Raw genomic sequence first — 115,343 nt, forward strand, 5'->3', positions numbered from 1 at the left:
TAGTAGTCCTCCGCGGCCAGGTCGGACAGCTCGACGCGGAGCGGAAACCGACCCTGCAGCTCGGGCATCAGGTCGCTCGGACGTGCCTGCGTGAACGCCCCCGCCGCGATGAAGAGGATGTGATCGGTCCGCACCATGCCGTAGCGCGTGCTGATGCTGGTCCCCTCGACCAGCGGCAGCAAATCGCGCTGCACGCCGCTGCGTGAAACCTCCGGCCCGGAGCCTTCCGTCAGCCCACTGCCGCAGATCTTGTCCAGCTCATCCAGGAAGACCATGCCCGACTCTTCGCAGTGCCGGATCGCGCCGTGGTGCAGCGCATCCTGGTCGATCAGCCGGTCGATCTCCTGCTGCGTCATCAGCTCGAGCGCCTCGGGCACGGACATCCGCCGGCGGTGGCCGCGCGACGGGATGATCTTCTCCAGGAAGTGATCGAACTCCGGTCCCATCTGGTCGAGCCCCATCGTGGCCATCACGTGCGACGGCACCATGCGCTCGTCCACGTGCACGTCCACGCTGCGCTCCGCCAGCCCGCCCGCCTGAAGCTGCTGCCGCAGCTTCTCGCGTGTCCGCTGCCGACGTTCAGCCTGCTCATCGCCGCCACCCTCGCCGGCATCCATGCCCGGCAGCAACTGGTCGAGAACGCGGTCTTCCGCCGCCTGCACGGCCCGCTCGCGGACGCTGCGGGCGGCGCGCTCGCGTTCCATCGCCACCGCCCGCTCGACCAGGTCGCGGACGATGCTATCCACGTCGCGGCCGACATAGCCCACTTCAGTGAACTTCGTCGCCTCGACCTTGATGAACGGTGCGGCGACGAGCTGCGCCAGCCGCCGCGCAATCTCCGTCTTGCCGACGCCGGTCGGGCCAATCATCAGGATGTTCTTCGGGCAGACGTCGTTGCGCAGGGACTTCGGCAGTTGGAGGCGGCGCCAGCGGTTGCGGATCGCAATCGCCACGGCGCGCTTCGCGTCCTCCTGGCCGATGATGTACCGGTCGAGGGCGGCCACGATCTGGCGGGGTGTCAGCTCAGTCATCCGGGTTGCTTTCTGTCGGCGGTGCACGGCTCGTGCCGGCCCAACGCCCGGAGCTTATCATAGCCCGCCGCGCCATCGGCCGCCAATTCGCGCGCGGCCCCGCGACAGGTTTGCCCGCCGGCCGTACAATACGATGCTCGGCGGCGCGTCGTGCGCCACGGCAGGGACGTTGCAGCATGGCACTCGAAGACATCCGTTCGAAGTTTCCGATCACGCGGCGGTACAACTTCCAGGACCACGCGGGAGTGGCCCCGCTGTCCGGACCGGCCGCGGACGCGCTGGCGGCGTACGCCCGCGAGCTGTCCGAGTCGGCGTACCTCCACGGGACGTACTACCGCGCCCTCGACCACGTGCGCCAGGCGGCGGCCCGGCTGATCAACGCCCACGCCGATGAAATCACTTTCATCAAGAACACGTGCGAGGGCATCAACTACGTCGCCAACGGCATCCCGTGGGTTACCGGCGACAACGTCGTGTCGAACACGATGGAGTTCCCGGCCAACGTCTACCCGTGGATGAACCTCGAGCACCGCGGCGTCGGCATGAAGATCGTCTCGGAGGAGGACGGCCGCGTGCCGTTCGACCGCCTGGCGGCCGCGATCGACAAGCGGACGCGGGTGGTGGCCGTGTCCGCGGTCCAGTGGAGCAACGGCTTCCGGACGGACCTGACGCGGCTGGGCGAACTTTGCAAGAACAAGGGCGTACTGCTGTGTGTGGACGCCATCCAGGCGCTCGGCGTGCACCCGCTCGACGTCCGGGCGATGAACATCGACTTCCTGGCCGCCGACGGGCACAAGTGGCTGTGTGGCCCCGACGGCGCCGGACTCTTCTATTGCCGCCGCGAACTGATCGGCCACCTGCGCCCCAGCGAACCGGGTTACCTCTGCATGAAGCAGGATTTTGACACCCGCGAGCGCAAGATTGATTACCGCGACGACGCCCGGCGATTCGACAGCGGCGCGTACAACGTGGCCGGCATCTGTGCCCTGGGCGCGTCACTGAACCTGCTGCTGGAAACGGGCATCGAAGAGATACAACGCCGGATTAAGCAGCTCACGGACCAGCTCGTCGAGGGTCTGCGGCGCAAGGGGTGGAAGATCGCCAGCCCGCGGACGCCCAGCGAGTGGAGCGGCATTGTCTCCTTTGCGTCGGATAAGCACGATATGGTCATGCTGCAGCGGCACTTGCGCGAGGAGTTCAAGATTGTCGTCGCCCGCCGATTGGGACGGCTGCGCGCGAGCCCGCACTTTTACAACTCGGCCGAGGAGGTCGAGCAACTGGTGGCCGCGCTGCCTGGGCACTAGGCGCGGGGCAAAAACTATCGGCTGTTGCCGCCCCCGCTTGAAAAGTCATGGGGGTCGATAGGTATAATTAATTAGCGGCGACGTTTGTGCTGGGTAAGTCGCCCCGGAATGAAGCGATGAAGAAGACCGCCCTCATGATCCGCTGTGTGCCCCGCTACGGCTACGCGAACACGGAAGTTCGCACGATCGACCTCGACATCCCGCGCGACGCCGAGGAAACGGTCCTGCGTGACGCCCTGACGTTCTACTTCGCCTCCCGCGGGATCAGCGACGCGCTGTACGACATCAGCGTGGATGACGACGGGTTCTTCGCCGTGATCAATGACGAGGCGTACGAGACGCCCTGGGGTCGCCCGCTGCTGTAGGTCCAACTCCCCTCCTCTTCGAGAGGGGAAAGGGGTGTGTCAAACCGCGGTCGCATCCGCCCGGCTTGGCTTGCGCTGACCCGGCCCCGTCGGTCACCTTGCGGCCCCGTCGCCCTTCCGCCGTATTCCCTTTAGAATCTCGTCCGGCTCGCGGCTCCGGCACGGCGGTTGCGCCTGTGCCCCCCGCGCGGCGGAAAGGCGGAGAGACACATGGCGAGCAGCGGCGTCCAGGTCGAGCAGCAGGTCGCGGAGTTCCGGGATGAGTTCAAGAAGCTGCGCGACGAAGTCGGCAAGATGATCGTCGGGCAGCAGGAGATCGTCGAGGGCGTGCTCGCATGCCTCTTCGCTGGCGGACACGCGCTGCTCGAAGGCGTGCCCGGCCTCGGCAAGACCCTGCTCATCCGCACGCTATCCGAAGCGCTGAGTCTCGAATTCGCGCGCATCCAGTTCACGCCGGACCTGATGCCGGCCGACATTATCGGCACGAACATCATCACCGAAGACCCGGCGACCGGGCGGCGCGGTTTCCAGTTTCAGCGCGGGCCGCTGTTCGGGCAGATGATCCTCGCCGACGAGATCAACCGCGCCACGCCGAAGACGCAATCCGCGCTGCTCGAAGCGATGCAGGAACACACGGTCACGTCCGGCGGCACGAAATACACGCTGAAGGAGCCATTCTTCGTGCTCGCCACGCAGAACCCGATCGAGCAGGAAGGCACGTATCCGCTGCCCGAGGCGCAGCTCGACCGCTTCTTCTTCAAGCTGCTCGTCGGTTACTCCGACCGCGACGAGCTGAAGACAATCCTCGACCGCACGACGTCCGGCTACAAGCCGCAGATTCAGCCGGTGCTCACCGGCGAGCGCATCATCGCCGGGCAGGAGCTGGTCAAGCGCGTGGTGGTCGCGCCGCACGTGCAGGATTACGCAATCCGGCTGGTGCTGGCGACGCATCCGAACGGCCAGTTCGCGCCGCCGAGCGTGAACAAGTACGTGCGTTGGGGGAGCAGCCCGCGCGGGGCCCAGGCGGTGACGCTGGCGGCGAAGATCTACGCAATGCTCGATGGCCGGTACAACGTGAGCTTCGACGACGTGAAAAAGGCCGCCCTGCCGGCGATGCGCCATCGCCTGCTGCTGAACTTCGAAGGCGAGGCGGAGGGGCTGAGCACAGACTTCGTCCTGAACGACATCCTCACCGCCCTGCCGACCGCAGCCGACAAGGCGGCGTAGCGCTGGAGAATCCGTCAACGTGCCCTGTGGGGGACCGACCTCTGGTCGGTTCGCGCTAAGGACAGGGGGACCGACCTCTGGTCGGTTAGTGATGAGCCGTGCATCACTTGGTCGGCTTCAGCCGACCGGCGTTTGCCACCAACTTCAGTTCGTGGGGTATAGGCTGAGGTGCTTGATCGTCCTCCTCTCCGCCGGGCTCTTCGAGCCCGGCGGAGAGGAAAGAAAAAGACAGAGGAGTGAGCGGCCTCCTTCCACCGGCTGAAGCCGGTCACGGCTAGCCGAGCAGGTCCTCGTCGCTCAGGGGTGGCGTCGGGGCCGTCGAGAGCAGGGCCCACCACAGTCGTTCGAGCTTCTCCGCCCGCTTCCGCACGGCTCCGAATGGGAGCACATCCCGCTGTTCGCCGCGCAGCAGCGTCACCGTGACGTTCTGCTTCTCGCCCTTGAAGACCACGACAGTGCCAGCCTCCATCGGATAGCTGCGGATCACCGGCTTCCGACCTCGCAGGCCATATTCGATGATCTGCACGATGCCCGGCGCGAGTCGCACATACGTCGGCCGGAAACCACTCTTCCAGACCCACGCGATGCCCGTCCCGATGCCGATGGCGATGACATATGTGAACGAGCCCAGGTTGAACACACGGCCGGGAATGACGTGTACGACCTGCAGCAGCCACACCGTGAGCAGCGCCAGGGCGAACGGCAGCACAAGCAGGCGTCGCCATAGCAGTTCAGTGGCCGTGATAATGTATGGTTCGAATCGGAGGTCACCCACGTCCGGCGGCTCGATCAGCGCGGCGCAGATGATCTGCGCGGAGACCGGCCGGGTGCCGTCAGCACGACCAAGCGCCTCCAGCAGCACGCCCGCCGCGGGCACTTTGCCACGCACGAGATTAACGACGGCGTTGACGCACTGGTCACGATGACAGTCCGGATGCCTGGCGAAAAACTCGGCGCGCACGCGCCGACTTCGAGCTGTCACCCACCAGAACCCAAGCAATAAACCGGCTGCAACGCCAATCATGAGCATAACGACCAGCCAGTTGGCCGGTGCGGGCAAGGTCAGTCCCAGCCCCGCGATCAACGCCGCGAGCACCACAATGACCAGCACCAACCATGGCGAAGTCCGTTTCACCTCCGGCGGCGGTAGCTGAATGACCCGCGGCGCAGCGCGCGTGGTTGTTGGCTCGCTCGCACTCATAGCCGCGCCTCGTAGATCTCGAGCGCCGTGTACTCGCCAAACCACTGAATCCGGTGAATCCGCTCACCGATGACCGGCTCGCCGGGACGCACCAGGAGCAGCACCCGCTGCTCGCGTCCATCGGCGCGCCACGCGTCCAGCAGGGCCGCCCGCTCGGCCGCACCGGCGAAATACAGCTTCCCGTATCGCGACCAATGGTCCCAGACCTCGCCAGCCTCCCATACACGCGGCTCGGCGAACCACTGCTCCGGGCTGTACCCGAGCGCTACGACCGTAATGACGTACGGCTGATTGAAGCCCTCCGTTGTGCAGACCACCGCATCGACGTCCGCGAGTCTCGAACGCAGCCATGCACACGCGGCAACCAAATCCGCGTGATTCGCACGCCGCACCAGCACGTCCCGGCTGCGCTCCACCGCGTAGGCACGCCAGAACTGCCGGCCCTCCATCGTCGCCAGCGCGAGCAGCGCGACGCCGCCCACCAATGCGTACGCCGTCAATCGCTGCCGCCGGAGCCAACCCACAGTCCCGCTGATACCCAGCGCCGCCAGCAGCACGAGCGCCCACAGCCCCGCCGAACTCCGCAGCGCCTGCAGGCTGACGTGCCAGTTGAGGCAGTCGGCCACGGGGTACAGCAGCACCGCCGCGAGCAGCACACTCGCCGCCCGGCCCCGTCCCAGTCGTGCCCCGCACACCGCCGCGCCCGCGATCAGCAGCGGCAGCGTGTACCGCGGCATGAAGCCGGTCCTCGGCGTCCAGACGCGGTCGTACTCATCGCCGCGCCAGAACAGCACATCGGGGCTGAAGTGGCTGATGTAGCGTACCAGCACGGCCGCGACGCGCGTCGCCGGCGGATCATCGTCCAGCCACGCCCAGGTCACATCGCCCCGGCGGGCGATCTTGTGCGGCTCCGCCACGTGCACATACGCCAGTGGCCCGAACGTCACGACGAAGCCGACCACCCAGGCGAGAACCGCCAGCCGGCCACGCCGCTCGCGCAGCAGCGGCCACCATCCTCGCCACGTCACCGCCGCTACGGCGAGCAGAAACACCGGCACGAACAGCCGCACCGCCGGATAGCCGTAGCAGCACACGCCGGTTAGCAACCCCGCGAGCAGCGCCCGTAGGATGCCCCGCGTCGCCGGGGAGGGGGCCGGGGTTGCGGGCCACAGCCCGGCCCAGAGCAGCCCCGCCAGTGGCAGCAATGTCAGCAACGGCGTTAGCGACGCTTCGTGTCCCCACCGCGTCATCTGAATATGGATCGGATTGGCCGCCAGCAGCGCCGCCGCCGCGAGCCCCGTCCCGCGGTCGAACAGCCGCGCACCCACCCAGTACATTAGCAGGATCGTCAGCAGCCCACCCGCCGCCGCCGGGAGACGTGTCGCCCAGATGCTCAAGCCGCACACCGCCTGAAACGGTCGCATCCAGTACAGAAACAACGTGCTGCGATTCTCCCCCAGCGCCCGCGTATAGAAGATCGGCCACGGCACGCCGAACTGGTCGCGGCCGGTCTTCAGCAGGCAGTACGCATTCCACGCGTTACAGGCTTCGTCCTGGTTCAGCCCCGGCGGCACGGTGTCGAGCGCCGGCAAGCGCAGCGCGCCCGCCCCGATGAGAATGAGCACGAGCGCGAACAGTGTCGCCCGCGCCGTGGCGCGCGATTGCCCAGGACCCGCCTCGATCTCGCTCGGCATGCCGGGATGCTACGCGCCCGGCGGTGGCGGGCAAGTCTCATCGGCGGTCCCCCAGTTCTGTCCACGCAGCTCCGGCCGCAGTGGCGCGCGACGCTGCATGCAATCCGGGTGTGTGCACGCCTCGCACGGGTAGCCATGCGGGCTGACCAGGTCCGCCGGGCCGATGCCGATCAGCCCGGAAATCGACTTCACGGGCACCATCAGGCAGCTCGGCGTGAGCTGCACGTTGATGGCCTGCGTCGGCAGGCTCGCGAACAGCGGCACCTGCTGGCACACCGTCATGCCGCAGTAGCCGGGGCTGTACGGCGGCGTGATGTCCATGCCGCGTGACCGGGCCCAGTGCCGCACTTCGTCGTTCAGTCGCTGCGCCGTCGCCTCCACGGCCTCCGACGCAATCGCATCCGCGATGGTCCCCGGCATGACTTTGCCCGCCCGCAGCCAGCCGCGACTGAGCCGCTCGACGCCCGAGCCGATCGTCACGACGAACGTGGCCATCAGGCGCGAGTGTGCCAGGAAGCTGCTGATGGCCCCGTCGAACACCGCCCCCGACGCGAGCGTGATCCGCCGCGTTTGCAGCGACGCGACCTCGTCGATGCGAAACACGCCCCGCGGCCGCATGAGCCGCGGCAGGGTCGCCAGCAATTCATCGATCAAATCGAACCAGCGGCGGTGATTGTCGCGCCCCGGCTGGAGGTGCACCAGCCGCGCGATCTGCTCACGGTCCGGCTCGACACACGCGAAGCGCATGACACGCGGCGCCGCCACCGGCGTGGTGGAGTGCGATGCGGACGAACTTGCGGGGGCATCCATGCAACCTGCTCCGTCGCCGGGGCACGGCCTGGGCCTGCCCGCGGGGTCGGTTGACCGGCTCGCGACCAGGCTGCATCATAACGCATGGCCGGGGGCTACTTCGACCGTTCGATGCACGCCCCGGCGCGTCCGCGTGGCGGGTCGGCGGCGCGCGAGGAACGGACGGACGTGGAGCGTAGTTATTACCTGGAGCTGGCGGCACGGGGGCTCCGCATGCCCATCGGGGCCCACCTCGTCCTGCACGAGCAGCCCGACCCCGACGCGATCATCGTGGACGGCGAACGCCTCGGCGCTGTCGTGGCGGCGACGGCCCGTCGGTACCGCACGCCGCTGGCCGTGCCATTGATGGACCTCACGGTTGAAAAAACCGCGCTGCTGGAGATGCTCGCGATCCCCGCCGACCAGATCGACAACTACCACTTCGCGAGTTGGAGCGGTCCCGAGGTGCTGGAGCGTCTGCAACAGGCGCTGCCGCGCCATCGCAACGCCCGCGTTAACGCGACCTGTGCTGCGATCACCCATGTCGCCCGGCAGACCGACCTGGTGCCCCTGGGGATGGTCATCGGCCCGCTTTCGCTGGTCGTGAAGCTGCTCGCCGATCCGATTACCGCGCTGTTCATGGCCGGTCGTGGGCGGACCGCAGCCGAGAACCCGCAGGTCGCCTTGCTCGAGGGCGTGTTCGAGCTGGCCACGCAGACCGTCCTGTGGTCCATCGAGAAGCAGCTCGACGCGGGCGCCCAAGCGATCCTCATCTGCGAGCCCGCGGCCAGCACGGCGTACATCTCGCCGCGCCAGCTCGCCGCCGGCGCGAACCTGTTGGAGCGTTTCGTCCTTGCGCCGCACCGGCGAATCAAGGCCCGGCTCACGGCGGCCGGCTGCGACCTCATCTTCCACTGCTGCGGCGAGCTGACGGCCGATTTCGTGCGGACCTTTGTGCAGCTCGATCCGGTCATGCTGAGCCTGGGCAGCTCGCGCGTGCTCTGGGAGGATGCCGCGCTGGTGCCGAAGAATATCGTGCTGTACGGCAACCTGCCGACCCGGTCGTTCTATTCCGACGAGGCTTGCCCGCTGGCAGCGGTTGAAGCCCAGGCGGTGCGGCTGCTGCGCGAGATGTCCGCGATCGGGCACCCGTTCATCCTGGGTTCAGAGTGCGACGTGCTGAGCGTGCCGGGGGCACATGAGACGATTGCACGCAAGGTCGACGCGTTCATGAATGTGCCGTACCCATAGACCACGCAGCGCGACCGCCCCCTGTTCCAGGGGAAGGGGCTGTGCTTCGCACGACCCGGCGGTTCTGTTATAGTGGTTGGGCCGTGTAAGTTTGCCCGCGGACACCAACGGCCTGTCCGCCGTGGAGTATGTCATGTCGCTTTTGGAGCAGATCGCACAAGCGGTCATCAACGGGGATGAGGTCCTCACGCCGAAGCTCGTGACGGACGCCGTCGCCGCCGGCACGCCCGCCGCCGACGTGCTCAACGTCGGCCTGCTGAAGGGCATGACCGAGGTCGGCCGGCTGTTCCGCGAGGGCGAGTACTTCGTGCCCGAGGTGCTGATCGCCGCCGAGGCCATGAAGGCCGGCACGTCGCTGTTGAAGCCGCACCTGGCAAAAGCCGGCGTCCGGCCGGAACGCACCGCGATCATCGGGACTGTGCGTGGCGACCTGCACGACATCGGCAAGAACCTGGTGGCGACGATGCTGGAAGGGGCTGGGTTCGAGGTCGTGGACCTGGGCGTGGACGTGCCGCCGGAGAAGTTCATCGCAGCCTGCCGCGAGCGCAAGGCGCACGTCGTCGCGCTCAGCGCCCTGCTGACGACGACGATGCCGATGATGGAAACGTCGATCAAGCAGATGAAGGCCGAGCTCAACCCGATGCCGATCGTCCTGGTCGGCGGCGCCCCGCTGACGCAGGAATACGCCGACAAGATCGGCGCCGACGGTTACGGCCGCGACGCGGCGACCGGGGCGGAGCTGGCCAAGCAGCTCTGCAAGGCGCGCTGAACTGCACCGAGGCTGGGTCGAGTCAGGAGCCCAGCGATGGACGACGGGAGCGCAGGTCTGAGATGACCTCGACGCCTGACGACACGAGTCAGTCTCCACCACTCGCGGCGTTGGACTCTGGCGCTTCTGAGTTGCCGAGAGCGCGCCGGTGGTTTGCGTCGCCTCCGCAGACACTACTCATCGTGTTCACGCTGCTGGTCGGCGCGTTGTACTTGGAGGGGCGCAGCCAACCGTCCGGAATCAGTTTCTCGTCCCTTGTAGCGTGTGTGTTTCTCCCGGCGTCGGTCTGCGTTATGTGGCCATGCGGCGCGGCGCTGCTTGCGATTTACTTGCTCAAGATTCTCGGATGCTTCGCCAGGCGAACTTCCGCCTGGCACGACTGGCGCTGGTATGTGCTGCCTGCCGTTTTCGCCATCGTATTACACGCGGGATACACACGCTGGCCGCTGATTGCGAGGTTCGAGCACAGCCGCACGGACTTCCAGCAGCAAGCCGCAGCTTTGCTGACCAGCCCTCCGGCCACTAATCCGAGCTTGCCGTCTGAGGCACAATCCCAGCCGCGCTTCGCGCTCCACGGATTCAGCCAGCGCGTTGGTCTGTACTACGTGTATAGTGTGGCAGTGTACCCCGATCTTCAGTGCGTCTACTTTGTCGTCAACGATGGCAGCGTATTCGCCGGATTCCTGTATTCGCCCACAGGCGCGGAACCGAGGCCTTCGCACAAGCGCCCGCTCGGCGGTGGCTGGTTTACATTCCAGTATCCGCTCGGCTGGTCCTGAATGCGCAGTGAGGCCGCTGCGACGGCGTGCGTGCCTGTGACGTGTGACTGTGGTTAGATTGAGTTCTGTCGAGTCGAGAATCACCATGCCCAGCTCGCTCAGCAGTAAGGAACGTGTCGCTCGTTGCCTGGCACGGCAGCCGCATGACCGCGTGCCGATGTTTGATTGGTACTGGGCCGAGGTCGAGGCTGCCTACGTTGCCGAGATCAACGATCCCAATCTCGGCTGCGGCATCCACGCCTTCGCCCGCGAGCCGCGCCCGGACCGCCTCTCGCTCTGGGAGTACTTCGATTTCGACCTCATGCAGGTCGCCTGGCCGGACCAGCGGCTGCGCATGGTCGAGCCGGAGGTCGTCGACCAGTCCGACGAATGGGTCCTCCTCCGCGACGGCAACGACGCCGTGCTGCGCTGGTGGAAGCACAAGATGGGCACGCCGGAGCACGTGTCCTTCGGCATCGATACGCCGGAGAAATGGGCGCGCGTCAAGCCGCTGCTCGCCGCGTCGCGCGACCGCATCCGCTGGCACGAGTTCTGGCCGCGGTACAAGCGTGCGAAGGAACGCGACAAGTTCATCTGCTTCGCCGGCGTGGAGATCATCGAATCGGTGAAAGACGTGCTCGGGCACGAGCGGATGCTCAAGGCCATGCTGAAGCAGCCCGACTGGCTCCGCGACGTCTTCGCGACCTACACGCAGTTCGAGATCGACATGCTCGCCCTGTGCGAGGCCGAGGGCATGGTCTGCGACGGGGCGTTCATCTACGGCGACATCGCCTACAAGAACGGGCCGTTCATGTCGCCGCGGCACTACCGCGAGTTCGTCTACCCGTGCCACAGGCGGCTGTTCGACGAGTTCCACCGGCGGAAGATGCCGGTGATTCTGCACTCGGACGGCGACATCCGGCTGCTGCTGCCACATTTCATCGACGCCGGCGTGGACATGATCAACCCCATGGAGAGCCGCGCGGGGATGGATGTGCGCGAGCTGGCGCCACAGTTCGGCGATCGGCTCGGCTTCTGCGGGAACATCGATGTGACGGTGCTGGCGACGAACGACCGCGCGCGGATTCTGGCGGAATTGCACAGCAAGATGGCGGCGGCGATGCAGTGCCGCGGGTACATGTACCACTCGGATCATTCGATTCCGCCGGGGGTGACGCTGGAGACGTACCGCTGGCTGCTGGAAGAGGTCAGGCGGGCGGGGACGTACGAGTGAGAAGGTGAAAACCCGGCAACTGGGCGGCGCGGTGACCGGCCGGAGACACGGGGGGGATGTAACAAGGTAACAAAGTGACAAGGTGACAAAGTGGGCGGTCGGCGCGCTGGACGCCGGCACACGAGGAACGACACGGGCTGGTCGAACGGTGGAGCCCCGGTCGCTACCTGACCGACCGGAGGTCGGCCGCCCCAAACGAGGGCGCCCCGCGGCCGCGCGGGCTTGCGGGCGCCGCCTGAATCACGGAGAATCGCCCAGCCACACAGGCGGCGCGTGGCGCGCACCGCCCGCCAGTCTGGCATCGGCACAGGGATGTAGCCATGAGCAAACGTACGGCCCCGACCCCCCCCGCCGCCAATCCCGCTTCCGACGTGGACACCCTGGTGGACCGCTTCCTGCATCACCTGCGTTTCACGCAGGGCGAGAGCTGGGAAACCGCGCAGCCTTACGATCACTTCGTCAGCCTGGCGCTGGCGGTGCGCGACCAGATCGTCGGCCGGATGATTGCGACGCAGTCTACCTATCACGAGCGCGACGTGAAGCGCGTCTACTACCTCTCGCTCGAATACCTGCTCGGGCGTCAACTGCGCAACAACCTGGTGTGTCTTGGACTCTACGATGCCTGCCGGCACCGGCTCGAGCGGCTGGGCCTGGACCTCGACCACATCTGCGGCCTGGAACCGGACGCGGGCCTGGGCAACGGCGGCCTTGGGCGGCTGGCGGCCTGCTACCTCGACTCGGCCACGACGCTCGCCTTGCCATTCTACGGCTATGGGCTGCGCTACGAATACGGCATCTTTCAGCAGGAGATCGTGCAGGGCTGGCAGGTCGAGCGGCCCGATTACTGGCTGCGATTCGGCTCGCCGTGGGAAATTCCGCGCCCGGAATTCGCGTGCCCGGTGCGTCTGTACGGGCACGTCGAAGGGCAGCAGGATGCGCGCGGCCGCTACCGGCCGACGTGGCGCGGCTATCGCATGGTAATCGGCCTGCCCTACGACATCCCCGCGGTGGCGTACGGCTCGAACACCGTGAACATCCTGCGGCTGTGGTCGGCGCGGGCCTCGGAGAACTTCGATCTGGCGGCGTTCAACCGCGGCGGCTACGTCGAGGCGGTGCGCGAGCAAGCCCTGAGCGAGACCATCACCAAGGTGCTCTATCCAAGCGATGAGACCGATGCGGGCCGCGAACTCCGACTAGCACAGCAGTACTTCTTCGTCGCGTGCACGTTGAGCGACGTCATTCGTCGGTACGAGAAGACGCACGACACCTTCGACGACTTCCCCGACAAGGTGGCGATCCAGCTCAACGACACGCATCCGGCGCTGGCGATCGCCGAACTGATGGCGATCCTGGTGGATGAGCGCGGGCTGCCGTGGGAGCGGGCCTGGGAGCTGACGCGCGCGACGTTCGCATACACCAACCACACGCTGCTGCCGGAGGCGCTGGAGAAATGGCCGGTGCCGTTGATGGCACGCGTGCTGCCGCGTCACCTGCAGATCATCTTCGAGATCAACCAGCGCTTCCTGGACGGCGAGGTCCGGCAGCGCTGGCCGGACGACACGGGCCGGCGGCAAAACCTTTCGCTTGTCCAGGAGGGCGGCGTCCAGGCGATCCAGATGGCGCACCTCGCCATCGTCGGCAGCCACAACGTCAACGGCGTGGCGGCGCTGCACACCGACCTGCTGCGCACGCGCGTCGTACCCGACTTCGCCGCCCTCTGGCCGGAGAAATTCCTCAACGTCACGAACGGCGTGACGCCACGCCGCTGGCTGCTGGCGTGCAACCCCGGGCTGGCGGCGGCCATCACGCAGCGGATCGGCAGCGGCTGGGTCGCGGATCTGGACCAGCTCCGTCGGCTCGAGCGCTACGCCGACGATGCCGATTTCCAGGCCGAGCTGCGGGCGGTGAAACGCGCCAACAAGCAGCGGCTGGCGGGGGCACTGCAGAAGCGCATGGGCGTCGCGCTGTCGCCGGACGCCCTGTTCGACGTGCAGGTCAAGCGCTTGCACGAGTACAAGCGGCAACTGCTAAACCTGCTGCACGTGATCATCCGCTACCACGCGCTGCTGGACGGCGCCGAGCTGACGCCGCGCGTGGTCATCTTCGGGGCCAAGGCGGCCCCGGCGTATTCGCGCGCCAAGCTCATCATCAAGCTCATCAACGACGTGGCCAAGACGGTCAACCACGACAAGCGGATCGGCGACCGCCTGCGGGTCGTGTTCGTGCCCAACTACGGCGTGTCGCTGGCTGAGCAGATCATCCCGGCGGCGGACCTGTCCGAGCAGATCTCGACCGCCGGCACAGAAGCATCCGGCACCGGCAACATGAAGTTCGCCCTGAACGGGGCGCTCACCATCGGGACGCTCGACGGCGCGAACATCGAGATCCGCGACGCCGTCGGGCCCGAGCACTTCTTCCTGTTCGGGCTGACCGCGGACGAAGTCGCGGCGCGGCGGCCATTCCACAACCCGTGGCAGACGTACTATGACCATGCCGGCGTGCACAAGGCGCTGAACGCCCTGGCCGACGGGCAGTTCTCCGGGCAGACCCCGACGCTGTTCCGGCCGGTCCTGGAGTGGCTCACGCACGAGCGCGACTACTACATGCTCATGGCGGACATCGAGTCCTACCTTCAGGCGCAGCAGCAGGTGGATGCGCTGTGGAGCACGCCGGCGGCCTGGGATCGCGCGACCATCCTCAACATCGCGCGCGTCGGGTACTTCTCGAGCGATCGCGCGGTGCGTGACTACGCGGAGAAAATCTGGCACGTGACCCCGACGCCAATCACGCTGCCGCAGAGCACGCTGGGGCGGACCGAGCCGCCGTCACGGCGGCGCCAGCCGGCCGGCGCGAAGAAGACCGGGAGCCGTGCGCCTGCCACCGCAGGGACGCGCACGCGCGCGAAGCGCTGATGCGGCCGGTCACGGGCGCGGCGTTCGGAGGCGGTCGAGCGCCGGCAGGACGTCGGCGGAACGCAAGCCGGGCGGCAGCGCGCCGAGCGTAGTCAGCGCGAACGTCGTTGAATTGCGGGCGTTGAGCGCGCCATGCGTGCTGGCGACGCGACCGCCCACCATGGCGTAGAAGAACCCGGAGCCATGACAGGCCCCATCGCGGAGATTCGCGATCACGTCGGGCGGGTTCTCGACCTGGTCATGGAATGCACGCCAGAGTCGGGCGAGCGGGTCGGGATAGTAGTGCTTCAGCGTGGCCTGAAATAGGGCCTGGTCGTCGATGTCGCCGGCTGGGGTAACGTGTCCGTCGCGCTGCAAACGCGCGATGATGCCGTTGAGGCGCAGCGGATCGCCGACGCCCGGCTCGTACCGCCAGCCGCCGGCACCACGCGCGAGGCGCGCCGTACCGGCCCGATCGACGATCTCGACCACGTCGCCGGCGAGATAGGCAGCGAACTCGACGCTGTCGTCCTGCACGAGGCAGCGGGCCACACCCGGGGCGTCCGTCGTGTGAAACCCGGCGTACATGACCAGGCCATAGGCAATGGGAACGACGTCGCGCGGCCCGTGCAGCGCGCGGGCGACCCGATAGCCGGCCGCGCGCAGCCGCCGCTCGAACGACACCCGCTGATTCGCAACCAGGTTGTGTCCGTGGTCCGCGGTCAGCGTGAGCTTGACACGGCCCCGCCGCTCGAACACCAGTTGCTCACACAGGCGGTCGATCGCGAGCAGGTACTTCTCAATCGCGGGGCGGCCGCCGCGCGTGCCGAGGCCGGCCGTGCCGACGGAATACGCGTACGCCGCGCCCGACTGCACGCCGCGAAACGTGCGCAGCATCCCTTGCACTTCATGAGCGAACACCGGCCGCGGGTTCAGGTACACGAGCACGTCCCACCACAACGAGCAGCGGTAGCTCATCTTGGCGAGCCAGGGCGAACTGCGCCCGCTGAGATACACGGCGCTGCTGTCGCTCAGGCGGTTGGCGGCCCGGTCGAAATACAGCGCTTCGTAGCCGGGACACGGCCCCGCATGGAACAGCTCCGCCAGGGCCAGATCGGTCATGGACGGGTAGCAGCAGACCACGCGTGCCGGCGGCCGGAACAGGCGAAAGTGTCCCTGCTGCCAGAGGTCGGCGACGACGTCAAACGGCACGCCATCCAGCGCGATCAGCAGGTGCGGGCAATCCGTGGCCGGCTGGTCGTCGAGGTTGATGCGCGGGCCCGGCGTGGCCGTGCCGGGCAAAGCGTACGCGAGCGCGGTTTTACGGCCGTCCGCGCCGGCGAATTGCCAATAATCAGGGCGACCGTCTCCATCGGTGTCGAACGCCAGGGTGCGTTCGGCGTCAATCTGTTGCGTCGACAGCGGGGCCGGAAAGCGCACAACGCCAGCACAGCCCGCACAGAGCGCCAGGCATGCGGCCAGCGCCAGCTCGAACCGTCGCCCCGCGATCATGGTCCGCCGCCCGCCTCCGCGGGCGTCGCGGCGGCCATGGCTTCCTCCCGGGCTGCCAAGCCGGCAACTTCAAGCAGATCGCGGGCGACGTCCAGCGCGCCGTTGCGCGGCACAAGCGCCAGCGCGCTGGCGCGCATGGCGCGTGCGGCGTCCTCGTCCAGGGCCGCGTGGAGCGCCGGCTCAAGTTCGTCCATGCTTAGAACGACGCGGGCCGCACCGGCCGCGGCCGCCGTCTGCGCCCGGGCCACCTGGTCATCGGTCACCGTCTCCTGGTTCGGGATCAGCACCGACGGCACGCCGAAGTGCATGAGTTCGTGGTACGTGTTGTAGCCCGCGGCGGTGATGGCCAGGTCGAAGGCGTTGAAAAACAGCGAGTTTGGATATTGGCGCAAGAGGTGCAGCCCGGGGCGTGCCCCGTCCGCGTGTTCGGCGATGGGCGACTCGGCGAGCACGACCTCGACGTCCGGGCGCGCGTGCAGCAGCGTCAGCGCGTGCTCGACCCAGGGGACCGTGTTGTTGATGTTGCCCGCCCCGAGCTGGATGTAGACCGCCTTCTTGTCCGGCGCGATGTTCAAGTTACGGCGGGCTTCGTCGCGCGGCAGCAGCTCGTCCGGGTCGAGGTAAATGATCGGATCGACCACGTGGTGCGGCAGCGGGGCGAACTCGGCGGGCACCTCGACGCCGGCTTCACCCGGGAAGATCAGTTCGTTGAAGAGCGCCAACTGATCGAGCCACTGTCCGAGCCGGTTGTGCTTGTGGCGTAAACGCAGGATCATCGCCGTGTGCGCGAAGGGCAGCTCGGCCAACGCGCGCGTCAGTCCTGCATAAGGGGTCACGCCGTCGTACACCAGGGTCGCCGGCCGATGCAGGTCCACGAGCAGGCGGAACTGCTGCAAGAGCAGATTGTTCCACAGGCTGGCCTCGTAGTTGGCACCATAAACGTTGCGCGGCGGAATGTGGTAGGGCACGAAGCCCTCGCGCGAGATGAGACCCAGTGCCTGGCTCGACGACAGGAAATACAGCGGGGTATCCGGGTCCAGCCGGCGCACGCGCCGCGCGATCGCCAGGGCCCGCGTGACATGGCCCAACCCGGCCCCGTTGACACAGTAGAACAGGAAGCCGCTTGACGGGCGACCGCCGCCACTCCGCTCCCTGGCCGGCCGCCGACGACGCGGCGGTGGACGCGCCGGCATCGGCGGCGGCGCCGTGACGGCCTCGGGCATGGGCTCTGCCAGCGTCGGCACACGCTCGACGCACGGCGCACCGCTGTCGTCAGCGAGCATGGCCAGGTCGAGCCGCAGGCCGCTGCCCACCTCCTCCGGCGCACCCAGCTCATCCGCGGCCTGTGCCGCGCGCGGATCGCGCCCACCGGCGACGAAGTTATAGCGGTCCGCGGCGTAGATGCCGACACCCTGGCGGCGACACGCAGCCACGAAGCGCACGCACGGCTCCTCGGGCCCCGTCTCGAAGCGGATTTTGCGCGCCACGTCTGCATCGGCCATTACCGTGCCGGGGTGGATGCATTCGACGTCGAGCTGCTCGCACCCGCGGCCGTGCAGGACGGTCGCGTTGCGGTCGGCACGATAGCTGTAGACGCAGGCCTTGCCGACCACGCCCGCGCCCGCGAAGCGGAACGGAAGCAGCATGTCGACCAGATAGTGTGCCCCGTAGTGATGCGCGGGATCGAACACCGCGACATAGCGGCCTCGACACTGCTCCACGGCGAAATTCAGGCAGGCACCCGGGCTTTCCTGGGCCGGGCGCGTCCAGATGCGCACGTCCGGCAGCTCGGCGACGCCGCGCTCAACATCGGTGGCACGCAGTTCGTCGCCCTGCAGCACCAGCACCCATTCGCGCGGCGCGTAGACCTGCGCCTGGTAATTCCGGATGGCGGCATCCAGGTCGGCCCGCGCGCGCAGGATCGTGACGACGCTCACGCACGGGTCCGTGCCGAGCCCGACGTCCAGCCCCAGTGCGCGCACGATCGTGGCCAAGCGGTGCCGGTAGGTGTGCTGGGTCATGACGCGCCGGTACCCAAGGTGGGTGAAGCGCTGCCGCCACTCCGCGTCGCCCAACAGCTGGTGAATGTGAAAGAGCGTCTCGTCGGGCAGCGTCGCGATGGGCACCAGGTCGCCGAGCATCTGTCGGATGCCCGCCGACTCGCTCGAGATGACGGCCGTCTGGCACGCCAGGAGCTCGAACACCCGCCGCGAGAACATCGTCGGGCTGGTCGAGACCGAGTTGACGTTCAGGAAGACGCGGTAGGCGCGGTACGCCGACAGCATGCGGTCGTACTCGAGCGATCCGCGAATCGCCGGCTGGTAGATCTCCGGAAAGCGCCGGTGCGTATTGTCGGCGAAATTCGCGCAGCGGTCGAAGATGTGCAGGTTCAGGCGCAGCGCGGGCTCAAGCACGGTGCGCATGTCGCCCTGCCGCTCCGGGTGCTTGTTGTCGTGCCAGGAGCCGGCGAAGCAGATGTCATGGCGCCGCAGCTCGTGCGCGCCAACTGGGTTGTGAATGACGGGCTGCGCCGCGAAGGGGAGCGCGTAGACGCGTTCGTGGCCCAGGTCGCGATGGTACCGAGGGATGCAGTCGGCGTCGGTTGTGAACACGTGGTCAAAATCGCGCGCCACATCGAGGAAGACGGAGTAATTCGGCGGATCCTCCTTGTTCCACAGCACCGTCGGCAGCCCCTGCGCACGGCACCAGTGCAACAGTGCCCGCAGCGGGTTGTCCGGAATGCGGGCGTACTTGCGGAACAACCCGAACCACTCGTCGTTGTTCCCGTGCCACGCCGACTCCGCGAAGAAGAACGCCGGGCGCCCGGCCTCGAGTTCCGCCTGCCAGCCCGCCTTCGTCACCGGCAGCAGGTCCAGTTCGTAGGCAAAGCAGGCGTGGCTGAAGTTGTCGAGGATCGATGCGACGCGCGGCGTCGGGCCGCGGGGGACCGCGCGCGGCTGAAACGGCGGGAACGTGAGCGACGCGGCAGGCTGTGCGGGCGTGCTTGCGCGCGGTGGCGCGACAGGCTCGACGGGCTTTGTGGCCTGGCGCACCGGGCTTTGCGCTGACGCGCCCTCAGCGCCGTCCGTTGGGCGCGGCTCCGGCGGCTCCGCCGCGGGCGCGCTACTGGCGTCAGACAGAGCCTCGGTCGGCGCCGGTCGCGGCAGGACTGGCTGGCGGGCGCGCTCGCGTTGGCGGCGCAGTCCGTCGCGGAAAAGCTCCAGCAGCCGGAACGGCAGCAGCAGGGTCGCTTTCGACGGCCGGGCGGCCTGCACCAACGCATCGCCGAGTCGGTAGCGAACCTCTCCGCGCCGCCGTTCAAGTTCGGCCTCATAGTACCGGATGTGCTCGACGAGCCGCCGGATGCGCGCCTCCGCGCGCCCCCGGGCGGCGCGGTCCCGCTCGCGCCCCCGACGGTCGGCGCGCAGCTTCTGACTGGCGCTGGTCAGCTCGGCGTCCTTGCGCCGCAGCTCGGCGCGTACACGGGCCAGCTCGTCCCGTACCGGCTGCAATGCCCGGGCGGCTTCGCTCGCGGCGGTTTCCCAGCGCGCCTGTTCAGCACGGCTCGCGGCCAGCGCGTTGTCGAGGTCCTGAAGTTTCGCCTGCGCCTCCGCGAGTTGCTGCGCGAACGCGGCCTGTTGCTGGGCCTGGCGCGACACGCGCTTGAGCTCCAAGCGCAGCGCGCTCAGGGCCGCGCGCAATTCCACGACGGTTGCGTGATCTTCACGCCAGCGGGTATGCATGTCCCGCTCCGCCTGCTCCTGCGCATTCTCCACCAGGCGCTGCCAGCGCTGCAGCAGCTCGGGCGCCGGCGCCGCCGGGGCTTCCGCGCACGGCTTGACCGCGACCGCGCAGAGATAGCGGTGCTCGATCACGTCCACCTCGACCGTCGTGAAACGGTGGCCCAGCAGCTCCAGCAGGCCCGCCAGGTAGAACGTGTGCTTGTGATCGTGATGCGGCATGTAACCCAGGGGCGTGCTGACGACCACCCGTCCCCCCGGTGTCAACCACTCGGCCACGCGGTCCAGGAGCACCTCCGGCGACGCGAGATGCTCGATGACTTCGCCCAGGATGATCGAATCGAAGGACGCCGGCGCCAACTCGACACGGAAGGCGTCGGCCACCTCGAAGCGGACGTGCGCCTGCACATGCGGCGGCTCGCCGGCGAGAAACTCGCGCGCCGCGCGAATGCCCCCCTCTTCGATGTCGATGCCGAGGACGGTGCGCCCTTCGCGGGCGAGAATGACGGCACAGATGCCCTGGCTGCAGCCGATGTCGAGGACCCGGGGGCCGCCCGCGTGCGTGCACAGCCAATGCACACGCTCCCGGCAGAGGGTCTGGCTCCGCTGGCTGTCGATCTTGCCCTGGTAGAGCTCCAGCACCCTGTCTTCGTTGGCCATTTGCGCTCCCGTTTAACCGCTTCTCCGCCGCTCCAGGTCCATTTGTGCCACAGCTCGCGCGCAGCGCAGCGCAGCGCGACCGGTCGCGTGCCAGAACACTCCATCAGCAGCTTCAAACGTACAGCCGCGCTGTGCGGGCGCCAAGCGCCGAATGCACGCCCCACGGGCTCCGCCCGAGTCGGCCTGGTGGTTGCTCCGGACGCCAGCATCGCTATGCTACCCGCGATGCAGGGTAGCGAGTGGAACAACAAACCAGCCGGCTTAGTGGGCCGCACCGCGGTCGCGCCCCAGCCGGCCTGCGCCGCACGGGAGCGCGTGCAGGCTTATGAGACCGCCCTGCTGGCCCTGGCCATCCTGGCCGGGCTCAGCGTGCGCCTGGTGTTCTTCACCGGGCTGATTGGGAGCGATGACCTCACGTACGCGGACGCCGCGCGCTACATGTTCAGTTCCGAGCACGAGCGTCCGTTTGAGGACGCAACCGCCGGCGGCGTCGCGATCCGGCGAATCGGGCTGAACCTGCCGCTGTTCCTGGCGATGCAGGCCTTCGGCGTGAGCGAACAATCGCTGGCCCTGGCCCCGCTGCTGTTCAGCCTGGCGGGCATCCCCATTGTGTGGGGCCTGCTGCGACTCTGGGCGGGCCCGGGAGCCGGCCTGACGGCCGCCTGGCTCTGGGCACTGCTGCCGGTCGACGTCTACACGGCGACGCTCTGGCTGCCGGACAACGTCTTCGCGACGGTGTTCGCCACGTTCCTGCTGTTCCTGGCGTTGTCCGAGCGCTCGCAAACGGGGCGGTGGGCAGCGCTGTTCGCCGGGGTCGCACTGGGTTATCTCGAGTACGTCAAAGAGATCGCGTACGTCTTCATCGTCCCGCTCGCCGCCCACGCGGCGTACACCTGGTGGCGGACACGCCGGCTGAATACCCGGGTGATCTACGTCGTTGTCGGCTTCGTCTTCGTCCAGGTGCTGGCGGCGTGGTATTTCTGGAGCCAGGGCGGGCATCCGCTCGTGTTCTGGAGGATGGCGTTTCTGCGCTACACCGACGTGATGCTACACTTCGACCAGCGCAACCCGTTCCCGCAGAACCTCGTGCTCACCTGGCGCTACCTGACGGAGCAGTGGGCGTTTGGCTACGGGGTGGTGGTGTTCGCGCCGCTCATGCTCATCGGCCTCCTGTCCAAGTCAACGCCCATGCGCGGGCGGCTGTTCATGTTCCTGCTGCTCCAGGCGTACATCGTGTACGAGGGCGTCAAGCTCGGGCACTGGACGCAACGCTACCTGCTCCAGGCCTCCCCCACGGTGCTCGCGCTGGTGGTCATGGGGCTCTGGGTGCTGCTGAGCCGCCTGCCCCAGCCGCGGAACCGCCGGGCTCTGGCGCTCGCCGGCACGGCGCTGGTGCTCGCCACCGGCGTCGCGTTGCGCCCGGAGCGACAGCAGCACGGTCGTTTTCGCGCGCAAGTGCTGCGCGACGCGCACGCCTACCTGGCGGCCAACGCGGCGGCGGACGATCCGATCTATCTCGTCGCGAGCAATGAATACTGGAAGGGTGCCGTGCCGTTCTACACGAAGCGGGCCCTGGAACTGCTCTCCGGACACCGTCCGTTCAAAGGCGGCTTCCACGATCTGGCGGAGGCGTACGCCGCGCAATCCGGCTGGGTGGTTCTGTCGCACCTGGAAGGGCAATACCTGAATCTCGGCCTCAACGGTCGGATCTGGGGCATCGCGTCGAACTGGCTGGAAGTCTTTCGCGCCCAGACGCCCCAGAACCGCCGGTACTACGCCAGCGTGTACAAGATTCTGCCCGCCGTCCCGCCCGCATTCGTCTGCATCATCGACAAGCCCATGCTGCCGGCCCCGTTGCCGGATGTCTCCAGGCATCACTTTGAACCGGCGGTGCTCTTCGGCAGCCTGGAGGGCCTGCGCAGTCCGCGCTGGAGCCGTCGCCTCGCGTCGCAGGAAATCCAGGCGACGGAGGAGGGACTGCGCTGCGCGCTCGTCGCCGAGGCGGGCGCAGACCAGTCCTCACGCGGCGGGGTGCGGCTGCGCGTGCCGGGCTTGGCTGCGCTCGTCGCCGACCTGGAAATCGCCCAGCCCGAAAACGTGCGCTCCGTGTGCATTTATGCGAATGGAAACGCGTCGCGGGACACCATCAAGTGGCAATGGCGCCTGTCTGACGCGCAGCGCCGGGGACCCAATTTCCGCACGCGCATCGCGCTCGTGCCGGGCAAGCCGGCCGGCTACTTCCGGGCCAGCGGCGACCTGCCGCCGGAAGAGGTACGCGAGGTGCACGTGTTCGTCGAGCTCAACCCCGGCACCGCGGCGGGTTTCACGCTGCGCGAGCTGCAGGTCGCGGCGCCCACCGCGGCACCTGCCGACGAACCCGCGGCATTCACCACCATCGCGCTCGACGGCCCACCGGACAGCTATCGCCTGCGGAACATCGGGGCCAGCCGCAGCGCGGACGTGCACACGTGGGCGCGCGGCTTGCGCTGCGACATCGTTGGCGACCCGGATAGTCAAGCGCACCAGTACGGCGGGTTCCAACTGCCGGTGGACGGGCTGCATGCCCTGCGCTTCAAGCTCGGGCTCATCGACCCGCAGAACATCGTCGGCGTGTGGGTGGACGGGCTGGACGAGCGACGCGCGCGCGTGCTGCGCTGGGAGTGGTTGCTGTCGGCGGAACGCCCGGCGTTCGATGTAGGACAGACATATACGTTGCAGCCGGAGCAATCGGACGGCTACTTCGAGACAGTCACCGCAGGCGACGGCGCGGCCGTACGCGAGATCAGGGTGTTCGCCCGGATCAAGCCCGGCACGGAAGCTGGCCTGCTGCTTTGGGCGGCTGATGTGGAACCGGTCGAGGAGAAGGCGATTGGTGCCGCGACCGCGCCGGTAACGTCAAGCGACGACGTGAGCAACGCCCCATGAAGCCTGCGGACATCGCGCTGCTCGCCCTGGCCGTCCTGGTCGGGCTGGTAATCCGCCTGTATTTCTTCACCGGCCTGATCGCCAGCGACGATCTGACCTACGCCGAGTCGGCCCATCGGATGTTCCAGGGCGCAGATGAGCGCACGCACGTCAACGAAGGAACGGTGGTGGTGCGTCGCCTCGGCGTGAATTTTCCGCTCTTCCTCGCGACGCGGGCATTCGGCGTGCACGAGCGGTCCCTCGCACTAGTCCCCCTCGTTTTCAGTCTGGGGGGCATCGTTGCCGCCTATGCTACGCTGCGGCTGCTGGCCGGCCCGGGGGCCGGATTACTGGCAGCCTGGCTCTGGGCCTGCCTGCCGGCCGACGTGTACACGGCAACGGTCTGGTTGCCGGACAACATCTTCGCCACCGTATGCATGGTCATGACGTACTTCCTGGCGGCGTCCGAGGCGTGGCCGCGGCGACAATGGCTGGCGGCGCTGCTCGCGGGCATCGCGCTCGGATACCTCGAGTATGTCAAGGAGGCGGCGTACATCCTGCTGCTGCCCTGGTTGGCGTGGGGCGCATACACGCTTTGGCGCACCCGGCGGGTTGACCTGCGTCCGGTGTACGTTCTCTCCGGCTTTCTACTGGTGCAGGTCCTCGCCAGCGTGTACTTCTGGACCCAGGGCGGACATCCGCTGGTGTTCTGGCAGCACACGATTAAACGGTATTCGGAGGTCATGCTGCATACGCCACAGCCGCTGCCTTTTCCGGCCAACATTGCGATGGGTGGCACCTACGTGTTCAAGCAGTGGATCCTGGGTTATGGATTCGTACTCTTTCCGCTGCTGCTAATCGCGGCGTTAATGGATCGACGCCTGCGACTCCGGGGCCGACTGCTGCTGTTACTCGCCCTGCAGATGTACATTGTCGTGGAAGGATGGAAATTGGGCTCGTGGACGCAGCGTTACATCCTGCATGCCACCGCCAGCATCGTCGCGCTGAGCGCGCTGGGTCTGCACGCGCTAACGAGCCGGCTGCCTCCGCGCCGGCAGGGCTGGAGCATGGCTACAACGTCCATCGCACTGATCATGGCGAGCATCGCCGCCCTGCGGCCACAGTGGCAGCAACACGGCCGCTTTCGCGCGGATGTTCTGCGAAGTGCCCATGCCTATCTGCAGAACAACGCCGGCCCGGAGGATGTGATCTATGCCGACCTGACGCGCAAAATGACCTACGCCCCGCGCGCCCTGGCACTGCTAGCGGGATTCCAGCCGTTCAAGGGCGGGTTTCAGAACATTGATCGCGCCTACCGTGCGCAGTCCGGCTGGGTCCTGTTGACACACCTGGATGACACGCACCGAAGTCGACGGCCCGCGCGCAGCTTCCGTGGCATCGCGCCGCACTGGCTGGAAGTCTGCCGCGCGGAGGATCTCGACGGCAACTGCTTCGCGCGCGTGTTCAAGATCTTGCCCGCTGAGCCGCCGCCGTTTGTCGCCGTTCTTGCGCCGGCAACGCTTACCGAAGTCCCCATCGACCTCAGCCAACTGGAGTTCGAATCGTTGACCCTGGCCGGCCCGCCTGAGGCGCTGCGCAGCCGCCGCTGGGTTCCGGATGCCACAACCGTTGAGATCACTTTGGACAAGAACAGCGTGCGCTGCCTGACGCGCCCGGATCCTGGCGGATCCGAGACGCGCCATGCCGGCATACAGTTCAGTGTCGTCGGCCTAGCCGCCCTGCGGGGCGACCTGACCCTGACGAATGCCCACGACGTTCAGGTCGTGTTCGTTTACCTATACGGCGGGGAGCCCGGGAGCGTCGCGCGCTACCAGTGGCGTCTCAGAGCGCGCGACCGCACTGACGACCGGCATGAACCCATGCTGATCGTCCCGGGGCTTGCGACAGGTGGCTTCCGCCTCGCCGGCGGCATCGCCCCGGAGGACGTGCGCGAAGTCCACGTGTTCGTACGTGTGGCACCCGGGGCGGCAGCGGGGTTCACCCTCCGGAACCTGGAGATCGCAACACCCGAGCTTGTCGACAATGCGGAGTCCCGCGACTGACCTCCGGTGCGCCGACGTGCGGCGCAGACCGGGGCTTCTGGAGGTGGTATGGCGCAGATCACGTCCGGCGTGCGACGGCTGCTCGCGGCGGCACACGTCTACGATCTGTTTCAGTGGCTCGTTGGCGCTGACGCGGCGCGGGCCACGCTCGCCCGTGACTTCATCCGCGCCCAGCCCGGCCAGCGCATCCTCGACATCGGCTGCGGCACGGGGGCGATCCTGGCGCACTTGCCGGCTGTTGAGTACTACGGGTTCGACCTGAGCGCGGACTACATCGCCGCCGCGCGCCAGCGCTTCGGCAACCGCGGCACGTTCTGGCCTGAACGCGTGACCTCGGCCAGCCTGGAACGCGTGCCACAATGCGACATCGTGATCACGGTGGCTGTGCTGCACCACCTGGACGATGATGAAGCGCTGCAACTCTTCGGGCTGGCCCATGCGGCGCTGCGCCCCGGCGGCCGGCTTGTGACGTACGACAACTGCTACACCGCCGATCAATCCTGGCTGTCGCGCTGGATCGTATCGCGGGACCGCGGGCAGAACGTCCGCTGGGAGCCGGAATATCGCGCGCTCGCGGAAAAGGTCTTCGCGCGCGTGCGGACGGTTGTGTCGCACAAGATACTGCGCATCCCCTACACGTCCATCTTCATGGAGTGCGAGAAGTAGCTCCCTACCGGCCGGTCTTGGCCGCCACGACGAAGAGCGAGCCGCCCCACGGGAAGCGCACACCGGCCTGAATCAGGGCCCGCTCGCCGGCCAGGGCCATCCCGAGCACCGCGTTCGCCAGTGTCCCCATCCGCAACTCATCGACGGCGTCGTACCCCTCGGTCAGACGCCGGTTCCGCGAACGCGAGAGCAGCATCAGCGGGAGTAGCACGGCGTTGAAAGAGCCAACCCGCAGCGGTGCGAAGCCTGCTCCACGCACCTTGGACAGCAGTTCCTGACGCGCGTAGCGCCGCTTGTGCTGCGCGTACTCGTCGAATGCGCTCCAGAGGAAACGGTGCTGCGGCACGGTCAACAAAATGCCGCCGCCGTCGCGAACCGCGCGATGCATCTGCCGCAGTACGGCCTCGTCATCCTCGATGTGCTCCAGGACATCGAAGGCCCCGACCACGTCGAACTCATCGACATACGGGATATTCCGGGCGTCCATCTGGAACAGATCCGTCCCCGGCAAGCGCGCTTGGGCGAACGCCAGGCCCTCGGTGTAGATTTCGCTGCCCGAGAACCGCAGGGCGGGAAACTCCCGGCGGAGATTGCTGAGCACAAAACCCGTGCCGCAGCCGATTTCCAGCAGCGACTCCGCCCGCGGAAAGTAGCGGCGCAGCGCCCACGCCAGCAGCCGATTCCGGGCTCGGAACCAGAAATTGCCCGCCTCCACTCCCGCCAGACCCGCAAACGCCTCCGGCTTGAACCCGTCGTTCTGCGCCGCCAGCTCCGGCGCGAAGGCCAGGAAACCCTGGCGCGTGGCCGGCATGTGCGCGCACTGCGGACAGCGCCAATCGGCCCGGTCGAACGTCTGCCGGCATGCGAGGCAACGCTTCAATTCGGGCACTCCGCGCGGGTTGCGGCCCGCGCGGCGATTGTAGCAGGCGTGGTGGCGACGGCCAGACCCGACGCCGGTGCGGCTTGTTTCACCCCCACACGCCGGTACAATGGACGCAAGCTACCGAGCGCAGCAATCTGCGGACCGGATCGGGCAGCCTGGCAAGACTGGAACCATGACGCGGCGCGTGGCGATTCTGCAGTCGAACTACATTCCCTGGAAGGGGTACTTTGACATCATCAATCTGGTCGACGAGTTCGTGCTGTACGACGAGGTGCAATACACGCGCCGCGACTGGCGCAACCGCAACCAGATCAAAACGCCCGGCGGGCTATTGTGGCTCACGATTCCCGTGCAGGTGAAGGGCAAGTACACGCAGCGGATCATGGACACGGTGGTTTCGGAACCGGACTGGCCGCAGCGTCACTGGGCCAGCATCACGCACAACTACGCCCGGGCCGGCGGCTTTGCTGAATATCGCGGTGTGCTGAGCGACCTGTACGGCTCGGTGCACGAAACGCTCCTGAGCCAGATCAACCATCGTTTCCTGACTACGCTCTGCCAACTCCTGGGTATTCGCACGCGGCTGTCCTGGTCCACCGACTACCCGCGTCAGACCGAAGACCGCACCCGGCGTCTGGTCGAGATCTGCCGGCAACTGGGCGCGACGGAGTACCTGAGCGGCCCGGCAGCGCGCAGTTATCTGGACGAATCTGCGTTCGCGGCGGCGGGGATCAGGGTGCAGTACATGAACTACGACGGCTACGCGGAATACGAGCAGGTTCATCCGCCATTCTGTCACGCGGTGAGCATCATCGACCTGCTGCTGAATACGGGCGCGGCCGCGCGCCGCTACATGAAGAGTTGAACCCGTGAAACTGTCCATCGTCACTTCGCTGTACCACTCGGCGCGCTACCTGGAGGAGTTCCACCGGCGTACTTCCGCCGCGGCTGCGCAGGTCACCGACGATTTCGAGCTCGTGCTGGTCAACGACGGCTCGCCAGACGACTCCCTCGAGGTTGCGGTCCGGCTGCACCGCGCTGATCCGCGCGTGCGCGTCATCGACCTGGCCCGCAACTTCGGCCACCACAAGGCGCTGATGACCGGCCTGGCCCACGCGCGCGGTGATCTGATCTTCCTCATCGACGCGGACCTGGAGGAGGAGCCGGAACTGCTCCCGCGCTTCCACGCCGAAATGCAGGCGACCAGCGCCGAGGTGATCTACGGCGTGCAGGCCCGGCGCAAAGGCGACTGGTTCGAGCGGCTCAGCGGCTGGTGTTTCTACCGCCTGTTCAACCTGTTATCGAGCCACCCAATCCCGGCCAACCTGATCACCGCCCGGCTGATGACCCGCCGCTACGTCGCCGCCCTGCTCCTGCATCGCGAATCCGAGGTCTTTCTCGGCGGCGTCTGGGCGATCACGGGCTTTCGGCAGCTTCCGCTGCAGGTGGTCAAGCACAGTCACGGCCACACCACCTATAACCTCTGGCGGCGCCTGGCGCTGCTGGTCAACGCCATCACATCGTTCAGCAGCCGCCCGCTGCGGATGGTCTTCTATCTGGGAGCCCTGATTTTTCTGGTCTCGTCCCTGGCGGCCGCGTATCTCGTGTGTCTGCGCCTGTTCGTGCACGGCTTCACGCTCGGCTGGCCCTCGGTGGTGGTTTCGATCTGGATGATCGGCGGGCTGACGATTTTCTGCATCGGCGTCGTCGGTATCTACGTCTCCAAGATCTTCACCGAGAGCAAGCGGCGACCGTATACCATCGTGCGGGACATCTACGAGCGCGCCGAGGAGCCTGAGAGCCATGTCGTTCACCCACATCCGGGATTCAGTGAGCGCCTACTACACTCAGAAGCTCCGCGCGAATGGCCCGAACGCGCGCGGCGTTGACTGGAACTCGACCGAGTCACAGGTCCTGCGCTTCGATCAACTCCTCAAGGTGTGTCCGAGCGCACGCGATTTCAGCTTGCTCGACTACGGCTGCGGTTACGGCGCACTGTACGACTATCTGTGCTCCCGCGGCCTGTCGTGCGATTACTGCGGCTTTGACATCTCCGCCGCCATGATCGCCACGGCGCGCGCCCAGCATCCGGGCGCATCGCGCTGCCTCTTCACGGACGCCGACGCCGCGCTGACGGCCGCGGATTACGCGGTCGCGAGCGGCATCTTCAACGTGCGGCAGAACGTGCCCGACGCCGTGTGGTGGGAATATACCCGCACCACCCTCGGTCGGCTGGCCGAACTGAGCCGGCACGGGTTCGCGTTCAACATGCTCACATCCTACTCCGACCCTGAGCGCATGCGACCGGATCTCTACTATCCCGACCCCTGCAAGATCTTCGACTACTGCAAACGCACGTTCTCGAGGCAGGTAGCCTTGTTGCACGACTACGGCCTGTATGAGTTCACGATCCATGTGCGTCTGTGAGCCAGGTTGCCGCGCACCGCGTGGAGCTCCGCCCATGCTGCGGGTAGCCTTCTGCATTTCCGGCCGCGGACGCCTGGCCCGCAGCGCGCTCGCGTGCCGCACCGCTCTGGGATTCAAGCCCGTACTTATCCTCACCGACGAAAAAGCTGACCCATCCCTGGAGCCGTTCGCCCAGGACGTCGGCACGCCGTTCGTCCGGCTGGATGTCCACGATCGACCGCGCTTTGATCGGGACCTCGAGGCCGCCTGCGTGCACGCCACCCCCGACCTCATCGTACTCACCTTCGACAAGCTCGTGCCTGCAACCCTGGTGGCGCGGTTTCCGCACGCGATCGTGAATGTGCATCTTTCGCTGCTGCCGGCGTTTCGCGGCTTCGGCGCACTGCGCGCCGCACTCGAGGCCGGCGTGAAATTCGCCGGGGCGACGCTGCACCTGGTCGGCACTGACGTCGATGGCGGCCCGATCATCACCCAGGGGGTCGTGCCCGTCCGCGCGGACGACACCCCCGCTGCGCTCGGGACCCGCATTTACGGACGACTGCTGCCGATGTACCTGCAGGTCCTGGCATGGTACGCTGCCGGCCGCGTGTGGCACGATACCGCGGGGCGCGTCTGGATTCGTGACGCCGACTACGGCGATTGCTTGACGTGTCCGGCGATTGAACCTGGCGTCGCTGCGCTGGCGCGCCGACTTTCCGAGACACCTGAAGAAGTGAACCCGCACCCATGACGACTTCGCCAATCCCCTTCAACCGCCCCGTACCTGCCGGCCGCGAGCTGGAGTACATCCAGCAGTGCCTGCACGGCGCGCACCTGTCCGGCGACGGCCCGTTTACGAAGCGTGCGCACGCACTGCTCGAACAGCTCACCGGCGCCCGCAAGGCTTTCCTGACGACTTCCTGCACGCACGCCCTGGAAATGTGCGCGCTGCTGCTGGACCTCAGCTCCGACCACGAGTTCATCGTCCCGTCATTCACGTTCGTCTCGACCGCCAACGCGTTCGCGCTCCGCGGCGCGCGGCCGGTCTTCTGTGACATTCGTCCGGACACACTCAACCTGGACGAGACGAAGCTCGCAGCGCTCATCACGCCGCGCACCCGCGCGATCGTGCCCGTGCATTACGCCGGCGTCGGCTGCGAAATGGACGCCATCCTCGCGATCGCGCGCCGCCACAACATCCCCGTGGTCGAGGACAACGCCCATGGGCTGTTCGGCCGATACAAGGACCGGGCGCTCGGTACGTTCGGCGCGCTGGCGACGCAGAGCTTCCACGAGACGAAGAATATCGTCTGCGGCGAGGGCGGGGCCCTGCTGATCAACGACCCCGCGTACGTTGAGCGGGCCGAGATCATCCGCGAGAAAGGCACGAACCGCAGCCGCTTCTTCCGCGGACAGATCGACAAGTACACGTGGGTCGATCTCGGGTCGAGCTACCTGCCGTCCGAGCTTCTCGCGGCGTTCCTGTGCGCGCAACTGGAGCAGGCGACCGAGATCCAGGCGCGCCGCGGACGCATCTGGAACCACTACAACACCGAGCTGCACGACTGGGCCGCCGCGCACGACGTGCGCCTGCCGATCGTGCCGGCACACTGCCAACAGCCCTTCCACATGTTCTACATGCTGCTGCCGTCGCTCGAAGTGCGGCAGCGTCTGATTGCGCATCTGAAGGAGCACAAGATCCTGGCCGTGTTTCATTACCTGCCGCTACACCTCTCCGACGTCGGCCGGCGGTTCGGCGGCCGCGCGGGGCAATGTCCGGTCACCGAGCGCATCAGCGAACGACTGCTGCGTCTCCCCCTCTACAACGACATGACGCCCGCGGAGCAGGAGCGCGTCATCAACGCCGTGCGCGAGTTCAACTATTGATGCCCCGCGCGCTGGCCCTGGCGCTTCTGATCCTGCCACTGCTGGGCAGCTGTCCGACCATCGGGCTGCGAACCACGAATAGCCTGGAGATGGGATTCAATACCGGCGCCACCATGACGCCCGTGGCGACATCGGACACCCCGCTCTTTCGTGCCACCGCCGTGTTCGACAGCATCGCGGGCAAAGCCGGCAGCCACGCCCCCACGATCACTGCGTTTCCCGACGGCGAGCTGCTGGCAGCCTGGTATTCCTACAACGGGCCGCACGAGCTCGACGGGGCAGCCATTTACACCGCACGCCGACTCCCTGGTTCTGAAACGTGGGAGCCGCCGACACTGCATATCGATCGCCCGGCGGCCGACGGCAATCCGGTGCTCTACAGCGAAGGCGACAGCGTGTGGCTGTTTCAGGCCGTGGTGAGTGGCACCGGCTGGAGCACCGCGCACATCGAGGTGCAGCGCTCCTCAAACCGCGGTGCTACGTGGTTGTCGCCGGAGCTGATCGTTGGCCCGCTAGGCGCCAATGTACGCTTTCCGCCGATACGCACCCGCGACAGCGAATTGCTCCTGCCTGCGTACAACGACTTGGTCTTGCAGGCACTCTTTTTCGTTTCGCCGAACGGGCAAGACTGGACCCTGCGCGCCACGGTCGCGACCGCCCCGCCGCACGAATGCCTGCAACCGTCCGTCGTCAGGTTGGCCGACGGTCGCCTGCTGGCCGTGCTGCGGAACCGCGGGCAGGAGTGGCTCTGGGTTACCTCGTCCGCGGACGATGGCCGGACCTGGGCGACGCCGGCGGACAGCGGATTCCCCAACCCGGGCAGCGCGGCCGCCCTGTTGCGCCTGGCCAATGGACACCTCGTGCTGGTGTACAACGACAGCCCGTCAGCCCGGCGCCCGCTCTCCACCACAGTTTCCGCTGACGACGGAGCCACCTGGTACCCGCCGCGGCTGCTCGTCGACGGTCCCGGTTCCTACGCCTACCCAGCCGCGATCCAGACGCCGGACGGCCTGATTCACATCGTCTATTCCGACGACCGCCAACGCATCGGGCACATCGCGCTGAACGAGGCGTGGATCGTCGCAGAGGCGCCCGGGAGCGGTTCCTGACAGATCCGGACTTGACTTTCCAGTGAACTTGGGCGATACTGTAAGTATCCGCTTACGATACAGCACATGGAGTATGAATGCCTCGAGTCAGTCAGACCAACGCCAAACGCCGCGCGCTGCTGCCGATTGTCGCGCACGCCTTCGCCGAACTGGGCTACCGGCGGACGACCACCGCGGAGCTGGCCCGACGCTGCGGCGTACGTGAGAACATCCTCTACCGCCTCTGGCCGGACAAGAAGGCGATGTTCATCGCGGCGATCGGCTACGTGTACGACCAGTCGGTCGCGATCTGGGGCCGACTGCTGGTCGAGACCGATGGTGAAACCACGCTCGCCGAGCGATTGCTCGCCTATGAGTCCCAGCACCACGGCGAGTTCGGACATTATAGGATTGTGTTCGCGGGGCTGAGCGAGACGGACGACCCGGAAGTGCGGGCGGCCCTCTCGGACATGTATCGCCGGTTCGCACGTTTCGTGGAGCAGCAGATTAAAGTCCACCGCGCGAGCCGTGCCGTCGGGACGACCCCCGGTGCTGGCGACACGGCCTGGGCCGTGGTCGGGCTGGGCACGGTGGCCAACATCGCCCGTGAGCTGGGGCTGGTCAGCGACACGCAGCGCCGGCGGCTGTTCGCCGAAGTCGGGCGGCTGCTGCTCACCGGGTCGCAGAAGTGAGCGTTTTCTTTTTGGCGACAATGTAAGCATATACTTACCGAATACTAACGCACGTACAAGGAGAGGGTTTATGAAACAGTTCGTAGCAGTGTCGGCATTGGGCATGTTGGGTGGGCTGGTGGTGCTCACGCTGGGCAGTTGCGGCGGCGCCGCCGATCCGCAGCTCGAGCAGGAGTTCCGAGAGACCCTGGGAGATACGTCCATCACCGTCTTCCCGGCCGCGATACGCCGGGAGACGGTCACCTATGATCACGCGCCAACGCTGAGAATCGGCGAGTTCCTGGCGGCGCAGAAGCTGGCCCAGCCAACGATTTCTGATGCGGAGGTGCCGCTCAGCGGGCCGTGGCACTCGAATGAGTCTACGATGTGGCAGGAGAGCGCCGCCTCCCTGGGCACGTATGTGAAGGCGCACCCCATCCAGACCCGTTATGCTCTGCTGCCGGAGTACCTGATCCTCGGCGGAAGCGGCGCTGTCGGCGGCGTGCACGTGTACGTCGTGCGCGACGATGGCGCGCTCGTGTTCGGGTTTGGCCTGAATTCCCATCACGAGGCGTTCAAGCGGCTGAGTCCGAAGACGGTGGATGATTGCACGACGCTCGCGATCGATCAACTGCGGGCGCAGCTCGTGACGGACAACGGGACGGCGAAGGTGAAATCCGGCTTGAAGGCGGACACCGCGCTGACCATCGTACCCGTCGTAATGCACGGTGGACCGTCGAAGGACGTGGCCGACGTCGTGGGGCTGATGCTGGAAAAAGAAGGAATGCCGAATATCTGGACGACCGACGCGGCGTTCAATCCGGCCGCGGATGGGTCTCTGGATGAGCTGGCCACGGCGTTCGCCAAGTTCATTAAGGCGCATCCGGTCGAGACCGAGTATGCGCTGTTCGCGCAACTCCTCGGCACGCCGCAGACGGGGCTTACCGAGAGTCGCGCGGTGTTGGTGGACAAGGCCGGCGCTGTTGTCTGGAAGGACCAGCAAGGACCGGATGACGCTGACTTCCAGCGCATCCAGCCGCGCGAGCCGATGCAGTGCTGCCTGCTGCTGTGCGAGCGGCTGAAGCCGGTGTTTCATCTTTCGGCAGTGACGCGCGCGAAGGCGAGCGAGGGCCGGATGGCACGGCTGTGGGCGGAGAAATCCGGCACGCCCACAGACGCGGAGCGCGCGGCGATGCATGACCGCGTGAGCAAGCTCAAGGCCGCCATCGGCAAGGCGACGATCGCCGTCTATCCCGTGCTGCTCGGCGACCAGGTGGATCGACAAGACGGCGAACAACTCGCGGCGCTCGTCGCCGAGGAGTTCGGCGGATCTGTGCAAGCGGCGGCAACCGACTTACCGCTGAAGATCGCCCCGAACTCGAACGAGCAGCGACGGCTATGGGACCTCGCGCGGGCATTCCAGGCCCAGGTACGCGCGAATCCGCCGGCCGCCGATTACGCGCTCTATGCGGAATACACGATCCGGCCAAGTGATCAGCAGGTCTGGACCGTGCATTTCGTGGTTTGTAACCGGGCCGGCGAGTGGGTCATCGTGGATTTCCAGAACAACCATCACGACGATTTCCAGCGGATCAACCCACAGAACAAAGGCGACTGCGCTCGGCTGATCGTGAAACGGCTGCAGGGCTACCTGCGGTAGCCCGCCGCATGCGAGGTGGACTATGACGAACCTGGGTGCCCCGGTTGTCGGCGGCGACGTCGCGCGTTCGCGCCTGCGATTGAAGCGCGTCTTCCTGCGCACGCTCGTAATCTCGCTCGTGTCCTGCGCACTGGTCGCGGTCGCCGCACTGCTCGCGGGCACCTTCAACGACACGACCGCCAAGATATTGATGACGCTCGCGGCGCTGGCCGTGCACAGCGGCGTCGCGATGGTGCTCGCCCACGCGCTCGAGCGACAGGTTCGCACGATCGTGAGCCGCAGCGGTCTCATCCTGTTCGCCGCCAACTTCGTGGTACTGCTCATCTGCATCTGGTGGCCGGGACCGCTGGACGCGCCCGCCGGCCGGGCCAGCGCGACGACGCTGGCCCTGCTGTGCGCGTATGTCGTCGCCGTACCGTGCGCCGACCTCATGGAACGTCGGGCCTACCAGCCGCTGCCGGCAGTCGGCCTGGCGAGCTGCATACTCGCTTTCGTGATGATCCTGGTCTGCATCTGGGCGGAGTCGCGGGAAAACGAAGCGTTCGCAAAGGCCACCGCCATCGCCGGCCTCGTCGCATTCTCGTTTGCCCATACGGCGCTGCTTCTGCGTGTGCCCACGGGCGGACGCACGGACTGGCTGCGCGCCGGCACCCTCTTGTGCGTATGGCTCGTGGCGGCAATGCTGGGCATCACGATCATTTGGGAAGTGGAAGACGAACTGTGGTTCCGCCTGCTCGGCGCCGCCGGTGTACTCGACGCCAGCGGCTCGCTGTCACTGCTGATCGTCGCCAAGTTGCGGCAGGTCGGCAAGACAGAGCAACTGCAGACCGCCGCGCCGCGCGTCGAGCTGAAGTGCCCGCGCTGCGCCACACCACAGTGCGTCGACATCGGCGCCACCCAGTGCAGCGCCTGCGGCTTGAAGTTCCGTATCGAGATCGAGGAACCACGCTGCGTGAAATGCGACTACGTGCTCTGGCAGTTGCCGGAGCGGCGCTGCCCGGAGTGCGGCACGCCGTTCTGACACGGTGTGCCGCACAACCGCGGCGCACTTGGCCGGCCGACGCGCCCTACTTGCGGACCGCCGCCACCTCGTCTTTGATCCGCTTCACATGCCCGCGGCCCAGACCCTTTACCTCGCAACCCAGCTCGAAGTACCGGCGGATCTTCGCGTCGTCCAGGATGCCGAAACAGTCGATGATCCCGACCGGCTGGCCGACCATCTTCACAACTTCGTCCGGCGACAGTGCCAGGTACGGCGCGTGCCGCACCGCGAGCACCACCGCGTCGGCGCCCTGCAACGCCGCCGCCAGGTCCTGCTGGACACGGAGATTTTTCAGACCCTCCTGGTTGCGGAAGAAGCGCGCCCAGCTGTGCCCCGGCGACGGATAGGTGTCCTGCTCCTCGACCTCCCACCAGTGCTGCAGGTACGGGTCATGCACACGCATGTCAGCCCCCATCTCGGTCAGCTTGCGCAGCACGAGCTCGCTGCCGCTGTAACGCGTGTCGCCGACGTCTTCGCGGTACGCCGCCCCGAGCAGCGCCACGCGCGCCGCCGCGACGATCTTACCCATGTTGCGCAGCGCGTCGCGCGTCAGCTCGGCGACGTGCAAGGCGCGGGTGTCGTTGATGTCAATCGCCATCGGCGTGATCTTGAAGATCTCGTCCTCGAAACCCATCAGGTGGCGGTAAGCCCACATGCCCAGGCCGCCGTCCTTCGGCAGGCAGTAGCCGCCGATGCCGGGGCCGGGGAAGATCATGTTGTTGTGCGTCGGCCGCATCTTGATCGCCTTGACGACCTTGATCAGGTCGACGCCGTTGCGCTCGGCGAAGAGGCTCCACTCGTCGAGAAAGGCCAGCATGGTGGCGCGGAAGCTGTTTTCCACGATCTTGCAGGTCTCGCTCTCGAGCGGGCGATCGAGCACGGTGAGGGGGAACTTCTCGGTGTTCAGCACCTCGGTGAGGAACTTTTCCACGCGCTGGCGGGCTTCCGCGTTCACGCCGCTGCAGACACGCCAGAAGTCGCGAATGCTGCGGACGTACTCCTTGCCGGGCATGACGCGCTCGAAGCTGTGCGCCAGCAGCGGCTCGGAGGTGATCCCGCGGGCGGCGAAGGCGCGCTTCAGGATCGGCAGCGCCACGTACTCGGTCGTGCCCGGGGCGACGGTGGTCTCGATCAGCACGAGGCACTTCGGCGGGATGAGCTGCCCGATGACCTCGAAGCTCTTCTCCAGGGCGGCCATGTCGGCGCGGCCGGTACGCAGGTTGCCGAGGTCTTCCTTCAGGTAGTCGCACTGCACGTCAACCACGACGCAATCGGCCAGCTTCAGCACGTCGTTGGTATACGTCGCCATCAACGTGCCCTTCTCCTTCACGCAACGCGGGATAATCTGGTCCACCTCGGGGTCTTCGGCCTTCACAGGCGACACGCCGCGGTTGAGGTACTGAATCTTCCAGTAGCTGCGCGTGCTGGGCCGCTGCATGCCGATCACGAACTTGCTCGGCTTGCCGGTCTTCTTGTCGACCGTGTCGGCCACGACGGCGGCCATGACCGCGCCGACGAACCCGACGCCGACGACCACGACGATCTCGCGGCCCTGCTTGCGCTGCTCGGCGACGATCTTCTCCAGCCGCTGATACTCGGCCGCATACTGCTCCTCGGTCGGCAGCGGAAACTTCTCACCATCGGGGCTGACTGAAAACGCCATGCGACTCTCCTCGATACCTGTGCGCGCCCGCCGCCTGCGAAGACCGGCCGGGGCTAGATGTGCTCCGTCGCGATCCCGTACATCTGGCCATAGGCCTCAAACTGCCGCACGTGATCGCCGTAAATGAACAACTGGTGAAAGCCCTGCGTGTCGCGCGTGTCGGCGGGGCCGTCCAGGGCCAGCTCGACCGACGTGCGGCACCCGCCGGCGGGCGGCGTGTCATGATTGCGCAGCACGCGGCCCTTGCCCAGGATCATCTTGTCCGGGGCCGTGAACTGCATGATCGTCACTTCCTGCTCGGGGCGCCACAGCACCTGGAGCGAGACACCGATGTCGGATTCCGAGTGGCTGCGCAGGATGAACGGCTCCGGGGGCTGGTGGTAGCCATTGAGCCGGGTCGGGCAGACACAGTGCGCGCCGATGAATGTGTTGTGCACTGTCTCCGGCACCGGATCCTGCATGAAGCCTGGCTTGTCCAACAGCTTGCAGCACAGCGTGTGCGACATGACCGCGTTGATGTCTGCTTCGCAGATCGCGGGCACGCCTGCATCGAGGAACCGCGACCAGGCCATGCACGGCGGGCACGGTATCTGCCGGTCGAAGACCGCGCCGAGGCAGTCCATCGTGATCCCGTGACAGCCTTCCTCGCTGAGAATGCGCGCGGCTGCGAAGTAGTTGCGCGCCGCGTTGATCACATCCGCCCGCGAGGGCTCAACGACTTTCTGTGCCGCCTTGCTGTACTCCTCAACCATCGCCAGCACGTCCGGCGTCTCGCCCGTCGCCGCCAGTGCGTCCGCGAACCGTTGCCGCGGCAGACGCCGGAGCTGCAGGCCGAAGGGCTCGAGCACTTCGTCCCGCGTCTCGTTCCCGGCCAGGACCGCCACACGCGTTCGCCGCACGTCATACGCTGTCCGCACCATCTTGAGCCCGAAGCGCAGCGGATTCAGCTCGAAGTCCGGCGACGAGATCAGGTGGACACCTGGCTGACGCGACAGCGCACGAATGTGGCCGGTGAAGCACACCCCCAGGCCGGCGAAGATGATCGTCGGGACGCCTGCGTCGGCGATTTTCTTGACCTGCCCCCACTGATCCATGTGCAACGGCAGCGCGATAACCGCGGCCGGCTTTGCCGCCTGGACCTGCGCGGCAAAACCGGCGACGGCCGCGTCGTCATACAGCGGCTCAGGCTCGAAGCGCATGCGGACTTTCAGCTCGTGACCGAAGCCCTCCAGGCGCTCCCGCGTTTTGTTGACAAACGCGTCGTAGGCATGTTTTTCCCACGCGGTGCCCGGCCAGCCGAGCCAGTACTTGTTTTTCGGCCGCAGGAACACGACCCGGATTTCAGGCCAACTGCCGGGCGTGTCGGCGGCTTCCGTCTGCGCGACCTCGCGCGCCGTAGCTTGTCGCAACCAGAATGCACCCGCAACGCTGGTGCTGGCGGCGGCGACCAGAAACTCGCGCCGCGAGAGCCCACTCGAACTACCACAGCACGCGCTATGATGGCACACGGTTCCGCCTCCAGCCGGTCCGCTGCCATGGCCGACACCGAGTCGTTGCGCGGACGGGCGGCACGATTGGACGGTGTGTGCCAGTATCGCCCAGGCCCGCGACGGCGCCAAGCAGGGCAGCCGCGGCTGAACGCCGGAATGGGCGCCGGGTCCTACCGATCCGCCGATTTCTGGCGGCCGTGCGGCCCGGTCCAGTCGTCGGCCGCGCCGGAAGCAGCACCTCCGGCGCGGCGACGCTGGCCCGTTTGAGCTACTTCACGCGCGTGTACGTGATTTCCATCTGCTTGATCTCCTTACCATCGGGCTGCGTCATGTACATCTCAAAGACGTGCTTGTCCTGGCTCTCGATGCGCGACACCGTGCGCCACTTCTGGTCCAGTTGCTCCGTCATCGGATTGGGGCCCGCGCCGGTGATGGTGATGACCTTGCCCGTCGCGTCGCACTTTCCCGTGCCGTACATCATGCCCGTGCTCATGTTGTCGATCCACACGGACATGTACTCCTTTTTCATGTTGTCATAACCCAGCAGCCCCAGGCCGTTGTACGGAGGACCGTTCGGCTCTTCCGGCGGTGCCGTCACGTCCTGCCGCAGGTACTTGCCGTCGTAGATCCACGTGAACTCCGCCTTGCCCTGCGAGGTCTGCGGCTCGGCGTCCGGCGACATCCACCAGCGCAACTGAAAGTCCCACTTGCCCACGAACGGGTCGAGGTGCTTGTGGTGCTCGCCCGGCGTGGCGTACTCCATGCACCGCTTCATCATCTCGGCCATTTTCTCGGCATCAGCCTGGGCCGCGGCGGGCTTCTTGGCGTCTTCCGCCTTCGACGGTGTTTCCGACGGCTTGCGAGTGTCCGGCGGCTGCTTCTCCTGCGCCAGCGCCGGCAGCGTCCACAGCAGCCCGCAAGCACACGCCAGCCCAAAAGTCCATTTACATCGCATCATGCTTGTGCTCCTTCTCTGGGTATCGGCCCGCAACATCGCCGCCTCACACCGAGGTCGACGTCAACACGCAGACAGCATGTTAGGGTTTTGTTCGCTTTTCGTCAACTGCCATTCGGCCCGCACACTGGGAGATAGTAGCGCCGTTGCTCACATAGCGGCGGCGATGTACGCTGAGTGGGCAACGGGCGAGATGAGCGAATCCATGCTCCCGGCGCGATGCCTTATAATCGTGGACCCGGTTCCGAACAATGAGTTAACCATTTATGACAGCACACTTTGTGAATCTGCTAGACGAGCTGCGCCGCCGCTCCTTGCGGATGGCGAGCCAGGTCGAGGACATGTTGTTCGAGGCCTGCGAGGCCATCTCCGATCCGGGCCAGCAAATGGCCCTGCGCGTGATTGCCCGCGACGCCGAGGTGGACGCGGCCGAGGTCGAGGTCGAGGCCGAGGTCATTCGGCTGCTCGCGCTGTATCAGCCCGTCGGCATCGACCTGCGGATGCTCTGCACGATCCTGAAGGTCAACAACGACCTGGAGCGGGTCGCGGACTGCGCGGTCAACATCGCGGAGCGCGCAGCGCATGGGGAATTGCAGGCGGTCGTGCGCGACAACGAAGAGCTGCGGCAGTTGTACCCGACGGTGCGTAAGGCACTGCGCGGCGCGGTGCAAGCCTACAGTTCCAACGACCCCGAGGCCGCGCGCGCAATCCGGGAGCAGGACCAGGGGATTGACGCGCTGTACCAGCAGATCATTCGAAACGTCCTGAAAGCGGCCGACGTGTCCCGCGATGACCTGGCCGCGTACCTCGATCTGCTGTCGGTGGCGAAAAACCTGGAGCGCATCGCCGACCACGCCACGAACATCGCCGAAGACGTGATCTTCCTCTCCACGGGCCAGATCGTCCGGCACCGCGAATGAGGCCACCGCGCGCCGCCACGCTCAATCCGCCCTGCGTAATACCGCTTTGAAGACCTCGATGGTCCGCTGCCGCGCGGCGGTGTGGTCGCAGAGGGGCGCCGGATAATCCAGCGCGGCCCGCTGCTCGGTCAGCCCGGCCGGATCGTGCAGCGCCCGCATCGCCACGTCGCGCAGCTCCGGCACCCATTCACGGATGAACTCGCCGTCCGGGTCGAACTTGCGCGCCTGCGTGTACGGGTTGAATATGCGGAAATACGGGACGGCGTCCGTACCCGTTGACGCGGCCCATTGCCAGCCGCCGTTGTTACTCGCCAAGTCCCCATCGACCAGGTGACGCATGAAGTGCTGTTCGCCGCGCCGCCAGTCGATCAGCAGGTCCTTCGCCAGGTACGTCGCCACGATCATGCGCAGCCGATTGTGCATCCAGCCGGTGGCCGCGAGTTGCCGCAGGCCGGCGTCGACGATCGGCACGCCAGTGCGTCCGGCACACCATGCCGCGAAGTCCGCGTCGGCCGTCCGCCACGGCAAGCGCTCCGTCGGTGGCTGAAACGCCCGCCCCATGCTGACGCGCGGAAACGCCACCAGCACGTGCTGATAGAACTCGCGCCAGATCAGCTCGTTGATCCACGTCACCGGCCCGGCCCGCCCGGTGTCCAGCCGTCCGTCATTCGCGTCGCGCGCTTCGGCCAGGCAGCGCCGCGGCGACAGAACACCCAGGGTCAGGTACGGCGAGAGGCGGCTGGTGCCCTCGGCGGCCGGCCGATCGCGCAGCTTGCGGTAGGTCGTCACCGGGCCGGAGAGGAAATCGCTCAGTCGCCGCTGCGCGACGCGTTCGCCCGCCGGCCAGAGATCCGGCCGCCCGCGCGACAGGTCAAAGCCGGCGATTTGCTCGGGGATACTGTCCGGCGCGCACACCAGCCGCGCGCGTGGCCGCGGTGCCGGGCGCGGCGCATCCAGACCGTGCGCTTCAATGTGCGCAGTCCAGGCCCGTTTGAACGGCGTGAACACGGTGTAGTCACCCCCCTGCCGCGTGTGCAACGCGCCGGGCGCGACGATCGTGCGATCATCGAACGCCCGCACGTCCAGACCCGCGCCGGTGAGTGCGCTTGTCACCGCTTCATCGCGGCGGCGCTCGTTGACCTCATACTCCCGGTTGAAGTAGAGCGCGTCGCAGTTGAACTGGCGCGCCACGTCGCGCAGCACAGCCGGTACGCGCTCGAAGGTCGGCACACTCCTGATCAGCAGGGGAATTCTGAGGCGCTTCAACCGCTCCGACAAACACGCCAGGTTACGCAGCAGAAACTCGACCTTGATGTCCGCCCAGTCGTGACTGCGCCACTGCCGCGGGCAGATGACGAAGACGCCCACGACGCCACGGTCTGCCGCGCGGCAGGCCTCCGCGAGCGCGGGATGATCGTCGACCCGGAGGTCCGCGCGAAACCACACGAGCGCACGCGTGTGCATTGTCAGCCCACCTCATGGCCCAGCAGATGTCGCAGGGCCGCGTCGAGCTCCGGATGCCGAAAACAGTAGTCCGTGCGGGTCAGAACGGCCGGCGCGACACGTGCGCTCGCCAGTACGACCTCGTCCGCTAGTCGGCCCAGCGCCAGGCGCAACACGCAGCCCGGCACGCGCAACGCGGCCGGCCGTCGCAGGACCCGGCCCAGCGTCCGCGCGAACTCGCGGCTGGTCACCGGGCGCGGTGCCACCACGTTGACCGGGCCATGCACACGGTCATCGAACAGCGCGTGATACACTGCACCGACCGCGTCATCCAGGCTCACCCAGCTCAGGTACTGCGCGCCGCCGCCGACCGGGCCACCCAAGCCCAAGCGAAACGCCGGCAACAACTGCCGCAACATCCCTCCCCCGGGCGTCAGCACGACGCCGAAACGCAGGTGCACACAGCGGACGCCATCGGGCCCCATCGCCCGCGCAGCCGCCTCCCACGCCTGACACACCTCCGGTAGGAACCCCTGCCCCGGCGCGCTGTCCTCGTCCAGCACCTCAGCCCCACGATCGCCATAGAGGCCGACCGCAGAGGCGCACAAGAACACACGCGGCCGCTCCGGCAGAGCGCGCAGGGACGCACACAGCGCCTGCGTGGCGTCGACGCGACTGTGACGGATCGCCTCCATGCGGCGGGCCGTCCACCGACCTGCGATGCTCTCGCCCGCGAGATGAATGACAGCATCGACACCGGCGAGCCGCGCCGGTTCCAGAACTCCGCGCTCCGGGTCCCACTGCACTTCAGCCAGGTCGCCGGCGGGGCGGCGCACGAGCCGCAGGGTGCGGTGCCCGCCGGTCGTGAGCAGTGCATCCAGGGCGGTCCCGATGAGCCCGCGTGCTCCGCTGAGGGCGACCGTCAGGCGCGGCCGGGTGCGGTGTGCCGCGTGGAGCCGCAAATCGTCGGCGGTCGTGCGGTGCCGATAGCGGAACACGCGCTGCAGCGTGCGGCGAATGGCACGCTCACCCAGCGCGGCACCCACGGCCCCCCCCGGCAGGCCATAGTGGATCTCGTCGCGGAGCAGGCAGCGCCCCGCTTCCACCGGCACAAACTCGTGCCGATGCACCCAGTGCGCGAACGGCCCGCGCACCTGCACATCGCAGAACTGCCGCCCAGCCTCGTATTCCCGGTGCTCCAATTGCCACCGTGTCCGCAGCAGCCCGGACCCCACCAGCAGATCCACGCGGTCGCCGTCGCAAATGCCGCCGCTTCGCTTCAGCACGCGCACCCGCTGCCAAGGCGGCACCAGGCGTTCAAATGCCCCCGGCCGCGCGTGCCAGTCGAACACCTCTGACGCCGCGGCGTCGAGCAGCGTCTCGAAAGCGAACGATCCAGGCGTCATGTGCTGCTCCGGCCGCACACATCCGCCCCGCGACGGCGTGCAGCATACGCGGGTGCGTCCCCGTGTGTCTACGCGGTCCACCCGCAGCGTGGATGAACCAGCAAACGCGCGAAACACGGCCGCTCAGTTGCCCGGCACGGCCGCGGCGGGTTCGCGCGCTGCCGGGGCAATGTCTGCCGGCTGTGCGCGTGCGGTCCGCTGCTGAAGCTCGGCCAGCTTGGCCCGGACCCGCTCCGCGTGCCCCTCCGGAATGACCTCGGGCCAGTGCCAGGCGACGCGCCCATCAGGGTCAATCATGACTGTGCTGCGCATCGCCCGCGCGCCCCACGCGGTCTCCGCCCACGCGCCGTACGCCGTCATCACCGCGTGGTCCGGGTCCGACAGCAACGGCACCGTGAGCTTGAACGCGTCGGTGACGGCTTTGTGACTCGCGACCGAATCGGGGCTGATGCCGTAGACCCAGGCGTTCAGCCGCTGAAACTGCCGGTGGCTGCGCGTGAACTCCTGCGCTTGACACGTGCAGCCCGCGGTCCCATCGGCAGGGTAGAAGTAGATCACAACCCAGTGGCCGCGGGCGTCCCGAAGACGTACAGGCCGGTCGTCCTGATCGGGCAGCGTGAAGTCCGGCGCCGGCCGCCCGACCAGCGTGGACCGCTGCGCTGCCGCCAGTTCGATCTCCGCGGCCCGCTGCGCCGACAGACAGCCGCTCGCCAGCAGCGCCACACTTTCCAGCAATACACCCCCGACGATGCGTAGGCGCCCGCGGGGCGTGCCCACAGCGCCGCCTGCCCGATGCTCCATCATGATCATGCTCCACGCGACGGTCGCTGGCAGGCTCCCCCGCTCCGCCATGTCGCCCGGCTAGCGGGCACCACACCGCGACCAGATTCGGCCCGTTCCAGAGATCGTGCCGCGGGCCCCTGAATACCCGCCAGCACCCTACGCCCCCGCGTACTCCGCGCACGTCTTCGCCGTCTCCCAAACGCGTACCCGGTACAGGCGGGCCGGCGCGACCTGGTCCGCCAGCAGGCCCCAGATGACGCGCGCGATGTTCTCGACACTAGGATTGACCGCGCGGAACTCGTCCGTGTCCGCGTTCAGGTGCTTGTGATCGAGACGCTCGATGACGCGCTCCTGCACGATTTGCTCGAACCGCGGCAACGGCAGCACCGCACCGCTCTTCTCGTCCGGCACGCCCGCGACCGTCACCTCCAGCAGGTAATTGTGGCCGTGCCCGGTCGGGTTGTTGCACTTGCCAAACGTCCGGCGGTTTTCTTCGGAGGAGAACTGTGGACAATGCAGCCGGTGCGCCGCCGAAAACTCGAATTGCTGTGTCAGCAGGACCATCTCAGGCTCCTCCCGATGCACGGTGTAGCGCAGGCACGGCGTCACACTCAGTTCCAAGGTGATCAGCGGAGCCCCCGCCGGTGCGCTCGGCGTAATGCGCCGCCAGATGTCCTGCAGAAGCCGCTCGGCCGACATCCGCCAGCCGTGCGCCTGCAGCGCCGCGGCGGCATGCGGAATCGCATGTCGGCGCAGCAGCTCATCCAGGATCGAGATGTTGCACAGGTAGCCGGTCACCGGGTCCGGTTCGCCGACGACGGTGGCGCGCAGGCGCAGGTACGGTACCAGGCCGACGGCACTTGGCCAGCCGCCCCAGGAGTTCGTGACCGGCCGCGAGAACTCGACCCGTCCGGCCCAGTCGCGGTCAACCGAGAAGCGGACCTCGCGCGTCAGGCGTATCATGGTGCCCGATTGTAGGCCGGACTATGATCGGGGACGAGTTTCAGCGTGACCCTTTCTCGCGAGGACAAGCGCGTGACTGAACAGACCTGCGTCATCACCGGAGCCAGCCGGGGGATCGGACTGGCAACCGCATCGGAGTTCGCCCAGCGCGGCTGGCGGATCGTGGCCGCGGCCCGCCGGTCGGAAGATCTAACCGCCGCGGCTGAGCAGATCAAGGTCGCGGGCGGTGTGTGCACCGCGGTGCCGACGGACGTGGGCCAGGCCGCGGAGGCCCAGGCCCTGATTCGTACCGCCCAGGAGCGCTGTGGGCGAATCGACGTGCTGGTCAACAACGCCGGTGTGGCGCCGCTGTGCGCCACGGCGCAACTGGACCCCGCGGAGTTCGACCACGTGTTCGCCGTGAACATGGCGGCGATTTATCACACGACGCGCGCGGTGTGGCCGCTCATGCAGGCCCAGGGCGGCGGAACGATCATCAACATCTCGTCGCTGGCGTCGGTGGACCCGTTCCCCGGCTTCGCGGTTTACGGCGCGAGCAAGGCGTGGGTCAATGTTTTCACGCAGGCCACCGCCGCCGAGGGCAAGCCCCACAATATCCGGGTGTTCAGCGTTGCGCCCGGCGCGGTCGAGACCAGCCTGATGCGCGCCGCGTTTCCCAAGTTCCCGCCGGAGAAGACGCTCGCGCCCGAAGCCGTCGCGCGCGTTATCGTCGCCCTCTGCGATCCGGGCATGACGCCGTGCAGCGGGCAGACCATCTTCGTCCGCAAGTAGCTCGCGGTCGGCGTCGCCGCTGGCAGGATTACTCCCACATGGGTGCGATGGGCATCTTGCCCGTCTTTCCAGCGGGCGGGACGCCCGTTCCACCCCCTATGTGGATTACTTGTGATGCGGCAATACCCTAACCGCCGCTCAGCAGTGCGACAAACGCGTTGATGTCGCCGAACCCGACCACGCCGTCGTTATTGATGTCGCCGTTGATCCGGATGCAGTCCGGGTGCACGGCGCGGTACTCGTCCGGGTTGCCCATTAGCAGCACGAACGGGTTGATGTCGCCGAAGCCCACCCCGCCGTCGCAGTTCAGGTCACCGGCCAGCTTCTCACACACGTCCGGCACGGCGTTCGTGTTGTCATCCGCGCACGTGCCGCCGGCGATGTCGATCCAGTCCGCCACGCCGTTGCCGTTGCAGTCGGTCGTCGGCGGGGCAAACGCCCACACCTCGACGTCGTCAATGTTCCAGCCGGAGTAGGCCCACGCGCCCACGCCGATCTGGTAGCCCCAGCGGATGTAGACGGTCGGCTGCTCGTCGATCACCGCGGGCAGGTCATACGACCGCAGCGTCCAGGCGTTCTCGCGCATCACGGTCGTGCCGGCGGTCCAGACGTTGACCCAGTTGCTGCCGTCCGCCGACGCGTCGATCGTGTTGCGCACATACGGGAAGTAGTCGCTGTTCAACCAGCGCTGGAACTTGAGCGTGCCGCCCGCGCCGCCGCTGAAGTCCAGCGGTCCGAGGGTGAGGTAGTACGGGCCGCCGTAAGTCGGCGTGTAGTCGCCCTGCAGGTTCACGCCGAAGACGTTGCTGCCGGTCGCGCCGGCGGTCGGGTCGGGATAGCCGTGGGACCCGCCCTGCCCGGCGGGCGTGCCATACTCCCACTGCCCCTGCAGGCTCCAGCCCGGGTTCGTGTCCATCGGGAAGCTGTAGACCCGCACGGGGCTGCCGACCTCGAGCTTCACCAGGCGGATCGTGTCGCCGCGGTGGTTGGTCGTGTTGATGAACTCCAGCGTGTCCGTATAGCGCCCCACGTCGAGTGCGTTCGCCGTCGCGTTCACCGTGACGGTCACGTTGGCCGTGGCCAGGCCCGCCAGGTAGCCGCTCGCGTTCGTCACCGTCAGCCACGGCGCCGTGTGCGTCACCTCGTAGTTGACAGCGAGGCCACTCTGGTTCTTGACCACGTACGTGATCGTGTTGGGCGTGAACGGCCCCCCGGGTTCACCCGTGGCGGTCAGCCCGCCGGCCGGCGTTACCTCCAAACCCTTGGCCCCCAGGTACTCGACGTAGCAGGCCGCATAGCCGATGCTGGAGCAGTTGTACGGGATGCGCATATACCCGTCCTCGCCCCAGTCCGGACCCCACGAATTGCGCATGATCCAGTAGCCGCCGTCCGCATCATTCCAGCCGACGAGCACGACTGCGTGGTTGCACGCGCCGCTCGCGCAGCCGTTGAAAATCCCGCCGCTGTAAGCGTGAAACGCCGAGTTGACATAGCAGGCCACCGACACCGGGCCGTGATCGAGGATCGCCTGCTTGATCGAGCTCACCGGCGGAATGTTGCTCGAGGTGCCGATGTAGGCCCAGTTGTTGATCAGGTAAACGTGCTCATACGGGCAATTGCAGGGCACATCCAGGGCGACGTACGGAAAGGACGCTTCTGCGACCGCACCCGTGCCCCCACAGGGATCCGTCTTCCACTCGAGGTAATCGTGCGCCCAGAAACCGCCGCCGCAGTCCCAGCCGTCGCTGTTGCAGCTCACCAGCCATTGCTCGGAGAGGTCCGGCGTGTCGCCGTCGTGGATCATGATGTTGCATTCGAGCGGGCCAATCGTGCCGAAAGCCCAGCAACTGCCGCAACTCGCCTGGTTGCGCACGGGGGGGCAGAAATTCTGACCGTTGACGTTGCGCCAGTCGTACGCCGCCGGCAGCGCGCGCGTCGCCACGCACGGGTCAAACCGCGCCCCCACCCACCAGTTGTCGGGCGCGACAAAGCCGCACAGCTCCGACAGCGGCCGCCGCGTCGCGTCACTCTCACCCACCGTGAACGTCCAGCCCTCGCGCTCGCCCTGTGCCTGCAGGGCGTCGATATCCGCGGCGGTGAGCTGTGCCCACGCCGGCGCTGCCCAGATCAGCCCGCTGCCCAACACCAACCCGATGATGACCGAACGGTGCATGTGCGACTCCTCTGGAACTGAATTCCGGCGGACGGGGCGCCGACAGTCTGCCCGCCCATCTCCCTCGATATGTCCTTTATACCACTTCGGACCGGATATTCCTATCCCGCGGGCGGTCCGTTGGAAAAAGAAGCAGGCCGGGTCCGAGGACCCGGCCTGCTCACCGATTATCCGGCTATGCCTCGCCCGGCCGCGTTACCGCGCGCTGAGCAGGGCTACGAACGGGTTGATGTCGCCAAAGCTGACCATCCCGTCCTGGTTGATATCCGCGTTCTGCTCCGGGCAGTCCGGGAACGCCGCCGCATACTGATCCGGGTTCGCCAACCGCAGCACGAACGGGTTGATATCGGCGAAACCGACGACGCCGTCGCAGTTCAGGTCGCCGATCAGGTACGGCGGCGTACAATCCACCGTCTTGATGCGGAAGTCATCGAGCGCCGCCTCGACGATCGAGCCCGAGCCGATGTCCTCGGCGATGAAGCGCAGCCGGACCTGGCTGGTCAGCGGCACGAAGTTGCTGACTTCAAACTCGTGGTAGTACCAGCCGCCGGAGGTCTCCGGCCCGGTCGGACCGACGGTCTCGACGTTGGTCCAGCTACTGCCGCCAGTGCTGCTGATGTCGACGCGGAAGGTGTCCGCATTGGGCGCGCCGCCTTGGTCGTTCGAGTACCACCGCCAGTAGCTGATCACCGCGCTGCTGTAGCTCGACAGGTCCAGCAGCGGCGACTTCAGGGTCGTCTTGCCTCCATCGACGTCGTACGAGCCGATGCCGGAGCCGGCGCGGTAGTCGGTCACCCAGCACAGCGTGCCGGGATCGGGCGTGTGGTCGCTGCCGGGTTGAGCGGCGGTGGCCTGCGGCACATTCCGCGTCCAGAGTCCGGTGGTCGCGGTATCGCCGGTGTCACCCACGGTCCAGCCCTGGTCCGTCTCGAACGCGTCCTCGAATGGGACCACCAGCCCGTAGCCGCTCAGCGCTGAGTACACCGTCGCCGGTGCGCCGGTCGGGTTGAACGTCGTGTCGCCGACCACGGTCTGCGCGCTGAAGTAATAACGCACTGCGGTGCCGCACGTGGCGGGCGGGAACACGGCGTCATACACATTGGGCGCGACCATCTGCATTGCCACGGCCGTGTAGCTTCCACCGCCGATCTGGTAGTAGAACATGCCGGTCCCCGGCTCCGGCGACGATCCCAGTGACGACACCTCGACCCGCACGACGTCGCCGCCGGCGGGATTCACGACTTCCGGGCGCCCGTTGGGGAACGTGAAGGCCAGCGGCGGCAGCGCCGGGGCCGCCATGTTGTGCATGGAGAAGCCGGTGTTGATCTCGGCGTAGTGCGGCGAGCCGTTAGTCAGATCGCCGTCGTTGTCGTCGAGGGTCAGAAAGTCAATCGTGATCTGCGGCGTGATCGTGCTGCCGCTGTGCAGCGGGACCGAATTGAGCGTCAGGCTTGAGAGGATCGCGCGGTAGTCGTCCGGCTCGGTAATCGCCAGCTCGTTCCGTGTGTGCCAGATGCAGCCCGACAGCAGCTCCGCGCACGCGTGGGCCTCGCCCGTGCAGGGATACTGGAGCAGCGTATTCGCGTTGCGCAGGCCCGTGTTACAGTTGCCGAAGAAGCCGTAGCCGAGAATCGGGTCGTCCGCAATCAGCACCGCGACGCAGTCGCTCATGCCCTCGCCGTACTGATCCTGCCCGCTGCCGCCACACTGGACGATGTGGTGGCCATACTCGTGGTGCACGACGCTCGAATACGCCGTGTTCGGATAGCTGCCGCTGGCCGAGCAGAAATTGAGCGACGTGCCGCTGTACCACGCGTTGCCCGGGCAGTAGCCGTCCGTCCGGTTCACGTAGATCGGGAAGTTCGTCTGCGTCGCGATCGTCGGGTACGCCGGGTTCTGCGCCAGCACCCAGTCACGCACGATATTGGCCTGCACGTACGCGTTCGATTGCGCCCGCACCGCCGGATCCAGGTTCGCCCCGTTGTGCACGAAATTGGCCGGCCCCGGTGGCGTCAGGGTCTGCGACATCGTCTCTTCGGCGCCGGCGTAGTTGTCGACCGTGAAGTATTGCCCGGCCATGTACGACGTTACCGTCACTTGCGCCGTCCCGCCGTTCGGGATCGTGAAGTCGCCGTTGGAGTCCGCATAGGCCGTGCTGCCGCCGGTGATCGACACGCGGGCGTACGGGTAAGGCATGAGCACTTCGGCCGCGCAGTTGTCGGCCTTGGGGCCTTCGGTTGCATACCCGCTCACGTTGCCGATCATGTCCGTGAAGAGAATCAAGTTCTCGGTGTGCAGAATCTGCCCGGTGGCCGCATCGGTGACAAACCGGAAGCGCTTCGGCTCGGCCCGGGCGCTGAGGCCCTCGCCCACGAACGTCAGGGCGACGGTCGGCGCCGCGCGCAGTTGATCCACGCCGGCCCAGATCACCAGCTCGGCTTCATCGAACTGGCTCAGACCGGGCTCAAACGCCTTCGCCGCGGCGTGCGCTGCGCCTTCCGACACGTTGGCCGCCGCCCGCGAGGGCACCGTGTAGCCGCCCAGGTCACGCAGTGACGACGACGCCAGCACCAGTGGATAGTCCGGGAGATTCCGGACCAGCAGGCGCAGGTCCGAGCCGTACACCGGGATGCCGTCCTTGTACTGCCGGTAGTAGAGCAGCGTGAACTTGTATGTGCCCGTGGCGGGCTCGTACATCAGCGGCTGGGTGTACACGCCGTTGAAGCCGTTGCCCGGCACCAGCTCAGCGGTCGGCAGGCCGAAGACGTGGCTGGCGGAGTGCACGAACGCGTCCGCACTCTCCTCCGGCGACTGACCATAACTGAACGGCTTTGCCCACACGCGGGTGAGCTGCCCGTCCTCCACAAAGAACTGCACGCCGGGATAGACCTGCGCCAATTCCTCGCGGGCGTCCTCCACGAATCCGTTGCCCAGGGCCAGCGATCCGCTGACCAGAACCAGACCGAGACTTAACCACCAGCGCATGAGGTGTCCTCCAGATTTAGCGCGCGGGAAAGAAGGGTACGAATTCCGCATCTTCAAGTCCGACCTGAGGATAGCCGGCGCGCGCGGCCAAAACAACCGCTAACTTCCGGCTCGCACCCGGCCTGCACACGCCACCAAAGTCGACTGCGCGACACAAGTTCCGATAATACCACCAACCTCATGCCATAAGATGCCATGGCATGCCTCAGCCGGCTGAATCTGTCTTCGACCAACGAACGCCAATACTTGCCGCGAAAACCCGGCCGCGCCGCGTCCGTCACCGCGCGGCGAGCAGCGCCACGAACGGATTGATGTCGCCAAAGCTGACGCTGCCGTCTTCATTGATGTCACCGTTCGCATCCGGGCAAGTTGGATACGCGGCGGCGTACTGCTCCGGGTTCGCCAGCCGCAGCACGAACGCGTTGATGTCGCGGAAGCCGACCTCACCGTCACAGTTGAGGTCGCCGCGGAGCATGTTCGTGCCGGTCGTCAGCATCGCAGTCGGCCCCCAGGCGGTCTCCACGCCGGCCTGGTTGCGGGCCTTGACGACGAAGGTGTACTCGGTCGCCGCTTGCAGACCCGCCACGGTCAGCGTGGCCCATTGCGCGTCGGTCTGCCAGACGGGCGTGGCACTCGGTTGTCCGCCGGCACCGACGTACATGCCGTCCCAGGCGGCATCCGCCGGGTTTGTCGCCGCGCAGCGAATCGCGAACACCGTGTACCCCGGGTTGTCATTGGGCTGCACATCCAGGTCGAGCGTGCTGGCCGTCGCGTTGGCCAGAGCCGGAGCAGCCGGCACGTTCGCCCAGGTGGTCGCCGCGGCGCTGCCCGAGTAACCCGTCACGTTCGGCGGCGACGCGCTGTCGCGCGCCCGCACCCGGTACGTGTACGTCGTGTCGGGTACGAGTCCCTCGTTCGCATAGAGAGTGGACGCTTGCCAGACACTGCTGGCACCGCCTGCGCCGCCCGCCACGAACTCGAACTCATACTGTACCGGCGGCGATCCGGCGTCCGTCGCCGTCGTCGCGGTCATCTTGATGGCGTTGGCGCTGATCGCGGCCGGCGCACTCGCAAACGTCATTGGGTCGGGGCTCGGGGACGTCGTGTCCTCCGCGGCGCAGGCCGGTCCGGACACATTGAGCACGTACGTGCCCGTCGCGCCATTCTTGCCCGAGATGCGGATGTAGTAGGTGGTGTTCGCGATGACATTCAAGGTCAGTGCGGACTGCGATGTCGGGAAGAACCCGCAGGCGCCGAACCAACTTGTATCGTCGTTGCACGCGAGCTGGTTCGCCGACGTGCCTGGGCACCCGCTGTGCACCGAGAGAACCGTGTCGTAGCTCGAATCACACAGCTCCAGCGTCAGGCTGCCGCTGGTCTGCGGGGTGTACCTGTACCACGCGTCCGGCGTGGAATTGGACGAGCCGCATGAAGCGGAGCCATCCACGGTGCGTCCGGTGGTCGTGTAGCTGTAGGCGCCCGGGCAGGCGCGCGCGGCCTCCGCGCAGTCGTCATTCTCGGGCGGCAGGCCCTGCCACATGTTGTGCGCGCCGAAGCCCGTGGTGATCTCGGTGAAGTGCGGCGTGCCGTTGGTGAGATCGCTGTCGTTGTCATCCAGCGTGAGGAAGTCGACGCAGATCTGCGGCGTAATGGCCCCGCCCTGATGCAGCAGGATCGAGTTCACCGTCAGGTTGGAGATGATGCTGAGGTAATCGACCGGCTCGGTGATGTAAAGCTCGTTGCGCGTGCTCCAGACGCAGCCGGACAGCAACTGGCCGCACTCATGGATCTCACCGGTGCACGGGTATTGAAAGTCGTTGTCGCCCGTGCGAATGCCGGCGTTGCAGTTGCCCGCAAAGCCGTAGCCGAGCACGGGGTCGTCGACGGTGAGCATGCTGTGGCAGTCGGACATGCCTTCGCCATAGGCATCCTGCCCGCTGCCGCCGCAATCGACGACGTGATGGCCGTACTCGTGGTGGATGACGCTCTGGAAAGCAGTGTTGACGTAGCCTTGGCCGGAGGAGCAGAAGTTGATGGAGGAACCGTCCGACCAAGCATTGCCGGGGCAATAGAGATCGGTGCGGTTCACGTGGATCGGGAAATTCGTCTCCGCGCTGATCGTCGGGAAGCCGGGGTTCTGCGCGAGGACCCAGTCACGCACCTTGTTCGCCTGCACGTACGCGTTCACCTGGGCCCGCACCGCCTCTGACGCATTCGCGGCATTGTGCAGGAAGTTGGCCGGCCCCGGCGGCGTCACGCTCAGCGTGAGCGTCTCCTCTGCGCCCGCGTAGTTGTCCACGTTGAAGTAGAGGCCGTACATGTAGGAGAGCACCGACACCGTACTCGAACCGCCGTTCGGAATCGTGAAATTGCCGGCGCCGTCGGCGTAGACGGCGTTGCCGCCCGAGATCGCCACACGCCCCCAGGGCATCGGCATCGCAACCTCGTCATTGCAGATGTCCGCCTTGGAGCCCTCCGTCGCCAGACCCTGCACGCTGCCCGCGACGTCGGTGAACAGGATCAGGTCTTCGGTGTGCAGAACGGCACCGGTCGCGGCGTCGGTCACGAAACGCCATTTGCGGTAGAGACCGTCGGGGGTCAGGCCGTCACCGACGAACGTGATGGCCAGCGTCGGCGAAGCGGGCCGCTCGTCCACGCCCGCCCAAATCACCAGCTCGGCCGGGCCGAAATTGACGAGGCCAGGCTCGAATGCGACGGCTGCGGCGTGGGCAGCGCCCTCCGCGATGTCGCCGGTCGCGGCCCGCGCGACGCTGAAGTCGCCCAGCGCGCGGAGGCTCGACGCCACCAGGACGAGCGGGAACGCGGCCTCGTTGCGCACCAGCAGCCGCAGGTCGGCCCGGTAGACCGGAACGCCGTCACGGTACTGGTGGTAGTACACCAGCGTGAACTTGTACGTGCCGGTCTCCGCCTGGTACATCACGGGCTGCGCATACTGGTGGTTGAAGGCGTTGCCCGGCAGCAGTTCCTCAGCCGTCACGCCAAACACCCCGGCGAATGTGTGGACAAAATTGTCGGCGCTCTGCTCGGCGGAGACGCCATAGCTGCACGGTGCCCCGTAGACGCGGTCGACTTGTGCCCCCGCGGCGCTGATCAGCACGCCGGGATAGGCCTGCTGCAGTTCCGCCACCACATCGTCTACTTCGCCGGCCAGTGTCAGAGATCCGACCAGCAGCACCGCGCCCAACGCCAGGAATCCGCGCATGGCTTAGCCTCCTCTCGTTTTGCCCAAGGAACCCGGAATGAAGCCTTTCCTTCTCCTACGGATCAGAATATCCCCTGTGCCGCGGCGGTACAAGCAACAACCCCGAAACCAGACCGCCGGTTCGGGCCTGAACACCCCGACCGGCGGTGGCAGTTCAGCACCCCCGCAGTGCGGATTTGCAACACCGGCACCGCTACGGGTTGACGATCCGCTCGACGAAGGGGTTGATGTCCTCGAAGTTGGCCACGCCGTCTCCGTTGATGTCCGCGTTCAGGATCGAGCAGCTTGGGTACACGTCGGTGTACGTTGCCGGATTGGTGAGCGCCAGCACGAATGGATTGATATCGCCGAAGTTGACGAGACCACTGCAGTCCAGGTCACCGGGCAATTCGAACACCGCGGTCACGATGTGAGGCGCGTCCATGACAATCGTCGCCGGGTTTGCCGACCCACTCAAATCATCCTCCCAGTGGCTGAACCGCCAGTGCTCGCTGGCATCGGCCGTCAGTTGCACGGTCGTTCCAGACGGGTAGCTGCCACCGGCGGGATCGAGCGTCACGGTGCCGAGACCCACGACGTTGATGGTGAGCGTGAACAGATCCTGCACGAAGACGGCCGTGACGCTCTTGTTGCGGTTCATCAGGACGGTGGCCGGGTTCGTCGCACCGCCCAGGTCGCCCGTCCAATGATCGAAGTGCCAGCCGCCAATCGCGTCCGCCATCACGGTAACGGTCGTGCCGGACGGGTACGTCCCACCCGGTGGATTCAGCGTGATGCTGCCCGTGCCAGCTGGGGTGACGCTCGTCGTCAGCGTGTAGTCAACGGACTGGCACGCCGGCCCGGTGATCGTCAGGGCATAGGCGCCGGCGGACCCGCTCCAGCCGCTGACGCGAATCAGGTACGTCGTGCCCGCCGTCACGTTCCGCGTGACGGTGGAGGGCGCGCTGAACCCGCCGCACCCGTCATCGTCGCAGTTCAGCGAATTCGCCGCCGTCCCGGGGCAGCCGCTGTGGACGGAGAGGACCGAGTCGTAGGTCGTCCCCGCGCCGCACAGGCTGAACGTCGCGCTACCGCTGGTGGCCGGCGTGTATTGGTACCAGACATCGGCCGTGCTGCTCGAAGAGCCGCAGGTTGTCGCGCCGTCCACCGTGGCCGACGCGGTATTGCCCGTATAGGTCTGCCCAGGGCACGCCACGATCGCATCCGCGCAGGCATCATTCGGGGGCGGCGGCTGCGGAATCATGTTGTGAGCCGCGAAGCCGGCGGTGATCTCGTCGTAATGCGGCCCATCCGTGCCGCCGTCGAGCGTGATGAACGTGTTGTAAATCGCCGGCGTAATCAAGGTGCCCGTGTGCGCCAGCACGCTGTTGAGCGTCAGGTTCGACAGGATCGACAGGTAGTTCACCGGTTCGGTGAGCAAGAGCGCGTTGCGCGTGTCCCAGATGCAGCCCGATAGCAACCCCGCGCAGGCATGCGCCTCGTCCGAACAGGGATACTGCATCGTGTTGTCGGCCGTGCGCAGGCCGGCGGTGCAGTCGCCAAAGAAGCCATAACCCAGGATCGGGTCATCCGCGATCAGGACCGCCACGGAATCACTCAGACCCTCGCCGTACTGACCCTGTCCGCTGTCGCCGCACTGCACGATGTGGTGCCCGTACTCGTGGTGCACGACGCTCGAGTACGCGGTGTTCGGATAGCCGCTGCTGGCGACGCAGAAATTCAGCGAGCTGCCGTCGTACCAGGCGTTGCCGGGGCAGAAACCGTCCGCGCGATTGACATAGATCGGGAAGGTCGTCTGCTCGTGAATGACCGGGTACGCGGGATTCTGCGCCAGGACCCAGTCGCGGACGATATTGGCCTGGACGTAGGCGTTGACCTGCGCGCGCACCGCCGGGAGCGTGTTCTCGGCGTTGTGCACGAAATTGGCCGGCCCGGGGGGCAACACGCTGACGGACAGCGTCTCCTCGCCACCCATCGCATTGTCGACCACGAAATACAGGCCGGCCATGAACGACTGCACGGTGACCTGCGCTGAGCCCCCGTTCGGAATCGCGAAGTCGCCGTTGACGTCCGCGTAGGCGTTCGCCCCGGCGGTGATGTACACCCGCGCATACGGCATCGGCAGCACCGCCTCCGGACCGCAGTCATCCGACTTCGGCCCCGTCGTCGCCATGCCGCTCACGTTGCCGGTCACGTCGGTGAAGTGGATCAGGTTCTCGGTGTGCAGGATCGCGCCGCTGTCCGCGTCCGTGACAAACCGGAACTTCATGAACTGGCCGCGCGCATTCACGCCCTGGCCGACGAAGGTAAGCGCGACGCGCGGCACGGACGGCTTGCTCTCCGCATCCGGCCAGATCACCAGCTCGGACGCGCCGAACTCCAGCAAGCCGGGCTTGAAAGCCGCCGCCGCCGCATGGGCCGCGCCCTCGGCGACGTCCGCGCCCGCACGAGCCGGGACGGCGAATGACCGCAAGTCGAACAGGTTCGCGTTCGCCAGCACCAGCGGACACCCGGCTTCATTCTTCACCAGCAGCCGCAGGTCCGCACCGTACACCGGGATGCCATCCTTGTACTGCCGGTAGTACACAAGCGCAAACTTGTACGTCCCGGTCGCGGCGTCATACATCACGGGTTGCACGAAGCGTCCGCTGAACGCGTTGCCGGGCTGCAATTCACCCGCGCCCACGCCGAACACCTCCCCGTAGGTCTGCACAAACGCGTCCGCCGCTTCCTCCGGCGTGCGGCCATAACCGAAATCCGCGCCGTACAGTTGCACGAGTTGGCGCCCCACGGTGTAGAACTGGACCCCCGGGTACGCCGCCTGGAGCTGCGCACTCGCCTCCGGAACCGTCGCCCCCAGCACCCACGATCCACTCAGTAGCGCAAGGCTGAGAGAGACCCACCAGCGCATCGCGTCGTCTCCTTTATCCGTAAAGTGACATGTCGGGGAACAACGGCGTTTCCGACTTGAGAGTAACGACTCACGAGTTGCGGAGCAAGGAACTACCGGGACGGGCGGTCGCACGTTAGCCCGCGACCGTACCTGTCCGATAATAGCCATGGACCGATGGCAGGATCTGACCGCGCGCTCCATTCGGGACAACATCGGAGGTGTCGGCTACGATGATGCCCCGCATGACCAAACCGGCGCTTACACGACTGCCGCGCGGTGCGGCGCCCGCTGTGCAACGGCGGCGCGCGCCGTGGCGGCTCGCCCTCATCGTGGTCGCACTCGCTGCGGGAGCACTCTATGCCGGCCGGTCATACCTCATCGGGCGCAGCCTCGCATGGCAGGCAACCCGCGGGCTCGCCGCGCTGGCGGAAGCGGATAGTCCGACGCGGGTGCGTGCGGCACTCGACCGCTGGGAGCACGAGACACGGGCGTTCTGGGAGCCGCGCCGCCCGGAGTTCATCGCGCACCTGTTCAGCCGGTACCCGCTGGAGGACCGCCGTGTCCGGCTGTTGCTCACACGCGTGTCGGGCGCGGACTACGGCCCCCGGCGCGCCGACTGGCAGCGCTGGTACGACGCCTATCGCCGCGGGCTGGCCGGCGACCCCCCGCAGGTGCCGCGCCGCGAAGCCGTCACGCTGCAACTGGCCTGGCAGGCCCCGGTCGGATTGACGGCCTGGTTCACGACCATCCTGCCGCTGGACGGGCAAATCTACGTCGCTTCCCTGGGGGCGGCTTTCGACGATGTTGAGGACACGGCGGACGGCGTTGTGCGCGTGGACGGCAGCACGGGCGAAGCGGAGTGGCTCTTCAATCCGCCGCCCGTCTACCGCGGGCCGCGGGATGTGACCGGCCTCGCGGCGGGCGACGAGTGTTTCTTTGTGGCGTGCTACAACGGCGCCGTGTTCTGCGTGGACGCCGCCGGGCAAAGCCGCTGGCATGTTCATGTCAGTGATCCGATTGTGGCGCCGCCGCTCAGCTTCGACATCAACCGCGACGGCACGGTGGACGTGGTGGTTGCGACGCGGGCCGGCAAGGTCATTGCGCTGAGCGGCAAGCAGGGGAAGACGATCTGGGTGGCCAGCGTGGCGCGCCCGACGGCCGGCCAGAACATGCTCGGGGCGACGCTCGCCGTGGGCAACGCACTCGGCCAAGCCGACGCCGAACTGGTCGTGACCATGCCGCCGGGCGATGTCGAGGTGCTGGCCCTCCAGAACGGCCGCTCTCTCTGGCGGCACACGCTCGGTGCCGGCTCCGTCGCCGGCGCGTTGTGCCGCGCCGAGCTGCCGACGCCGGGGCCACCCGTCTATCTGGCGGATCGCGCCGCTTCGGTCTGGTCGCTGGCGGGCGCGGGCCGCACGCGCGAGGCGATCCGCGCTCACGCGCTGGCGGTGCACCGGGATGAAACGCTTGTTGCCGGTCTTCGCACGCTCGGTGTGGCGGCGAGCCCCGATAGTGTGGCCGAGACGCCCGCCGGACTGCTGCTCGCGTGCGTCACGGGCGAATACGGCTCCGGGCAGGGCGCAGTCAGCGCGCTGCTGCCGGACGCCGAATACTGGCGGCTCCCGCTGCGGGGCGCGATCTGGGGCACCCCGGCGGTCGCCGACCTCAACCGCGACGGCCAGCCGGACATCGTGGTGGCGACGATCGAAGGCACGGCCGGCGGCGTGCTGGGCGGCGCGCTCGTCGTGGTGTCCTCGGCCGGTCATCTCGTGCAGCGGGTTGCCTTTGACGCCCCGATCGAATGCTCGCCCGTGGTGGCGGATGTCGACGGTGACAGCCGGCTCGAGGTGCTCGTCGCCGACCAGTCCGGGTATTTGTACTGCTTCAAGACCGACGGGTATGGGCCGGTGGAATGGGGCTTGTTCGGCGGTGACAGCCACAACACCCGCAATGCCGCCTGCGCGTATGCCTACGGCCAGCGTCTATACGGTTATCAGTGGAAATGGCGTCCGGAGCGTGCGCGTTAGGCGGGCGGTCCGGGCGGCGGCTCTTCCGCGGCGGGCACCGCCGGCTGCGAGGCCGCGGGCGTCGGCAGCAGCGCGAGCATCTGCTCGTCCGGTGACATGACCACCTTGTCGCCGACCGAGACGCCCGCGGTGATTTCCGTCATCGTCGTCGTGCTGCGGCCGAGCTTGACCTCGACGGGCGCCGCGGACAGCCCCTTGCGCACGAACACGTAATGCTGTGCGCCGCGGGTGAAGACGCACTGCACGGGAACGGCCAGCACATCGGGCACATCTTCGATCAGGATTTCGATGTGCGCGGTATCGCCTGGCGACAAGGCCGGGTCGCTCTCGTCCAGCCGGATCTCGGCGGCGTGCTCCTTCAGGTTCGGATTGAGCCAGCCGCGCTCCGAGTCCGCGAATTTCGTGATCTTGCTGAGCTTGCCGGTGAACGTGCGGCCCGGCACGGCGGGCACATTGACCAGGCACGTGAGTCCCTCGCGGACCTTGTGGCGGTCAGCCTCATGAATCCGCGTCGAGACCAGCATCTGCGACGTGTCCGGGATGGTCATGATGGTCTGGCCGGCGTAGACCTGCTCGCCGGCCGCGATGCGCTGGTCGCTCCAGTAGCGGCGCTCGCCGGCGGGACCGTACTGCACGACGCCATCGCACGGCGCGTGGATCTCGCAGCGCGCCAACTGCTCTTTCGAGCGCTCAAAGCGTCGCTGGCGGATTTCCAGCGCCTGCCGCTGATCCGCGACCTTGCCGAGCGCCTGCTTCTCGCGCGACGCCGCGCGGGCCAGCTCGCGTTTGAGCTCCTCGCGCGCCTGGTCGACCGCGAGCGTCTTCTGCTTCAGCGTCTTCTGATGCTCGTACTGATCAAGCGTGCGCAGCTCGAGCTGGTTCTTCTCGAGCGTCATCTGCATCTTTTCGAGCTGGTCCTCCAGCTCCCGAATCCGCGCCTTGGTCACGAAGCCCTTCTCCAGGAGCGGGCGGCTCTTGTCCAGCTCGTCGGTCTTCTGGTCGATATCCATTTCGTTCTGCTTGATGTCGATCTCGATTGCCTTGATGCGCTTGACGTAGTCGCCCTCCAGGTAGCCCTGCAGGTCCAGCTCGGCCACTTCCAGGTCGATCTCGCACTTGTTCCGCTTGCTCTCGTTCTCGCTGCGCGTGATCTCCAGCGTCTGCTCCGCCTCCTCGAGCGCCGTCGCGATGCCGCGCACCTCCATCTCCTCGAGATCCACGCGGTCCTTCATGTCGGCGGCCACCAGCTTGACGAGCAGGTCGTCCTTTTTCACGTGCGTGCTCTCGGGCACCACGGTCTCGATGGTCACGCGCTCGCCCTGCACCTCGCACTTGATCTCCACCGAGTTGACCGGCTTCAGCTCCCCGTCCTCCTTGAGCGTGATGTGCAGCGTGGTCGGCGTGACCACGTGCACCGCGGCCTCCCCCGGCGCGCGGCTGAGCAGTCCTCGCAGCCACCGATCGGGACGCAGGATGCCAATCGCGCCCGCCAGTCCCACGATCACCGCCCCGCCCACCCACGCCCGCCGGCGCCAGTGCGCCGTCTTCCGCGTCGGGACCGCGTACCGCATCGCCACGATCGAAGAGGCGGAGGTTTCCGTGCTCGCACTCATGGCCATCTTCCTCCAGTCCGCTTCCTGCCGCCGGCGGCACGCAGGTGGCCCCTGCTCCACCGCCGGTCCCTCCCCGGGAACCATCTATTCTAACAACCAGTGCCGCATGCGCTGCATGTTCTCCTGCAGCCACCGGATCTTGCGGGCGACCATCTGCAGCACGCCGAAGCCGGGCAGCCGCCCGAATGAGCCGGTGATCGCGATTGGCAGGGCCGCCTCCGAGATCAGGGCCTCGATCATCAGTAGCGGGATCACGCGCCGCTGGTCGGCCGGGATCGATCCCACCTGCAGGTAACCCGCCAGGAACCGGCGCATGCGGGTCTCATCAAAGAAATCGGGCCACAGATCGGGCGCCGACGCCGCCCGCAGGATCGAAAACTGCAGCATGCCATACGCCACATCGATGATCAGCGGCTGATGGCGGGCCGCATCGAAATCCAGCACGGCACGCACGTTTCCATGCTGAAAAAGCATGTTTCCGGGGTGCCAATCACCGTGGATGATCGTCGCGGGCCAGCGGTGAAACCCGCCCCGGTTCACGTCGTCCGCGACCTCGTCATACTGTTCATGGAGCAGTTGCGTCAGGTGCAGCAACTCCGCCTCGTGGCCGACCACCGAGTCATGGCTGGACGTGACGGTCGGGATGGCGTTCAGACCGGCCCGCACGTTTGGGGCGGCATGGTAGCTCCCGGCCGGCGGGGTCCACTCGGTCGAGAAGTCTTCCACCGCCGCATGGTAGTGCGCCAAGGCTCGACCGGACGCCAGGGTTGCCTCCAGCGAGCTGTCGTAGCGCTCGCCGTCGACAAATTCAAACAATTCGTACACCCGCCCGCGGAGCTGGAGCATTGAATTCTGGTCATCGCAGGTGCCGATCAGACGCGGCACGGGGAACTTCCGCGCCCGCAGGTGCCCCATCAGCGCGTGGGCAAAAGCCACTTTGAATGGGTCGTCCTTGCCCGTTGCCCGGCGTTTCAGCAGGTACCGGCCGGTGGGCGTGTCCAGGAGCAGCTTGGGTGCACGCCGCGACCCGCGCGTGAACTCCTTGGCGCTGTGGATCACGCCCACGTCATAGTGGCTGAGCACCTCGCCCAGCTCTTCCGACGCGAAGCTCTCCCGCTCGGTCGTCACCTCATCCATCCATAATCCGGCCGTCACCATGATAGCGCGATCTCACGCCCCCACAAGATATATACGCAATCCGTGCGCCGCGGGCACCCCGGATGGTTGTCGCCGGCAGCGACGCGCGTACACTAGTGGGGTTGCCGCGCGTGCGCTTCCGCACACTTCGGAGAACGAACATGAGCCAGAACAAGCCCCCGTCACCACCGGCCAGGGTGGGCAGGATCATCCGGACCACGCTCGTCGCCGTCGGGTTCACGGCCGTCGTGGTGGTCCTGCTGCTTTGGCTCGCCGGCACGTTCACGCGGAAGATCGACACCGCCGTAACTCCCGCGCACGCCCAGGCCGAGCGAACCGTCCCGCCGGGCACGCCCGTCGTACCGGTCGAGATTCTGCGCACGCCGACGATTGAGGCGGCGGTCGGGACGGTCCGGGCCGTCTACGAGTCGTCCGTTGCGTCGAAACTCCTTGCCAAGGTGGTCGAGGTGAACGTGCAGGCCGGGCAGGAGGTCAAGGCCGGACAGGTGCTCGTGCGGCTGGACGACGAGGACCTGCGGGCCCAGTTGCGGCAGGCGGAAGCCGTCGTCGCCGCTGCCGAAGCGACCCGCAACCAGGCCCAGACCGAGTTCGAACGCGTGCAACGGCTATATGAGCGCGCCAACGCGTCCAAGACCGAGTTCGACCAGGCCGACACGGCGCTGAAGACCGCCGCCGCCGAGCTGGTCCGCGCCCAGCAGGCCCGCGAGCAGGCCCAGACCATCCTCGAGTACGCTACCATCCGGAGCCCGCTCGATGGCAAGATCGTCGACAAGCGGATCGAGGTCGGCGACACGGCCCAGCCCGGCCAGGTGCTGCTGACGCTCTACGACCCCACCCGCATGCAGCTCGTCGCCAGCGTCCGCGAGTCGCTGACGCAGCGCCTGCAGGTCGGCCAGATGATCGGCGTCCAGGTCGATGCCCTCGCCAAGACCTGCGAAGGTCGCATCAGCGAGATCGTCCCCGAAGCCCAGGCCGCCAGCCGGACGTTTTCCGTCAAGGTCACCGGACCCTGCCCGCCCGGCGTGTACTCCGGCATGTTCGGGCGGCTGCTGATTCCGCTCGACGAGCAGGAAGTGCTGGTCATCCCGAAAACCGCGGTCCGCCGCGTCGGGCAACTCGACATCGTGGAGGTTGCGGAGGCCGCCGCCGGTCAGCCCGCAGTCCTGCGCCGGCGCGTCGTGCAACTCGGCCGCGAATTCGATGATCGCGTGCAGGTACTTTCCGGGTTGCGCGCGGATGAACAGGTGGCACTATTGAAGATGTGACGAATCGCCCCGACCGGGGCTTGGCTGCGCCAAACCATGTCACCCGGCCGCCACTGTCCCCATTGTCACCTTGTTACCTGCACACTTTGTCACGTCCACGGCCTGCCTGCGCCAGACCGTGCCACCCCGAGTGACGCGCCGATCAATACTCCGGCGGCAGGTCCTTGAGCTGCGCCATCGTGAACACCGGCCCGTCCTTGCAGACGAACACCTTGCCCACGTTGCAGTGACCGCACTTGCCTACGCCGCACTTCATGCGGTTTTCGAGCGTCGTGTAGATCTGCTCCGGCGTGAACCCGAGCTTCGCCAGCACGGGCATCGTCAGCTTGATCATGATCGGCGGGCCGCACACGATCGCGATCGTGTTCTCTGCCGACGGGGCGACCTGCTCCAGGATCGTCGGCACGAATCCGACGTGACCCTTCCAGTCCGGCGTCTGGCCGCCCGGATCGACCGTCGTAAACAGCTTCACGTCGCTCCGGCTGCCCCACTCGGCCAACTCGTGCTTGTAGACGAGGTCCGCCACCGTCCGCGCGCCGTAGATGATCGTGACATCGCCGTACTTGTCGCGCAGGTCGAGGCAGTTCCAGATCACGCAGCGCATCGGCGGCAGCGCGATCCCGCCGGCGATGAAGAGCAGCTTCTTGCCGTGCCACCGGTCGATCGGAAAGACGTTTCCGTAAGGCCCGCGGAAGCCGATGATGTCGCCTTCGTCACGATCTGCCAGCGCCGACGTCACGCGTCCGGTCTGGCGGAACGTGCACTCGATGTAGCCCTTGCGCGTCGGCGACGAGGCGATGCAGAAGGTCGATTCGCCTTCGCCATACACCGAGTACTCGCCGAACTGCCCGGCCTTGAACGAGAACCGCTGCCCCTCCTGCTCGTCCACGAACTCCAGGCGGAACGTCTTTACGCCGGGGGCCTCTTCGGTGACCTTGGCGATGCGCATCCGATAGGGAACGTACAGGTTGCGCTCTGCAGACACATGGGTACTGGCAGCCGTGGTCATGCGGGCATCTCCGCCAGGGACTGAACGTGTTCGCCGAGATTCATGTCCGCGGGGCACGAACGCGAGCAGCGCCCGCAGCCGACGCACCCCAGGACGCCCAGCCGCTCCGGCTGGTACGAGAACTTGTGCATCACGCGTTGCCGCCAGCGCTCGCTCTGCTTCGTGCGCGGGTTGTGGCCCGACGCGTGCAACGTGAACAGCGAGAGGCCGCACGAATCCCAGCAGCGCTGCCGCACGCCGCCGTAGCGTTCGCGCTCGTCCTGAATGTCGAAGCAGGAACACGTTGGGCACACGAACGCACACGCCCCGCAGCCAATGCAGCGCAGGGACTGGTCCAACCAGATTTCGTTCTTCGCAAACAGCCCCGGCAGCTTCGCCGCCAGCTTGTCCGCCTGGAAGCGCGGCGCGATCTTCGCCAAGGCGGCGTCCTTCGTTACACCGTTCGCCGCCCCAAACAGGCTCGGCGCCAGCGCCACAATCGCCTGCCCCTTATCCGTCAGGATTTCCGCGAGGTAGCGGTTCTCATCGATCGGCGTCAGCAGGATGTCGCTGCCGCGCGTGTCGCCCGGCCCGCCGCCGACCGACGTGCAGAAACAGTACGCATCGCCCTTGGTGCAGCTCAGGCCGATGACGGTCGTGTTCGCGAGCTTCGGCTCGAAATATGCGTCCGGGCTGTCCCAGGTGAAGACCGCCTTCAGCGTCGCCAAGCTCGCTGCATCGCACGGGTGCAAGCCGAAGAGCACAGTCGGCGGCGCCTGCACGGCAGTGTCTTCCACCTTCACGTCCTTGCCGGCCAGCTGGAAACGCAGCAGTTCTTCATGGCGCGGGAAGTACGCCGCCTTAGCCGAGCGCGTCGTCTGCACGTAGTCCAGTGCGACCGTCGCAGGCGACTTGACTTCTTCAAACCCGAGCTGCGCGCCCTTCTGCACCGGCGCCAGAATCCGCCGGCCGGCGGCGCTGAGCTTCTCGAAAAGCTGCCCGAGGGACTGCCGCTGCAATATCCGTGTTTCGCTCATGGTCCTCGCCGCCTTAGCGGATGAACTCTTCCTTGTCGTCGGGCTTGTATGCGGACAGGGCGTACTCCCGCCGCGTGGTGTAGCCCGGCTCGGCGCCGAACTGCGTCAGCGCTTCCTGCGCGAGCACGCGGTTCAGCAGGTCGAGGCGGATACCCTCGGGGCACGCCTCAGCACACGAGCCGCAATCCACACAGCGCCCCGCCAGGTGCATCGCCCGCACCACGTTCCATTCCAGGTTCCCCAGCTCCGTGGACGCCACCGGAATCCACTGCGGCTGGTTCACGTCCACGATGCAGCGTGTGCAGTAGCACAGCGGGCACGCCGCACGGCAGGCGTAGCACTTCATGCAGCGCGACAGCTCGCCCGCCCAGAACGCCCAGCGCTCCTCCAGCGGAAGCTGCGCCATGCGAGCCAACTCCTGCTGTTGCTCCGGCGTCAGGCCGCGCGGTTGCTGCGCGAGGTATTCCTCGATCGCCGCGAACGTGGGCAGCTCGGTGACAATGCCCGCGTCCGAGACCGCCAGCGCCAACACCGCCTCATCGGTGAGCTGGCTCTCGGCGGCGTATTGGAGCAGCGTCCGCAGTGTCGCGTTACGGGCCACGATCGCCGGCTTGCCCAGCGCCTTGACCTCCGGCTTCACCAGGTAGGCCGCCAGGTTCTGCTTGCAGCGGGCATCCCAAATCAACTGCTGGGCCTGCTCCGGCTGGCGGGCAAAGATGGCCCGGCAGCGCTGGGCATCCGAGCCGGCCGCGTACCCGATGACCACCTTGACGGTGCCGGCTTCGAGCAGAGCGCGGGCTTTTTTCTGTAGTGCTTCCATCATCCGACCTCTACGGCCTGCAGCCGCCCGTTCAGACGCTTCGGGAACGTCGCGTACGGGCCGAGTGCGCGGACCTGTGCGGCCACGTCATTCACCAGCTCGGCCCACTTGGCCCCTTCGGCCGCCGAGACCCACGAGAAGTGGACCCGGCGCAGATCGACCCCCATGAAATCCAGCAGCCGGCGGAACAGGATCCAGCGCCGCCGGGCGTGGAAATTGCCCGCCGTGTAGTGGCAGTCGCCCGGGTGGCAGCCGGAGACGATGATGCCATCCGCGCCCTGGCCGAACGCCTGCAACAGCAGCATGAAGTCGATCCGGCCCGTGCAGGGCAGCCGGATCATCCGCACGCTGGGCGAGTACTTGATGCGGCTGGTCCCGGTCAGGTCCGCACCGGCGTACGTGCACCAGTTGCACACGAACGCGACGATCTTCGGTTCAAACTCGGCCATGGATGGCTCCGCTCAACGGATCACCACCGAGACACAGAGGGCACAGACGAGCACAGAGGAATGCACCTATCTGCGCTCGGACAGACGCGCAGCCGGCAATACTCGCGAATCCAACCTGACTTCTGACTTAACACTGCTGACTTCTCTCTGTGTATCTCTGTGTCCTCTGTGGCCTCTGTGGTGATCTTTTTGTTAAAGTGCAACCAGCTCCGCGAAGACCTGCTCATTGGTGAACCCCTGCAGGTCGATCGACTTCGACCGGCACAGCGCGACGCACGTGCCGCAGCCCTGGCACACACCCTGGTTCACCTTCGCCACGGTCTTGATCAGCTTCCCGTCGCGGGTCTTGATCTCTTCGCGCTCGATCGCCTGGTATGGGCACGCCGACTCGCACAAAAAGCAGCCCACGCACGTCGAAAAGTGCGGCGGCCCGGAGCGGTTCACCACCGCCACCACCGGCTCGCGCGAAAGCTCGGCCTTGCTGAACAGACCGACGACCTTGCTCGCCGCGCCGGACGCCTGCGCCACCGTCTCGGGGATGTCCTTCGGGGCCTGGCACGCGCCGGCGACGAAGATCCCCGCCGTATTCATCTCGACCGGCCGCAGTTTTGGGTGCGCCTCCGACAGGAAATGATCCCCGTCGTAGCTCACCTTCATCTTCTGCGCGATTTCCTCGGCGTCCGCCTGTGCCACCATCGCGGTCGCGAGCACCACCAGGTCCGCCTCGATCTCGACCGGCATCGAGTTCAGCAGCGTGTCGACGCCCTTCACGATCAATTTGCCGTCGCGCTCGTAGATCCGCGCCACTCGGCCGCGGACGTAATGGACCTCGTCTTCCTCGATCGCCCGCCGGACGAACTCCTCGTACATCTTCCCGCCCGCGCGGATGTCCATGTAGAACACGTACGCCTGCCCGCCGTGCACCTTGTGCCGGTACAGCATCGCGTGCTTGGCCGTATACATGCAGCAGATTTTCGAGCAGTAGTTCAGCCCCTTCGCCGGGTCGCGCGAGCCGGCGCACGCGATGAACACGACCTTCGCCGGTGTCTTGCCGTCAGAAGGCCGCTTAATCGCGCCGAGGGTCGGTCCCGACGCCGACGCGAGCCGCTCGAACTGCAGCCCGGTGATGACGTCCTTGTGCTTGCCGTAGCCGTATTCGGGGAAAAAGTCCGTGCCTTTGACCTCATAGCCGGTCGCCGCGACCACCGCACCGACGTCCACGGTAATCAGCTCATCTTCCTGGTCGTAGCGCAGGGCCTTGGTCGGGCAGACCCGCTCGCACAGCTTGCACTTGCCCGTGCGGTAGTACGTACAATGCGCCCGGTCGATGACCGGCTTGTTCGGCACGGCCTGCGGGAACGGGACGTAGATCGCGGTCCGCATGCCGAGGCCGGCGTTGAACTCGCTGGGGATCTTCTTCGTCGGGCACTTCTGCGTGCACGCGCCGCAGCCGGTGCAGAGCTTCTCATCGATGCCGCGGGCCTTCTTGCGGATGGTCGCCTTGAAGTTCCCAATGAAGCCTTCCAGGCTCTCCAGCTCCGAGTACGTGTACAGCGTGATGTTCGGATGCTGCGCGACCTCGACCATGCGGGGCGTCAGGATGCACTGCGAACAGTCCAGCGTCGGGAACGTCTCCGAAAGCTGTGCCATGTGCCCCCCGATCGACGGGTCACGCTCGACCAGGATCACCTTGTGGCCGGCGTTCGCGATATCCAAGCTGGCCTGGATCCCCGCGATGCCGCCGCCGAGCACGAGCGCGGTCTTCGTGATCGGAACATTGATCGGGAACAGCGGCCGGTTGCGCTTCACCTTCTCGATCATGATCCGCACGAGATCGATGGCCTTCTCGGTCGTCGGCGGCAGCTTCTCATGCACCCACGAGCAGTGCTCGCGCAGGTTCGCCATCTCGCACAGGAACGGGTTCAGGCCGGCTTCGGCGCACGCCCGGCGGAACGTCGGCTCGTGCATGCGCGGCGAGCACGCCGCCACGACCACGCCCGTCAGCTTCTTCTCCTTGATAGCCTCTTTGATCTGGCTCTGTCCGGGGTCGGAGCACATGTACTTGTAATCGATGCTGTGCACGACACCGGGCAAGGCGGCGCAAGCCTGCGCGACCGCGGCACAATCCACCGTGCCCGCGATGTTCTCGCCGCAATGACAGATAAAAACACCGATCCGCGGCATGTTCAGTCTTCCTTCTGTCCGCTGGTCTGCAGGACGGGTTGCGGTGCGGCCGGCCGGGCCGCGAAGCGCACCGGCACGTGATGCCGATGCAGCCCCAGCGTCTGCTCATCCAGCCCCAACGCCAGCCCGAGCACCTGGCTGATGTAGAGCACGGGGACCGTGTAGTGTTGGCCGCGGTGGCTCGTGATCGCGTCCCGCCGCAGGTCCAGGTTCGTGTGGCACATCGGGCAGGCGACGACGAGCGCCTCGGCGCCGCGCCGCACCGCGTCCTCGACGATGCGCCCGGACAACTCCGCGACCGTGCTGGTGCGCGAGACTGACAAGCCGGCCCCGCAGCATTCCACCTTGAAGGCCCAGTCAATCGGCTCGGCGCCGGCGATCTTCATCAGCTCGTCCATTTCCTGCGGGTCTTCGGCCCGGGCACAGGTCGCGATTTTCGCGGGCCGCGTCAGGTAGCAGCCGTAGTAGCAGGCAACCTTGTGCGCAAACGGCACGCGGACCTTGTCCTTGAAGTTGTTCGTCACACAACGGGCCAGCACTTCCAGCGCGTTCAGTACCTCGGTGCGCCCCTGGTACGGCATCTCGATGATGTCTGCGATTTCCTTGCGCAGCGCCGCATTCTCCGCCAGCTCATGGCGCGTCGCCGCCAGCCGGCTGAAACACGCCGAGCACGGCACGAGCAACTCATCCAGCCCGGCCTTCTCAGCCAGCGCCAGAATTCGCGCGGGTAGCGCGAGCGCGAGCTTGTGATTCAGCGTGTGGGCGGCCGTCGCCCCGCAGCAGTTCCAATCCGGCACTTCGGCCAGTTCCAGGCCCAGCGCCGGCGCGATCGCGCGCAGCGACTCAAGGTACTCGCGCGAGGAGCCTTCCAGCGAGCACCCGGGGAAGAAGCCCATTCTCATGCGTGATCCGCCTTGCTTTTCTGGGTGCGCTCGAAGATGCGGGCGACCGCGGCCCTGCCGGCGATGGCGTGCGGCAGCAGGCTGAGCTTGCCGCGCGCCAGTAGCTTCGGCGCCACCAGCACGTCCTGGAACAGGTGCAGCGTCCGCAGCTTGTAAGTCGAGATCAGCCCCACCTCGTGCAGCCGGCCGCCACGCTTGATCGTGTCCAGAAACGCCTCGTGGAACGCCAAGATGTCCTTGGCCTTGGGATGCACCAGGCCGCGGGCCTGCGACTGCTGCCGCAGGTAGTCCATGATCCGCGGCAGGTCCACCTCCTGCGGGCAGCGCGCCGCGCACGTCTCACACGTCAGGCACAGCCAGATGCTCAGCGCCCGCAGCACCTGCTCCTCCGCGCCCGGCAACCCCAGCTGCAGCAGCCGCAGGACCTGGTTCGGGGCGTAGTCCATTTCGGCCGCCAAGGGGCAACCCGCCGAACACTTTCCACATTGGTAGCAATTGAAGACCGACTCGCCCGTGGCGGCACGTACCCGGGCCGGCAGCGTGTCCGCGTGGGCGGAGTCATGCGAGGAGCCGGACATCATGTTACTCCTGAGAGGCACACGCGGGCCCGGCGACACCCGGACGGTGCGCCCCCGCGCGGGTCGGATACTGTATCACAGGCGCGCCAGCGTGCCAGATACCCAGACCTTCAGACAACAATGTACCCTGGTGGAGTGCATGCGCCGTGCCAGCGCGGCTCCGGCGTGTCAGCGTGGCGCAAGCGCATGAGACGTTTGCGCTTACGACTGTACTCGGCGAATCGACGCACGGCCGGTCATCGAGCGCGCGGAAAAACCTCGCACCAGTTGGGAAAATCCCCCACAGCGACAGGCGGCCCGCTACGGCGCTGTGGCGGGCGTGTCCGGCGCCTCCGGCACGTCTGGCGCCACCTGGTCGATCTCGATCACCTCCGCGCGCTGGTTGCGCCGGTGTCCCGCGTCCTCATACGTCCGCGCGTTGATGCGGTCATTGTCGGCACAGGCGGTCAGCCGGATCTGGTTCCAGCCCAGCCCCTGCGCGACCAGCACCTCCGCGACCACGTAGGCGCGCTGGTACGAGAGTTCCATCCCGCGCGCCGGATGCTGGAATGCCTCGGCAGCGCTGCAGTGCCCGCGGACTTCCAGCATGGTCCGACACCCGCGGAACTGCGCGCCAAGTTGCTCAGCGCACTTGCGACCGACGTCATCCAGGACGGCGCTGTCGGTTTCGAACGGCACCACGCCGCCCGCCCCGAAGAGACCACCCTCGCGTACGGTCTGCACATCGTGGTCGGCCCCCTCCAGCCCCTCCTGCTCGGCCTGGCCCGAGCCACGCTGCCGCGCGAGCAGCCGCTGCACGAGCAGCACGTCGCGGGCATCGGTCGAGTCAAGCTGGACGGGATTGTTGAACGCCGCACGCACCGCGATCGCGAAATCAAGCTGCTCGGCCGACACCGCCGGGACCCCGGTGCTGGCGTCCTCGCCCCGGCGTTTGCCCTCGCCGCCGCCGCTGGGCGCTTTCATCGCCAGCGCCAGCAGGATCACGAAGAAGCCCATCTGGAGCATGACGTTGTCGGCAAACGAGATCAACCACTCCGGTGCGCCCTCGTGGGCCTCTTCGTGGCCGCCGCCATGCGGACCATGGTGGCCGTGACGGCCATGCCCGCCTGCGGCGGCCGCGTGGGCGGGCGGTGCGCCGGGCGCGTCCTGTGCGTCGGGATGGCGTTTCTCGGACATGGCGTGCAGTTCTGCGCTAGTTGTCGATGTTGATCTTGGCGCGCGTCGCGTGCGGCAGGAACGCCAGCATCTTCTCCATTGTCACGCGCGGGTTATCGCCCGCGCCGATCGAGAGGATCCCCTGCAGGATCATCTCGCGATTAATGATCTCCTCGCCGGAGCGCAGCGCCAGCTTGTCGCCAATCGGGCCGGCGACGGCATTGGCCATGATCGTGCCGTACATCGTCGCGACCACGGCGACCGCCAGCATGTGCCCCATGATCTCGACCTCGCCGCCGAGGTGGCCGAACATGCCGATCTGGCCGATCAGCGTGGCCACCAACCCGTAACCCGGGGCGTAGAGCTTGATCAGGTCAAAGAACTTCTTGCCCGCCTTGTGCCGCTCCTGCATCGAGAGCAGTTCCATGCGCAGGTTGGTCTCGATGGCATCCGGCGGCGTTCCGTCCACCAGCATCTTGAGCCCCTGCGACAGGAATTTGTCGTCTAGTTTTTCGACCTCCGACTCCAGCGCCAGCACGCCATCGCGGCGCCCCTTCTCGGACAGCTCGACGATCTGCTTGATTACCGCGCTCGGGCTGCGCGCCTTGTGAAACAGGAAGCGGCGTACGTAGCCGGGCACGCACTTGAGCTTGTCGGTCGGCATCGCCATCAGCGCCACGCTGATCGTGCCGCCGAAGACCATCACCATGCCCTTCTCGGAGTAGAAGATGGCCCAGTTGCCCTCGGACGCCCGGTACCCCACGTAGAGGCAGGCAGCAATCCCGATCAGGCTGCCGATGAGACTGGACTTGTCCACGACGCGCGTCTCCAGCTCAGCATGTCGCACCAGGCAAACCCGCGCCACGGCGCGCGCAACGCCGCACAGGCCAACAGCTTCCCATCAACAGTCATCGACGCCCGCGCCGACAGTATCGAATAGAAGTGCTCCGTCGCCGTCATCGCACACCCACTGTCCCCGTATTACGGGACGGCGCCCTGCGCCTAACCGCAATGCCGGCCCATAATGCCGCCGCGGACGACCCGTTCGGCACCCCGGGCTGACCACCCAGCGGCAGTCCTCGAGCCGCCCCGGGCACAGCGCATTCAGCGCGCCGCCCCGTCCCCCCTGTCCGGATAATCCTCTATGATGGGACCGTTCGTGCTGGTTCGACGTGAGGCCGCTCATGAGCCCGGACCCCGTTCCGCCTGACACCAACGCGGCACAACCCGCGGCACCTGCCCGCCGCCGGCTGGCCCTGCACTGGCAGATCGTGATTGGTCTGATCATCGGTGCGGTGGCCGGTCTCATCGCCAACGCGGCCTGCCCGCGTCAGGCCGATGGTACGCCGCACGCCGGCCTCGACTGGTTCGTCGTCAACATCGCCGGCCCCATCGGCCAGATCTTCCTTAATCTCATTTTTATGGTTGTACTGCCGCTGGTCTTCTCGGCGCTCGTGCTCGGCATTGCCGAGCTGGGCGACGTACGGCGGCTGGGTCGTATCGGCGCGAAGACGCTGGCGTACACGCTGATCCTGTCCACCTGCTCGGTGGCCATCGGCGTCGGGCTGGCGCGCACCGTGCAGCCCGGCGCGCACCTGGCGCAGGAGCGGCGCGACGAACTGCGGCAACGGTATGCGTCCGAGGCCGACGCGAAGATTGCCGACGCCCGCGCCGCCAAGAACCTGCGCGAGACCCTGCTCGAGCTCATCCCGCGCAACCCGCTGCAGGAGATGGTGGGCGCCGTGGATGGCAGCTCCCCCGGCGGCGGCATGCTGGCCGTGATGTTCTTTGCCCTGCTGTTCGGGATTGCGGTGACCTTGACGCCGGAACGCACGCGGCCCCTGATCGGTGTGCTGGAGGGCATCTTTGACGTCACCATGGTCGTCATCGGCTTCGCCATGCGCTTGGCGCCGCTGGCGGTTGGCGCCCTGGTCTTCCGCCTCACGGCCGTGCTCGGGATGGACATACTCCACACACTGGTCTGGTACGTACTGACCGTGCTGAGCGGGCTGGCCCTGCACCTGCTGATCGTGTATTCGCTGGCGGTCGGGCTGCTGGCGCGCATGAACCCGCTGCGGTTTTTCAGCCGCGTGACGGAGGCCGCCGTGACCGCCTTCGCGACCTCGTCATCCAACGCCACGCTGCCGACGGCGCTCCGCGTGGCGGACCAGCGCCTCGGCCTGCGGCGGGAGATCGGCACGTTCGTCCTTACGGTCGGCGCGACGGCGAACCAGAACGGGACTGCGCTGTACGAAGGCGTGACCGTGCTCTTCCTCGCCCAGGTCTTCGGCGTGGACCTGACTCTCACCCAGCAGATCACCGTCGCGGTCCTGGCGATCCTCGCCGGCATCGGCACTGCCGGCGTGCCGGGCGGCTCGCTGCCCCTCGTGGTGGTCATCCTGCAAACGGTGAGGATTCCCGCCGAGGGCATCGCGATCATCATCGGGATTGACCGGCTGCTCGATATGTGCCGCACGACCCTGAACGTCGTCGGCGATCTGGCGATCGCAACCTGCGTCGACCGCTCGGAACGCCACCGGGCCGCGCGCCACGCCCGTCAGGCGTCCAGCACCTGACGCACCCGCTGCAACAGCGCGCGCCGGCTGAACGGCTTTTCCAGGAACTGCACGCCGGCATCCAACACTCCATGGTGCGCGATCACGTTCGACGTGTAACCCGAGACGTAGAGCGTGCGCAGCGCCGGCCACAGCTCCGTCAGCGCCTCGGATACCTTCTTGCCATTCAGCTCCGGCATGATCACGTCCGTGATCAGCAGATCCACCGGCGTCTGCCGCGCGTGCGCCAGCTCCAGGGCCCGCGCGCCGTTTTCCGCAGCGGTAACGGCATAGCCCGCCTCCCCGAGCAAGTGCACCGTCAACTGACGCACCGTTGCGTCATCCTCGCACACCAGAATCGCTTCGTGCCCGCCGGGCGCATGCTCTTCCTGGCCTTCCAGGGTATATGCGACGGGCGGCGCGTCCACCGCCGGCAGGTAGACGCGAAACGTCGAGCCCTTCCGCGGTTCGCTGTAGACCGTGACGTGTCCGCCGGCCTGCCGGACGATGCCGTACACGGTTGCCAGCCCGAGCCCGGTCCCCTGGCCCAGGCCCTTGGTCGTGAAGAACGGCTCAAAGACCCGCTCAAGCATGCTGGCATCCATGCCGCAGCCCGTGTCGCTGACGCTGAGCACGACATGCATCCCGGTGCGGGCCTCGGCGTGGGTGGCAACGTACGCCGGGTCGAGCTCGGCGTTGGCCGTAGCAATCACGAGGTGCCCGCCGTCCGGCATCGCATCGCGCGCGTTCACCGCCAGGTTCACGATCACCTGCTCGATCTGCCCGGCATCGATGCGCACCGCGTGCAGGTCCGGCGCGGCGTCGATGGTCAGCGCCACGTTCTCCGTGAGCAGCCGGCGCAGCATCTTCTCCAGTTCCAGCAGCGTCTGATTCAGGTTCAGGATCGTCGGCTGGGACACCTGCCGCCGACTGAACGCCAGGAGTTGCCGCGTCAGCCCGGCGGCCCGTTGCGCACTGCGGTCGATCTGGCGCAGCTCCTCGAGCAGCGCATTGCCTGGAGCGCCGGCCTCGGCGCCGGCGATCGCCAGCTCGGTGTTGCCGAGAATCGCCGTCAGGATGTTATTGAAATCATGGGCCACGCCCCCCGCCAACTGGCCGATGGCCTCCAACTTCTGCGATTGGCGCAACTGGGCTTCGAGGCGCGCCTTCTCTTCGGCCGCGCGGCGGCGCGCGGTGATGTCCAGCACGGTGAACGAGACGCCCTTGGTCAGGTCCGCCGGATCGAGCGGCGCCGAACTCAGCAGCACGTCGATGATTTCGCCGTCCTTGCGCCGCCAGCGCGTCTCGACGGTGCCGGCGCCGTGCGCCTGGATCTGCGCGTACTTCGCGCGCCCGACGTATTCAAAGTCCTCGTCGCTGGGGTAGATCAGTCGTGCGGACTGGCCCAGCAGTTCATCGCGCGTGTAGCCCGTCAGCAGACAGCACTGGTCGTTCACCTCGCGGAACACGCGGCCGACGACGACGCCGATCCCGACCGGCGCCGCGCGGAAGATGCTCTTCAGGCGCGCCTCGCGCTCGCGCACCGCCTCCTCGGCCAGCGCGCGCGCGTGGATGGCCCGCCCCTGCTGCACGTTCTGGAAGGCGAGCTGCGACATCTGGTTGGCCACCAGGAACAGCGCGTGGGCCACGTTGCGGAACTGCTCCGTCGACATGACCGTGACCTCGGCCAGCGCCGCCCGGAACTCCGCCTCGTCCGCGCCGATCTCGCGCGCATAGGCGCACAGCCGCTCCTCGTCCAGGTCCGCGTTCCGCACCTGGCCGATCAGCCAGTTCGCAATATGCTGCTCGCCTACGAAGATGCTCGCGCCCGCGTCCCACAACCCGCCGCTCAGACACGGCCGCACGATCGGACCATCCGGGTTTGGTTGCCCCAGCACCGCGTCCGAACGCATGCAGTTCTCCAGCCCCTTGCCCGTGCGGCGAATGATCGTGCTGCACAGGCGACAGAAGTTGCTGGGGCGCGTCAGCGGCGTTCCATCCGGTTGCGTGATAATGGAGGCCACCCCGGTCGCCGCGGCGAAGGCGTCCTGTATCCGCTGGATCTCCGCCATGTCGAACAGGTCCGCGAACGATAGGCGCAGCTCCTCGTCGGCGGGGCTGGTGAGCTGTTGGAGTCGCCCGCGCAGTTGGTCCTCGGCACGCTTGCGTTCCGTAATGTCCTGCGCGATCGCGAGGATGCCGCTCGGCTTTCCGTCATCATCAAACAGGCAGTCCACGTTCCAGAGCAGCGTGTGCTCGCGACCGTCCGCCGCGCGCAGTGATTTCTCGTAACTGCGCAGCGGCTCGCCCGCCAGGAGGCGCGGCAAGTCCGCCAGCACATCGGCGCGGACGTCCGGCGGGAGCAGCCGGTCGAAGTAGTTCTGGCCCAGGACCTCGGCGCGGGTGCGCCCGTAGATCCGCTCCGCCTCGGGGTTGAACTCCAAAATGCGCCCGTCCGGCGCCAGGTACAGGACGACGGTGGTCGCGGACTGGACCAGCGTCCGGAAACGATCCTCGCTGGCCCGCAGGAGGTCCTCGGCCCGCCGCCGGGCAGCCACTTCCTGCTGCAGCTCCTCGTTCACGACCCCCAGGCGCGCCGCATTCGCGCGCAGTTGCTCGTACAGCAGCGCATTCTGCACGCCCATCCCGATGGCGCGCGACAGCGTCTCGAGAAACTCCGCCTGCGCCGCGAAGTCACGCGGGGTCTTGGACGCCAGCCCCAGCACGCCCACGATCGCGTCACCGCCCCGCAGCGGCAGTGCGGCGAACGAGCGCAGCCCTGCGTCGCGGCACTCCGGCAACGTGCAGCGCGGGTCGCTCAGGATGTCCGCCGCGAAGATCGGCGTACCGTTGCTTACCGCCACGCCGCACAGGCACTCCCCGACCCGATGCACTGGCGACCGCAGGTGCTCCTCCAGCGCCGATGGCGCGCGATAGGCCTGCAATTGCAGCTCATCGCCCACGCGCAGAAAGAGCAGGGCGAGATCGGGCGCCACGGGTCCATCCAGACCGGCGAGGGCCGCCCGCGCCACCTCCCCCAGCGACAGGTTCGCGCACACTCGCTGCGTCAGTGTGTGCAGCGCGGCCAGCTCGCGCGCGCGTTGTGCGACGTCGGCCGCCGCGCGCCGCTGCGCCGTAATGTCGTGCAGGATACAGTGCGCCTGCTGAAAGCGACCGCCCGCGTCGCGGCTGACCCGACCATCCATGGCAAACACCAGTGCCCGCCCGTCCTTGTGCACGAGCTCGAACTCCGCGCCGCGGATGAGCCCGTCGCGTTTGAAGTGCGGGAAGCGGTGGCGGAACTGCTCGCGTGACGCAGCGGTGAGAAAATCCCCCAGCCATCGGCCGATTACCTCGCCGCGCGTGTACCCCAGCGCCTCCAGCCAAGCCGCGTTCACATCCCGTACGTGCCCCGTTTCGTCCAGCGACTGGCACGCCACGGGCCCATCCTGACAAAACTGTCGGAAATGCGCCTCACTCTCCTCCAGGCCCGCTTGGGCGTCGCGCGACTGCGCCTCTGCGCCCGCGCGCGTGGCCGCGGCGGCGCGCACTGCCTGCGTCTCACCCGACACCCACGGCGCACGTCCGTCTCGTTCCGGCCCCATCGTACACCCTCGCGCCGCACCAAAGACGTGCCGTGTGCGTCCCGACGCCCGACTACCCACGCTTCTGCACCGGCGCGACGCCCTTCGCTGCCGACATTATAGCCCAGTCGCGGTCAAAACCAGTCCCGGCAATGCAAAACACGCATTCCTTGCGCCACCGCTGGGCATCCGCCGGCGGGTATGGCCGCTTTGTCGCCGCCGGGCTTGACACAACGGCCTGCGGCGGCGAAGAAAGCGCACGTGACCTTTGATCTGTAACCCCCGTGGAAACGCCCGTGGCCAATGACTCGCTGTCCGACACCACGCCCGCGCCCGGCTCGGAAACGGCGCACGCAGCGCCCGCGGTGGGCCGCTGGCACCTGCATCGCCGGCTCTACAACTGGGTGCTGCACTGGGCGGAGACTCCGCACGGGGCCGTCGCCCTGTTCGCTCTCGCGTTCGCCGAGTCGAGCTTCTTCCCGATTCCACCCGATGTGCTGCTGATCGCGCTCGTGCTCGGCGCTCGCCGGCGCTGGTGGTGGCTCGCGACCCTATGTGCCCTCGGCAGCGTGGCGGGCGGGGTGGCGGGCTACATGATCGGCCGCGGTCTGATGGATACGCTCGGGTGGGGCATCATCCGCTTCTATCACGCCGAAGAGTACTGGAAGCAGGTCAACACGCTGTACGCGAAGTACGATTACTGGATCGTCTTCACCGCGGCGTTCACGCCGATCCCATACAAGGTCTTCACGATCGCGTCCGGCGCGTTTCACATGAACCTGCTCGGCTTCGTGCTCGTGTCGGCGGTCGGGCGCGCGGTGCGCTTCTTCCTCGTCGCGTTTTTGCTGTACCTCTTCGGCCCGCCGATGCGGCGCCTGATCGAGAAACATTTTGACTGGCTGTGCGTGCTCTTCGTGGTGCTGCTCGTCGGCGGATTTGTCGTGATCAAATACGTCTTCTGAGTCCCAGCCGCAGCCGTGAGGTCGCGAGGCAATGGAACAATCCTGGATGTGGTGGGGCGGGTTCCTGGTGGCTGTGCTGGCCATGCTGGCTGTCGACCTGGGCGTGTTCCAGCGCCGCTCGCATCAGATCCGCTTCAAGGAAGCGCTGCTGTGGAGCATCTTCTGGATCGCCATCGCGCTCGTGTTCAACCTCGGCCTGTGGCTCGGCTGGATCGGCAGCTACCCGCCTGCAGAGCGCGGCCACGCGGCGATCACTTTTCTGACGGCCTACCTGCTGGAGAAATCGCTCAGCGTCGACAACCTGTTCGTCTTCTCGGTGATCTTCTCGTACTTCGCCGTGCCGCCCAAGTACCACCACCGGGTGCTGTTCTATGGCATCCTCGGGGCCCTGGTCTTCCGCGCGATTTTCATCTTCGGCGGCCTGTGGCTGATCGAGAAGTTCGCGTGGATGGTGTACGTCTTCGGCGTGTTCCTGATCATCACCGGCATCAAGCTCGGCCTCGCCAAGGACAAGGAGATCCAGCCCGACCGCAACCCGGTGCTGCGGCTGGCGCGCGCCGTGCTGCCGCTGACGAACCACTACGTGGACGGGCATTTCATCACGCGCCATACGCCCTCCCCCGACGACGGGCCCGATCTCATCGCGCCCCATTGCGAGGGCGCCAAGCTGGTCGCCCCCACCGCCGGCCGGCTCCTGGCCACGCCCCTGCTGCTGGTGCTCATCTTCATCGAAGTCACCGACGTGATGTTCGCCGTCGACTCGATCCCCGCTGTCATCGGCGTGACCCGCGACTCGTTCATCGTCTTCACGTCCAACGTTTTCGCGATCCTCGGTTTGCGGGCGATTTACTTCGTCATTGCGGCGTTCGTGAAGATGTTCCACTACCTGTCGCACGGGCTGGCCGTGCTGCTCGTCTTCATCGGCGTCAAGATGCTCACCGAGCCGATCCTGCACTACAAGATGAAGCCGATCCACTCGCTCGCAGTCGTCGCGATGATCCTCACCGTCGCCGTCGTGGCGTCGTTGCTGCGGCGCCGCAACACCGGGGCGCCCGCCGAGGAGCACGCCTCTGCCAGTTGACCCGGTGCCGGCGGCGGCCGGGCAACGCAGCGCGTCCCGGCGCCGCCGCACGTCACCCCCTTGACTTCCGCGCTCCGATGTTTCAAACTACCGCTTCAAACGTATGTTCAGCATGGGTCCGCCGCCGTGACCGAGCATTCTCAACCCGCTACGCGACAACGGCTGCTGGACGCGGCCGGCGAGGTGTTTGCCGAGCGCGGCTTCCGGCTCGCCACCGTGCGTGACATCTGTCAGCGCGCCGGCGCGAACATCGCCGCCATCAACTATCACTTCCGCGACAAGGAAGGGCTCTACGCCGCCGTCCTGCGCGACGCGCACCAGGCCGCGCACGAGAAGTACCCCCCCACGCTCGGCCTGACCGCGCACGCCACGCCGGAAGAGCGGCTGCGCGCGTTCGTGCGCAGCCTGCTGGCCCGGATGCTCGACCTCGGCCGGCCGGCCTGGCACGGCTTGCTCATGGCGCGCGAGATGCTCGAGCCGACGGCGGCGTTCGACACGTTCATCACCGACTCGATCCGGCCGCGCTACCGGCTGCTGGCCGAAATCGTGCGCGACCTGTGCCCGGCCGCCGACAGCGATGAGAAGCGGAACCTGCTGGCCAATAGCATCGTCGGCCAGTGCCTGCACTACCATCACGCCCGGCATCTGCTCGCGCGGCTGTTGCCGGGGCAGCGCTGGCCGACCGACGTGGACCGCCTCACCGATCACATCGTGCGCTTCTCGCTGGCCGCGCTAAAATCGAAGACACTATTCCCGAGGACCACCCCGTGAGGTGCGCGACACCGCGACCATTGCCGTGGCTTGCGATTCTGGTAGCCGGGTTCGCAGGCTGCTCCCGGCACGACGCGGCGGCCAACCGGTCGCACGCCGTCCAGGCCGATCCCCTGCCGGTCAAAGTCGCCACCGCTGTCCGACAGGACGTGCCCGTCGAGCTGCACTCGATCGCGCGCGCGGCAGCCTACGCCACCGTGACCGTCAAGCCGCAAGTCACCGGGCAGATCGTCGCCGCGCACTTCGCCGAGGGCCAGGACGTCCAGGCCGGAGACCTGCTCTTCGATTTGGACGCGCGCCCCTTCGAGGCCGCGTTACGGGAGGCCGAGGCGACGCTCGCCAAGAACACCGCCCTGGCGGACGACGCCGAGGCCGAAGCGCAGCGCTCCACCGGCCTGTTCCGGCAGGGGGTGGCCACGCAGCGCGAGTACGAGACCAGCGTGGCGACGGCGGCATCCTTACGCGCGACGGTGCAGGCCGCCCGGGCTGCGGTCGACGAAGCCAAGCTCAACCTGGAGTACTGCGCCGTCCGCTCGCCACTCGCCGGCCGCACCGGTACACGCCTGGCCGACCCGGGTAACGTCGTCAAGGCCAACGAATCCGAACTGGTGGTCATCAATCAGATCAACCCGATCTACGTCACGTTCGCGGTGCCCGAGCAGCACTTCGCCGCCGTCGTCGCGCGCCAGGCTCACGGCCGGTTGCCCGTGGTCGCGACCATTCCCGGCGACAGCGGCCTGCCCGAGCGCGGCGAATTAACCTTCATCGACAATCAGGTCGACTCGATGACGGGCATGCTCAAGCTGAAGGCAACTTTCGCCAACGAGCAACGCCGCCTGTGGCCCGGCCAATACGTCAACGCCGTGCTGACGCTGACCATGCAGCCCAACGCGGTCGTTGTGCCGAACGCCGCAGTGCAAACGGGCCAGGCGGGGGACTTCGTGTACGTCGTGCAGAGTGACAACACGGTCGAACTGCGGCCCATCGTCGCCGGTCTGCGTTTCAACCACCACACTGTGATCGAGCAGGGCGTTGAAGCCGGCGAGCGCGTCGTGACCGAGGGTCAGCTCCGGCTGGTGGCGGAAGCCAAAGTGAGCATCAAGGACGGGGCCGCCACGACGCAGGAAGCCCGCCCATGAACCTCCCGGAGCTGTGCATCCGTCGTCCCGTAATGACGACGCTCCTGATGCTGGGCCTGGTCGTGTTCGGCGTCATGGGTTACAGCCTGCTCCCGGTCTCCGACCTGCCGAACGTCGATTACCCCACGATCCAGGTCTCCGCCAGCCTGCCGGGGGCCAGTCCGGACACGATGGCCTCCTCCGTGGCCACGCCGCTGGAGCGCGAGTTTTCGACCATCGCCGGCATCGATTCAATGTCCTCGACCAGCGTGCTGGGCACAGCGCAGATCACGTTGCAGTTCAATCTCACCCGCGACATCGACGCCGCCGCCCAGGACGTGCAGGCGGCGATCGCCCGCGCCCAGCGGCGCCTGCCGCCCGAAATGCCGAACCCGCCCTCGTTCCGCAAGGTGAACCCCGCGGACCATCCCGTGCTGCTCCTCGCGCTCACGTCGCCGTCGCTGCCGCTGTACACGCTGAACGAATACGCGGACACGCTGATGGCACAGCGCATCTCGATGGTCAACGGCGTCGCCCAGGTCATGGTCTTTGGGGCCCAGAAATATGCCGTCCGCGCCCAGGTCGACCCGCGCAAGCTCGCGGCCCACGAGATCGGCATCGACGAGGTAGCGACCGCGATCCGCAACGCGAACGTCAACCTGCCCACCGGCGCACTCTACGGTCCGCAAACCGCGCTGACCATCGAAGCCACGGGGCAACTGCTCAGCGCCAGCGCCTACCGCCCGCTGATCGTCGCGTATCGCAACGGGAACCCCGTGCGGCTCGAACAACTCGGCCGCGTGATTGACAACGTCGAGAACGACAAGACCGCCGCCTGGTTCGTCGACCAGCGCGCGATGGTCCTGGCCATTCAGCGCCAGCCCGGCACGAACACGGTCGCGGTCGTCGATGCCGTCAAGGACCTGCTCCCATCCTTCCAGTCCCAGCTTCCGGCGTCAGTGTCCATCCGCGAGCTTTACGACCGCTCCGCGTCCATTCGCGAGTCGGTGCGCGACGTGAGATTCACGCTCTGGCTGACGCTCGCCCTGGTCGTTATGGTCATTTTCCTGTTCCTGCGCAGCCTGACCGCCACGGCCATCCCCAGTGTCGCCATGCCCATGTCGCTCGTGGGCACGTTCGCCGTCATGTACCTGCTCGGCTACAGCCTCGACAACCTCTCCCTGATGGCCCTCACGCTGTCCGTCGGGTTCGTCGTCGACGACGCGATCGTCATGCTCGAGAACATCGTCCGGCACATGGAGCTGGGCGAGGGCACTCTGACCGCCGCGCTCAACGGATCGCGCGAGATCGGTTTCACCATCATCTCGATGACGCTCTCGCTCGTGGCCGTGTTCATCCCGGTGCTGTTCATGGGCGGGCTCGTCGGCCGCCTGCTCAGCGAGTTCGCCGTGACGATCGGCGTCGCCATTCTGGTGTCCGGCGTCATCTCCCTGACGCTGACGCCGATGCTGTGCAGCCGCTTCATTCGACCGCCGAGCACGATTCGCCACGGCCACCTGTATGCTGTCTCCGAGCGCTTCTTCCGGGGCATGCTGAACGTCTACGCCTGGGGCCTGCGCGGGGTGCTGCGTCACCGGCGCTTGACGATGCTCTTCTCGCTCGCCGTGTTGGTGGCGACCGTCTACCTGTTCAGGAAGGTGCCGCAGGGGTTCTTCCCGAGTGAGGACGCCGGACGCATCTCCGCCCAGACCGAGGGCGCCGAGGGCACGTCGTTCGAGGCCATGGTGCGCTATCAACAGGCGGCCGCCGAAGTCGTGCGCGCGGACCCGCGCGTCGAGGCATTCATGTCGTCCGTCGGCGGCGGCGGGCGTGCCATGGGCAGTAACGCCGGGTCCATGTTCATCAAGCTGAAGCCGCGCGCGCAGCGCGACGCTTCCGTCGATCAGGTCATCCAGGACTTGCGACCCAAGCTCGCCGCGGTGCCGGGTATCCGCGTCTTCCTGCAGAACCCGCCGACGATTCCGATCGGCGGCCGCATGGCCAAGAGTCAATACCAGTACACGCTGCAAAGCCCCGATACGAACGATCTCTACCGCTATGCGCCCGTGCTTGCGGAGAAGATGAGCGACCTGCCCGGCTTCCAGGACGTCACGACCGACCTGCAGCTTGCGAACCCGCAGATCACCGTGCAGATCGACCGCGACAAGGCCACCACGCTCGGCGTCACGGCTGCGCAGATCGAGTCCGCCCTCTCGTATGCCTACGCGGCCCAGCAGATTTCGACCATCTATGCCCCGAACAACCAGTACCAGGTCATTCTCGAACTCGCGGACGAATACCAGGCGAACGCCGCCGCCCTGTCGCTGCTCTACGTGCGCTCCGACCGCGGTACACTGGTCCCGCTCGATGCGGTCGCGGACCTGGTCCCCACCGTCGGGCCGCTGTCGGTGAACCACTCCGGCCAGTTGCCGGCCGTGACGATCTCGTTCAACCTCCAGCCGGGCCACGCGCTCGGCGACGCCGTCGCCGCGGTGAACGACCTGGCCCGCGAAACCCTGCCGGCGGACATGAGCACCAGCTTCCAGGGCACCGCCCAGGCGTTCCAGGCGTCGCTGGGCAACCTGATCACGCTGCTCATTGTCGCGATCCTGGTCATCTACATGGTGCTGGGCATCCTGTACGAGAGCTTCTTCCACCCCATCACGATCCTGTCGGCGTTGCCGTTTGCGGGTTTCGGCGCGCTGGCCACGCTGCTGATCTTCAAGGTCGAGCTGAGCCTGTACGCCTTCGTCGGCATCATCATGCTCATCGGTTTGGTCAAGAAGAACGGCATCATGATGATCGACTTCGCCCTCGAGGCGCAGCGCAACGAGGGCAAGCCGCCGCTGGACGCCATCTACGAAGCCTGCCTGATCCGCTTCCGCCCGATCATGATGACCACGATGGCGGCGTTGATGGGCACGCTGCCGATCGCGCTCGGCTACGGCGCCGGGGCCGAGTCGCGCCAGCCGCTCGGTCTGGCGGTTGTCGGCGGTCTGCTGTTCTCACAGCTTCTCACCCTCTACGTGACGCCGGTGTTCTTCGTGTACATGGAGAAGCTCCGGATGCTCTTCCACCGCCGGCCCCGCCACGCGGCTGGTGCAGCGACGCCGGTCCTGGCGCCGGTGCCGATCAGCGGCGAAAGCCCCAGCTTCACGCCGGGCTCGCAGAGCTGACCGGCTTGCCCCGCCGCGCGTTCCCCTCCCGCCACCCCGATGCGTCGCACATCTGCATCCCGACGCTCCCCAGACTGTCGCTGGCTCATCCTCTCACGGAGATTTGAACAGCGACGCCGTCATCGATTTCCTCGACATCAACGCCTTCGTGCTCTACCTGTCGAACTTCCCCGTGTGGCAAACGACCTACGCTGGTTGCGACGCCGCATGTGGCGACATCGATGGCAACGGCGCGTATCCCTCGTTTGGCGACATCAACCCCTTCGTGACGCTGTTTCTGACGCACGCGCTGCCGCTGCCGTACGATGGGCGGCAGCGGCTTGAATGGCAGGTCGTCAGGATCGGCGGGGAGCGCAAACCGCCTGAGCGGGGAGAGTCAATGTTGTGAGCGGGGAGAGCGAACCTCTGGTTTGCTTGGGGCAAAGCAGAGCTTTGCACTCCCCTGATCGTGCGGAAGCAAAGCAGAGCTTCGCTGTCCCCCGCGGCCGCTTGCCCATATCTCAATCCGCCTCACGGCTGATACGTGAAGTTCACGTGCTGGATCCCGTGGCATGTCAGCGTGCATGAGCCGGTGTAGCGGCCCGTGTCCACGTAGAACCGCTGCCCGCCGACAATGGCAATGTCAAAGTTGATCAGGTGCCCGTGCTGTGCCGGGCTGCCGCTCACGCCGTGGGCAGCATGACACGCGCTGCACGGCGTCCGCCCGCGCACGACGTGCCGCTGGTGCAACGCGAAGCTCTCATCGCTGAGAATCGAATTGCGATCGTGACACTGGTAGCACAGGTCATACGCCTGCGGCGATTCCATCGTGAAGTCGCGCGTCTCGTACCGCGCAACCAGCAGATGCTCATAGCGCGACCCGTGCGGCCCGTCGATCTCTGTCCCGCCCGCGCTCACCCCGTCCGGGTTGTTGTGGCAATCCTGGCAATTGATGAACCGCCGCGTTCGCAGCTCCGGCCGCAGGCTCGGCACTTCGCCGGACTGCCGGCTGGGAAACGCCACCGGATGCGCCGACGCCGCCGTCGGCATGAACTCCCGCCGAACGTTGCCGCCCTCGTCCTGCTGCCGCACGATCCGCTGCGTCAGCAGCACGGGACGGTCGCCGTGGCAGCGAAAGCATACTTCGTAGTAAAACCCAGCCTGCTCGACCGTTGCACCCAGCAGGCTCACCCCCGGCACCGCCCACATCGCCGGCGGCACGATCGGGCCAGCGTTGAGTGTGCCCATTGGCCCCTTCAACAGGTCCTTCGCCGCCGCATGTGGATTGTGGCAATCCGTGCATTCGACATAGCGCGCCACGCGCAGCCGATTCTCCGGGGTGGAGCGCAGTTCGCGCAGCTTGTTTACGCGATGCCCGGAACGCTGGTCCAGCACCGACAGTACGCTCGGCCCGCTGATGCCGTCGTGGCACGTGATGCACAACTGCGATGGCCGATCGTACAGGAGTTGCTCGCGCCGCGGCGCACTGTGCGAGAGATGGCATGAACGACACGCGTTGTCCGCCAGCGACCGATACGGCAATTGCTCGCCGTTCGTAACTGTCACGGGCACGGATCGTGGGCTGAGCGCGTGCGAACCGTGCCACCAGCCGTCCATGTCATGGCACGTCAGGCACAGCGCGCCGTTCCGATCGGTAATCCGCAGAAAATCACCCAGCTCATTGTTGTGCGGATCGTGGCACGCCGTGCATTCCAGCTCGCCGCGCTCGCCGAGCTTGATCCGGTGGTCCACCAGCTCCGGCGGCCGAATCTGGCGATCGCGGTTGGCCAGCACGCGGTCGTAGCGGAAGCCGACCGGATGGTCGTCGGACAGGTCGTTGGTCAGGTTCGACGGCCCGGTCGGCATGAACGTATGTGTCATCGGGATCGGCTCGGTCATGGCCCGGTCGAGGGTCAGGCCGATCGCCAGGCTGCCGTCGTGGCAGCTCAGGCACAGCTTGCTCGCCGGCCCCGGCTGGTCGACGCGCGCGTCGGTCGTGCTGCTGCGATAGATGCGGTAGTACGTCGTCGGGTTGTGCCGGTTCCACAGCGGCGCCACGGGGCTCGCGTTGTGCGGCACATGGCAGAAGATGCAGATTTCGCTTTCATCGAGCGCTCGGACCGGCCCCGGCCCCATCGCCGACAGGTCGTGCTTGGAGTTCATGATACGGTCGTCGGCCCATGCCACCGACACGAGGCACAACGCGCACGCGAGCGTCCGAACTGCCCGCTTCATGACGCCTTCTCCGACAGATACTGGAAGACCTGCACCCGGCGATTGTAGCCGTCCGCCACCCAGATGCGATCCTGGGCGTCGATCGTCAGTCCCCCCGGCAGCGCGAACTCGCCCGGCCGCGCCCCCTCCTGCCCAAACGCGAGCAGCAATCGCCCGTCGCGATCGAAGATCTGGATATTCTCGAACTGGTTGTCCACGACATAGATGTGCTGATCGGAATCCACCGCCACCGCGCGCGGCCGCGCGAAATCGCCAGCGGCGTCGCCCTTCTGCCCGAAAACACGCACCGGCGTAGCGTCCGCGCCGAAGACCTGCACGCGGAAATTCATGGCATCGGCCACGATGAGACCGATATCGGGTTGCGCGGCCAGCGCCGTCGGGAAGTTGAACTGTCCGGGCGCGCTGCCGCGTTGTCCGACGCGCTGTTCCAGCGTCCGCCAATCCGTCGTCGCAAAGCATGCATGCGCCGCCGCGTCCGCCAGCCAGAACCGCCGCCCGCGGGCATCCCAGGCAATCGCCACCGGCGCCGTCAGCTCCGGCCAACGGTGCGTCGCGCGCCACCGGCCGTCCAGATCGAACACGTCCACGGCTGCGCGCCCGCGATCTACCACGTACAACTGCGTGCCATCGCCGACGCTCACATCGATCGGAACACGCAACGGATCGCTTGGCGACCCGCGAATCGTCGTGTACCGGCGGGCGGCAAGATCGAGGAGGTGCACGCTGCCGAGCCCGGTATCCGCCACGAAAACGCGTTCACCGGCCACAGCGACCGCTGCCGGACGCGAGAATTCGGCCTGTGCCCGCGGGCCGGCAAGCGCCGCCTGAAACGCTTCCCAGCCACTCGGCCGCGCGCCAAGGCTGGCCTCGCCGCGCAGCTCGCCGATGTAGCGGATGCGCGGCCGGTCGGGCGGCGCGGGCCAGACGATCGGCGGTGAGACCGTGGGGAAGATCGGGCCGGACGGTGCCTGGCAGCCGGCGAGCAGCACGGCGCAGCCCATCGCCGCCAGCAGACCGGCACGCACGACCGCGTTGTGTCGCAGGGCGCTCATTCGGCCCCCTTGCTGATGATCGGGATCTCGCGCTTCAGCTTGAGCCAGAACGACATGTCGCCGTCGCGCGAGCCCGGCAGATCGAGCATGTCATACTCGGCCTCGAAGCGCAGGGAAAAATAGCCCAGCCGCCAATCCACCGCCGCGCTGAGGTCCACGCCGTTGGTGATGCCGTTCAGCGAATCGTCCTCGTAGCGATAGAAGGCGCTGGCATTCGCCTCCAGGTTCGGCGCCAGCAGGTAACGGTACGAGCAGCCCAGGTCCAGCAGTGTCGTGTTGTGCGCCTCCAGCTCATCCGCCCCGCGGAATCGAAAATGCGACAGCGTACCCCTGCCGTCCAACTGGTTCCGGGCGCTTTGCCACAGCACCACGTCGCCGTTGCTGTGCATGGCCTGGTACGGATCGAGCGCATCGTCGTTGTATTCATACTCCAGCCCCACCGACCAGCCCCGCCGCCGATAAGTGGCCCCGACCCGCTGCCGGTTCACGTCGCGCTCGCGAAACGCCAGGTAACGCACCGCGTTGTGGTCCTCGTTCTGGAATGAACCCGCGTAGTAGGGCGTCAGCCCGAACTGGAATTCCTGCTGCAGGCGGAAATCAAAGCGGTCGCGCCGCAGGCTGTAGTCCTGGTAGACGCGGTATGTGTAGCTGACCAGCACCGTCTGGCGATCGGTGATCTGCCCCGTGACCACCCGCCGTAGCGCCGTGTAGCGTCCCATGCGCAGGATCACGTAATCGCGCGCCGGCAGATACGTGCGCGTCCGCCCGGCGTCGGTGACGACAATGCTCCAGACATTCACGTCCGTCTGTGCCAGGTACGCCGGCAGCGGGTCGCGCAGCGTCACCGACTCGCCGATGACAATCCCCCCGCGGTCGCCGTGCCGCGTCTCGGTCGCGGTGTGGTTGTACGTCGCATTCGCCGAGAAGCGGCCCCACGCGTTGTCCTGCGCGAAGGCGCTGTTCAGGACGCCGCCCCACTCGCAGAAATCCGCGTTGTAGTCCTGCTGCTGCTGCAGGCCGTAGAGCTGCGCCGAGGTGGTCAGCCACTGTCCGAGCTGGTGCGCCAGGCCAGCCTCGCCGCGCCAAGTCTCGGTCGTGAGCTCCTGGAACGAGTCGCGCAGGTATTGGACGCCGTAGTTGCTCGCCAGTGAATCCGTGTGCTGCAGGCGCAGCCGCGTGGAGAGCTCCGCATTGTCGCGGGCCAGGTCGCCGGCCTCGTCCTGCAGCCGCGCCAGCGTCTCCCACGCGCTCTTGCCGTCGGGGCCGAAGCGCAGCACGTGGTTCAGGTTCAGGTAATGCCGCGTCGTGTCATAGCGCGTCCGGCTGCCCGAGTACAGCTCATGCCGATCGTTGTACTCGTAATCGACCCGCAGGGCGTGGTTCGGGCTGATCTGCCAGGTGCCCTCGTAGCGGAACATGTCGGTGCCGCGCTGCTCGTCATCCGACAGCTCCCGCGTGCGGCTGGTCAAGTCGTCCCAGGTGTGCTCAAAGGTGAAACGCATGGGGAACTTCGCATTGTTGACAGACAGCCCGCCGCCGTACCGTTCGTACGTGCGATCCAGGCTGGGCTGGAACATCCGCGGCACACGGCTGTCGAGCCGTTGGGCATAGGCGTTGCCTGAGATCACCCCGCGCGGCAGAAAGGTCAGGTTCACGTCGTATTCGAGCAGCGTGCCGTCGGAACCCTGGTCGTCGTCCGGCCCGGGCCGCGACTCGCTGAACCACTCCTGCGTCAGCCCGTAGCGCGCCGCGATGTCGTACAGCAGGAATTGCTCGCCGAACAGGCTCCCCGCAGTGTTCAATCCCAGCGTCTCTTCCAGCCGCCGGGCACGGTTGATCTGCTTCGCCGAGTGCGGCACAGGATTGCGATAGTCATAGTCCACGTCACGCCGGTCGAACTCGAGATCGAACCCCAACTCGAGCGCCAGGCGCCGCATCTCCAGAATGGACCGCGGCGGGCGGACCTCGCCGGCGGGCTGCGAAGTCGGCGCCGCCCGGCTGTCTGCCTCGGCGGGCTGCGTGTCTTGTCCGGCGGCAGGCGTTCCCGCGCCGGCGAGCCCTACCAGCCAGCCGGCCGCGCAGAGCATTCCGCCGGTAGAAATGACCCTTCGCGACATAGATGCAGCCGAAATGCGGACGCGGACCGCACACGCCGTGTTGGGCGCGCAGGCTACCGGCCCGCCGCGCGCCTGTCCAGCATGAACCCGGCGCGGGGCGGTCTACGTATTGTCGGCGGCGCGGCCGATCGCTATATTCGTGCCACGAGCCGCCAAGTCCGCCGTCTTCAGGAGCACCGGGATGCGCAGTCGACCGCCGGGTTCTGTGTCTTGGCTCATCGCCGGCGTGTTGGGTGGCGTCCTCGGCATCGGGGGGTTGCGTGGCGCGCAGGTAGCCGAGCCCGACGCTGGACCTGCCGCCACATCCCAGCCGACCACGCAGCCCGGCGAGACCGGGCCGCGCGCCGCACTCATCAGCGGGCTGATCGGTAGCAAGCACGATTTCACCCAGGGGGGCAAGAGCGGACGCGACCTGTGCCTCCCCTGCCATACCCCCCACCAGGTCGCGCCGCCGGTGCCGCAGCTCGATCGCCGACCGGAGACCACCCTGCCCCTGCGGCCGTACCAGGGCCTCGGCATCGAACTCACCGGCTGGTCACTCCTCTGCCTCGGCTGCCACGATGGCGTCACCGCACCCGACGTCTACACGTCCGCCCACGCGATCACCGTCGCCGCCGAACTCGGCCACACCCGCCTCGGCACCCGCGGCCTGCGCAGCCACCCGGTCGGCATCCGCTACCCGTCCGCCGCCACAGACTACCAGCCGGCGGCCGCCGTCGAAGCCGCCGGTCTCTGGTTGCCTGACGGCCGCATCCAATGCACAACCTGTCACGACGCTCACAACACGCATCGATATGGCCGCATGTTGCGCATCAGTAACGAACGCAGTCGCATGTGCATGGCATGCCACCGGCTCTAGCGTACATCCCGAATCGCCGCTGGCTCGCCGGCACCGCGCTGGTCGCCGGCGCCTTGGCTGCATCGTTGCTTCCGAGCTGCGTGACGACCCGGCCCGAACTCACCGCGCAGGCCCCTTCGCCGCTGTACCCGCCGCCACCGCAGGTTCCACGCGTCGTTGCCCTCGGCACCCTCCGCGGCGCGCCCCCGCCGTCCCGGGCCGAAGTCAATCTGACCCTGTTCCTCTTCGGGGCCGCCCCGCCGCCGCCTCTCACCATCGCGAACCCCACGGGCCTGGCCGCCCGCGAGCGCGCGGTGCTCATCTGCGATCACGCGCTGAGCACCGTCTTCCGTTGGGACGCCGACACGAATCACATCTGCGAGGAGTCACTCCGGCCCCCCGCCGAGCATCCGTTCGCCATCGACCTCCTCCCGGACGGCCAGCGCCTGCTCTGCGATCGTCGCGGCGTGTTGCGAGTCGCCGCGGACGGCGCCGTCCAACAGCGTTACACGATCGAGGGCGGACCATATCGCCCGAGCGGCGTCCTCGCCGTCGACGAGCATGTCTGGGTCGCCAACGCCGCCGCGGATCGTATCGAGGTCTTCGCGCTCGACAGCGGCGCACACCTGCGCTCCATCGGTCGCTACGGACAAGGCCCGGCCGAGTTCTCGCTACCGCGCAGTCTGGCCCGCACGCCCGACGGCAACATCTGCATCGTGGATGTCCTGAACAACCGCGTGCAGGTGCTGGGTCCCGACGGCACGTGGGTTCGTGACGTCGGCGGCCCCGGCGACACCACCGGCCGCTTCGGCCGACCGCGCGACGTAGCCGTGGGCCCCGACGGTGCGATCTTCGTAAGCGACACTTTCTCGCAACGCGTCCATGCCTTCACCCGCGACGGCCAGCCGTTGCTCGCGTTCGGCGAACCCGGATCGGGACCAGGTGCGCTGGCTCTGCCCGCCGGCGTCGCTATCAGCGCCCACGCGCCACAAACGGAGACTGCCCCCGCGGTCGAGACCGTGCCGGCCTACTACGTGCTGGTCGCGGAACAGCTGGATCGTCCCGGTGTGCGGGTCTATGCCTGGCTCGCGGGGAATGACAAAGCCGCCGCCGAAGCCCTGCCCGCCGGCACCGCGACGAACTGGAAGCCCACCTACCCGGAATCTGCGGCGATCAACCCGCACTGGGATGCCACGCGGTGCGCGACTTGTCACACGTCCTCCGGCGGCAAGCTCTTCCCCATCGCCCCTGAAGCGGTGAACGCCCTCTGCATATCCTGCCACGATGGGGTGAAAGCCCCCGCCGATCCACACCCCATCGGTCGCGCCGCGCAGACGGACCTCGTCCAAACGCCGGACGACTGGCCAACCGTGGACGGTGCGATCGGCTGCCTGACCTGTCATGACATCAAACGCCACTGCGAGCCCACCGCCCAGCGCCCCGCCGTCAACGCCGTGCTGCTGCGCCACTACGACGCGCAGCAACCCCTCGAATACTGCGGCAACTGCCACACCGCGGACATCGGCGGCCGCTTCAGCCCGCATCAGCAGCGTGACGCCAGCGGCAAAGTCCGCGAGGACGCCTGCCTGTTCTGCCACACGCGGCGGCCCGAGGTACCAGCGGATGGTCGCCGCCGCTTCGAGCCGCACGTGCGCGTGGAGTCGTCCGACCTGTGCCTCAACTGCCACGTGCGGCACTGGGACCTCTCGCCGCTCGGCCACGTGGACCGGCCGGTCACGCCGGCGATTCGGCAGTGGATGCTGATGAATGAAATGAGCGGCCAGGCCAACGTCGGCCGCGCGCAATTAAGGCACATGGCCGACGAGTCCGGACGCGAACCAGCCCGGCTGCCGCTCGGCAAAAACCGGGTCACGTGCTACACGTGCCATAACCCGCATTACGCCGGCATGTTTCCGCCGGACAGCGAACTGGGTGCGCTCGCCGCCAACCCCGTGGATCGGAAGGCGGCGCTGCGGACGGATTGGATCGACCTGTGCTCCGAGTGCCATCATCACTAGGCGCCCGCCGCAGGAGGACCGCATGCTCTGGCGCTCGCTCAGCCTGGATATTCACACCTCTCCCCCGGCCGCCTCGCGAAGAAGCCCCAGCGTCGTCCGAGCGCTCAGCGGCGTGATAGCGGCGGGCACACTCACGCTCCTCGCCGGTTGCCCCGGCACCCCACCCGACGACGGCCCGGTCTTCAACAACCCCGAGGACCCCACCAACGGCGGTGCCAGCTACATCGGTGCCGCCGCGTGCAGCGCCTGCCACCCCGACATCGACGCCGCCACACGCTTGCACGGCCACGCCTCCGCGCTCAAGCGCAGCGAAGGCGCCGCACCCAGCTATCCCACCGACGCCACGCGCGCCGGCGTGCCCAGCCCCCCGGACGGATACGCCTGGACTGACGTGAGCTACGTCATCGGCGGCCATGCCAAGGGCGCGATCTTCGTCGACCGCGACGGCTACGTGCTGACCGACGGCGTCGCCGGCGTGAACACGCAGTGGAACCTCGACTTGCCGCCCAACGGCACAAGCGCTGGCTTCGCGGAGTACCTGCCCGCGCAAGCCACGCTGCTGCCATTCGCGTACGACTGCTTCCGCTGCCACACGGTCAATCCGCAGCCGCAAACCGCCGACGACCCACGCACCCAGGACGGGCGCCCCGGCATCGGCGGCACGTGGTCCGAGCCCGGCGTCATGTGCGAAGCCTGCCACGGACCCGGTTCGAAGCACGCGCCTGACCCCGAGGCCCGCACCATGTTCGTCGATTCGTCGGCCGCGCTATGTGCACGCTGTCACACCGCCGGCGATGACCCCGATGTGATCCTTGCCGCGGACGGCTACGTTAATCCGAATACGCAATACGCCGAGTTGCGGGCCAGCGGCGGGCACGCGGACTTCGCGTGCGGCTATTGCCACGACCCGCACGCCTCGACTGCGTACGCTCGTGCGACCGGCGTTCGCAACGGCTGTGTAGGCTGCCACGCGGATCAGAACCTCGCGTTCCACGATGGTTTCACATTCGTGCGCGGCGACTACGTGGAGGCGTTGACTTGCGAAAGCTGCCACATGCCGTTCACCGGCCGGAGCAATTCCGTCGCGGGCGCGGACGTGGTCGGCACGCGCGACCCGGGGCGGATGGGCGATGTCCGCGGGCACATCTTCCGCATCGACACGCAGGCCCCGCGCTATACGCAGATGTTCACACCGGACGGCACACAGGTCATCAAGGACGAGAAAGGCCACGCCGGCGTCTCGCTCGACTTCGTCTGCCTGCGCTGCCACAACGGCATCGGCAACGCGTTTGTCATCTCCTCCGACGGTGCCGCGGTCATCGCGACGCAAATGCACCAAAACGCCGCCGCGTCCGCCAGCGAGTAGAAGTCGCCCCACACCCCCGTTCGCGTCAGGGAGGGGCGAGGGGAGGATCGAGATTCAGGGCGTCTTCGCGCTCTCCTGGGCTGTCCGCGGCGCAGAGCGGAATCACGGGACAGCTTCTGCCGTGGCCTAAGCCCGCCGCGCGTGAGCGCGTATCCGGACGTGCCACCGATCATTGACCCGGGGATGCACCGGACGATATAAAGGTTGTAGGAGGCTCCTGCCGTTTTCTCCGGGGAGAGTGTGCATGCGTCCGATTCGTGTATTCGCGGGCCTCGTCGGGTTCGTCGTCATCGCCTCTACCTGCTCGGTCGCCGGGGCGACCATCATCTACGTGGACGACGACGCCTCGCCCGGCGGCAACGGACTGAGTTGGCCGACGGCGTTCCGATTTCTGCAGGATGCGCTTGCGGCGGCGCAGCCCAGCGACGAAATCCGCGTGGCGCAGGGCACGTACTACCCCGATCGCGACGCGGCCCACCCGACAGGGACGGCCGACCGCGCGCTGAGCTTCACGCTCAAGGACGGCGTGGGGCTCTACGGCAGCTACGCGGGCTTGGGCGCGACGGATCCGAACGCGCGCGACATCGCGGCATACGTCACGGTTCTCAGTGGCGACATCGGCGCGCCGGGCGATGATAGCGACAACAGCTACCATGTCGTCCACGGTGGCAGCACCAGCGCCAGCGCGCTACTCGATGGCTTCACGATTACGGACGGTAACGCGAACGGCGCCGCTCCTCACGACCGTGGTGGCGGCGTCCGCTGCGACGACTCCTCCAGCCCCACGCTGGCCAACTGCACGATCGCGGGCAACACCGCCAGCCTCAACGGCGGTGGCGTGTACTGTGGCTACTTCTCACGTCCCACTCTGACCAACTGTGACATCGTCAACAACGTCGCCGATCATGGCGGTGGCCTGCACTTCTACGACTCTTCCAGTCCCACCCTGGCGGACTGCACAATCGCCGGCAACCTGGCCGCCGACGGCGGCGGCGTGTATTGTGACCACAGCGACTACCACGCCATACCCACCCTGACCAACTGCACGATCGCACAGAACACGGCTGCCGGCAGTGGCGGCGGAGTGTACGGCGACGGATACGCCATTCTGGTGCTCACCGCCTGCACAATCATCGGCAACACGGCTGGCGGCGATGGCGCTGGCGTGCACGGCGGCTGGTACTCCAGCCTTACGCTGACGAGCTGCAGCATCACAGACAACGCTGCCGGGACGGACGGCGGCGGAGTGTACTGCGGGTCGTACGCCGACGCGACGCTGACCGCTTGCACAATCACCGACAACGTGGCCAGCGAGCGCGGCGCAGGTGTATGCTGCCACTGCTTCAGCGCCAAGCTGACGAGTTGCACGCTTAAGAGCAACGTCGCCGGCGGCAATGGCGGTGGCGTGTACTGCGATGCCTCAAGCTTGACGCTCGTAAATTCCACGCTCGCCGATAACGTCGGTGGCAACGGTGGTGGTGTGTACTGCGAGGCAAACCCTACCGCGCGGCTGACCAACTGCACATTCACGGGCAATGCCGCCGCCAGCAAGGGCGGTGGCCTGTACCGCAGCGCTATCTCCAACCCCATCTTCACCAATTGCATCCTCTGGGCTAACACGCCACAGGCCATCTACCCCCAGGGCGGCAGCATGGTGGTGACGTACTGCGACGTGCAGGGTGGCTGGAGCGGTACAGGCAATATCGACGCCGATCCAGAATTCGCTTTTCCGGATGATCCGCACCTGCTGAACAGCTCGCCGTGCATCGACGCGGGCACGAACAGCCCATCCGGGGGGCTCCCATCCAGTGACGCCGACGGGCTGGCGCGTGTGCTCGACGGAGATGGCGACGGCTCCACGGTCGCGGACATGGGCGCCTGCGAGTTCGACCCGGCCACGCCGACGCTGGCCTTGAGTGCTACCAGGCTGACGATCACTGCCCTAACCGGGCAAACCGGGTCGCGGGCGCTGGAGATCCGCAACAGCACTTGCGGCGCGCTGGCCTGGGAACTGCACTGTGCGGCAGACTGGCTCACGGCCGACCCGGTGGCCGGGGAATCTGCGGGTGAAGTGGATACGGTCACATTGACAGCCAGCACGACGGATCTGACCCACGGGACTTACGTTACGACCGCGTGGGTGAACGCGGCGCAGGCCCTCAATGCCCCACGGGCAGTGACCGTGGTCCTGCGCGTGGCTGGGACACTGCACGTTCCGAGTGAGTATCCGACGATCCAGGCGGCCATCGACGCTGCGACCTTTCCGGGTGACGAAGTCGTAATCGCCGACGGGGTGTATGCTGGTCCCGGCAACATAAACCTGGACTTTCGCGGCCGCGCGATCCCGCTGCGCTCCGTAAGCGGTGACCCGGCCCTGTGCACCATTGACTGCGAAGGTAACGGGTGCGGCTTCTACTTCCACAGCGGCGAAGGCCCCGCGTCCAATGTGCAGGGCCTGACCATCCGGAACGCGAGCAACAGCGGCGTCTACTGTTCTGGATCAAGCCCAAGGTTGGTCAATTGCCGGATCACCGGCAACACGACCGGCGATAACGGGGGCGGCGTGTACTGCACCGACCAGGCCAGCCCGTCGTTGGTCAATTGCACGCTTGCGGGCAACACTTCCATGAACGACGGCGGTGCCCTGTACTGCGGGTACTACTCCAGCCCCACGCTCATCAATTGCACGCTCGCAAGCAACACAGCCGCCCATCGTGGCGGCGGCCTCTCCTGCCACAACTACTCTAACCCAACACTGACCAACTGCATCCTCTGGCCAAACACGCCCGAAGCGATCTACGTTCGCTCAGGCAACCCGGACGTGACCTACTGCAACGTGCAGGGCGGCTTCGTCGGCACAGGCAACATCAACGCGTCCGCTCTCTTCGTGCGGGACCCGGACCCTGGTCCGGATGGCCAATGGGGCACACTGGACGACGATTACGGCGATCTCCGCTTGACTCATGGATCAACCTGTATCGACGCCGGCAACAACTTGGCCGTGCCCAGCACCATCGCCACCGACCTGAGCGGAAACCCGCGGTTCGTCGATGTGACTTGTCGCCCCGACTCGGGCAACGGGCCGCCGCCGATCGTGGATCTCGGCGCTTACGAAGCGCCCGACGATCTGCTCATCGACTGCAATGGCAACGGCGTCGATGACTTATGTGAGACGCTGGGCGGCACGAGTACCGACTGCAATGTGAACGGCGTGCCCGATGCCTGCGAGATCGCGGGTGGTTCAAGCCCAGACTGCAATGGTAACGCCGTGCCCGACGAGTGCGATCTCGACGGGGGCACGAGCCTGGACTGCAACTTGAACGGCTATCCGGACGAGTGCGAGCCCGACTGCAACGGCAACGGTCAGGCCGACGAATGCGACATCTTTCAGGGGGCCAGCTTCGACTGTGACGCTAACGGCGTGCCGGACGAATGCGAGCTGCACCCGGACTGTAACCAGAACTATGTCCCCGACGAGTGCGACTTGCTGAGCGGCACAAGCATCGACGCGAACGCCAACGGCATCCCCGACGAGTGCGAAATCTGCGCCGGCGACCTGGATTGCAGCGGGGCCGTCGACTTCGTCGATATCAACGCGTTCGTGCTCTACCTGTCGAACTTCCCCGTGTGGCAGACGACTTACGCCGGCTGTGACGCGGCAAACGGCGACCTGGACGGCAACGGCGTCTACCCCGCCCTCGCCGACATCAACGCCTTCGTGACCCTGTTATCCACGCATTCACTGCCGCTGGCGTGCGGCGACCGCTGACGCACGCGACGATGCGGACGATTACTCCGGCTTCGGCGGCCCCGGCAGCGGATCCTTCAACCCTACGGCCGCCCAGAACGCCGGCACGCCGTGGCAGGCCTCGCAGCCCAGCGCCATCTCCTTCGGCGCGACCTCGTGGCTGACTTTGAGGTACATGACGGTCTCAGGGAATCCGTAGGTTCCGGTGAACGGAATCCCCGTGTACGCCGCCCCGTCCGCGAGCGCCAACCCCCAGTCAAACTCGACCCAATACGGATTCGCGCCGCCGGCCGTGCCAAACAGGTGCGGCACGCTCAGCCGCTTGGCCAACGTGTCCGCCGGCTGCCGGCCCACCATTTTCTTGAACGGGTAGATTTTCGCGTCCGCGTCATCCTTCGTCGCCGCCGGCTCGGCGATGACCACCGGGTCTTCCGCGGTACCCGCCACCGTGTACGTATCGCTCACGCCGATGATCATCCGCCGCCACAGGTCGTTGTGCCAGCGATACTCCGGCTGCACGCCCTTCGCCCACACGAACGTGCCCTTCTGCTTGTCGTACGTCGGCTGGCCGAGTTCATCCGTCGGAATCGGGCTGATGTCCTGGCCGGCCGTATCCCAATACCACGCCACCTTCGTCGGCTTGCTGCGCGCGAAGGCCGGAATATGGCACGTTTCGCAGGCTACGCGCGCCAGGTGCGCGTTCAGCAACGGATCGACCGGCGGGTTCGCCGTGTGCACGTCGGTATCCCCGTGGCAGCGTGTGCACGCCGGCGCCGCCCCGCCCTCGTTCACCGAATGCAGCGCAAAGCCGGCGATGCCGTGATTCTGTTCCGTATGGCACTCCTGGCACGCGAAATCCAGTCCGCCCATATGCACATCCATCTCGCGCGTCGGGCTGGCCAGATCGGACGACATGTCGCCATGCTTCACGTTGTCGCCCCCGCCGGCGTAGAAATGACAGAAGCCGCAGTTGCGCCGCGTCGGCGGCCCCACCTTGTACGCGACCTGCTGCAGTTCGTCGGGGCCGACCACCGTTACTTGACCTTCGTTGACGAGCGCCGCCGCCCCACCCCCACCGCCATCCGTCGGGTGCTTGGCATACGTACCCGTTGTGTCGTGACAGATGAAGCAATCGACCTGCGCCGTGCTCGTGAAGTCGAACGTGTCATCCTTCCAGCCATAGCTCGGATGGCACTGCGCGCAGCGCCCCTCGTTGGACGGTACCGCGATGCAGAAGTTGTTCAGCAGATCACGCTTGCCGTGCGTTTCCGTTTCGTGCCCGACGATGTTCACGGACGCCCCCGCCCACTGCCAGTGCCCGCTCTCCAGCAGGTCCGCCGCCACATCCGCATGGCAGATCTGGCATGTCGCCGGCCCCTCGTACCCCCCGGGGACAACCTCCGTCAGGAAGCGTTCGTGATCGGTCTTTTCCACCGGCGTATTGCCATCCGGCGGTGAATTCCCGTCCGGCACGCCGTCGTCGGGCGGACACCCCCCCAGTGCCCCCAGCCCCGCGATGCCGAGCCCCGTCAAGGTGACGATCAGGCAGTATCGCAGAGACACGCACGTCTCCTCATTGAGCTGAGTCAGCGCGAGCCTTCCCGCGGCTGCGCGCGGACATGCCACTGGCTGTGGTAGTCCAATCGCCCCCGCAAGTCAACGCCCCCCGTGCCAGCAAGACGCAGGGCAGGGAAGACTCCCTGCCCTGCGGTGATTCCAGGTGTGCCGTCGCTTCCGTTACGCCCGCCGGTCGACTACGGAACCGCGTGGCTCCGCTCCACCGAGAATGTCTTGCCGTCGCCGTGGCAGACCGCGCAGCCTTCCTGGCCCACGCCGAGCGTGTTCAGCTCGACGTGCACGGCCGTCGCGGTGGAGTCGTGGCACGACGTGCAGGCGACCTTCCAGATGCTGACGTCGTTGCGTTCCACCGGTGTCTTCCACGCATCCGTCGCGTGGCACGCCACGCAATTCGCCGGCCCGTTGGGCATCACCGGGGTGAATGCTGTCGAAAAGTCGGCGACGTTGTTGCCGAATCCGACGAGGTCGTACACGCCTCCGTCCTGCACGACGCTCAGCGCGCGCGCCGCGTGAATCTTGTGGATCATGATCTTGAAGTCGATCGAATCCGCCTCGGGCGCCTGCGTCTGACCCTCGGCGACGTTCGGACGATCCTCCGCGCCCGCCGTGTGGCACATTACACAATTCTCAACACTCTTGCGGCCATTGCCGTGGAAGCGGAGATCGCCGTGGCAGGCGTTGCACTTCGCGTCCGTGACAAAGCCCGGATAGTCCCCCGCCGCGCCGGAGCCGGCGGTGTTGATGCGGACGCCAAACAACCCTGGCTCCGACGTCTCGCGATAGGTGGTGTCGCCAAGCGTGAATTGCCGGTACGCATACACCATGATCGTGTAGGACCCCGCCTTCAGATTCTGGCCGCTCAACTCGCCCCAGCCGTCGGCATAGGTGAACGCCGCCGAGTCGTTCAGTGGCGCCGGATACGTCGCCGGAATCGCCGCCGGGCTGGTGTACACGAACGGTCCGGTCCCCGTCGCGGGCACGCCACCCGTCATCGTCACCACGCCCTCGTTGGAGGTGGCCTTGATCGCGGCCGTCGAGCCCGCCACCGGCAGGATCTTCTGGTAGTTCACCGTCGGACCGGCCATGACGAAGTTCACCGACCACAGATCTTCCATGTCAACGGGGTCATCGTTCGCATCGAGTACGCGGAACGTGACGATCGGCGCATCTCCGACCGCGAAGAACCCATCGCCGCTGTTGCCCTCCACGGAGTCGATCACAACCTTCAGGCCCAGGATGTTGTCGGGGTTCGACAGCGGCGGCACGTGCACTACCTCCGCGTCGTACGTCATCCCGGCACCGTGGCACAACGCGCAGGATCCGTCCGCGAACTTGTGCACAACGCCAGCCGAGTCCGACGACTTCCCCGGCGGCACGCGGTACGCCACGTTGTTCAGCTGCGTCTGCTTCAACGTGCCAAACAGCTCGTTGTCCTGATCGAGCACCGTCCCGCTGTCGAAGTTCAGGTCATCGTGGCAGGTCGTGCAGCGCGCCTGGGTCAGGTTCGCGTCCGCGTAGATCTCGGCGCCCTGCGCCGCGCCGCCGTGACACACTTGGCAGTTCCGCATCTGCTCGTTGAAGCCGGTGCCGCCCGGCATGAACGGGAACTGCACGTGCGAGAAATCCACCACGTTCCCCTGGAATCCGGCCACCTCGTAGAGGTAAGGGTCCGAGCCATCAGCCGTCGCGGCGACCCGGGGCAGATTCGCGCCGGTGTGCAGCTTGTGAATCATCTCGCCGAATTCAATCGACTCGGCACCCGCGGAATCGAGCGCACCGGCGGTATGGCAGAGCACGCAGCCGGTCAGGCTGAAGCGGTTGGACCCGTGCACGGTCATCTGCACGTGGCAGATGTTGCAGTTGGCCTGCGTCACGAACTCGCGCGCCGTCGGCGTCGCGCCGCCAACCGCGAAGTCGAACGTCGCATCGCCGGCCTTGCGGACGCTCTCACCGTCCACGGTGAAGGTCCGCCGTGCCTCGATTCCTACGGTGTAAGTACCGGCGGCGACGGTGCCGCCGCCGCCCGACGGCGCGTTCACGGGCTTGGCGTACGTGGTGGGCAGATTGCCCAGCGCGTAGGTGTAGCTTCCGTCGGCGTTGGTCGTGACCTTCGTCAGGTCGCCCTCCGGCACGATCACCCGCTGGTAGCCCTCGGTCGGCCCCGACACGTAGATCGAGAACCGGTCGAGCTCCTCGATCGCAATCGTATTGCTGCTGCCATCCTGGATCGTGAACGTCACGTTCACCGGACCGCCGAGTTCGACCGGGCTGCTGCCACTCACATCCGTAATGGTGACGACCGTGTCCGGAAGCGTATCTCCGGCTGCGAGGCCCGGATCGCCCTGCGGACCCGTTGCACCCGTCGGCCCCGCCGGCCCCGTCGGACCCTCCGGACCCGTCGGACCCGTCGGACCCTCCAACAGGCCGCCTGGACAGCCGCCGAGCATCAGGCTCAGCGCCGCGATGATGCTCAATCCGACGCCTGTACGCAACATTGCCGAGCTGCGCCTCATGGCCGTTCTCCTTCGCGATTTGCGCTCGCAACTTCCTGACATGTGCCCGTTGAGTCGTATGTTATCGCGCGAAGGGTGCAATGCAATGCAAACTTGCGCGCTCCGCGCCGGCCACGTCAGTATGCTCCGGAACGCGCCAGCACCGCAATCCTCCCCAGCGGGGGATCTCCTCCCCCTTAGGGGGGAGCCGACTGCGTACTGTTCAGAGGTTGTTACGGACCGCGTAGCTCACCGCCGCCGCGCGCGAGCACAGCGCCAGCTTGCGGTAAACGCTCTTCAGATGTGAACGCACCGTCGAGGACGATACGCCGATTTCCGAGGCGATGACATCGTTGCGCAACCCGCGCCCCACCAACCGCAGCACCCGCAATTCCTGCCCGGTCAGGCCCGCCGGCGGCCCGTCGTCCGCCGCGCCGCCCGCCATGCCGATCAGACGGTGCGCGACCGCCTGCGAAAGCCGTACCTGCACGGCTCGGTCGTCCGTGACATCACAGAACAGCAGCGCGCGCCCGATCAGCGCACCGTCCGGGCTGTAACACCGCGACGCATTGGCCTTGAGATCGGCGCGCTGCGGCCAGCGCAGCGCGATGTCCGCCATGTGGTGCCCCTCCATTTCACCGGCGTCACGCCAGAACGCGGCCAACTGCGGGTCTTTCAGGACCTGGCCGACCGCGTGTCCGACGCATTGCGCGCGCGGCGCCCCCAGGACGTGCTCGGCTGCGCGATTCAACCACACCACCCGTCCCTGCGTGTCCACCAGCACCAGGCCGATCGACAGGCCCGCCACCGCCTGCGCCAACAAACAGGCATCCTCGCAATCCTGCCCTCGCGGCGATTTCCCGGCCGGCATGCGGCTGCGCGCAATCATGTTCTGGCCCTCTCGCGTACACCACCAACCGTCGATTATAGTTACCGCCACGTCACGCGGCCTCCACGGCCGGAGTTTTTCTCCGAGACGAGGCGCCATGTCTGAGCACCGGTCCAGCTTTCTGCCCCGCACGCAGCGCCGCCGCTCATGGCCCTGGCTCGCGGTGCTGTTCCTGCTGGCTCCGCTGCCGCCAGCCGCGCGGGCGGGCGACCCGGACAACTGCCTGCTTTGCCACCAGTTTCGCGGACTCAGCCGCTACGACCCCGCGGCCGACCGCGCGCACCTGTTCTTCGTCGATCCGGACTACACTCATGAGCTCCGCGGCCCGCACGCCCGGCTCGCCTGCACGGCGTGCCACGCGCGCAGCGAAGTCGGTGTCGTGCCGCATGGCGCCGTCTCCCGCGTGAACTGCACGCAGACCTGCCACCTCAGCGCCGCGGGCCAGCTCGACCGCCGCTTCAGTCACGAAAACGTCGCCTGGCTCCTCGATCGCGGCGCACACACACATGCTGTGCTCAGCAGCCTGACCTTCACCGGCGGACCCTTGCTGGCGCCCGGCCAGTCCCCCTGCCTGTACTGCCACGACGAGCCGGTCTTCCGCGACCCCGCCAACGTGGTGACCACGCTGTCGCCACGTGATGACCGGACTTTCGACCGCTGCGACGTCTGCCATGCCGAGCAAGTCCCCATCGATGTCGCCTACTACCTGCGGCATATCGCGGCCCGGCTCCAGTCCGCCCGGCCCCCGCTCGAGATCGCCCAGGTCTGCGCCGTCTGCCACACGGACCCCGACGTCCTCAAGACGTTTGAGATGCCCAACGCCGTCGCCAGCTTCGTCCGCAGCTTCCACGGCAAGGCCGCGCTGCTCGGCGACAACACGACCGCCGACTGTCTCGCCTGCCACGTCGCCGCCGGCGAGAACGCGCACCTCATGCTCGCCAAGGCCGACCCGCGTTCGTCTGTCCATCCCGCCAACGTCGCCAACGCCTGCCGCAGCACCGCCTGCCATCCGGGCGCCGACCCGCGCTTCGCCGCCGCCGCCGTGCACCTTGACCTGCCCACCGCCCGCGGCACGCTCGAATTCGCCGTCGCGGCGGCGTTCATTCTGCTGACCATCGGTACGTTCGGCCCGTCGCTGCTGCTCTGCCTGCTCGAGCTGGCCCAGATCGTCTTCGGCCGCCGGCATGAGGGCGAGCACGCCGCCCTGCAGCTCGTGCAGGCAGTGCTGGCCCACCCCTACGGTCGCACGCGTTTGGCGCGCTTCACGGTCAGCCAGCGCTACCAGCACTGGGTCCTGGTCGTGCTCTTCACCACGCTCGCCGTCACCGGCTTCCCCATGAAATTCGCCGATCACGACTGGGCCCGCGGCGTGATTGAGACGCTCGGCGGCCTGCGCGTCACCCGCACGATTCACCACTGGGCCGGCATCGCCCTTGTGCTCGGCTTCGCCGCGCACTTCGTCTATTGCCTGCACACGTACTGGCGGCGCGCCCGCGAACGCGGCCCCGCCGGCGGACGCGTCGGCCTCTGGGCGGCGATCTGGAAGCTCCCGATGGTCGTCCACCCGCGCGACCTGCTGAAAGGGCATCATCTGCTGCTCTATCTCTGCGGCCTGCGCCGTGAGCCGCCTTCGTTCGGCCGCTTCAGCATCAAGGAAAAATTCGAGTACATCGGCGTGTTCTGGGGCACGACGCTGCTGGGGCTCACCGGCGCCCTGCTGTGGGGCGAGCAAATCTTCTCCCACTACCTCAGCGGCCGCATCCTGAACATCGCGCTCATCGCCCACACGTACGAGGCCTTCCTGGCCATCATCCACGTCGGCATCCTGCACATCGTCAACGTCATCTTCTCGCCGCACGTCTTCCCCCTCTCGCTCGCCACGATCACCGGCGACACCCCGCTCGGTGAACTGGCTGCCACCCACTCCGAGTTCGTGGCGGAGGCCGCCCGCGACCTGAACGTCCAACTCCCAGCGGAGGCACCCCATGAGTAAGCCCGCTGCTTACCGTCGCTCCGCCCGCGACTGGCTCTGCCTCCTCGGCCGCTTCGGTCTCGAGTCCGTCCGCCGCAGCTATGCCGTCGCGGTCATTGCCGTCGTGGCGTGGCTCAGCTTTCTCGCCCTGCGCTACCTCGTCGTCACATTGATGTTCCCGGCGCCCGCCCCGGCCCAGATCACCGGCATCCCCACCCGCCTGACCGAGTCGGTGCTCCGCACGGACAGAAGCGCATGGCGCGGCGTCACCACGGACGCCAACCCGCGCACGCCCCCCGCGCACTACCACCGCATCGCGGGCTGGATTCAACCCGATCGCTTCAACGGCTGCACCACGAGCGGCTGCCACGATCCGCTGCCACACGCCCGCCGCAAGGAGGTCCGTGCTTTCCTTAACATGCACGCCACGAGCCTGCACTGCGGCGTGTGCCACCTGCCGCGCGACGAGCAGCCGCTCACCCTCACCTGGTATGACCTGGGCCGCGGCGCGCCGCGCGGCGCCCCCGAGGTCGTGCAGCTCTACGCCTGGCTGACCTCGGAACAGGGCCGCGCCGCGCTGGCCGACCCGACGCCGGCAATCCAGGCCGAGCTGGTCGCCAGGGTCCGCGAGGCCGCCCGTCAGGCCGACCACGCCCGGGCGCTGGTTGACCTGGCGGACCAGCTAGCGGCCGAACGCCACAGCAGTCCGGCCTTTGCCGCCCTGGTCGAGACCGCCCGCACGATCCTGCCACGCCATTTCCGCGGCGAGTACGGCGCCAAGCTGGCCCTGCTGGACCGCACCACAAAAACGCCGACTCTCGGATACGTAGGCACACAGGCCGCCAACGAGGCATATCTGCGCGAGGCCCCGCAAGCTGATGCCGCCCGGCGGGCACAATTGCTGGCCGCCGTGCATCCGGCGTTGCGCACCCCGACGCTGCACTGCACGGACTGCCACCGCACCCCGGGCATGCTCTTCGACTTCGCTGCCGCTGGTTATCCCGCGGCACGGATCGAGATGCTCTCGCAGCCCGTGATCTTCCAGATGATCGAGCACATCGCCGCCGGCCAGCCCTTCTACCTCCCCAGCTTCGTCATCCCAACCACTCAGCCAAGAGATCCGCAGTGAGGCATCCGCTAGAGAAGCTGCCGGAGATTGTCGCCGCCTACAGCCGCGACGGACTGTACTTTGCCTCGATCCGGCTGAGTCGCGCCGGAGTGGGCCGCGTCTTTGAGCTGGGTATCTCCCGCGCGTCGTATCTGGCGCTGCGCCGTGTGTTCCAAACGCGGCCGTTTGATGCGCTACCCGGGCTTCGACAACGGTACTATTTCGAGTGGCCACACCGTCGAAATGACGCTGACCCCAACCGATGCTCTGGTACGATCCGGATTGAGCAAGACCGTCGAGGCCGGAATATGGAGTTCGAGCTGCCGCAGCAGCTCATCGCCAACCTGCTCTGGTTCTATGAGATGGAGACGCTCGAGCCAGCGCGCCACCTGCGCTGCTGGCTCCCACAAGATGAATGAGTGCATGCCGCCTCTTCCCGCCTGAGTAAGCCGCGATCGCGCGATACGCATATGCCGGTGACCGACCTCACTCCCGCGTCAACTGCCCCATCACGTCATCCAGGTCGCGCACGCTCAGATCGAGCAGATACAGCGCGTAGTTCTTGTTGTGGATCCCGTTGCCCGCCTTGATGAACTGCACATTTTGTCGGGCGGGCGTAATCCGCGTCTCGATGTCCGCCGGCAGCTCGATGCCGCGCGCCTGCAGATCCGCGATCCGCTGATCGACACGTACCAGCGCCGCCTCCGCTTCCTGCACGTACGTCGCGATCTCGCTGCGCCACTGCTCGAACAACCGCTCGTAGTCACTGCCGTGACACGCGATGCACGTCGCCTCCGACGCCTTCACGAGCGCGTCGCCCTTCAGATCGACCGCCGGCTTGATGTGGCAGCCCGTGCAATTCAGCCGCGAGCCGAACATCGCATTCGGCATCGGCCGCAGCGCGCCGGTGCCGCCGATCCCCATGAGCAGCTCGACCTGCTCGTGGTGATGGTTCGGGTGGCAATGCTGGCAATCATCGAGAATGGGCTGCAGGAACCCCGCGCTCGTCCCGACGTGCGTCGCATCGATCAGCTTATGCTCGATCGCCCGGTGACAGTCCACGCACCGGGCCCACTGACCCGCGACGTGCGTCTGGTGATACCGCGCCACCGTCTCGGTGTCGCGCGTCGCGAAATCCACCAGATACTTCTCTTGATCGTGGCAGTTCGTGCACGTGCGTTCCGACACGACCGCCGCGCCCTGGATCACGTCCAGGTGACAGCTCGCGCAGTCGATCTTGCGGTCCACGATTTCGCGGTGGTCCATCAGCGCCGGCCCCGGGGCCGACGTGGTCGGAAACTGCTGCTGCCAGCTCGCCAGCACCGCCTGATCGTGGACGAGAATCTTGCGCGTCGGCGGCGCGTGGCACTTCAGGCATTCACCCGTGTCGCGATTGAACGCCTGGTTGCCGAAGTGGCACGTGAAGCACGTCTCCAGGTCCACCGCCATCACGTGCGCCAGCCCCGACGGATCGTAGCTGTGGCACGCAGCGCAGTTGAGCCCCCCCAATTGCCGCAGACGCGTCCGCTCGTGCTCCAGCCGCGCGTACTCCAGTACGTCCGCCAGCAGGTCGTCTCGCGCCAGACCCCCCACCAGCTCGCGCAACTTTGCCTCACGCCGTTCCGCCGGCCCCACCTGCACCGCCGCGACGCGCAGCGGCTCGAAAGCCGCCGGTGACACCGCCTGCTCGAGCCGTTGCCGCAGGCCCGCGAGTGACGCCTCGGTCTCCGTCAGCTTCAGCTCCGTCCGCAGGTGCTTTTCATGCACGAATGTGACCGTCGGCAGACGAGTGACCTCCGTCTCCTGATCGCCGACCAGGCGTTTCTCCACGCGCGGCTCGCCGATCAAGAGCGGCTTGCGCATGTACTCGTTGTCGCCATGACAAGCCGACCTCAGGCAACTTGCGTCATTGACGCGCGCCCGTGGCCGGCTCGTGCCGTAGCGCCCGCTGAAGTAACTGGCGACCTGCGACAGCCCCCTGAACTTCGCCTTGAGCGTGTGCTGCTCGCCCGGCGCGTAATGACACTCCACGCACCACGTCCCCACCTTCTTGCCATGCACATCCTGGCTCCACGACTGGTAGTAGGAGTCCATGATGTGGCATGTCCCGCAGAAACTCGGCCGTGCCGTGTAGTACTCCGCCCCCCCGATGCCCAACACCCCCAGCACGACGATCACGCCGCCGATGAGCAACCCCTTGCGCAGCACGCGGCGCCATCGTGGCCGCGCCGGCCTCCCCCTCGGCGTCGCCGCGTCACGCGCCGGAACGTCCCCCGCCGCTGCAGAATCGCCCGCATGCTGCGCATCATCCGTGGACATAGCGATATCCAAACACTCGGAGTTCACGCGGGCAGCAAATGTGTATTCTGCCCGTCTCGGTCGGTCGCCGCGGCCACGCCACATACTCTATAATGCCCGCACCCCGCCGGAGGCAAGCGCTTCGGCGGGCAGATCGTTCCGACCGAGGATCGGGCATGCTGCGTCCTGGCAACCTGGCACACGTCGCCCGCGCTGCCGCGTTTCTCGCTATCACGTCCGCCAGCAACGCCGCTCCGCCTGAGCCACCCGCGCGGTTTGTCGCCACTCCGGTGCTCACGTTCCAGTACGACGGCCCGCCCGCACTCCACATGCCCACCGCCGTCGCCATCGGGCCCGGCGGCGACGTGTACGTCACCGACGGGGCCCTGGACCGCATCGTGGTCTTCGCGCCCGACGGTTCGCTCCGTGAAGAATTCCAGACCGTCGGCGAAGAAACCCTCGCGCAGCCCATCAGCCTCAAGTTCGACCGCCAAGGCATCCTCTGGATCGCCGACACCGGCCACGGTCGCGTCCTCGCCCGTAACCCGGACGGCAGCCTCGCCCGCGTGATCCGCTGCCCGCCCGCGCCCGACGCCAGACACTCCCCGGACATCACCGATGTGGCCGTCAACGCCGACGGCACCCGTATCTGGCTGGCCGACAACGACAATCACCGCTTGCTCCGCTATGACGTCGCCGGCGCGACCTTCAGTTCGACCGGCGAGCGCGGCCAATCGCTCGGCCAGCTCTACTACCCATTCATGCTCGCGCTGGGTCCCACCGGCGATGTCTTCGTCAGCGAGCCCGTCACCGGCCGCGTTCAGATCTTCGACGCCGCCGGCCGCGTCGTGCGCAGCCTTGGCACGTACGGCGCGGACCTCGGCCAGTTCTACCGCCCCAAGGGCATCGCGATCGATGCCGACGGCAACGCCTGGGTCGTCGACGGCACGCTCGGCGTCGTGCAGGTTTTCCGGCCCACCGGCAGCCTGCTCGGCGTTCTGTGTGAGCCAGGCGGCCAGCCCTTGAAGCTCGTCTCCCCGGCCGGCATTGCGTTTGACGCCGACGGCAACCTGTACGTTGCCGAAGTCTCGGCGCACCGCGTCCACAAATTCGCCCTCAAAGTGGATCCCGACGTCGCGCCACCCATGCTGCCGCGCCGTACGACCGTTACCCCGCTGCAGCCGCAGGCGTGCGCTGTCTGTCATCTTGAGTGGCTCGAACCTCTGGCGCGCGGTGTGACAACCGCGATCATGGCCCCGCCGACAACCACGCCCGAACATCCGGTCGCCAGCCGGCCGGAAATGTGCCTCTCCTGCCACGATGGCGCGGTCGTGGATTCGCGCCGCCGGATCTGGCTTGAGCACGGTCACAGCACGGACATCCTGCCGCCACCGACGATGCAGGTACCAGACTTCCTCCCGCTCGTGAACGGCCGGATCGAGTGCCGCACGTGCCATTCCGCCCACGCCGCCGGCCAACCCATGGGCGATATCGCGACGGCGGTGTTCCTGCGCGTCGCCAACCGCGCCAGCGAGCTGTGCATGAGCTGTCACGCCGACAAGACGGGCGGCCGCGCGGCCGGCACGCATCCCACCGGCGGTATGCCCTGGGCCATCCCCGAGGCGCTGGTGCAAGCCGGCGCCCAGGTCGGCCCCGACGCGCGCGAGCTGACGTGCCAGGTCTGCCACACGCCGCACGGCGCCCGCCATGACCACTTGCTCGTCATGGGCACCGAATCCAGCCAGCTCTGTGTCACCTGTCACGATCAGATGCGGCCTGGCATGTTCCGCGACGGCGGACCGGCGGAGCACCCGCTCAGCCCAGTCGTGAACGCCGAGCAGGCCGCGGCCATCCGCGAACTCGGCACGCAGCTCGGCCCCGGCGAGCACCTCATCTGCCTGTCATGCCACAAGCTGCACCACGGCAAAGGCGAGCGCTTCCTCCTCGCCGACGACCTGACGGACGGTCAGATGTGCCTGCGCTGCCACTCCGACAAGCAGAGCGTCGTCGCGACGCACCATGACCTGCGCACCAACTTCCCCGAGGAGCGCAACCGTCTGGGCATGACCGCGCACACCGGCGGCCCGTGCAGCTCCTGCCATCTCTTCCACCGCTACGCACGCGCGCCGGAGGCCAGCGAACTCGACCCCGGTGGCGGCAAGTGCATCACCTGCCACCAGCCCGAGCGCCCCGCACAGACCAAGATCCTCGGCTCCGCCAATCACAGCCCGATCGGCTGCACCAAGTGCCACGATCCGCATACCGGCCAGTTCGGCCAATTCATGCACGACGCACCTTACGTCGTCTGCACGCAGTGCCACACAGATCAGGCCGGGCTCGGCGGCGGCCCGCACGATGTCACGCGCGCATCGCCATCCTGGCCCGTTGCCTCCACGGCCATCGGCGATCGGTGCCTGGCTTGCCACCGCCCCCACGGCGACGACCAGACCGGTCGCTTCCGCGCCGGCCTCGCCGCCGACGCACCCGTCGGCGAAGCCTCCTGCCTCGCGTGTCACCGAGCGGTTGGCCCGGACGCGCAGGCCCCGCTCGCCCTGCTGCATCCGCGCGACGTGACCGCGCAGTCAACGGCCACCGAAGTGCCGCTGTCGACCGGCGGCGAACGCAACGAACGCGGGGAACTCGCCTGCCGCAGTTGTCACGACCCGCATCGCGGTCGCGGCGCTTCCGAAAAGCTCGTTCGCGTTGCGGCCGGCGACAGCCCGCAAAAAGCCTGCACCAACTGTCATGCCGAAATGACCAACCTGCACGCGATCGGCCATGCCGCCGGGGTGCTGCGGGCGGCCGGTTTTGAGCCGGGCACCTGCGGCCCATGCCACGTTCCGCACGGCCGCCGCGATGACATCGAGCCGCGCTTTCTGTGGCCGAAGAAGCTCGAGTTCGTCATGGACGCTGCTGATCCACTGCGGGTGGCGAACCAGCATTGCGTAGCCTGCCATCACACGGGTGGCCCGGTCGCGCCCCCGGCCATCGCCACGCACCCACCCGCCGAGATGTTCAACGCCACCGCCCCCGACGCCTCCGGCTACCTGCCGCTGTTCAACGAGCGCGGCGAAGTCGACCCGCAAGGCAAGATCGCCTGCCGCACCTGTCACCTCACGCATGGCCGGCAGACGGCTGCCCCCTTGCCACCGGCGCTCGGCGAAATCGCCAGCCGGGAGCTGCGCGCCCGCCAGTGGCATATCCGCTCATTCACCGCCAACGCCGTCTGCACGACCTGCCACGGCACCGATGCGCTGCGCCGTTTCATGTACTTTCACGACGCGGCCCGGCGCGGCGGACCCATCGCCGGTGGCCGCTGAGTGCGCATCCGGCGGCGCGCGGGATACAATCCGGCATTCGTGCGTGGCTGTCCGCCCGCCGCCGAAGGAGACGAGCACCAATGGTCAAGTGCATATGGCCCCCGGCTGCCACCTGCTGCTGTCTACTGCTGATCGCGCTTGGCGGGTGCGAGCGCGGCACGCCGAGCACGCCCGCGACGCCCGCGACCGCGGCGAGCACGCAGCCGACCGCCGACGAGCTCGCCCGCGTCCGCCAGTTCGTCCAGGAAACCGCGCCCCGGCGAACCGATGCGTTGCCAGCGGGCCATCCGCCGATCAACAACGCGCCGCAGCCCGCACAGGCGCCGCCGTCGCGCAACGCCGGCCCCACGCTGAAGTACACGGCGCCGGCAAGCTGGGAGCAACAGCCCGTGACGGGCTCCCTGCGCGTGGACGACTATCGGCTCCCGCGGGTCGAGGACGATTCCGAGGATGGCGACCTCGCGGTATTCGGCACCAATATCGGCGGCGGCGTGGAGGCGAACGTGGAACGCTGGCGGTTGCAGTTTGCCGCTGCCGACGGCCAGCCGATTCCCAACGAGGCCTTTCATCGTGAACTGCTGGAGGTGAATGGGCTCAAGATCACGTTCGTGGAAGTGGCCGGCCATTTCAGCGGCACGATGATGATGCCTGGCACCCCCAACCCCCCCGCGAAGAAGGACTACCGGCTGCTGGGCGCAATCGTCGAAACGCCCGCCGGCCCGTGGTATTTCAAAGCCACCGGCCCGGCCGCAACCATGGCACACCACCGCGAAGCCTTCCTCGATTTCCTGCGCTCCATGAAGCTCGAGTAGCCCGCCCTACTCCTTGACCCGCAACTCACCGTCCTTCGTCAGCCCCAGGAACTCCGCGATAAACACCTGCGGCGAATCCAGCCCATTGCGCGTGGACGTCCACATCAGGTACTTGCCGTCCGGCGAGAACACCGGCAAGCCATCGAACCCCGCATCCGACGTCACGCGGCGCATGTCGGTCCCATCGTCGCGGATGATATAAACATCGAAATTCGGCCCGCGCCGAAAATCCGCGTGCGTGAACACGATCCACTTGCCCGACGGGTGCCAGTACGGGCACCAGTGGAATGAATCCGCCGGCGTGATCGCCTTCTCCGCCGTCCCGGCGATGTTGTTCACGAAGATCTGCAGGTTCCCTTTTCCCTCGCGGTCCGAGCGATACACGACGCGCTGTCCATCCGGACTGAAGAACGGTCCGCCGTCGCGCCCATCGTGATGCGTGATCCGTCGCGGGTTGCCCCCGTCCGCGTCGCAGATGTAGATCGCCGGCGCGCCCTCACGGAGTGAGCAGAACACGATCTGCTTGCCGTCCGGCGAATACGCGCATTCGGCGTCGTAGCCGTCGCTGTTCGTGAGGCGCTTCAGTGCCCCGGTCGCGAACGTGTACTCGTAGATCTCCATGCCGGGGTAGTACTTCCAGGCATAGTCGCCGCCGCGCCCGCCGCCGTGCTTCGGCCCGCCCTCGCCGCCCGGATGGCCCTGCGTACGCGCTTCGCCGTGCCCCGGATGGCCGTCCTCGGCCGGTGGCTTTGCGCCGGCACTTTCACCACGCGGCCGCTTGGCTTCCAGCTCTCCCGGTTTCTCCGGCGGGCGCGGGTCGTCGTGATTCGCCCCGAAGATCACTTTGTCCCCGCTGGGATGGAAGAACGAGCACGTGGTAGCGCCGGTGCCGGTGCTGATCATCTTCAGCCCCGTTCCATCCGCGTTCATCACGTAGATTTGGTAGTCCTCTTTGCCGACTGGAAACGCCTGAAAACAGACACGCGCGGCGTCAGGCGAGAAATACGCCTCGCCCGACCGCGCCAGGCCCATCTCCACCGACGTCAATTGGCGCACGTTGCGCAGCCAGCGCGACTCGTCATGCGCCGGCTGAGACGCCGGCACCTGCGCCCGCGCCGCGCCGACCACCGCAGGCGCCAGAACCATCACCACCACACCCGTGACCACGGACAGTGCCTTCATGTTCGGTAGCTCTCCATTTCGAACCCGCTTTCGACGGATTGTAGGCCGCCCGAAGCGCCAGGCCCGGCGCCGCACGCGATTTCCCACGTGCGCGGCCGCGACCGACCCATGATGACCGCCGCCGAGCACCTTGCCAACCCCGGCCGGGCCGTGGTTCGCAACCGCGCTGCCCAGCCGCTATGATGCCTACTAGACCGTCCGCCTGGAGTCCCGCGCATGCGTTTCATGTTTTCCCACGAAGGCCCCGGCCACATCTGGCTGGCACCGATGACGCTCGGCGTGCTCCTGATCGCGCTGGGCGTGCTGCTCTGGGCCATGCCCCGGTTGCTGGAGTTCGTTGTCGCCGGGATCTTCGTCCTCGCGGGTTGCGGCCTTATCGGCGCAGGCTGGCGGATGCGGCGGCAGGTCAGCTACCGGCGCATGGACAGCCCCTGGCAGATTCACGAGCCCCCCGACGACCAGTTCCACGCCTGACGGTACGCCGCCACCCCGCCCGTCAAGACCGGGGGCGGGACCATGAAGGCGCCGCTACAGCGACGTGTTCGCCTCTTGCGCAACGTTGATCAACGCGCGCAGCACGGATGCGAACAGGCTCTGTGACGTCGTGATGATGCCGTTCTCAATGGTGGCCTGAAGCGTCGGATCGCAGCCGGCAAGAAACAGCAACAAGCCAGCCACGGCGGTTACCAGCCACCCATTGCGGTTCGTCCGGGGTTTGCCCAACATGCTTGCTCCTCGTGGCGTCCGTACTGCCGCCCAGTGCATCGTACAAGGTTCCCAGCCGTCCGACCACCTCGGCCGCACGCCCGGCCAGCGCTTACAGACTGTTACCCGCGTGGCAGTCAGCGGTTGCAGCCGCCGTCAGGAGCCGAACTCGCCCCCGGGCGGGCTCGTTCCCGCCTTGCGCCCCAGCTCGTCCGCACCCCGCGGATGGCAGCGGGCATGGATTTCCTGCAATCTCCGGGTTTGCACGTGCGTGTAGATTTCGGTCGTGCTGATGCTGGCGTGGCCGAGCAATTCCTGCACGACGCGCAAATCCGCCCCGCCCTCCAGCAAATGCGTCGCGAAGCTGTGCCGCAGCGTGTGCGGGCTGACCTTGCCGACGATCCCCTGCCGCTTGGCCTCCCGGCGGACGAGGAGCCACACTGCCGTCCGCTCCATGGCGCCGCCGGTGCGCGAGAGAAACAGCGGCAACGCGGCCGTCGCCGACTTTGACAGCGGTGTCTTCCAGCGCCCGCGTTCCTGGCCAGCAGCGATCAACTTCGGGCGCAGGTCGGCGAGGTAACGCTCCAGCGCCTCGCGCGCCTTGCTGCCGATCGGCGCGACGCGCTCCTTGCGTCCCTTGCCCATGCACCGCAGGTACGCCCCGTCGAGATTGACGTCGCCCTCGCGCAGTCCGCAGAGCTCGCTCACGCGCAGGCCTGATGCGTAGAACAACTCCAGGATCGCCCGGTCGCGCAAGCCCAGCGGGCTTTCCGGGTCCGGCGACGTCACCAAGTCCACCGTGCGATCCAGGCTCAACGTCTCCGGCAGACGCTGCCAGCGCTTCGGC

At 67.0% G+C, this 115,343-nt stretch carries 80 protein-coding genes (2 of these 80 only partly in view); 40 read left to right on the forward strand and 40 right to left on the reverse strand.

Translation table 11 applies throughout. The features are described from left to right. Nucleotides 1-1,031: the 5' portion of an ATP-dependent protease ATPase subunit HslU gene (gene hslU / locus KA383_04505; GenBank protein MBP7745370.1), read on the reverse strand. Its footprint begins 310 nt before the window's first position; the window shows 1,031 of its 1,341 coding nt (coding positions 1-1,031); it begins with the start codon at nt 1,029-1,031; its stop codon lies beyond the left edge, outside the window. 176 nt (nt 1,032-1,207) lie between these two features. On the opposite strand from hslU, the gene KA383_04510 reads away from it, so the two are divergent. From KA383_04510 to KA383_04520, 3 genes are all read left to right on the forward strand, one after another. Then, entirely contained in the window at nt 1,208-2,335 is a 1,128-nt protein-coding gene (locus KA383_04510) for an aminotransferase class V-fold PLP-dependent enzyme (protein MBP7745371.1), read from the forward strand. A 116-nt stretch (nt 2,336-2,451) separates the two neighbouring features. Next, nucleotides 2,452-2,700, forward strand: a complete 249-nt coding sequence (locus tag KA383_04515) for a hypothetical protein (GenBank protein ID MBP7745372.1) — start codon at nt 2,452-2,454, stop codon at nt 2,698-2,700. 210 nt (nt 2,701-2,910) lie between these two features. Beyond that, the gene (locus tag KA383_04520) at nt 2,911-3,927 is read left to right on the forward strand and encodes a MoxR family ATPase (protein MBP7745373.1); all 1,017 of its coding nucleotides are present in this window, start codon (nt 2,911-2,913) and stop codon (nt 3,925-3,927) included. 274 nt (nt 3,928-4,201) lie between these two features. Here KA383_04520 and KA383_04525 read toward each other — a convergent pair whose 3' ends face one another. Genes KA383_04525 through KA383_04535 form a run of 3 tightly spaced genes read right to left on the reverse strand, consistent with a single transcriptional unit; the run spans nt 4,202 to nt 7,632 of the window. After that, entirely contained in the window at nt 4,202-5,128 is a 927-nt protein-coding gene (locus KA383_04525) for a hypothetical protein (protein MBP7745374.1), read from the reverse strand. Beyond that, entirely contained in the window at nt 5,125-6,822 is a 1,698-nt protein-coding gene (locus KA383_04530; protein ID MBP7745375.1) for a glycosyltransferase family 39 protein, read from the reverse strand. The genes KA383_04525 and KA383_04530 overlap by 4 nt, the downstream gene beginning before the upstream one ends. A gap of 9 nt (nt 6,823-6,831) precedes the next feature. Beyond that, nucleotides 6,832-7,632: a hypothetical protein gene (locus tag KA383_04535; GenBank protein ID MBP7745376.1), complete on the reverse strand. Its 801-nt coding sequence runs from the start codon at nt 7,630-7,632 to the stop codon at nt 6,832-6,834. Between the two features lie 168 nt (nt 7,633-7,800). On the opposite strand from KA383_04535, the gene KA383_04540 reads away from it, so the two are divergent. The 5 genes from KA383_04540 to KA383_04560 all read left to right on the forward strand — a co-directional run bounded on the left by KA383_04540 (nt 7,801) and on the right by KA383_04560 (nt 14,535). Beyond that, a complete protein-coding gene (locus KA383_04540) occupies nt 7,801-8,862 on the forward strand; it encodes a hypothetical protein (GenBank protein MBP7745377.1) in 1,062 nt (353 codons plus the stop codon). Between the two features lie 133 nt (nt 8,863-8,995). Then, nucleotides 8,996-9,631: a corrinoid protein gene (locus KA383_04545; protein MBP7745378.1), complete on the forward strand. Its 636-nt coding sequence runs from the start codon at nt 8,996-8,998 to the stop codon at nt 9,629-9,631. Nucleotides 9,632-9,813: 182 nt separating this feature from the next. After that, nucleotides 9,814-10,410 (forward strand): hypothetical protein, encoded by a 597-nt coding sequence (locus tag KA383_04550; protein ID MBP7745379.1) that lies wholly within the window; start codon nt 9,814-9,816, stop codon nt 10,408-10,410. A gap of 157 nt (nt 10,411-10,567) precedes the next feature. Next, a complete protein-coding gene (locus KA383_04555; GenBank protein MBP7745380.1) occupies nt 10,568-11,623 on the forward strand; it encodes a hypothetical protein in 1,056 nt (351 codons plus the stop codon). Nucleotides 11,624-11,943: 320 nt separating this feature from the next. Then, nucleotides 11,944-14,535 (forward strand): glycogen/starch/alpha-glucan phosphorylase, encoded by a 2,592-nt coding sequence (locus KA383_04560; protein ID MBP7745381.1) that lies wholly within the window; start codon nt 11,944-11,946, stop codon nt 14,533-14,535. A 9-nt stretch (nt 14,536-14,544) separates the two neighbouring features. Here the strand turns inward: KA383_04560 and KA383_04565 are convergent, their stop codons facing one another. Then, nucleotides 14,545-16,026, reverse strand: coding sequence for a hypothetical protein (locus KA383_04565; protein MBP7745382.1), 1,482 nt, complete (start codon nt 16,024-16,026; stop codon nt 14,545-14,547). Beyond that, the gene (locus tag KA383_04570; GenBank protein MBP7745383.1) at nt 16,023-20,426 is read right to left on the reverse strand and encodes a methyltransferase domain-containing protein; all 4,404 of its coding nucleotides are present in this window, start codon (nt 20,424-20,426) and stop codon (nt 16,023-16,025) included. Before KA383_04570 ends, KA383_04565 begins: the two co-directional genes overlap by 4 nt. A 315-nt stretch (nt 20,427-20,741) precedes the next feature. Between KA383_04570 and KA383_04575 the strand changes: the two genes are divergently transcribed. Genes KA383_04575 through KA383_04585 form a run of 3 tightly spaced genes read left to right on the forward strand, consistent with a single transcriptional unit; the run spans nt 20,742 to nt 26,059 of the window. Continuing rightward, a complete protein-coding gene (locus KA383_04575) occupies nt 20,742-23,351 on the forward strand; it encodes a glycosyltransferase family 39 protein (GenBank protein MBP7745384.1) in 2,610 nt (869 codons plus the stop codon). After that, nucleotides 23,348-25,393, forward strand: coding sequence for a glycosyltransferase family 39 protein (locus tag KA383_04580; GenBank protein ID MBP7745385.1), 2,046 nt, complete (start codon nt 23,348-23,350; stop codon nt 25,391-25,393). The genes KA383_04575 and KA383_04580 overlap by 4 nt, the downstream gene beginning before the upstream one ends. Before the next feature lie 48 nt (nt 25,394-25,441). Continuing rightward, nucleotides 25,442-26,059 (forward strand): class I SAM-dependent methyltransferase, encoded by a 618-nt coding sequence (locus KA383_04585; protein MBP7745386.1) that lies wholly within the window; start codon nt 25,442-25,444, stop codon nt 26,057-26,059. A 4-nt stretch (nt 26,060-26,063) separates the two neighbouring features. Here KA383_04585 and KA383_04590 read toward each other — a convergent pair whose 3' ends face one another. Next, nucleotides 26,064-26,870 carry a class I SAM-dependent methyltransferase gene (locus KA383_04590; protein MBP7745387.1) on the reverse strand — a complete coding sequence of 269 codons (807 nt, stop codon included), beginning with the start codon at nt 26,868-26,870 and terminating at the stop codon, nt 26,064-26,066. 244 nt (nt 26,871-27,114) lie between these two features. Here KA383_04590 and KA383_04595 point away from each other — a divergent pair, with 244 nt between their 5' ends. The 9 genes from KA383_04595 (at nt 27,115) to KA383_04635 (ending at nt 35,675) form a co-directional block, all read left to right on the forward strand. Continuing rightward, a complete protein-coding gene (locus KA383_04595) occupies nt 27,115-27,807 on the forward strand; it encodes a WbqC family protein (GenBank protein MBP7745388.1) in 693 nt (230 codons plus the stop codon). Between the two features lie 4 nt (nt 27,808-27,811). After that, nucleotides 27,812-28,831, forward strand: coding sequence for a glycosyltransferase family 2 protein (locus tag KA383_04600; protein ID MBP7745389.1), 1,020 nt, complete (start codon nt 27,812-27,814; stop codon nt 28,829-28,831). Next, nucleotides 28,746-29,369 (forward strand): class I SAM-dependent methyltransferase, encoded by a 624-nt coding sequence (locus tag KA383_04605; protein ID MBP7745390.1) that lies wholly within the window; start codon nt 28,746-28,748, stop codon nt 29,367-29,369. Before KA383_04600 ends, KA383_04605 begins: the two co-directional genes overlap by 86 nt. A gap of 34 nt (nt 29,370-29,403) precedes the next feature. Further along, complete coding sequence (locus KA383_04610) at nt 29,404-30,099, forward strand: phosphoribosylglycinamide formyltransferase (protein ID MBP7745391.1); 696 nt, start codon at nt 29,404-29,406, stop codon at nt 30,097-30,099. Beyond that, complete coding sequence (gene rffA, locus KA383_04615; GenBank protein ID MBP7745392.1) at nt 30,096-31,235, forward strand: dTDP-4-amino-4,6-dideoxygalactose transaminase; 1,140 nt, start codon at nt 30,096-30,098, stop codon at nt 31,233-31,235. Before KA383_04610 ends, rffA begins: the two co-directional genes overlap by 4 nt. Further along, nucleotides 31,235-32,344: an exo-alpha-sialidase gene (locus tag KA383_04620; GenBank protein MBP7745393.1), complete on the forward strand. Its 1,110-nt coding sequence runs from the start codon at nt 31,235-31,237 to the stop codon at nt 32,342-32,344. The genes rffA and KA383_04620 overlap by 1 nt, the downstream gene beginning before the upstream one ends. Nucleotides 32,345-32,421: 77 nt before the next feature. Continuing rightward, entirely contained in the window at nt 32,422-33,015 is a 594-nt protein-coding gene (locus tag KA383_04625; GenBank protein MBP7745394.1) for a TetR/AcrR family transcriptional regulator, read from the forward strand. A 70-nt stretch (nt 33,016-33,085) separates the two neighbouring features. Then, the gene (locus tag KA383_04630; GenBank protein MBP7745395.1) at nt 33,086-34,654 is read left to right on the forward strand and encodes a hypothetical protein; all 1,569 of its coding nucleotides are present in this window, start codon (nt 33,086-33,088) and stop codon (nt 34,652-34,654) included. A 22-nt stretch (nt 34,655-34,676) separates the two neighbouring features. Then, nucleotides 34,677-35,675, forward strand: coding sequence for a hypothetical protein (locus KA383_04635; protein MBP7745396.1), 999 nt, complete (start codon nt 34,677-34,679; stop codon nt 35,673-35,675). A gap of 46 nt (nt 35,676-35,721) precedes the next feature. Here the strand turns inward: KA383_04635 and KA383_04640 are convergent, their stop codons facing one another. The 3 genes from KA383_04640 to KA383_04650 form a co-directional block, all read right to left on the reverse strand. Further along, entirely contained in the window at nt 35,722-37,359 is a 1,638-nt protein-coding gene (locus tag KA383_04640; GenBank protein MBP7745397.1) for a nucleotide sugar dehydrogenase, read from the reverse strand. 53 nt (nt 37,360-37,412) lie between these two features. Beyond that, nucleotides 37,413-38,768 (reverse strand): hypothetical protein, encoded by a 1,356-nt coding sequence (locus KA383_04645; GenBank protein MBP7745398.1) that lies wholly within the window; start codon nt 38,766-38,768, stop codon nt 37,413-37,415. A 349-nt stretch (nt 38,769-39,117) separates the two neighbouring features. Beyond that, nucleotides 39,118-39,807 carry a DUF1579 domain-containing protein gene (locus tag KA383_04650; protein MBP7745399.1) on the reverse strand — a complete coding sequence of 230 codons (690 nt, stop codon included), beginning with the start codon at nt 39,805-39,807 and terminating at the stop codon, nt 39,118-39,120. Between the two features lie 263 nt (nt 39,808-40,070). On the opposite strand from KA383_04650, the gene phoU reads away from it, so the two are divergent. After that, nucleotides 40,071-40,724 (forward strand): phosphate signaling complex protein PhoU, encoded by a 654-nt coding sequence (phoU, locus tag KA383_04655; GenBank protein MBP7745400.1) that lies wholly within the window; start codon nt 40,071-40,073, stop codon nt 40,722-40,724. A 21-nt stretch (nt 40,725-40,745) separates the two neighbouring features. Here phoU and phrB read toward each other — a convergent pair whose 3' ends face one another. From phrB to KA383_04675, 4 genes are all read right to left on the reverse strand, one after another. Then, nucleotides 40,746-42,188 carry a deoxyribodipyrimidine photo-lyase gene (phrB, locus tag KA383_04660; protein MBP7745401.1) on the reverse strand — a complete coding sequence of 481 codons (1,443 nt, stop codon included), beginning with the start codon at nt 42,186-42,188 and terminating at the stop codon, nt 40,746-40,748. A 2-nt stretch (nt 42,189-42,190) separates the two neighbouring features. Beyond that, nucleotides 42,191-43,573: a TIGR01777 family oxidoreductase gene (locus tag KA383_04665; GenBank protein MBP7745402.1), complete on the reverse strand. Its 1,383-nt coding sequence runs from the start codon at nt 43,571-43,573 to the stop codon at nt 42,191-42,193. A gap of 123 nt (nt 43,574-43,696) precedes the next feature. Beyond that, nucleotides 43,697-44,374 (reverse strand): redoxin domain-containing protein, encoded by a 678-nt coding sequence (locus KA383_04670; protein MBP7745403.1) that lies wholly within the window; start codon nt 44,372-44,374, stop codon nt 43,697-43,699. A gap of 138 nt (nt 44,375-44,512) precedes the next feature. Next, the gene (locus tag KA383_04675) at nt 44,513-44,920 is read right to left on the reverse strand and encodes a 6-carboxytetrahydropterin synthase (GenBank protein ID MBP7745404.1); all 408 of its coding nucleotides are present in this window, start codon (nt 44,918-44,920) and stop codon (nt 44,513-44,515) included. A gap of 444 nt (nt 44,921-45,364) precedes the next feature. Between KA383_04675 and KA383_04680 the strand changes: the two genes are divergently transcribed. Then, complete coding sequence (locus tag KA383_04680; protein ID MBP7745405.1) at nt 45,365-46,090, forward strand: SDR family oxidoreductase; 726 nt, start codon at nt 45,365-45,367, stop codon at nt 46,088-46,090. A 127-nt stretch (nt 46,091-46,217) separates the two neighbouring features. Here the strand turns inward: KA383_04680 and KA383_04685 are convergent, their stop codons facing one another. The 4 genes from KA383_04685 to KA383_04700 all read right to left on the reverse strand — a co-directional run bounded on the left by KA383_04685 (nt 46,218) and on the right by KA383_04700 (nt 57,382). Further along, nucleotides 46,218-48,263 (reverse strand): hypothetical protein, encoded by a 2,046-nt coding sequence (locus KA383_04685; GenBank protein ID MBP7745406.1) that lies wholly within the window; start codon nt 48,261-48,263, stop codon nt 46,218-46,220. Nucleotides 48,264-48,458: 195 nt separating this feature from the next. Further along, entirely contained in the window at nt 48,459-51,248 is a 2,790-nt protein-coding gene (locus tag KA383_04690; GenBank protein ID MBP7745407.1) for a hypothetical protein, read from the reverse strand. 277 nt (nt 51,249-51,525) lie between these two features. Next, entirely contained in the window at nt 51,526-54,471 is a 2,946-nt protein-coding gene (locus KA383_04695; protein MBP7745408.1) for a hypothetical protein, read from the reverse strand. A gap of 193 nt (nt 54,472-54,664) precedes the next feature. Continuing rightward, complete coding sequence (locus KA383_04700; GenBank protein MBP7745409.1) at nt 54,665-57,382, reverse strand: hypothetical protein; 2,718 nt, start codon at nt 57,380-57,382, stop codon at nt 54,665-54,667. Nucleotides 57,383-57,606: 224 nt separating this feature from the next. On the opposite strand from KA383_04700, the gene KA383_04705 reads away from it, so the two are divergent. Beyond that, the gene (locus KA383_04705) at nt 57,607-59,391 is read left to right on the forward strand and encodes a PQQ-binding-like beta-propeller repeat protein (protein MBP7745410.1); all 1,785 of its coding nucleotides are present in this window, start codon (nt 57,607-57,609) and stop codon (nt 59,389-59,391) included. On the opposite strand, the gene KA383_04710 is transcribed toward KA383_04705, so the two are convergent. After that, on the reverse strand, nt 59,388-61,004 hold the full coding sequence (locus KA383_04710) for an efflux RND transporter periplasmic adaptor subunit (GenBank protein ID MBP7745411.1): 1,617 nt from the start codon (nt 61,002-61,004) through the stop codon (nt 59,388-59,390). The genes KA383_04705 and KA383_04710 overlap by 4 nt on opposite strands. A gap of 84 nt (nt 61,005-61,088) precedes the next feature. Continuing rightward, nucleotides 61,089-62,141 carry a phosphotransferase gene (locus KA383_04715; GenBank protein ID MBP7745412.1) on the reverse strand — a complete coding sequence of 351 codons (1,053 nt, stop codon included), beginning with the start codon at nt 62,139-62,141 and terminating at the stop codon, nt 61,089-61,091. 161 nt (nt 62,142-62,302) lie between these two features. On the opposite strand from KA383_04715, the gene KA383_04720 reads away from it, so the two are divergent. After that, entirely contained in the window at nt 62,303-63,427 is a 1,125-nt protein-coding gene (locus KA383_04720; protein ID MBP7745413.1) for an efflux RND transporter periplasmic adaptor subunit, read from the forward strand. Nucleotides 63,428-63,569: 142 nt separating this feature from the next. Here KA383_04720 and KA383_04725 read toward each other — a convergent pair whose 3' ends face one another. The 9 genes from KA383_04725 to KA383_04765 all read right to left on the reverse strand — a co-directional run bounded on the left by KA383_04725 (nt 63,570) and on the right by KA383_04765 (nt 72,387). After that, entirely contained in the window at nt 63,570-64,436 is an 867-nt protein-coding gene (locus KA383_04725; GenBank protein ID MBP7745414.1) for an FAD/NAD(P)-binding protein, read from the reverse strand. After that, nucleotides 64,433-65,452 carry a 4Fe-4S dicluster domain-containing protein gene (locus tag KA383_04730; GenBank protein MBP7745415.1) on the reverse strand — a complete coding sequence of 340 codons (1,020 nt, stop codon included), beginning with the start codon at nt 65,450-65,452 and terminating at the stop codon, nt 64,433-64,435. The genes KA383_04725 and KA383_04730 overlap by 4 nt, the downstream gene beginning before the upstream one ends. 13 nt (nt 65,453-65,465) lie before the next feature. Further along, a complete protein-coding gene (locus KA383_04735) occupies nt 65,466-66,275 on the reverse strand; it encodes a 4Fe-4S dicluster domain-containing protein (protein ID MBP7745416.1) in 810 nt (269 codons plus the stop codon). Further along, on the reverse strand, nt 66,272-66,721 hold the full coding sequence (locus KA383_04740; GenBank protein MBP7745417.1) for a hydrogenase iron-sulfur subunit: 450 nt from the start codon (nt 66,719-66,721) through the stop codon (nt 66,272-66,274). The genes KA383_04735 and KA383_04740 overlap by 4 nt, the downstream gene beginning before the upstream one ends. A 192-nt stretch (nt 66,722-66,913) precedes the next feature. Beyond that, nucleotides 66,914-68,905, reverse strand: a complete 1,992-nt coding sequence (locus KA383_04745) for a CoB--CoM heterodisulfide reductase iron-sulfur subunit A family protein (protein MBP7745418.1) — start codon at nt 68,903-68,905, stop codon at nt 66,914-66,916. A gap of 2 nt (nt 68,906-68,907) precedes the next feature. Continuing rightward, nucleotides 68,908-69,807 carry a CoB--CoM heterodisulfide reductase iron-sulfur subunit B family protein gene (locus KA383_04750; protein ID MBP7745419.1) on the reverse strand — a complete coding sequence of 300 codons (900 nt, stop codon included), beginning with the start codon at nt 69,805-69,807 and terminating at the stop codon, nt 68,908-68,910. Beyond that, the gene (locus KA383_04755; GenBank protein ID MBP7745420.1) at nt 69,804-70,385 is read right to left on the reverse strand and encodes a 4Fe-4S dicluster domain-containing protein; all 582 of its coding nucleotides are present in this window, start codon (nt 70,383-70,385) and stop codon (nt 69,804-69,806) included. The genes KA383_04750 and KA383_04755 overlap by 4 nt, the downstream gene beginning before the upstream one ends. A 300-nt stretch (nt 70,386-70,685) precedes the next feature. Beyond that, complete coding sequence (locus KA383_04760) at nt 70,686-71,561, reverse strand: hypothetical protein (GenBank protein ID MBP7745421.1); 876 nt, start codon at nt 71,559-71,561, stop codon at nt 70,686-70,688. 16 nt (nt 71,562-71,577) lie between these two features. Further along, nucleotides 71,578-72,387: a MotA/TolQ/ExbB proton channel family protein gene (locus KA383_04765; GenBank protein ID MBP7745422.1), complete on the reverse strand. Its 810-nt coding sequence runs from the start codon at nt 72,385-72,387 to the stop codon at nt 71,578-71,580. A 337-nt stretch (nt 72,388-72,724) separates the two neighbouring features. Between KA383_04765 and KA383_04770 the strand changes: the two genes are divergently transcribed. Next, nucleotides 72,725-74,116: a dicarboxylate/amino acid:cation symporter gene (locus KA383_04770; protein MBP7745423.1), complete on the forward strand. Its 1,392-nt coding sequence runs from the start codon at nt 72,725-72,727 to the stop codon at nt 74,114-74,116. On the opposite strand, the gene KA383_04775 is transcribed toward KA383_04770, so the two are convergent. Beyond that, nucleotides 74,098-77,700 carry a PAS domain S-box protein gene (locus KA383_04775; protein ID MBP7745424.1) on the reverse strand — a complete coding sequence of 1,201 codons (3,603 nt, stop codon included), beginning with the start codon at nt 77,698-77,700 and terminating at the stop codon, nt 74,098-74,100. The genes KA383_04770 and KA383_04775 overlap by 19 nt on opposite strands. A 359-nt stretch (nt 77,701-78,059) precedes the next feature. Between KA383_04775 and KA383_04780 the strand changes: the two genes are divergently transcribed. The 6 genes from KA383_04780 to KA383_04805 all read left to right on the forward strand — a co-directional run bounded on the left by KA383_04780 (nt 78,060) and on the right by KA383_04805 (nt 85,175). Then, nucleotides 78,060-78,641 (forward strand): DedA family protein, encoded by a 582-nt coding sequence (locus KA383_04780; protein ID MBP7745425.1) that lies wholly within the window; start codon nt 78,060-78,062, stop codon nt 78,639-78,641. 31 nt (nt 78,642-78,672) lie between these two features. Beyond that, on the forward strand, nt 78,673-79,722 hold the full coding sequence (locus KA383_04785; GenBank protein MBP7745426.1) for a TerC family protein: 1,050 nt from the start codon (nt 78,673-78,675) through the stop codon (nt 79,720-79,722). A gap of 126 nt (nt 79,723-79,848) precedes the next feature. After that, a complete protein-coding gene (locus KA383_04790; protein ID MBP7745427.1) occupies nt 79,849-80,493 on the forward strand; it encodes a CerR family C-terminal domain-containing protein in 645 nt (214 codons plus the stop codon). Then, nucleotides 80,490-81,632 carry an efflux RND transporter periplasmic adaptor subunit gene (locus KA383_04795; GenBank protein ID MBP7745428.1) on the forward strand — a complete coding sequence of 381 codons (1,143 nt, stop codon included), beginning with the start codon at nt 80,490-80,492 and terminating at the stop codon, nt 81,630-81,632. Before KA383_04790 ends, KA383_04795 begins: the two co-directional genes overlap by 4 nt. Further along, on the forward strand, nt 81,629-84,787 hold the full coding sequence (locus tag KA383_04800) for an efflux RND transporter permease subunit (GenBank protein MBP7745429.1): 3,159 nt from the start codon (nt 81,629-81,631) through the stop codon (nt 84,785-84,787). Before KA383_04795 ends, KA383_04800 begins: the two co-directional genes overlap by 4 nt. A 103-nt stretch (nt 84,788-84,890) precedes the next feature. Then, the gene (locus KA383_04805; GenBank protein MBP7745430.1) at nt 84,891-85,175 is read left to right on the forward strand and encodes a hypothetical protein; all 285 of its coding nucleotides are present in this window, start codon (nt 84,891-84,893) and stop codon (nt 85,173-85,175) included. Nucleotides 85,176-85,297: 122 nt separating this feature from the next. On the opposite strand, the gene KA383_04810 is transcribed toward KA383_04805, so the two are convergent. The 3 genes from KA383_04810 to KA383_04820 are packed head-to-tail and all read right to left on the reverse strand — an operon-like array spanning nt 85,298 to nt 90,170. Further along, complete coding sequence (locus tag KA383_04810; protein MBP7745431.1) at nt 85,298-87,001, reverse strand: hypothetical protein; 1,704 nt, start codon at nt 86,999-87,001, stop codon at nt 85,298-85,300. Continuing rightward, nucleotides 86,998-88,053 carry a hypothetical protein gene (locus KA383_04815; GenBank protein ID MBP7745432.1) on the reverse strand — a complete coding sequence of 352 codons (1,056 nt, stop codon included), beginning with the start codon at nt 88,051-88,053 and terminating at the stop codon, nt 86,998-87,000. The genes KA383_04810 and KA383_04815 overlap by 4 nt, the downstream gene beginning before the upstream one ends. Further along, on the reverse strand, nt 88,050-90,170 hold the full coding sequence (locus tag KA383_04820) for a hypothetical protein (protein ID MBP7745433.1): 2,121 nt from the start codon (nt 90,168-90,170) through the stop codon (nt 88,050-88,052). Before KA383_04820 ends, KA383_04815 begins: the two co-directional genes overlap by 4 nt. Before the next feature lie 181 nt (nt 90,171-90,351). On the opposite strand from KA383_04820, the gene KA383_04825 reads away from it, so the two are divergent. The 4 genes from KA383_04825 (at nt 90,352) to KA383_04840 (ending at nt 98,161) form a co-directional block, all read left to right on the forward strand. Next, entirely contained in the window at nt 90,352-91,029 is a 678-nt protein-coding gene (locus KA383_04825) for a hypothetical protein (GenBank protein ID MBP7745434.1), read from the forward strand. Continuing rightward, entirely contained in the window at nt 91,014-93,026 is a 2,013-nt protein-coding gene (locus KA383_04830) for a hypothetical protein (protein ID MBP7745435.1), read from the forward strand. The genes KA383_04825 and KA383_04830 overlap by 16 nt, the downstream gene beginning before the upstream one ends. Nucleotides 93,027-93,048: 22 nt before the next feature. Beyond that, nucleotides 93,049-94,392: a hypothetical protein gene (locus tag KA383_04835; GenBank protein ID MBP7745436.1), complete on the forward strand. Its 1,344-nt coding sequence runs from the start codon at nt 93,049-93,051 to the stop codon at nt 94,390-94,392. A 244-nt stretch (nt 94,393-94,636) separates the two neighbouring features. Further along, nucleotides 94,637-98,161, forward strand: coding sequence for a hypothetical protein (locus tag KA383_04840; GenBank protein ID MBP7745437.1), 3,525 nt, complete (start codon nt 94,637-94,639; stop codon nt 98,159-98,161). Between the two features lie 21 nt (nt 98,162-98,182). On the opposite strand, the gene KA383_04845 is transcribed toward KA383_04840, so the two are convergent. The 3 genes from KA383_04845 to KA383_04855 form a co-directional block, all read right to left on the reverse strand. Then, the gene (locus KA383_04845) at nt 98,183-99,703 is read right to left on the reverse strand and encodes a tetrathionate reductase family octaheme c-type cytochrome (GenBank protein ID MBP7745438.1); all 1,521 of its coding nucleotides are present in this window, start codon (nt 99,701-99,703) and stop codon (nt 98,183-98,185) included. Between the two features lie 191 nt (nt 99,704-99,894). Further along, on the reverse strand, nt 99,895-102,231 hold the full coding sequence (locus tag KA383_04850; GenBank protein MBP7745439.1) for an OmcA/MtrC family decaheme c-type cytochrome: 2,337 nt from the start codon (nt 102,229-102,231) through the stop codon (nt 99,895-99,897). A 202-nt stretch (nt 102,232-102,433) separates the two neighbouring features. Next, nucleotides 102,434-103,033 (reverse strand): PAS domain-containing protein, encoded by a 600-nt coding sequence (locus KA383_04855; protein ID MBP7745440.1) that lies wholly within the window; start codon nt 103,031-103,033, stop codon nt 102,434-102,436. A 163-nt stretch (nt 103,034-103,196) separates the two neighbouring features. On the opposite strand from KA383_04855, the gene KA383_04860 reads away from it, so the two are divergent. Continuing rightward, nucleotides 103,197-105,092, forward strand: coding sequence for a hypothetical protein (locus KA383_04860; GenBank protein ID MBP7745441.1), 1,896 nt, complete (start codon nt 103,197-103,199; stop codon nt 105,090-105,092). Then, nucleotides 105,085-106,200 (forward strand): hypothetical protein, encoded by a 1,116-nt coding sequence (locus KA383_04865; GenBank protein ID MBP7745442.1) that lies wholly within the window; start codon nt 105,085-105,087, stop codon nt 106,198-106,200. Before KA383_04860 ends, KA383_04865 begins: the two co-directional genes overlap by 8 nt. A gap of 465 nt (nt 106,201-106,665) precedes the next feature. Here the strand turns inward: KA383_04865 and KA383_04870 are convergent, their stop codons facing one another. Continuing rightward, nucleotides 106,666-108,387 carry a NapC/NirT family cytochrome c gene (locus tag KA383_04870; GenBank protein ID MBP7745443.1) on the reverse strand — a complete coding sequence of 574 codons (1,722 nt, stop codon included), beginning with the start codon at nt 108,385-108,387 and terminating at the stop codon, nt 106,666-106,668. 266 nt (nt 108,388-108,653) lie between these two features. Here KA383_04870 and KA383_04875 point away from each other — a divergent pair, with 266 nt between their 5' ends. Together KA383_04875 and KA383_04880 are read left to right on the forward strand one after the other, a co-directional pair. Then, on the forward strand, nt 108,654-111,797 hold the full coding sequence (locus KA383_04875; protein ID MBP7745444.1) for a hypothetical protein: 3,144 nt from the start codon (nt 108,654-108,656) through the stop codon (nt 111,795-111,797). 80 nt (nt 111,798-111,877) lie between these two features. Next, complete coding sequence (locus tag KA383_04880; GenBank protein MBP7745445.1) at nt 111,878-112,609, forward strand: hypothetical protein; 732 nt, start codon at nt 111,878-111,880, stop codon at nt 112,607-112,609. 6 nt (nt 112,610-112,615) lie between these two features. Here the strand turns inward: KA383_04880 and KA383_04885 are convergent, their stop codons facing one another. Then, nucleotides 112,616-113,791 carry a PD40 domain-containing protein gene (locus KA383_04885; GenBank protein MBP7745446.1) on the reverse strand — a complete coding sequence of 392 codons (1,176 nt, stop codon included), beginning with the start codon at nt 113,789-113,791 and terminating at the stop codon, nt 112,616-112,618. Between the two features lie 216 nt (nt 113,792-114,007). On the opposite strand from KA383_04885, the gene KA383_04890 reads away from it, so the two are divergent. After that, nucleotides 114,008-114,265, forward strand: coding sequence for a hypothetical protein (locus tag KA383_04890; GenBank protein MBP7745447.1), 258 nt, complete (start codon nt 114,008-114,010; stop codon nt 114,263-114,265). A gap of 54 nt (nt 114,266-114,319) precedes the next feature. On the opposite strand, the gene KA383_04895 is transcribed toward KA383_04890, so the two are convergent. Together KA383_04895 and KA383_04900 are read right to left on the reverse strand one after the other, a co-directional pair. Then, nucleotides 114,320-114,517: a hypothetical protein gene (locus tag KA383_04895; protein ID MBP7745448.1), complete on the reverse strand. Its 198-nt coding sequence runs from the start codon at nt 114,515-114,517 to the stop codon at nt 114,320-114,322. A gap of 135 nt (nt 114,518-114,652) precedes the next feature. Continuing rightward, nucleotides 114,653-115,343, reverse strand: partial view of a site-specific tyrosine recombinase XerD gene (locus KA383_04900; protein MBP7745449.1) — the 3' portion only. The gene runs 383 nt beyond the window's last position; 691 of the gene's 1,074 nt are visible here — the last part of the coding sequence; its start codon lies beyond the right edge, outside the window; its stop codon occupies nt 114,653-114,655.

The sequence above is a fragment of the Phycisphaerae bacterium genome (assembly GCA_017999985.1).
In the GTDB taxonomy this organism is placed as follows: domain Bacteria; phylum Planctomycetota; class Phycisphaerae; order UBA1845; family Fen-1342; genus JAGNKU01.

Bases quoted from the DNA above. Each gene is read 5' to 3' on its own strand.
- KA383_04510 (MBP7745371.1), top strand. From the start codon at position 1,208: ATGGCACTCGAAGACATCCGTTCGAAGTTTCCGATCACGCGGCGGTAC.
- KA383_04515 (MBP7745372.1), top strand. From the start codon at position 2,452: ATGAAGAAGACCGCCCTCATGATCCGCTGTGTGCCCCGCTACGGCTAC.
- KA383_04520 (MBP7745373.1), top strand. From the start codon at position 2,911: ATGGCGAGCAGCGGCGTCCAGGTCGAGCAGCAGGTCGCGGAGTTCCGG.
- KA383_04525 (MBP7745374.1), bottom strand. From the start codon at position 5,128: ATGAGTGCGAGCGAGCCAACAACCACGCGCGCTGCGCCGCGGGTCATT.
- KA383_04530 (MBP7745375.1), bottom strand. From the start codon at position 6,822: ATGCCGAGCGAGATCGAGGCGGGTCCTGGGCAATCGCGCGCCACGGCG.
- KA383_04535 (MBP7745376.1), bottom strand. From the start codon at position 7,632: ATGGATGCCCCCGCAAGTTCGTCCGCATCGCACTCCACCACGCCGGTG.
- KA383_04545 (MBP7745378.1), top strand. From the start codon at position 8,996: ATGTCGCTTTTGGAGCAGATCGCACAAGCGGTCATCAACGGGGATGAG.
- KA383_04555 (MBP7745380.1), top strand. From the start codon at position 10,568: ATGTTTGATTGGTACTGGGCCGAGGTCGAGGCTGCCTACGTTGCCGAG.
- KA383_04560 (MBP7745381.1), top strand. From the start codon at position 11,944: ATGAGCAAACGTACGGCCCCGACCCCCCCCGCCGCCAATCCCGCTTCC.
- KA383_04565 (MBP7745382.1), bottom strand. From the start codon at position 16,026: ATGATCGCGGGGCGACGGTTCGAGCTGGCGCTGGCCGCATGCCTGGCG.
- KA383_04570 (MBP7745383.1), bottom strand. From the start codon at position 20,426: ATGGCCAACGAAGACAGGGTGCTGGAGCTCTACCAGGGCAAGATCGAC.
- KA383_04580 (MBP7745385.1), top strand. From the start codon at position 23,348: ATGAAGCCTGCGGACATCGCGCTGCTCGCCCTGGCCGTCCTGGTCGGG.
- KA383_04585 (MBP7745386.1), top strand. From the start codon at position 25,442: ATGGCGCAGATCACGTCCGGCGTGCGACGGCTGCTCGCGGCGGCACAC.
- KA383_04590 (MBP7745387.1), bottom strand. From the start codon at position 26,870: ATGCCGGCCACGCGCCAGGGTTTCCTGGCCTTCGCGCCGGAGCTGGCG.
- KA383_04595 (MBP7745388.1), top strand. From the start codon at position 27,115: ATGACGCGGCGCGTGGCGATTCTGCAGTCGAACTACATTCCCTGGAAG.
- KA383_04605 (MBP7745390.1), top strand. From the start codon at position 28,746: ATGTCGTTCACCCACATCCGGGATTCAGTGAGCGCCTACTACACTCAG.
- KA383_04610 (MBP7745391.1), top strand. From the start codon at position 29,404: ATGCTGCGGGTAGCCTTCTGCATTTCCGGCCGCGGACGCCTGGCCCGC.
- rffA (MBP7745392.1), top strand. From the start codon at position 30,096: ATGACGACTTCGCCAATCCCCTTCAACCGCCCCGTACCTGCCGGCCGC.
- KA383_04620 (MBP7745393.1), top strand. From the start codon at position 31,235: ATGCCCCGCGCGCTGGCCCTGGCGCTTCTGATCCTGCCACTGCTGGGC.
- KA383_04625 (MBP7745394.1), top strand. From the start codon at position 32,422: ATGCCTCGAGTCAGTCAGACCAACGCCAAACGCCGCGCGCTGCTGCCG.
- KA383_04630 (MBP7745395.1), top strand. From the start codon at position 33,086: ATGAAACAGTTCGTAGCAGTGTCGGCATTGGGCATGTTGGGTGGGCTG.
- KA383_04635 (MBP7745396.1), top strand. From the start codon at position 34,677: ATGACGAACCTGGGTGCCCCGGTTGTCGGCGGCGACGTCGCGCGTTCG.
- KA383_04640 (MBP7745397.1), bottom strand. From the start codon at position 37,359: ATGGCGTTTTCAGTCAGCCCCGATGGTGAGAAGTTTCCGCTGCCGACC.
- KA383_04650 (MBP7745399.1), bottom strand. From the start codon at position 39,807: ATGATGCGATGTAAATGGACTTTTGGGCTGGCGTGTGCTTGCGGGCTG.
- phoU (MBP7745400.1), top strand. From the start codon at position 40,071: ATGACAGCACACTTTGTGAATCTGCTAGACGAGCTGCGCCGCCGCTCC.
- phrB (MBP7745401.1), bottom strand. From the start codon at position 42,188: ATGCACACGCGTGCGCTCGTGTGGTTTCGCGCGGACCTCCGGGTCGAC.
- KA383_04665 (MBP7745402.1), bottom strand. From the start codon at position 43,573: ATGACGCCTGGATCGTTCGCTTTCGAGACGCTGCTCGACGCCGCGGCG.
- KA383_04670 (MBP7745403.1), bottom strand. From the start codon at position 44,374: ATGGAGCATCGGGCAGGCGGCGCTGTGGGCACGCCCCGCGGGCGCCTA.
- KA383_04675 (MBP7745404.1), bottom strand. From the start codon at position 44,920: ATGGTCCTGCTGACACAGCAATTCGAGTTTTCGGCGGCGCACCGGCTG.
- KA383_04685 (MBP7745406.1), bottom strand. From the start codon at position 48,263: ATGCACCGTTCGGTCATCATCGGGTTGGTGTTGGGCAGCGGGCTGATC.
- KA383_04690 (MBP7745407.1), bottom strand. From the start codon at position 51,248: ATGCGCTGGTGGTTAAGTCTCGGTCTGGTTCTGGTCAGCGGATCGCTG.
- KA383_04695 (MBP7745408.1), bottom strand. From the start codon at position 54,471: ATGCGCGGATTCCTGGCGTTGGGCGCGGTGCTGCTGGTCGGATCTCTG.
- KA383_04700 (MBP7745409.1), bottom strand. From the start codon at position 57,382: ATGCGCTGGTGGGTCTCTCTCAGCCTTGCGCTACTGAGTGGATCGTGG.
- KA383_04705 (MBP7745410.1), top strand. From the start codon at position 57,607: ATGACCAAACCGGCGCTTACACGACTGCCGCGCGGTGCGGCGCCCGCT.
- KA383_04710 (MBP7745411.1), bottom strand. From the start codon at position 61,004: ATGAGTGCGAGCACGGAAACCTCCGCCTCTTCGATCGTGGCGATGCGG.
- KA383_04715 (MBP7745412.1), bottom strand. From the start codon at position 62,141: ATGGATGAGGTGACGACCGAGCGGGAGAGCTTCGCGTCGGAAGAGCTG.
- KA383_04720 (MBP7745413.1), top strand. From the start codon at position 62,303: ATGAGCCAGAACAAGCCCCCGTCACCACCGGCCAGGGTGGGCAGGATC.
- KA383_04725 (MBP7745414.1), bottom strand. From the start codon at position 64,436: ATGACCACGGCTGCCAGTACCCATGTGTCTGCAGAGCGCAACCTGTAC.
- KA383_04730 (MBP7745415.1), bottom strand. From the start codon at position 65,452: ATGAGCGAAACACGGATATTGCAGCGGCAGTCCCTCGGGCAGCTTTTC.
- KA383_04735 (MBP7745416.1), bottom strand. From the start codon at position 66,275: ATGATGGAAGCACTACAGAAAAAAGCCCGCGCTCTGCTCGAAGCCGGC.
- KA383_04740 (MBP7745417.1), bottom strand. From the start codon at position 66,721: ATGGCCGAGTTTGAACCGAAGATCGTCGCGTTCGTGTGCAACTGGTGC.
- KA383_04745 (MBP7745418.1), bottom strand. From the start codon at position 68,905: ATGCCGCGGATCGGTGTTTTTATCTGTCATTGCGGCGAGAACATCGCG.
- KA383_04750 (MBP7745419.1), bottom strand. From the start codon at position 69,807: ATGAGAATGGGCTTCTTCCCCGGGTGCTCGCTGGAAGGCTCCTCGCGC.
- KA383_04755 (MBP7745420.1), bottom strand. From the start codon at position 70,385: ATGTCCGGCTCCTCGCATGACTCCGCCCACGCGGACACGCTGCCGGCC.
- KA383_04760 (MBP7745421.1), bottom strand. From the start codon at position 71,561: ATGTCCGAGAAACGCCATCCCGACGCACAGGACGCGCCCGGCGCACCG.
- KA383_04770 (MBP7745423.1), top strand. From the start codon at position 72,725: ATGAGCCCGGACCCCGTTCCGCCTGACACCAACGCGGCACAACCCGCG.
- KA383_04775 (MBP7745424.1), bottom strand. From the start codon at position 77,700: ATGGGGCCGGAACGAGACGGACGTGCGCCGTGGGTGTCGGGTGAGACG.
- KA383_04785 (MBP7745426.1), top strand. From the start codon at position 78,673: ATGGAACAATCCTGGATGTGGTGGGGCGGGTTCCTGGTGGCTGTGCTG.
- KA383_04800 (MBP7745429.1), top strand. From the start codon at position 81,629: ATGAACCTCCCGGAGCTGTGCATCCGTCGTCCCGTAATGACGACGCTC.
- KA383_04810 (MBP7745431.1), bottom strand. From the start codon at position 87,001: ATGAAGCGGGCAGTTCGGACGCTCGCGTGCGCGTTGTGCCTCGTGTCG.
- KA383_04815 (MBP7745432.1), bottom strand. From the start codon at position 88,053: ATGAGCGCCCTGCGACACAACGCGGTCGTGCGTGCCGGTCTGCTGGCG.
- KA383_04820 (MBP7745433.1), bottom strand. From the start codon at position 90,170: ATGTCGCGAAGGGTCATTTCTACCGGCGGAATGCTCTGCGCGGCCGGC.
- KA383_04825 (MBP7745434.1), top strand. From the start codon at position 90,352: ATGCGCAGTCGACCGCCGGGTTCTGTGTCTTGGCTCATCGCCGGCGTG.
- KA383_04830 (MBP7745435.1), top strand. From the start codon at position 91,014: ATGCCACCGGCTCTAGCGTACATCCCGAATCGCCGCTGGCTCGCCGGC.
- KA383_04835 (MBP7745436.1), top strand. From the start codon at position 93,049: ATGCTCTGGCGCTCGCTCAGCCTGGATATTCACACCTCTCCCCCGGCC.
- KA383_04840 (MBP7745437.1), top strand. From the start codon at position 94,637: ATGCGTCCGATTCGTGTATTCGCGGGCCTCGTCGGGTTCGTCGTCATC.
- KA383_04850 (MBP7745439.1), bottom strand. From the start codon at position 102,231: ATGAGGCGCAGCTCGGCAATGTTGCGTACAGGCGTCGGATTGAGCATC.
- KA383_04860 (MBP7745441.1), top strand. From the start codon at position 103,197: ATGTCTGAGCACCGGTCCAGCTTTCTGCCCCGCACGCAGCGCCGCCGC.
- KA383_04865 (MBP7745442.1), top strand. From the start codon at position 105,085: ATGAGTAAGCCCGCTGCTTACCGTCGCTCCGCCCGCGACTGGCTCTGC.
- KA383_04875 (MBP7745444.1), top strand. From the start codon at position 108,654: ATGCTGCGTCCTGGCAACCTGGCACACGTCGCCCGCGCTGCCGCGTTT.
- KA383_04880 (MBP7745445.1), top strand. From the start codon at position 111,878: ATGGTCAAGTGCATATGGCCCCCGGCTGCCACCTGCTGCTGTCTACTG.
- KA383_04885 (MBP7745446.1), bottom strand. From the start codon at position 113,791: ATGAAGGCACTGTCCGTGGTCACGGGTGTGGTGGTGATGGTTCTGGCG.
- KA383_04890 (MBP7745447.1), top strand. From the start codon at position 114,008: ATGCGTTTCATGTTTTCCCACGAAGGCCCCGGCCACATCTGGCTGGCA.
- KA383_04895 (MBP7745448.1), bottom strand. From the start codon at position 114,517: ATGTTGGGCAAACCCCGGACGAACCGCAATGGGTGGCTGGTAACCGCC.